Here is an 89,260-nt window from a genome sequence, read left to right on the forward strand (position 1 = left end):
ACACGGTCGAGATCGATCTCGCGTGCGGCACCCGGCGTCAACCTCACGTTCGCGCCCTTTCCTGTTCGATCAGTTCGGCGACCCGGGCCGGCGTCTGGGCCAGGTAGAACCCGCGCACGGACAGGGCGACGCCGTAGTCCTGGGCCACCCGATCGATGATCTTGATCCCGATCAGCGAATTGCCGCCGATCGCGAAGAAGTCGTCGTCCGGCCCGACCTCGCGCCCCGGGAGGAATTCCCCCCACAGCGCCGCAATTTCCGGTACGAGGGCGGTCGGCGCACCCGTCGGCGCCGCCTGCCCCTCCGATGTCTCGTCCTGTTCGCCTCGTTCGTGGATACGCGGCAACGATTCCATGGCCGGCCTCTCCTTCCTTCGCCGAACGGATCGGGAATGCGCCGGCGAACCGGCATGACAACGCCATCCGCAGGCGTTGTGCCCGCTGTTCGATGATTGGTTCGTGCCGGGGGCTCCGGGACCCCGAGGTGAAAGCGACCGCCTGTGCACGCCGACCGAAGAGCGTTACGGTGGGCGGCTGTCGGGGCAAACTCGCGTCGCCAACATAAATCGCCGGGGAAACCCGGTGCAAGGGACGGTGGTCCGCGCACACCGACGGACGCCGATGTCCCGCCGACAGGACAGTAATACGACACCGGCCGGCCAGGGACGCCACGGCCTCGACGAATGCCGTGGATCGCCCGGGCATTGATTCCGGCGCCGTCCGGTTTTTCGGCGGCAGCTGCCCATCGCCTCGAAATCGGTACCGAATTCCCGCGCGGTATCGACACGCGGACGCGCCATATCGCGATCGAGGTCCGTCAAGGTTTCGGGGTCCGGTCGGACGGTCCGAACAACCGTGGCAAAATCGGTGGGTGCAGATCGGGATGCTGGGTCCTTTCGAGGTTCGCACGGACGCCGGCGGTACGGCCGACGTGCCGGGCGCGCGGCTGCGCGCATTGCTGATCGCCCTCGCACTGAGAGCGGGCCACCCGGTTCCCAAGGCCGTGCTCGTGGACTGGATCTGGGGCGAACACCCGCCCGTCGACGCGACGAACGCACTGCAACGCCTGGTGTCCCGGCTGCGCAAGGTGCTGCCCGACGGGGTGATCGAGGGCCGGCCGGACGGTTACCGGCTGATCGTGGAACCCGACGCCGTCGACGCGGTGCGGTTCGAACGCCTCGTGGCCGCGGGCCGCCTGCGCACCGAGGACGCCTCCCGACGGGTGCGCCTGCTGCGCGAAGCCCTCGACCTGTGGCGGGGTGCGGCCATGCAGGACGTCGGTCTGGCGGACAGCGCCGCGTTCGACGCCGCGATCGTGCGCCTGGAAGGCTTACGCCTGACCGCCACCGAGGAGCGGTTCGACGCGGAGGTCACCCTCGGGCGCGGCGCCGAAGTGGTCACGGAGCTGACCGACCTGGTGGCCACACATCCGATGCGGGAACGGTTCGCCACCGCGCTGATGCGCGCCCTGGTCGCGACCGGTCGCGACAGCGACGCGCTGCTGGTGTATCAGCGCACCAGGGAGGCCCTGGCCGACGCGCTGGGCGTGGACCCATCGCCGGAGCTGGCCGCGTTGCATGGCGCGCTGCTGCGGGGCGAGTTGGGCCGACGGGAGGAGAACCGCAGGAGCAACCTGCGCGCCGAGCTGACGACCTTCGTCGGGCGCGACGCCGACACCGCCGCGGTTCGCGAACTCGTCGCCGAGCACCGGCTCACCACGGTGATCGGGCCGGCGGGGGCGGGCAAGACCAGGTTGGCCACGGAGACCGCCCGCACCCTGCTCGACGACCTGCCGGACGGGGCCTGGCTGGTGGAACTGGCCGCCATCGGCACCGACGGCGACGTGGCCCGCGCCACCCTCTCCGGCCTCGGTCTGCGTGACGCGCTGCTCGGCGCGGCGCCGAGCGTGGAGCCGACGGACCGGCTGATCGCCGCGATCCGCGAGCGGGAGGCGCTGCTGATCCTGGACAACTGCGAGCACGTGATCGAGTCCGCGGCGGTGTTCGCCCACCGGGTGCTCGGGGAGTGCCGGCGGCTGCGGATCCTGGCCACGAGCCGGGAGCCGCTCGGCATCACCGGGGAGGCGCTGTGGCTGGTCGAGCCGCTGGCCCTGCCGGACGCGGACGCGAGCCCCGACGAGATCGAGGCCGCGCCCGCCGTCCGGCTGCTGCGCGACCGAGCCGGGGCGGTGCGCCGGGACCTGTGGGTCGAGGCCCCCGCGCCGGAGACGATGGCGCGCGTGTGCCGGGCGTTGGACGGGATGCCGCTGGCGATCGAACTGGCCGCGGCCCGGTTGCGCACCATGTCCATCTATCAGCTCGCCAACCGACTCGACGACCGGTTCCGTCTGCTGACCAGTGGCAGCCGGACCGCACTGCCTCGACACCGGACACTGCGCGCGGCCGTCGACTGGAGCTGGGAACTGCTCACCCACGTCGAGCGAGTGGTCCTGCGTCGGCTCTCGGTGTTCGCCGGTGGGGCAAGCCTGGAGGCGGCCGAACGGGTCTGCGCCGGCGACGCGGTCGAGCCGGAGCAGGTCCTCGAACTGCTCACCGCGCTGACCGAGAAGTCGCTGCTGCTCGCCGAGGGCGACCGCACCCAGCGTTACCGCATGATCGGCACGATCAAGGAGTATTCCCGGCACCGGCTCGCCGAGGCGGGGGAATCGGACCGGGCGCGCCACGCGCACCTGGCCTGGTTCACCGAACTCGCCGAGACCGCGGAGCCGCATCTGCGCCGCGCCGAACAGTTGGAATGGCTCGCCACGCTGGAGACCGAGCACGACAACATCAGCGCGGCGATGCGTGGCGCACTGGCGGCAGGCGAGGCGCAGGCGGCGATGCGGCTGGCCGCGGGCACGGGTTGGTACTGGTGGCTCAGCGGCCACCGGACCGAGGGCATCGAGCTGATCATCGCGGCCACCCGCACGCCGGGCGAGGTGACCGACGAGACCCGGGCCATGGTGTATGCGCTGGTCGTGCTGTTCGTCAGTTCCGGGCGCGGCGACGAGCACCAGGCGGCGGTGTGGATCCGCGAGGCACACCGGTTCAGCCTGCGCAGCCGACGCCGCTACCCGCTGCTCGGACTCGTCGCCGCGCTGGAGCGCCTGTTGCAGGCGCCCGACGCGTTCCTGCCCGCGTTCGAGCCGCTGCTCGACAACGAGGACCCGTGGGTACGCGCGCTTGCCCGGCTGCACCTGGGCAAGATGCGGATCATGCTCGGCCAGGGCGGGCGGGACGCGGACGCGTATCTGGAGATGGCGCTGGCCGAATTCCGGGAGATCGGCGAGCGGTTCGGGATCTCGTTCGCCCTGACGGAGTTGGCGGATCGCATCGCCGTGCGCGGCGAGTTCGCCGGCGCGTGCGAGCACTACGAACAGGCGATCGCGGTGGTCACCGAGGTGGGTGCCCTGGAGGACGTGATCCGGATGCGCTCGCGGCAGGCGCAGTTGTACTGGTTGCTGGGCGACGAGGAGGCCGGCGCGGCCGCCCTGGCCGAGGCGGAGCGGCACGCGAAGCGGGTCACCTGGCCGGACGCGCTGGCCGAGTTGGCCTTCGCGCGTGCGGAACTCGCCCGGTGGAGCGGCGATACCGGGGAAGCGCGTCGGCAACTCGGCGTCGCGACGGCCATGTTGGGCGAGGAGGCGCAGCAGGCGAACGTGCGGGCGGCCACGCACGACCTGCTCGGCTATCTCGCCGAGGACGTGGGCGAGGCGCGGGAGCACCGGGCGGCGGCCTGCCGGGCGGCGACCGAGGCGGGTCACGCGCCGGTGATCGCGCAGGTGCTCGTCGGGGTCGCGGATCTGGCGCTGCGTCGCGACGATCCCGTGCAGGCCGCGCGGTTGCTCGCGGCGAGCGCGGACGTACGCGGGTTGCCGGACCGCTCCCATCCGGACGCGGCGCGGATCGAGCAGAACGCGCGACGCCGCCTCGGCGACGGGGGTTTCGCCGAGGCGGCTCGAGAAGGGACTCAAATGCACTGGTCCCGGCTTGTCGCGGTCACGCTCGCTTCTTGAAGGTGGACACCGCCCACACGTATCCCACGAGAGCGAGCCCGATGCACCAGGCGATGCCCGCGAGCGCGTCGCCGGTCGAGGGGTCGCCCGCCAACAGCCCGCGCAGCGTCTCGATGATCGGGGTGAAGGGCTGGTATTCGGCGAACTGGCGCACTCCGGCGCCCATCGTGTCCGCGGGCACGATGGCGCTGCTCAGGAACGGGAGCATGATCAGCGGCACGGTGGCCAGGCCCGCCGATTCCGCCGACTTCGCGGCCAGCCCCAACGCCACGGTGAGCCAGCTGGCCGCGACGGTGAGCAGGACGACGAAGCCGAGCACGCCGAGCCAGTCGAGGGCGCTCGCGTCCGGGTCGAACCCCATCGCGAAGGCCACCGCGATGATCGCCGTGCAGGCCACCAGACAGCGCACCGTGGTGACGATGACCTGTCCGGTCAGCACGGCGCCGCGGGAGATGTCCATCGCCTTGAAGCGGTTGATGATGCCCTTGGTCATGTCGTCGTTGACGGCCGTCGCGGTGGACCCGAGCCCGTAGCTGACGGCCATCACGAGCATGCCCGGCGTCGCGTAGTCGATGTAGCTCTCGCCGACCTCGAAGGCACCGCCGAGCACCTTGACGAACATCAGCAGCAGCACGATGGGGAACAGGATCGCGTTGAACAGCACGAGGGGGTTGCGCATGGTGTGCTTGAGGTTGCGGCGCAACATGATCGTCGAGTCGGCCCACGCCGTGGCGACATTGCTCACGACGCGACCGCCTCCTCGCTCGGGTGCCCGGTCAGGGCGAGGAAGACGTCGTCGAGGTCCGGGGTGTGCACGGAGAACTCCTGTGCGTTGATCGAGTACTCGTCGAGCCGGTCCAGCAGGGCCCGCAGCGACTTCGACTGGCCGTCGCTGGGCACCCGCAGGAGCAGTTCCTGGTCGTCTCTCGTGCCGCCGCGCAACACGCGTGCCGCCGCGTCGAGTTCGTCGAGGTCGGTGAAGCGGAGCCGGACGTGGGTGCCGGGGACCTGACGCTTGAGTTCGTCGGGGGTGCCCTCGGCGACCAACCTGCCCTGATCCAGGACCACGACCTGATCGGAGAGGTGGTCGGCTTCGTCGAGGTATTGGGTGGTGAGGAAAATGGTGGTGCCGTCGGCCACCAACTCGCGGACGATCCCCCACATCGTGCGCCTGCTCCGCGGGTCCAGGCCCGTCGTCGGCTCGTCCAGGAAGATGATCCGCGGGTCGCCGACCAGTGTCATCGCCAGGTCCAGCTTGCGAGTCATGCCGCCCGAGTAGGTCGAGATGCGCTTGTCGGCCGCCTCGACCAGGTCGAAGCGCTCCAGCAGTCGTTCGACCACCCGTTCCCCGGAGCGCACCCGCTTGAGGTCCGCCATCAGCTGCAGGTTCTCCCGGCCCGACAACAGCTCGTCCACCGCGGCGAACTGGCCGGTGACCCCGATGGCCGCGCGTACCTGCCTGGTCGCGGTCAGCACGTCGTGCCCGGCGACGTGCACCGTTCCGGCATCGGCCGTCAGCAACGTCGCCAGCACGTTCACCGTCGTCGTCTTGCCCGCCCCGTTCGGGCCGAGCATGGAGAACACCGATCCCTCGGCGACCTCGAAGTCGATGCCGTCGAGCACCACCCGGTCGCCATATGCCTTGCGCAGCCCGGAAACTGCGATCGCCGAACTTCTCATGCATCCACCATTTCCACGGTGACTGTCACCCGACTGTCACACCCCTGACACGGCCGCTGCCATGGCATTTCGTCGTATCGCCCCGGGTCGGGACGCCGCCCCCGGGCAGGCGGCGGCTCGTCACCTCGCGGTGTCGCGGGCGGACTGCGCCTCGATCAGATCCAGGATCTCCCGGGCGTGATCGACCAGATACATGTGATCGCCCGGGAACTCGGCGTATTCGAACGTGCTCGTGGTGGCGTCCCGCCACTCCCGGGCCTGGTCCGCGCTGACCAGGCCGTCGGAGCCGCCGCGAATCGAACAAATCGGCACCGACACCGGGTCGTCGGTGCTGGGCAGGTAGTTCTCGTGCATCTCGCAGTCGGCCTGCAACACGGGCAGGATCAGCTCGCGCATCTCCGGATGATCCAGTGCCTCGTGCCGAAACCCGGCGAACTCCTCCACCCGGGCCAGGAACTCCTCGTCCGGAAGGCCCGTCGCCCGCCGCTCGCGCTGGGTCCAGGGACCGGGCGAGCCACTGACGATCAGCCGTTCGACGGGCACGTCGCGCGTACTGAGCAGATGCACCAACTCGTACGCGAGCACCGCGCCCAGGCTGTGCCCGAACAACACGGTCCGCGTCCCGCGGCCGAGGTTCGCGACGATCTCGTCGACCGAGTTCTTGGCCGCCTCGACGACATTGCGATACGGCGTCTCCAGGATCCGCCGCTCCCGGCCGGGCAGTTCGACCGAGAGCAGGCGCCACCGGTCGCCGGCCGGTGCCCGCCACGGGTGGAAGAACGACGGTCCCGCGCCGGCGAACGGCACGCACAGCAGCGCGGTTTGCCCTCGATCCGGCGTGGACATGCCGGGTGTGCTCACCCCGACCAACCCCAATCCTGCGTTCGATGGTTCATGGAAAACCCGCGACCCGGCGACCGGGGACGACCCGGCGACCGGCGGCCCCGCTACGGCCGTTCGATGGCCGATTGTTCCGCGTCCGCGAGTTTGCGGACGATGACCTCCATGACCTCGGCCACGGGTGCGGGCATGTTCATCTCGTGGTGCGTGGCGCGCACGTCGTGCACCTCGATGTCGCCCAGGACCAGCGGTCGCCACATGTGCGCGTACAGATCGTCCTTGAGCGTCGCGCTGAAGAACACCACGTCGCCGCGGTAGACCGGCGATTGGAAGGTCATGATGTGCCGGGTGTTATTGGCCAACACCTTCGACATGGTGTCCAGGAAGTCCTGTTGGTTGTCGGTGCCGATGTACTGGCCGAAGAACTCCTCGAGTTCGTCCCGGTAGTCCTCCAGCGTCTTGCCGGCGTGGATCTCCGAGAACCCTTCGCCGCCCGGCTGGGAGTCGAGGATCGCCACCAGGCCGACCTTGTGCCCACGCCGGTCGAGCCCCTCCGCGACGGCCTGCACGACGGTGCCGCCGTAGGACCAGCCGATCAGGTAGAACGGGCCCTCCGGCTGGATCTTCAACATCTCGGCGATGTAGTCGTCGACCATCTCCTCGACGGAGCCCGCGAGCGCGTCCACGCCGTTGGAGCCGCGCGATTGCAGGGCGTAGGCCGGGCGGTCCGGCACGTGCATGACGAAGCTGAAGTAGGCCCAGCCCAGGCCACCTCCCCCGTGGAAGAACCACAGGGGTTCCTTGCCCGTGCCGGGGTCGTTGTTCAGCGGCAGCACGACCCCGAACGGGTCGACATTGTCGCCCACGGGGATGCCGCCGATGAGCACGAGCGAGGCCAACTCGGCCACCGTCGGGAACTTGATGATCGTCCTGAGGGGCACGTCGACGTGGAACATGGCGCGGATGCGCACGCTGAGCCGGGTGGCCATCAGCGAGTGGCCGCCGAGGGCGAAGAAGTCCTCGTGGATGCCGACGTTCTCCCGGCCTAGCAACTCGCCGAACAGCGCGCACAGCTTCTCTTCGGTGACGTCGCGGGGTCCTTCGCCGACCGCGGCGCTCGTCTGCTCCGCCGGCAGCGCCCGCCGGTCGAGCTTGCCGTTGGGCGTCAGCGGGATCCGCGAGAGCGCGATCACCGAGGCGGGCACCATGTACTCGGGCAGGCGCCCGCGCAGGTACTCGGTCAGTTCGGCGAGCAGCGCGACCGTCGCCTCGTCGTCGTACACGCGCGGCCCCTCGCCCGCCGGGGTACCGGAATCGCCCGGCGCGCCGACGGTGGAGGCGGGCACCACGTAACCCACGATCTGCCGGTCGTCCTCCCGGTCCTCGCGGACCACCACCGCCGCCTGCGCCACCGCGGGGTGCCCGGCCAGCGCGTGCTCGATCTCCCCCAACTCGATCCGGTAGCCCCGGATCTTCACCTGGTGGTCGGTGCGGGCGATGTATTCCAGCAGGCCGTCGCGGTTCCACCGCGCCAGGTCCCCGGTGCGGTACATCCGCGCGCCGGCCGGGCCGAACGGGCAGGGCACGAACCGCTCCGCGGTCAGGTCGGGCCGGCCCTGGTAGCCGCGCGCCATACCGGTGCCGGCGATGTACAACTCGCCCTGCACGCCGCGCGGGACCGGGCGCAGCCGCGCGTCGAGCAGGTACACCTGCGTGTTCCCGACCGGAGTCCCGATCGCGACCCCCGCCCCGGCCTTCACCGGCGCCATGGTCGACCACGTCGTGGTCTCGGTGGGGCCGTACCAGTTGCCCACCTCGACGGCCTGGTCCGCCAGCGTCTCGGCCAGCCGTACCGGCACCGCCTCCGCGCCGGTGATGATCCGCAGGCCCTGCGCGGCGTTCGGCTCGTGGGTCAGCACCATCTGCCAGAAGGCGGGGGTGGCCTGCACCACGGTGACCCCGTGCCGGCGCAGGAACGCCACCATCCTCGACGGTTCGGTGACCGTGTCCCTCGTCGCCATCACCATCGTCGCGCCGCAGACGAATGGAAGGTACAGCTCGGTGTTGGCCATGTCGAACGACACCGTCGTGCTGAACAACATGCGGTCGTCGGGCGACAGCGGGAACCGTCGCCGCGTCGCGGCCACGAAGTTGGCCAGCGCCCCGCGCGAAATCGCCACCCCCTTCGGGGTTCCGGTCGAGCCCGACGTGTAGATCACGTACTGGGTGTTGTCCGGCCGTACGACCACCTCCGGCGCCGAGTCCGGGTATCCGGAACAATCCGCGCCGGCCAAGGTGTCGGCGTCGAGCACCAGGAGCGGATCCGCCTGCCCGAGGACGTGGTCGATCCGCGAGCGCGGGTGGTCCGGGTCGACCGGGACGTAGGCTCCGCCGGCCTTGAGCACCGCGAGGATCGCCACCATCAGGTTCACCGTGCGCGGCAGGCACACCGCGACCAGCGACTCGGCCCGCACGCCGCGCTCGACCAGCCAGTGCGCCAGCCGGTTCGACCGGACGTCCAGTTCCCGATAGGTGAGCGTCTCCTCTTCGCCGATCACGGCGAGGGCCTGCGGCGTGGCCTCCACCTGCCGGTCGATCGCCGCCAACAGGCCCTGTTCCAGGGTCGGTTCGGTGGTGTCGTTGACCTCGACGAGCAGTTGCTCCCGCTCCCCCTCGACCAACACGTCGATGTCCCCGACGCGCACGCCCGGATCGGCCACCACCTGCTCCAGGATCCGGACGAAGCGGGCGGCCATGTCCTCGACCGTGCCCCGGTCGAACAGCTTGCCCGAGTACTGGATGTCGCCGTGCAGCCGACCGGCCTCGTCCATGCCCATGCTGAAGAACAGGTCGACCATCGTCTTCTGGGTGAGCGCCTGCTGGAACTCCACCCTCAGTCCCGGCAGTTCAAAGCTGGGCCGGGCGTAGTTCTGCCAGCCGCACATCACCTGGAACAGCGGCCGGTACTCGGCCGAGCGGTCGGGGTTGAGCGTCTCCACCAGCACGTCGAACGGCACGTCCTGCTGCTCGTAGGCGGACAGCGCCTTGTTCCGCGTCCGGGTGAGCAGGTCGACGAAGGACGGGTCGCCCGAGAGGTCGATCCGCAGCACCAGGTTGTTGACGAAGCAACCGATCAGGTCCGCGAGCGCGTCGTCGGTGCGGCCGGCGATCGGGGTGGCGATCGGTACGTCGTCGCCGGCGCCGAGCCGGCTCAGCAAAACCGCCACCGCGGACTGCACGACCATCGCCATGGTCGTGCCGCGCTCGGCGGCCAGCTTCTCCAGTCCGGCCGACACCTCCCGGGTTGCCGCGAGGGCGACCGCGTTGCCGGCGGTGTCCGTCTCCACCGACCGGGGGCGATCCAGCGGCAGGTTCAACGGCTCCGGTACACCTTCGAGTTCGTCGCGCCAGTACTCGATCTGCGTGGCGACCAGGCTGTCCGGGTCGTCCACGTCGCCGAGGACCTCGCGCTGCCACAGCGTGTAGTCCTTGTACTGCACGGGCAGCGGCTCCCACTCCGGTGCCCGACCGTCGCGGCGCGCGGTGTAGGCCACGCCCAGGTCCCGGGCCAGCGGCGCGCCCGAGCTGCCGTCGGTGGCGATGTGGTGGATCACCACGGCCAGCACGTGGTCCTCGGGCGAGCAGCGGAACAGGCTTGCCCGAAAAGGGATTTCGGTGGCCAGGTCGAACCCGTGCGCGACCGCCTCGTCGACCGCGCCGGCCACGTCCTCGGCCGCGAGCTCGACCACCGGCATCCGCGCCTGCGGAAGTGCCTCCGCCAAGGGCAGGATCCGCTGATGCGGCTCACCGCCCTCGTCGGTCACGTACGTGGTGCGCAGGACCTCGTGCCGCTCGACCACGTCCCGGACCGCCGCGGCGAGGGCGTCCCGGTCCAGCGCTCCGGTCAGTCGGAACGCCGCCGCCATGTTCCAGGTCTCCCCACCCTCCAGCTGGTGCAGGAACCAGTAGCGACGCTGTGCGAATGACAGCGGAATCATTGCCTCACTCCTCTACGGTCATCTTGCGCAAACCGGGGCGGCGGGGAGCCGTCGGTTCCTCCGACCACGGTGCGAGCGCGGCCACTGTCGGCAAGTCGAAGATCTTGCGGATGGGTATCTCGATCCCCAGGTCGGCGCGGGCCCGGCTGATCAGCCGGGTGGCGAGCAGGGAGTGCCCGCCGAGCGCGAAGAAGTTGTCGTCGATACCGACCCGGTCGATGCCGAGCACCTCGGCAAACAGTCGGACCAGGGTCTCCTCGCGGGCATTGCGCGGCGCCCGATAGGCGGCCCCGCCGATCTCCGGCTCGGGCAGCGCGGCCCGGTCCAGCTTGCCGTTTGGCATCAGCGGCAGCCGGTCCAGGAACACCAGTGCCGACGGCACCATGTACTCGGGCAGTCGCTCGGCGAGGAATCCTCGAACGGTGTCGGCGTCGGCCTCGCCCGACGACACCAGGTACGCGACGAGCCGCGTACCGACGCCGGTGCCCCGGGTGAGCACGGCGGCGCGGGCGATGTCGGGGTGCGCGGTGAGCGCGGCCTCGACCTCGGCGGGCTCGATCCGGAAGCCGCGCAGCTTGACCTGCGCGTCCCCCCGCCCCACGTAACGGAGTTCGCCCTCGGCGTTCCAGCGGGCCAGGTCCCCGGTGCGGTACATGCGCGAGCCGGCCGGGCCGAACGGATCGGCGAGGAAGCGCTCCGCGGTCGATCCGGTGTTGCCGTGGTAGCCGCGTCCCACGTTCCCGCCGACGTACAACTCGCCGACCGCGCCCGGCGGCACCGGCGCGAGGTCGGGGCCGAGGAGGTAGGCCCGCATGTTGCCGAGCGGGGTGCCGACGGGCGCGCTGCCCGCCCAGTCCCGGGTGTCGCCGGAGACGGTACTGGTGGTGGCGTAGAACGTCTCGCTCTGCCCGTACGCGTTGACGATCCGAACGCCGGGGAAGGCCTCGCGCGTCTTGTCGACGAGCGACGGCGGCAGGGCCTCGCCGGCGAAGACCACCGTCTCCACCTCGACCCGGTCGCGGACGCGGTCGACGAGTTCGGCGAAGGCCGACGGCACGGTGGACACCACCGCGCCGCTCCAGCTCTTCCCCTCGTCCAGGACCAGGACGTCGCGGACCACGTCGACGACGCCGCCGGCGGCGAGAGTGGTGAAGATCTCGAACGCCGAGACGTCGAAGTTGATCGACGTGCCGGCGAGCATGCGCTTGCCGGACTCCATGCCCACCCGTGAGGCGAGCCGCAGTACGCCGTTGACCACGTTGGAGTGGGTGATCGCGACGCCCTTGGGCTTGCCGGTGGATCCGGAGGTGTACAGCACATACGCCAACTGCTCGGCGTACGGCGGCCGCTCGATGGCGACGCGCGCGGTGGTCGGGTCGAGCGCGTCGAGGAGCACGTCCGGGGCGTCGTGCTCCGGCAGCGCGGCGACAGTCGCGGAGTGGGTCAGCACCAGGTGCGGGCGTGCCTCCTCGAGGATGGCCCGCAGGCGTTGGCTTGGGTACTTGGGGTCGACCGGCAGATACGCGCCGCCGGCCTTCAGGACCGCGAGCAGGGCGACCACCAGGTCGGCCGAGCGCGGCAGCGACACCGCCACGGGCGACTCCGGACGCACCCCGAGTTCGACCAGTTCGCGCGCCAGCCGATCGACCCGGGCGTCCAGCTCGCGATACGTGAGCGATTCGCCCTCGGCAACCACGGCGACCGCGTCCGGGGTGCGCGCCGCCTGGGCCTCGACCAGTTCGGTGATGCTCACGTCCGGGGTCGGCGCGGCCGTGTCGTTGAACGCGACGAGCAGGCGCTCGCGTTCCGCCGGATCCAGCGTCTCGACCCGAGCGACCGTGCGTGCCGGTTCGGCCACGAGTTGCCGCAGGATGCGCAGGAAGCGGGCCGCGATCGCCTCCACGGCGGCCCGGTCGAAGGCGCCCGGCGCGTACTGGAGGATGAACTCCAGGTGCGGGTCGGCGGCCACCATCAGGGCCAGCGGGTAGTGGGTGCCGTTGTTCGGGCGCAGGCCGGTGAAGGTGATCCCGTCCGCGGCGGCGCCGGCGGCGGTCAGGCCCTCGCGGTCGATGGGATACGACTCGAAGACCACCAGGGTGTCGAACAGGGACGGCAGGCCGACGGCCTGTTGGATCTCGGTGAGCCCGTGGTGGTGGTGCTCCATCAGGTCGGCCTGTCGGCTCTGCAACGCGGCCAGGACCTCGGCGAGGGTGTCGCCGGGGGCGTGGCGCACGCGGACGGGGACGGTGTTGATGAACATCCCGACCATCGACTCGACGCCCACCACCGCGGGCGGGCGCCCGGAGACGGTGGCGCCGAAGACCACGTCCCGGCGGTTGGTGAGTCGGCCGAGCAGCAGCGCCCAGGCGCCCTGCACCAGGTTGTTGACGGTGATGCCCATCGCCGCGGCCCGACGGCTCAACGCGCGCGCCTCGTCGACCGGGAGGGCGATCTCCAACTGGTCGAGACCGCCCTCGCCCACGCCGGCGGAGCCGGGCGCGAGCAGGGTCGGCTCCTCGACCCCGTCGAGTTCGGCCGCCCACGCCCGTGCCGTCTCGTCCTCGTCCCGGCGGGCCCGCCAGGCCAGGAACTCGCCGTAGCTGCGGCTCTCGGGCAGGCCGGCGGGATCGCCTCCGGAGGCGTAGAGCAGGAGCAGGTCGCGCATCAACAACGGCATCGACCAGCCGTCGAACAGCACGTGGTGGGCGGTCATCACGAACTCCGCCCGCCCGGCCTCCAGGGTGACCAGGGCCAGTCGCATCAGGGGAGGGGTGCGCACGTCGAAGTGGGCGGCCCGGTCCCGGACGAGGAATCGCTCGAACGTCTCGGTCCGCTCCGCCTCGCCGACCGAGGTCAGGTCGAGGTGTGTCCAGGGCACGGTCACCCCGCGCGCCGGCACCGCCTGTACGAGAGCGCCGTCGGCCCGCTCGACGAACGCCGCGCGCAGGTTGGTGTGCCGCTCCAACAGTGCCTGGCCGGCCCGATGCATGCGTTCCGGGTCGACCTCGCCGGAGAGCTGGAAGACCAGCTGCACGTGGTAGGCGTCGAAGGACGTGCCGGCCAGCATGCTGTGGAACAACATCCCCGATTGCGCGGGGGTGGTCGGCCAGATCTCGGCCAGCCGGCCGAGCCGGGCCTCCCAGCCGTCGATCTCCTCCTGACGCACCTCGACCAGCGGCGCGTCGGTCGGGGTCAACCCGCCCGCGTCGGGGGTCGCGGCGTGCCGGGCCAGCGCGGTCGATGCCTCGACCCACGCCTCGGCCAGCTCGGTCACGTCCTCGCGGGAGAGCACACCGGTGGGGAAGGCGAAGTGGGCGGTCAACTCGTCGCCGGCGGCGGTGGGCGTGGCCACCACGTCGATCTCCAGGGCCGAGAGCACCGGCATGTCCGCGTTTGGTGCGGCGATCAGGTCCGGGTGCGTGGTGTCCGGCGCCCAGCCCAGGCCGCGCAGCTCCGCGGGGATGTCCGTGCCGGAGGCGCGGCCGAGGTAGTTGAACCCGATCTGCGGCTCCCGCTCTGCGGCCAGTGCGCCGGCGGTGTCCTGGTTGAGCCGGCGCAGCAGTCCGTAGCCGATGCCGTTGTCGGGCACCGCGCGCAGCTGCTCCTTGACCGCTTTGATCGCCAGGCCGGCGGCCGGGCCGCCGGCGAACGCGTCCGCCACATCGATCCCGGCCAGGTCGAGCCGTACCGGGAACGAGGAGGTGAACCATCCGATCGTGCCCGACAGGTCGGCGCCGGGGATCACGTGCTCCTCCCGGCCATGCCGCTCCATCCGCACCAGCGCCGAGGACTCGTTCCCGCCTCGGGTACGACGCCGCCGCGTCAGCGCCAGCGCGAGCGCGGCCAACAGCCCGTCTTCGGCCCCGCCACGGAACACCGCCGGGACGGTGGTCAGCAGGGCCTCGGTGACGTCGGCCGGCACCCGGACCCGCACCGTGTCCACGGTGGCCGCGACATCGCGGGTGCGGTCGAGTTCCCGGGCACCGAGCGCGGGCTCGTCGCCGCTCAGGATCCGCTGCCACACGGGCAGTTCCGCCACGCGCGCCGCGTCGGCCGCCTCGTCGGCCAGGGCATGCGTCCACCGGCGCAGCGAGGTTCCCACCGGCGCCGGTTCGGGGGCGCGGCCGGCGTGGATCCGTTGCCACGCGCAGATCAGGTCGGGTACCAGGATCCGCCACGACACCCCGTCGATCACCAGGTGGTGCAGCACGATCAACAACCGGCCCGCGCCCGGGTCGGCGGCGAACCACACGAACTGCGCCACGACACCCGCGTCCGGATCCAACCGTCCCGCAGCCGCGTCTAGTTCGGCGGTGACGTCGGCATCGCCGCTGGGCACCTCCCGCAGCAGCGCGCCGGCGTCCACGCTGCCGGGCGGCTCGATCCACAGACCCGGCCGGAGCCGGTCGAGCCGCGAGCGCAACACGTCGTGCCGGTCCAGCACGGCCTGGAGCGCGCCGAGAAGTTCGGCGCGGTCGATGCGCTCGGGCAGGGTCAGCATCGCCGACATCGAGAACCGCCCGATGCCACCACCGAGTGCGAGAACGTGCGCCGCCATCGGCGTCAGCGGGACCGGGCCGACGCCGCCACCCGGCAACTCGGCCAGGATCGGCTCCTGTTCGGCGTCCCGCCCCGCGACCGACTCGGCGAGCCGGGCGACCGTGCGGTGCTCGAAGATCTCCCGGACGCCGACCGTGATGCCCCGGGCCTTGGCCCGGGCCACCACCTGGACCGAGCGGATACTGTCGCCGCCCAGCGCGAAGTAGTCGTCGCCGATCCCGACGCTCTCCAGACCGAGCACTTCGGCGAACACGGCGCACAGGATCTCCTCGCGCCGATTCCGCGGCGCCCGGCCGGTCGACACCTGTGCGTAGTCCGGCGCCGGCAGCGCCCGCCGGTCGAGTTTTCCGTTCGGCGTCAGCGGGATCGCGGAGAGCGGGACGATGGCGGCGGGCACCATGTAGTCGGGCAGCCTGGCGCGCAGGTGCTCGCGCAGGTCGGCGAGCAGGACAGCGTTCCGGGACGGCGCCGTGGCCTCGGCCTCGGTCGGCGCGAGGCCCGACCCGGAGTCGGGTTCCGAGTCCGGCTCGGGGTTCGGCTCGGGTTCCGGAACCACATAGGCGACCAGCCGCTTGTCGTCCCCGTCCTCGCGCACCACGGCCACCACCTGCGTCACGCCGGGGTGTGCCGCCAATACATGCTCGATCTCGCCGAGTTCGATCCGGAATCCGCGGACCTTGACCTGGAAGTCGGTCCGACCGACGTAGTGCAGCCGTCCCTCCCGGCCCCAGCGCACGAGGTCCCCGGTGCGATACATCCGGGCGCCGGCGGGGCCGAACGGACACGCGACGAATCGTCCGACGGTCAGGTCGGGTCGCCCGTGATATCCGCGGGCCAGGCCGTCGCCGGCGATGTACAACTCGCCGTCGACCCCGCGCGGGACCGGCCGCAGCCGCGAATCCAGCACGTAGACCCGGGTATTGCCGATGGGTGTGCCGATCGCCGGGGCACCGGATCCGGGCGCGACGGTCGCGCTCGTCGACCAGATCGTCGTCTCGGTCGGGCCGTACACGTTGAGCACGTCGACGGCCCGGTCGGCCAACGTCTCGGCCAACCGCTGCGGCAGCGCCTCGCCGCCGACCAGGACCCGCAGGCCCGTCGCGGCGGTCGGCTCGTGGGTCAGCACCATCTGCCAGAACGCGGGCGTCGCCTGTACGACGGTGACCCCGTGCCGGCCGATCGTCGTCACGGCGGCGGCCGGATCGGACACGGTGTCCTTGTTCGCGAGCACCACCGCCGCACCGGAGATCAGCGGCAGATACAGCTCCAGCGCCGCGATGTCGAACGAGATCGTCGTCACCGCCAGCAGGCGATCCGCGGGCGACAGCGGGACCCGCCGACTCATCGTGGCCAGGAAGTTCGTCAGCGCGCCGCGCGGGACCGCCACACCCTTCGGGTTACCGGTCGAGCCGGAGGTGTAGATGACATACACGGTGTTGTCCGGCGACACGCGCACGGTCGGCGCCGAGTCCGGGCCCGTGGACAGATCCATGTCGGCCCATGTCCCGGTATCGAGCACGAGCACCGGGCGGGAGTCCGCCAGGATGTGGTCGATCCGGGAACCCGGGTGCTCCGGGTCGATCGGGATGTAGGCGGCGCCGGCCTTCTGCACCGCGAGCAGTGCGACCACGAGGTCCGCGGAGCGGGGCAGGCGGACGGCGACCGGCGACTCCGGCCGCACCCCGCGCTCGATCAGCCGGTGCGCCAGCCGGTTGGCCCGGGTGTCCAGCTCCCGGTAGGTCAGCGATTGTTCCTCGCCGATGACGGCGAGCGCGTCGGGGGTGTCGCGCGCGTGCCGTGCCACCGTGTCCACGAGGTCGGCGGCGGGGATCGGCTCGACCGTGTCGTTCGCCGTGCGCAGCAGCCACGTCCGCTCGTGCTCACCGAGCACGTCGAGGTCACCGACACCCACGCCCGGATCGGCGACCACCAGTTCCAGGATGCGTACGAACCGCTCGACGATGTCGGCCGCCGTGGCCCGATCGAACAGTTCGGTCGCGTACTCGAGTCGCCCGTGCGCACGTCCGGTGGCGTCCGGGACCACGTTCAGGAACAGATCGACCTTGGCTGTGTCGGTGCCCACCGGCACGGGGGTGACCCGCAGACCCGGTATCTCGATCGGCGGCCACACGAACTGCCAGGCCAGCATCACCTGGAACAGCGGCTGGTACGCGGTGGAGCGCTCCAGGTCGAGCAGTTCCACCAACCGCTCGAACGGCACGTCCTGGTTGTCGTAGGCGGCCAGGGACTTGTCCCGTACCTGTTCGAGCAGTTCGCCGAACGAGGGGTTGCGGGACAGGTCGGCCCGCAACACCCAGGTGTTGACGAAGAACCCGATCAGATCGGCCAGGGCATCGTCGGTACGCCCCTCGATCGGGCTGCCGATCGTCACGTCGTCACCGCCGCCGAGGGTGCGCAGCAGCACCGCCAACGCCGCCTGGGCCACCATCGGCGCCGTGGCGCCGCGGTCCGCGGCCAGTTTCCCGAGCCGGGTGAGCAGCTCGGGTTCCAACTCGAAGGAGACATGACCGCCGTCGTGGCCGGCCACCGTCGGCCGGGGCCGGTCGAGCGGCAGCTGCAACGGCTGCGGCACGTCGACCAATTCACCTCGCCAGTAGTCGAGTTGCGTGGCGGCGAGGCTGTTCGGGTCGGCCTCGTCGCCGAGCAACTGCTGCTGCCACAGCGTGTAGTCCTTGTACTGCACCGGAAGTGGGGTCCACCGCGGCGCGCTCCCCTGCCGCCGGGCCGTGTACGCCGACACCAGATCCCGGAGGAACGGCGCCATCGACGATCCGTCGGCCGCGATGTGGTGGAACACGAACACCAGGATGTGCTCCTGCGGGGCGACCCGCAGGAGGGTCACCCGCAGGGGCAGGTCGGTGTGCAGTTCGAACCCCTCGCAGGCGACCTCCCGCGTCACGGCCTCGACCGCGTCCGCCGCCACGTCGACCACCCGGAATCGCGGAATGGCCTCCTCCGGGACCAGGATCCGCTGCTCCGGCGTCCCGTCGGCGTCCTCCACGATCAGGGTGCGCAGGCTCTCGTGCCGAGTGACGATGTCCGCCACCGCCGCGGCCAGGGCCGCCGTGTCCAGTGGCCCGTCCAGGCGGAGCACGAACGGAATGTTGTAGGTCGCGGACGAGCCTTCCAGACGGTGGAGGAACCACAGCCGACGCTGGGCGAAGGACAACGGGATCATCGACGCTTCTCCTATGTGGTCATCGGGCGCAGCTGCGGGCGGCTGGAGGCGGTCGATGCGCCGAGGCTCTCCGCCAGCTTGGCGACGGTGGGATTGCGGAATACCGTCGTGACTTTCACGTCCACGTCGAGTTCGTTGCGGATGCGACCGGTCAGCCGGGTGGCCAGCAGCGAGTGCCCGCCGTGCTCGAAGAAGTCGACGTCGATGCCGATCTCCTCCACACCGAGCAGTTCGGCGAACAACCGGCAGAGCACTTCCTCCCTCGGGTTGCGCGGCCCGCGTCCGACGGCGACCTCGGTCTGCTCGGGCGCGGGCAGGGCCTTGCGGTCGAGCTTTCCGCTCGCGTTCGTGGGGAACTCGGCGAGTGGGACGATGGCCGAGGGCACCATGTACTCCGGCAGCCGTTCCCGGGCCAGGTCGGTCAGCGCGGCGAGGTCGAGGTCGGCCGCCTGCGCGGTGCCCGGGTCCTTGCCCGGGACGACGTAGGCGACCAGCCGCTGGTCGCCGGCGCGCTCTTCGCGCACCACGACCACCGCGTGGTCGACGTCGGGGTGTGCGGTCAGCGCCGCCTCGATCTCGCCGAGTTCGATCCGGAAGCCGCGGACCTTGACCTGGAAGTCGGTGCGGCCGAGGTATTCGACCTGGCTGTCCTCGTTCCAGCGGACCAGGTCGCCGGTGCGGTACATCCGGCTTCCCGGGGCGCCGTACGGGCAGGCGACGAACCGGTGCGCGGTCAGGTCGGTGCGGCCGAGGTAGCCCCGGGCGAGGCCGGCGCCGGCCAGGTACAGCTCCCCCGCGACGCCGGGCGCGACCGGGCGCAGCGCCGCGTCCAGCACGTACACCTGCGTGTTCCACACCGGCGCGCCGATCGGGACCCGCTCCGCGCCGGGTACGTGTTGCCAGGCGGTGACCTCGACGGCCGCCTCGGTGGGCCCGTAGAGGTTGTGCACCCCGCAGTCGGGCAGCAGGTCGACCGTCTTGTTCGCGAGCGTGGCCGGGAACGCCTCGCCGGCGACCTCGATCCAGCGCAGGCTCGTGCACGCCGCGGCCGAGGGTTCGGCGACGAACGCCTCCAGGAGGGAGGGCACGAAGTCGGCGCCGGTCACCTTCTCGCGCCGGATCAGCTCGGCCAGGTAGGCCGGGTCCCGGCGCCCGTCGGGCCGGGCGATCACCACGGCGGCGCCGACCTGGAGGGGGGCGAACAGTTCGGGTACCGACACGTCGAAGCTCGCCGAGGTACTGAGCAGCACCCGGTCCCGTTCGTCGACGTCGAAGTGCGCCAGGCCCCACTTCAGCCGGTTCATGATCGACCGGTGCGACACCTGTACGCCCTTGGGGCCGCCGGTGGATCCGGAGGTGTAGATGACGTAGGCGGCGTTGTCGGGCGACAGCGTGCGCTCGGGGTCGACCACCGGGTATCCGGAGACGTCCGGGAGCGTCCCGTCGAGCACCAGGAGCGGCTTCGCGCTGTCCAGTACGTGGCGCACCCGGTCCTCGGGCAGGTCGGTGTCCACGGGGAGGTAGGCCGCACCGGCCTTGACCACGGCGTAGATCGCCACCATCAGGTCCACCGACCGGGGGATCCGTACCGCGACGGTGCGCTCGGGGCCCGCGCCCTGGACGATCAGCCAGTGCGCCAGTCGATTGGCGCGCCGGTTGAACTCGCCGTAGGTCAGCGTCTCCCGGTCGCCGATCAGCGCGATCCGGTCGGGCTCCCGCGCCACCTGGGCCTCGAACGCGCCCGGCAGGGTGTCGGGGGCCACCGGGTGCGTCGTGTCGTTGACCCGGCGTACCAGCCGGTCCCGCTCGTCCGCCGCCAGCACGTCGACGGCGCCGATCGGCACGGTCGGGTCGGCCAGCACCTGCTCCAGCACCCGCACGAGCCGGGCGGCGACCTCCTCGGCCGCGGCGCGGTCGTAGAGGTGGTTCTGGTAGTCGAGGGACAGGCGCAGGTAGGGGTCGGAGGCGTTGAGCGTGAGCGGGTAGTGCGAGCCCGCGAACGGCCGGATGGCGTCGATGGAGAAGCCCGCGGAGGTGTTCGCCTCGATCATGCCCTCGCGGTCGATCGGGTAGGACTGGAAGACCACGATGGTGTCGAACAGGGCGGGCAGTCCGACCCCGCGCTGGATGTCGGCCAGCCCGTAGTGGTTGTGGTCGAGCAGCGCGGTCTGCCGCCGCTGCAACTCGGTGACCACGTCGGCGACACGCTGGTCGGGTGGGCACGGGACCCGGATCGGCAGGGTGTTGATGAACAGGCCGACCATCTCGTCGGAGCCGAGCAGGTCCGCCGGGCGACCGTTGACCGCGGCGCCGAAGACCACATCCTGCTGTCCGGTGAGCTTCGCGAGCAGGATCGCCCACGCGGCCTGGAGGAGCGTGTTCAGCGTGACCCCGAGTTCGGCGGCGCGGCGGGCCAGTTCGCGGCCCTTGTCGATCGACAGCGGTACCTCGATCCGGCCCAGGGCCGACGCCGTCTCGCGCAACGCGGTGCTCGGGGCCACCAGGGTCGGCCGGTCGAATCCGGCCAGCTCCGCGGCCCACGCGGCGGCCGACGCCTCGCGGTCCTGCGCCGCCAGCCAGGCCAGGTAATCGCCGTAGCCGCGGACCGGCGTCATCTCGTGGGTGCCGGAGTAGAGCCGGATCAGGTCCGTGATCACCGACGGCGACGACCAGCCGTCGAACAGCGCGTGGTGCGCGGTGATCACCAGCTTGGCCCGCTTCGGCCCGCAGGTGAGCAGGGCCAGGCGCAGCAGCGGCGGCCGGACGGGATCGAGTTGGTCGACCCGGTCCGCGGCGAGGAACCGGTCCAGCTCGGCGTCCTGTTCGACCTCGTCGCGGTCGGTCAGGTCGATGTGCCGCCAGGGGATGTCGACGTGTTCCGGCACGACCTGGATCGGCTCGCCGCCGGCTCCGGTCAGGAACGCGGAGCGCAGGTTCGGGTAGCGGGAGAGCAGTGCCTGCCCGGCCGCCCGGGTGCGCTCCGGGTCCACGTGTCCGGACAGGTGCAGCACGAACTGCATGTGGTAGACGTCGAAGGAGCCGTCGGCGAGCGCCGCCTGGAACAGGATGCCGGACTGCGACGGGGGCATCGGCCACACCTCGGCCAGCCGGCCGTAGCGCTCCTCCCAGGTCTCGATCTCGTCCTGTCCCACCGTGACCAGCGGGTTGTCCGACGGCGTCAGGCCGCCGATCGCCGGCTGCGCGGCGTGTGCGGCCATCCCGCGCAACATCTCCACCCACGACTCGGCCAGTTCGCCGACGCGTTCGCGGGTGAGCAGGCCGGTGGGGAACATGAGGGCGGCCTGCAGTCGGGTGCCGTCGGGAGTGTCGGTGGCGACCGCGCTGACCTCCAGGGCGGACAGCGCGGGCAGGTCCGGGTCGGGTGTCGGGACCAGTTCGGCGGACCAGGACGACGCCGGTCCCCACCCCTGCGAGCGCAGGTGTTCGGGCACGTCGGCGTCGGAGATCCGGCCGAGGTAGTTGAACCCGATCTGCGGCACCGGGAGTTCGGCCAGTTGTTCGGCGGTCTCCGGGTTGAGGTGACGCAGCAGGGCGAATCCCACGCCCTTGTCGGGGATGGCGCGCAGTTGCTCCTTGACCAGCTTGATCGCCCGCGCGACGGCGGGACCGCCGGCCGACACCTCGGCCGGGTCCACGCCCCGCACGTCGACCCGGGCCGGATACATGCTGGTGAACCAGCCGACGGTGCGCGACAGGTCGGCGCCGGGGACGACGTCCTCCTCGCGGCCGTGTCCCTCCAACCGGACCAGGGTGGAGTGCTCCGTGCCCTGCCACCGGTTGACCGCCAGGGCGAGCGCGGCGAGCAGTACATCGGTCCCGGTGCCCTTGAAGGCCGCGGGGAGCGTGGTCAGCACCGCCTCGGTGACGTCGGCGGGCACCTGCACCCGCACGCTGTCGAGCGTGGCCATCACATCCACCGCGGGGTCGAACGCGCGGGTGCCCAGCGGGGGGTTCGGCGCCTCCAACATGTCGCGCCAGAACTCCAGCTCGGCTTCCCGCTTCGGGCTCAGTGCCTCGTCCGCCAGGGCCGACGCCCAGCGGCGGGCCGAGGTGCCGACGGCGGGTAGTTCGGGCGTGCGGCCGGAGCGGACCTGCTGCCACGCCTCGGCGAGGTCGGCCATCAGGATCCGCCAGGACACGCCGTCCACCACGAGGTGGTGCAGCACCACGAGCAGTCGGCCGGCGCCCGACTCGGCGGCGAACCAGACGAAGTCCGCCATGGTCCCGGCTTCCGGGTCCAGGCGTGCGGTCGCCTCGTCCAGTTCCGTCCGCGCCAGGTCGAGCAGCTTCGGCTCGTCCCACCGGCCGTCGCACGGAACCCGGCGGATCAGCTCCGCCGCCCGCACCGCGCCCTGCGGGCGGACCACGAGGGAGGATTCGTCGTGCTCGCGCACCAGTTGCGCGCGCAGCAGGTCGTGCCGGTCGAGTACCGCGTCCAGCGTCGCCGCCAGGCCGCTCTCGTCGATGCCGGCGGGCAGTTCCAGGGCGATCGACATGGCGAACCGGTCGATGCCGCCGCCGTGTTCGAACACCTGCCGGGCCACCGGCTGCAACGGCATCGGGCCGACGCCGCCGCCCTCGTGCTCCGCGAGCGCCGGGATCGTGTCCCGTCGTGCGGTGGCCACCTCGGCGAGTCGGGCCGCCGTACGGCACTCGAAGATCTCCCGCGTGGTCAGCTCCAGGCCCCGGGCCCGGGTCCGGGCCACCACCTGGATCGAGCGCAGGCTGTCCCCGCCGACGGCGAAGAAGTCGTCGTCGACGCCGACCCGCTCCACGCCGAGCACGTCCGCGTATGCCGCGGCGACGATCGCCTCGGCCTCGGTGCGCGGTTCCCGGTAGGTCTCGCCGACGAACTCCGGTTCGGGCAGCGCCGAGCGGTCCAGTTTGCCGGTCGGTCCCAGCGGCATCCGGCCGAGCACCACGAAGGCCGACGGCACCATGTAGTCGGGCAGCCGGGCCGCGACGAACCTGCGCAGCTCGGCGGCCGAGGCACCGGACTGTACGTCCACGTCGCCGATCCCGCCGGCACCGTCGTCACCGACACGTTCGCCTTCGGTGTGCACGACGTAGGCGACCAGTCGCCGGCCGCCGCCGGGCACCTCGCGGGCGACCACCACCGCCTCGCCGATCCCGGGGTGCGCCGCGCAGGCCGCCTCGACCTCGGCGGTCTCGATCCGAAAGCCGCGCACCTTCACCTGGCCGTCGCCGCGCCCCAGGCATTCCAGCTGCCCGCGCGCGTTCCACCGGGCCAGGTCGCCGGTGCGGTACATCCGCTCGCCGGCCGGACCGAACGGGTTGGCCACGAACCGCTCGGCGGTCAGGCCCGGACGGCCGTGGTAACCGCGCCCGAGGCAGGTGCCCACCACGTACAACTCGCCGACCGCGCCCTGTGGCACCGGGGCCAGTCCCGGGCCGAGCACGTAGGCGCGCATGTTGCCCAGCGGGGTGCCGATCGGCGCGACCTCGCCGTCCGTCCACTCCTCGGATCCGTCGAGGGAGAACGTGGTGGCGTAGAAACTCTCGCTCTGCCCATAGGAGTTGACGACCTGCACGCCGGGCAGCGCCTCGCGCACCTGCCGCACCAGTCGGGCCGGGAGGATGTCGCCCGCGAAGACGACCGTGCGCACGTCGGTGGTCTTCTCCAGGTGGCCGACCAATTCGCCGAGCACCGAGGGAACCGCGCTGATCACCTGGCCGGCCCAGCCGGGCCGTTCGGCCAGGGCCAGCGCGTTGGGCACCACCTCGGCCGTGCCGCCGGTGGACAGGGTGGTCAGCAGTTCGAAGACCGAGACGTCGAAATTCACCGAGGTACCGGCCAACATCCGCCATCCGGGCGGCGCGTCCAGCACGCGGACCAGCTCCCGCACGCCGTTGACCACGTTGCGGTGGGTGATCGCGGCGCCCTTGGGCTTGCCGGTGGAGCCGGAGGTGTACATCACGTACGCCAGGTGGTCCGGCGCCAACGGCGAGGTCCGGCGCGCGTCGTCCGGCGCCCCCACGGGCGTGTCCCACTCCGCGCGCCGGTCCAGCTCCACGGCCCGGATGTCGTTGGCCGGCATGTCCGACCACGTCCGCGTGTCGGTGACCGCGAATCGCGGACCGGCCTCGGCGAGCACCGTTTGCGCCCGTCCGCCCAGATACTGCGGATCCATCGGCACGTATCCGGCACCGGACTTGAGGATCCCCAGCAGGCCGACCACCAGGTCCTCGGTGCGCGGCAGGGCCAGCACCACCAGGTCCTCGGGCCCGGCGCCGCGCCGGATCAGCTCCCACGCGACGGCGTTGGCCCGATCTTCCAGTTCGCGATAGGTCAGCGTGCGCTCGTCGCACACGATCGCCGGGGCGTCCGGTGTCGTCGCCACCTGCGTTTCGAACAGCTGCGGGACGGTCAGCTCGGTCGGGGCCGTGGCGGTGTCGTTGAACGTGCCGAGCAGCCGCTCCCGCTCGGCCTCGTCCAGCACGTCGATCCCGCCGATCCGGCGCTCCGCGTCGGCGGCGAGTCGGCCCAGCACGCGCACGAACCGCCCCGCGAGGGTTTCGACCGTGTCCCGGTCGAACAGGTCGGTGCGGTACTCCAGTCGGCACTGCGCCCCGCCCGAGGCGTCGGGGAGCAGGTCGAAGAACAGGTCGAACTTGGCGGTTCGGGTCTCCAGCCGCTCGGCGCGCACCTCCAGGCCGGGAATGGTCAGCGCCGGCACCGGCGGCTGCCAGGAGAGCATCACCTGGAAGAACGGGTTGTAGGCGGTGGACCGGTCCGGGTTGAGCAGTTCCACCAGCCGCTCGAACGGCATGTCCTGGTTGTCGTAGGCGGCCAGCGCCCGATCCCGCACCCGCCCCAGCAGTTCGCCGAAGGTCGGGTTGCCGGAGAGGTCGACGCGCAGCACCCAGGTGTTGACGAAGAAGCCGACCAGGTCCCGCAGTTCCTCGTCGGTGCGGCCCGCGATCGGGGCGCCGATGGGCACGTCGTCGCCGCAGCCGAGGTGGTGCAGCAGCACCGCGAGCGCGGAGTGCATGACCATCGAGACCGTGGTGTCCGCCTGCGCGGCCAGCTTCTCCACGGAGCGGAGCAGGTCGGGGTCGATGGCGAATCCGACCGCGTCGCCGCGGGCGCTCATCATCCTCGGCCGCGGCCGGTCCGTGGGCAGCGCCAGCGGCTGTGCCATGTCGGTCAACCCCTCGCGCCAGTAGGCGAGTTGCCGGGCCGCCAGGCTTTCCGGGTCGGATTCGTCGCCGAGCACGTCGCGCTGCCACAGCGTGTAGTCCGCGTACTGCACCGGCAGCGCCTCCCACACCGGTGCCGCGCCCGCGCGGCGTGCCGCGAAGGCCGTGGTCAGGTCGCGGAACAGCGGCCCGAACGATTCCCCGTCCACGGCGATGTGGTGCGCCACCACCACCAGCGTGTGCTCGCGCGGTCCGCACCGCACCAGCTCGGCCCGGATCGGCACGTCGGCCGCCAGGTCGAAGCACTTCGTGGCCACCGCGTCGACCGCCGCCGCCCGCCCCTCCTCGGCGACCTCGACGACCGGCAGCCGAAACGGCTCGTGGTCGGCGGGCAGCACCACCTGGTGGGGGACCCCGTCGTCGTCCTCGACGATCACCGTGCGCAGGACCTCGTGCCTGTCGACGACATCGCGAAGCGCCGACTCCAGTGCGGCCACGTCCAGTTCACCGGTCAGCCGCAGCGCGAACGCGCCGTTGTAGGTCGGCGAGGGGCCTTCGAAGCGGTCCACGAACCACAGCCGACGCTGCGCGAACGACAACGGAATCATTGTGTCTCCCAATCGGCAGAACTACACAGAGGCAATCCGCCACTCAGTTCTGATCGAGCACCGTCAAGAGGTCGGCGTTGTAGAAGTCGTCGAGGGAGCACGCACCCGAGACCGTGGAGAAGTAGCGGTCGATCAGGTCCTGGTGGCCGACGAGTTTGCGCAACATCTCCGTGCGCCCCTCGGGCTTGAGCTCGGCCACGTTGAGCACGCCCTGGTAGAGGTTGAGGAAGTTGTTGTTCAGGTCGTTCTCGTAACGCCGCAACGCCCGCTTGAGCACGGCGTCGTCGTGCAGGCCGTCACCGATGTGGTCGACGAGCGTCTGGGCCTGGATGAAGGCGTCGGTGATCCCGCGCGCGGTGATCGAATCCTTGTGGTGCACCGCGTCGCCCAGCAGGACCCACCCGGGCCCGTAGGCCTTGCGGAAGTAGTTCTCCTGGTGCCCCGTGCCGTACATCTGCTCCACGCGCTTGCCCGCCGCCATCCGCTCGAACAGCACGGGGTTGGTGGTGCGGACGGCCTCCAGGTAGGCGGGCTCCACCGCGGTGCGGACGGTGGGGAACTCGTCCTGCGGGAAGTAGGTCATGATCAGCGTGAGGTCGTCGTTGGTCGGGATCGCGGCGATCCAGCGCCCCGGCCGCTCGAACAGCTCGAAGCTCGACGGCACGTCGGCCCAGTAGCTGTAGTAGACGCAGGTCGCCCGCGGGTGCTCGACGACGTTTTGCGCGCCGACCTTGCGGGCCACCAGCGAGCGCATGCCGTCCGCGCCGATCACCAGCCGGGCCCGGTCCGTCGCCTCGGTGCCCTCGGGCGTGGTGTACCGCACCCCGACCACCCGATCGTCTTCGAAGATCAGGTCGGTGACCGCGCAGGACTCCCGGAAGTCCACACCCGACGCCACTGCTCCGCGCGCCAGGATCGGGTCGAGCACGAACCGCCTGGGCGCGTAGGTCGTCCGGTATCCGTCGACCGGTAGCGAGAAACCGTCCAGTCGCACCCCGGGCCCGTCGTAGCTCTCGTGGTTGATCGGCGGGCAACCCGCGGCGCGGAGGTCGTCGAGCAGCCCCCAGCGACCGAGCAGCGCCACTCCCGGCTGGTGGATGTAATGCGAGGACAGCGTGTCCAGGGGGAATCGTGCCTTCTCCAGGAGCAGGACTCGATATCCCTGACGCGCGAACAACATGGCCGCTGGCGAACCCGCGCAACGGGCACCGATGACAATGACGTCGTACATGGTGCCTCTCTCACTTGGTGGTTATCTGGATCCCGAAGCGGCCGCAGCCGGAAAGTCGTCGTGGCCGCCGGAACGACCGGTCGACGCTATGAGGTCGTCGCGCCCATGGATTCGATGTACGCGGAAATCGACGACACCGTCGGATTGAGAAACAATTGGTCCATCGGAACCTCGACGTCCAGTTCCTCGATGAACGCACCCTGGATACCGGCCATAATCACGGATTGGCCGCCGAGGGTGAAGAAATTGTCGTCGACGGAAATGTCGTCGCGCCGGAGTTCCCGACGCCAGATGGACAGCACTCTTTCGGCAATCATCACAGGTCCTCTCGGTTGTCATCAAGGTCCGTCGACTATGCCGGGGTGACGCTGTCGGCGAAGTTCCTCCGGAACTCCTCGACCAGCGCCGGGCGATCCACCTTCCCGTGCGGACTCAGGGGAATCCGCGCGGTGTTGACGAACCGGGCCGGAACCATGTTTCGCGGCAACGTCGCCAGAAGACCGGCGCGCACGTCCTCCTCGGCGAGGTCGTCACCGATCGGGACGAGGAACGCGATCAGCTCGACGTCGCCCGAGTCGGTGTGCGCAACCGCCACGGCGGCCTGCCGGACGCCGGGCAACCGGCCGAGCGCACGCTCGATGTCGGTGGGGTCGATGCGCATCCCGCGCACCTTGACCTGCGCGTCCATCCGGCCGGCGATGACCAGATCGCCGTTCGAGTCGACGTGGCCGCGGTCGCCCGTGCGGTACACCCGGCGCGGTTCGCCGTCCACCTCGATCGTGGTGAACCGTTCGGATTCGGGTCCGGTGCCGTTGAGGTAGCCCGCACCGACACTGGTGCCGGCGATCAGGATCTCGCCGTATTCGCCCGCCGCGACGCCCCGCATGTGCTCGTCGACGATGTGCAGGTCGGTGTTGTACGCCGGTCTGCCGACGGGGGCGATGTCGTGTTCACCCGGCCGGTAGTCGGCCAGGTCGTAGGACGAGGCGACGTCGGTGCACTCGGCGACCCCGTACTGGTGCAGGAGGGTGCAGGTATTGCCCTCGCGTCGCATCCAGTGCGCGAGCCGCTCCACGTGCAGCGGCTCGCCGCCGAAGATCACGTAGTCCAGCCGGGTCAGCGCGTCGCCCTTGCGCGCCGTCTCCCAGTCCACCAGCAGATACAGCGTGCTGGAGGCGCAGTGCACGACCCGGATCCCGTGTCGGTTCAGCAGCCGATAGGCCATGGCGGCGTCGAAGTTCCGGCTCGCCAACAGGTGTTGGGTGGCGCCGCAGAACAGCGGCATCATCAGGCTGCGTTGCGACAGGTCGAACCCGAACGCGCTGACCACGAGGTTGTCCGACCCGGAGTTCAGGCCGAATTCGAGCATCAGCCAGTTCAACAGGTTGAACCAGCCCTCGTGCCGCACCGCGGTCAGCTTCGGCGTACCGGTGGACCCGGACGTGAAGACGGCGTAGCACACGTCGTCCCCGGTGACCGCGACGTCGGGGGCGGTACCGGCGAGCCCGGCGAGGTAGTCGGCCAGCTCATCGAAGACGACCACCTCGGCGGGCGCCGACTCGACCTGGGCGAACGTCGCCGGGGAGGCCACGATCATGGCGAGATCGGGGACCTGGCCCAGCAGCAGTCGCAGTCGCGCCTCCGGGTAGGCCGGGTCGAGCGGGACGTAGGCCGCGCCCGCCTTCAGCGTGCCGAGGAGGGCGACGAGCAGGTCGATCGAGTAGTCGAGGCACAGACCGACCTTCGCGCCCCGGCCGTGTCCGCGCGCGAGCAGCAGGCGGGCGAACCGGTTGGCGTGCGCGTCCAGTTCGGCGTACGTCACCTCTCGGTCGGCCCAGCGCACGGCGACGGCGTCGGGGGCGGTTCGCGCGTGCGCCTCGAATTGCCGGTGCACGACGGGATTCGGTGGCAGGGCGACCCGCTTTCCCCGCAGGATCACCGGTCCGCCGCCATGGCCTCCCGCAGGCTCTTCGGGCGCAGGTCGGTCCAGTTCCGCTCGACGTATTCCAGGCATTCGGCCCGGCTCGCCTCGCCGAAGACCACCCGCCAGCCCTCCGGCACGTCGGCGAACACCGGCCACAGGGAGTGCTGTTCCTCGGCGTTGACCAGGACCTGGAAACGGCCGTCCTCGTCGTCGAAGGGGTTCGTGCTCACGGGCACCGTCCTTAATCGTCACGTCACAACTGGGAATCGAAGAATGCCGCGACCGAGTCACCCCAGGCGATCACGGGGCGACACGGTGGGCAATTCGGCCGAGGCGCACACCATTTCACAACCCTCGCCCGTCGCCGGGCGACTCGATATCGCTCGTCGCGGAGCCGGGACATGGGTTCGTCGTTCGGCGACGTCCCGTCGACGGGACACCCGGCATCCACCGGCCGCACCGCGGTTCCGAGGCCACACCGTAGGACCCGACCGCCCACGTCACAATGGCGACGGGGGCGCCGAACATTGGCTGCGGGAGCGCCGACCTCCCGGGCGTGCGTCGGACCTGTACCCCGCCGAGTTCTGTGCCACCATGACCGGGCATCGGCCCGTCGACGGGTCTGCTCGAATTCGGGTTCTGCCAATCTCCTCCCCGGAGGCGATCGAGAGCGCGCAGTCGATTACGGGTCTGCGCGGTCGGCCCGCCGAGGCCCGATCCCCCGGGTGGGGAAGTGCCGGAAAAGCCGCACCCCGACCGCCGACGTACGGTTCGCCGTCACCCGGAGGTCCTCGGGATGTTGCGCGCGATACCGCGATACGACGACAGAAAGCTCATCGACGAACCTACGGCTGGTGATCCATGGTCTTGAAGTCGGAATCCGAGTACGAGTACGCGACCGAATTGCACGACGACACACGGCGGTCGTTGTTGCGCCACATGCTCGTGGCGAGAGGTCTCGACGAGGAGGCGCATCGGCTCCAGAAGCAGGGCGGGCTCATCCTGTGGGCTTCGGGGCAGGGGCACGAGGCCGCGCAGGTGGGCTCCGCGCTCGCCGTGGGCCCGGAGGCGACGGTCTTTCCCACCTACCGCGAGCACGCCATCGCGCTGCTTCGGGGCGTGGCGCCGGACGAGTTGCTGGCGCAGTGGGCCGGCCGCACGTTCTGCGGCTGGGATCCGTATCGGTTGCGGTTCTTCCCCTACACGCTGGTCCTGGCCGCTCAGACCCTGCACGGGGTCGGCTATTCGATCGGGCAACGCCTGCAGGGGCAAGAGGACTTCGTCGTCGTGTACGTGGGCGACGGGGCCACCAGCGAGGGCGACATGTCGGAGGCGCTGAACCTGGCCGCCGTGGAGTCGGCGTCCGTGTTGTTCGTGTGCCAGAACAACGGCTGGGCCATCTCGAAGCCGGCCGAGGAGCAGATGCGCACCTCGGTGGCCGAGCGGGCTCGGGGTTTCGGGATCGAGTCGGTCCGGATCTCGGGTCGGGATCCGGAAACCGTGTTCTCGGCCTGCTCGCGGGCCGCCGCCCACATTCGTGGCGAACGCGCGCCCTATCTGGTCGAGATCCAGGTCGGCCGCATCCGCGGCCACACGACCACCGACTCGCAGGAGGTCTACCGCACCCGCGACGACATCGCGCGCAGCGTGGCCGCGGATCCGGTGACCTCGTACGCGGCCCGGCTGAGCGGCCTGGGCGTGGTGGACGCCGCGTGGCTCGAGGGTGTCGAGACCGAGGTACGGGAGATGCGCGAACGGTTGATGAAGGAGTACGCGTGACGAGCACCGTCGAGACGAGCACCGTGCGGACCCCCACCTTCGCGGAGTCGATCAACGCAACCCTCGCCGACCTGCTCGAACACGAGCCGGGACTGCTGCTTCTCGGTGAGGACATCGGCCGCCTCGGCGGCGTGTTCCGGGTGACCCGGGGTCTGCGCGAGCGCTTCGGCGCGGAGCGGGTACGCGACTCGCTGCTGGCCGAGTCCACCATCGTGGGCCAGGCCGTCGGCATGACGATGAGCGGTCTCGTGCCGATCTGCGAGATCCAGTTCGACGGGTTCACCTATCCCGCGGTCAACCAGCTGGTGACCCAGGCGTCGCGGATCGGCTACCGGTGGAACGGGCAGGTGAGCCCGAGTCTGGTGGTGCGTATCCCGACCGGCGGGGGCTTCCGGGGCGTCGAGCACCACAGCGAGTCGAACGAGGCGCTGTTCGCCCGCTACCCGGGTATCTCGGTGGCGTGCCCGTCCACCGGCGAGGACGCCGACCAGGTGTTGCGCCACGCGGTGACGCTCGGCTCGCCCGTGGTGGTGTACGAGCCGATCCGGCTGTACTGGCGGCGGGACACACCCGTGCGCGACCCCGAGCCGGCGCGGTCGCCGACCGCGGCCCGGATCGTCCGGCGCGGCACGGACCTGACGATCGCCACGTTCGGCGCGATCACCCACGAGGTGCTGGAGGCGGCGCACGACCTCGCCCCCGATGTCGACGTCGAGGTGGTGGACCTGCGCTGGGTCGCCCCGCTCGACATGGACACGGTGCTGGAGTCGGTCACCCGTACCGGCCGGTTGCTGATCGTGCACGAAGGGTCGAAGGACGTCGGCATCGGCGCCGAGATCGCCGCAGAGGTGGCCGAGCGCGGCTTCGACACGCTCCGGGGCCCGATCCGCCGGCTGGCCCCCGAACGCCGCATCTATCCCCCGGCGAACTTCGAGAGCGAATACCTGATCGGTGTGCAGGAGATCAAGGACGAGGTGCTGGTGATGACGAAGTGAGCGACTCCTCCGAGGACATGCCGGTTCCCGGCTTCGGCCACGGTCTCGGCGAGGCCCTGTTGATCGAGTGGGTCGCCGGTGTCGGCGACCGGGTCGAGCGCGGCGACGTGATCGCGGTCGTGGAGACCGACAAGGCCAGTACCGAGATCGAGGCGGAACGCGGCGGACGGATCACTGCCCACGCCGCGACGGTGGGCACGATCCTCAAGTCCGGCGAGGTGCTGTACCGGTTGGCAGCCGAGTAGTTCCCTCCGGGGACGGAGAACGGAGAAGGACATGAGCGACATCGAGAGCCGGATCGCGGACACCATGCTGGCCAAACTGCGCGAGCGCGACCCGGGGTTGGGTCCCGACGACCTCGCCCGGCCGGTCGCCGACCTCGACCTCGACTCCCTCGACCTGGTCGAGCTGCACCAGCAGTTGGAGAGCGAGCTCCAGGTCAAGGGCGATCTGAAGGAGACCGCGGGCTTCGCCTTCCTGGACGATTTCACCACCTATTTCGTGAAGTTGGCGAACCGGGGATGAGCGCGGGCATCGTCGACATCGCCACCGCCAAGCCGGGCCGAACGATCGACAACGACCACTTCACGTCGATCGGCCTCACCGACGAGTGGATCCGGCGCCGCAGCGGCATCGCGTCCCGCTCCTGGCTGCCGGACGAGACCTCGTTGGCGGAGGTGGCGGCGGAGGCCTGCACACCGATCGTGACCGCGATGGCGGACTCCTCCGAGATCGGCGCCCTGATCGTGGTCAGCACCTCGTCGCCGCAGCGCGTGCCCGGGATCGCGCAGAAGGTCGCGCAACTCGTCGGACTGGGGTCCTCGGTACTGACGTTCGACATGAACGCGGCCTGTTGCGGCTTCGTCTACGGTCTGGTCACCGGGCTCTCGTTGTGCGACGCGGGATCGGCGCGGTCGGTCCTGCTGTGCTCGGTGGAGGCCATGTCCCGGATGGTGGACCGGACCGACCGGCAGACGGCGTGCATCTTCGCCGACGGCGCCGCGGCCGTACTGCTCGCGGACCGCCCGGAGTTCGAGGGATTTCGCCAGGTGGCCGGCTGCGACGGCGCCCAGGAGGCGCTGATGCGCGAACTCGACGGCGGCGGCATCCATCTGGACGGGATGCAGGTGTACGACCGCGCCGTGCGCCGGATGACGGAGTCGGCGCAGTACCTGTTCGACCACGGCCCCGCGCCGACCGTCGTGGTCGGCCACCAGGCGAACGGCCGCATCCTGGAGCAGGTCCGCAACTTCACCACCCATCTCGGCGTGCCGTTCGTGAATCGGATCGAGCACTCCGGGAACACGTCGTCCGCGACGATCCCGCTGGCCTTCGCCGAGGAACTGACGGCCGGATCCCTGCCCCCCGCGGGCCGACTCGGAGCGGTGGCCTACGGCGCGGGCGAGGCATGGGGCGGGGTGTCGGTGGCCTACCGGGTGGGCCTCTAAGCGCTTCGGGACTTCGTGAACACAGTCGATCACAGGAGGTTGTCATCTACTCGCCAGATGCCTGGGTCCTGCGCTCCGGTGCGATGACCGGTGCGCACGACGGCAGTCCCGGGAGCGCGTTGCAACGCGATCGGTTCGCCTTCGGCCCGCTGGAGGAGGGTGAGGCGCTGGTGGAGCCGATCCTGTGCTCCTGGGAGGCCAACATGGACCACGCGCTGACCCGTTCACCGATCGACGTGTGCAGCAGTCGTGGCGAGGACGCGGTGGTCCTGGGCAACCTGGGCGTGGTGCGCGTGCTCGACGTGAACGCCGCCGGCCGGGACGTGCGGGTCCGCGAAGGGGACCTGTGCCTGCTCATGCCGTTCGGCAAGCTCGACCGCTTCGGCTACGCCGAACTGGCCTACGCCTACGACTGCCCCCACACCATCGGCCTGCTGGCCAAGCGCACGAAGATGGACGCCCGGCTGCTGCTGCCCATCCCGGACGGCACGGCCTACTCGCTGCCGCAATGGACCACGTACGGGCGGTACTTCACCGCGTGGGACAACTGGCAGAAGGCGTACGGGTGTTGGCGCACCCAGGTGATCGACGACGACCCCGCGAACCATCTGGTCTTCGGCTGGGGCGGCGGCGTGGCATTCGCCGAACTGATGCTGGCCAAGCGGGCCGGATTCCGGGTGGCGATGACGGCGGGCTCGGACGATCGGATCGCCTTCCTGCGCGAGAACGGCATCACCCCGGTGGATCGCCGCCGGTTCCCCGCCCTCTCGCTGCCCACCCGCGCGGAACGCACGGACCGCGAGCGGCATCAGCGACGGCGCACGTCGGTCCGGGAGTTCCTGGAGCTGGTCAACGAACTCAGCGACGGCCACGGGGTCGCGATCTTCGTGGACAACATCGGCGAACCCCTGTACGACATCACCCTGACCGCGCTGGCCCGCGAGGGGGTCGTCACCACGTGCGGCTGGAAGGCGGGGATGCGCCTGTCGCACCTGCGTGGCGCGGAGAGCATCGGCCGGCACCTCCTCATCAACACGCACGTCTGGCGCCTGCCGGACTCGCCGGGCATCCGTGACTTCCAGGAGGCCGAGGGCTGGATCGCGCCGAAGGGGTCCGACGTGATCTACGACTTCGACCGGGTCCCGGAGTTGGCCGACGACTACGCGAACGCCCGGATCGGGTCGTACTTCCCGATGTACCGCGTGAACCCGCTCTGACCGGTTGGAGACGCAGTGATACCAGGGGGAACCGACGTGGCACACACCGGCATGGACGCGGACGTGGTGATCGCGGGCGCCGGGCCGACGGGCTTGATGCTCGCCTGCGAACTGCGGCTGGCGGGCGTCGACGTGGCGGTGGTCGAGCGGCGCGCGGACCGCACGGGCGAGGCGCGCGCCGGCGGGATGCACTCCCGCACCCTGGAGGTGCTGGACCAGCGCGGAGTGCTGGACCGGTTCCTGGCGCTCGGCGAACTCCAGTCGGTGGGCCACTTCTCCGGCATCTGGCTGGACTTCGACGAGTCCGAGTCCCGGCACCCCCTCCCGCTGATGATCACGCAGTCCACCATCGAGCGGCTGCTGGAGGAGTGGGCGGCGGAACTCGGCGTGCGGGTACGGCGATCGGCCGAGGTGACCGGGCTGCGTCAGGACGAGTCCGGGGTGACCGTCGAGCTGGGTGGCGACGAACCGGCAACGCTGCGCGCCCGCTGGCTGGTGGGCTGCGACGGCGGGCGCAGCACGGTGCGCAAGCTGGCCGGCATCGACTTCCCCGGCACGCCGGCCACCATGACCGCGCTGATCGGCGACGTCGAACTCCCCGATCTGGACGAGGAGTACATCTGGGCACGGCGTCGCCCGGACGGCGAGTTCTCGGTGATCGGCTTCGAGCCGGGCTGGTACCGGGTGATCACGTCCGCGTACGACCGGGTCGCGGATCGCGACGAACCGGCGACGTTCGAGCAGCTCCGGGACTCGCTGATCAGGCTCGCGGGCACCGACTACGGCATGCGCAACCCCCGGTGGATCTCCCGGTTCGGCGACGCCGCGCGGCAGGCGGCCCGCTACCGGGTCGGCCGGGTGCTGCTCGCGGGAGACGCAGCGCACATCCACTTCCCCGCCGGTGGGCAGGGACTGAACGTGGGCGTACAGGACGCGGTCAACCTCGGCTGGAAACTCGCCTCGGTGGTGCTCGGCCGGGCGCCGGAGCAGCTGTTGGACACCTACCACGACGAACGCCACCCGGTCGCGGAACGGGTGCTGCACAACACCCGGGCGCAGTCGGCCCTGACCCGCCCGGGGCCGCAAACGGACGCGCTGCGCGACGTGTTCGGGTCGCTCATCGTGTTCGATGACGTCAACCGGCATCTGTGCGCCATGCTCACGGCCCTGGACATCCGGTACCCGATCGACGGGGACCACGCGCTGGTGGGCCGGCGGGTCCCCGACGCCGATCTCAAGACGTCCGAGGGCCTCGGCCGGATCCACGAGTTGTTGCACGCCGCCCGCCCGGTCCTGCTCGATCTGCGGGGCAACGCGGAGTTGGCGGAGATGGTTCGGGACTGGTCGGATCGGGTCGACCTGGTCGAGGCCCGGAGCGGGGACGAGTACTGGCCCGTCCCGCCCGGCAGCGAGGTCGCCGCCCCGGCCGCGCTGCTGATCCGCCCCGACGGCCACGTCGCCTGGGGGGCCGACCAGGACGCCGACCCGGACACCCCGGCCCTGCGCCAGGCCCTCACCACCTGGTTCGGCCCGCCGCGCCAACCCTGACGCCCCACCGCCGAGGACGGGCCCGTGGCAATCGCGCCACGGGCCCGCCTCGGCGTCCGGGATCGGCACCGCCGTACGCGGTCGGTTCGGTCAGCGGCAGGTCCAGACGGTCGGCTCGTCCGCGCCGCCGGGGATCTTCCAGCTCCGACCGGCGATCGTGCCGTCGTCACCGGCGACCGCGAATTCGAGCCCGCGGTCGGGGGCGTAGCTCACCGTGGATTCGAGCGCCGACGACCGCCAGACGCCGAATTCGTGCCAATCGGGATCATCGGTACGACCGACGATCCGCCCGTCGCGGTTGATGCCCGTGACATCCGCGGCCCGCGCCACCGCGCGCGGCACGCCGTCGCGGTCCCACAACACGCTCGGCGCGCCGTTGCCCGAACCATAGGTGACCTGGCCGATGAAGCGGCCGTTGGATATGCCACGAGTGAGCACGTCCACGGCCCCGGCGGGGAGGCGCGCCGCATGTGCTCGACCCGCCTTCCACAGGTAGGGCCTCCGGCTGAAGTCCTTGTCCACATCGATCAGCACGGTGCCGTCCTGATCGATACCGGTCGCGAAACCCTCGCTGTCGGGCAACCCGGTGAGTTTGACCACTGTTCCGGGCTTGTCGGCGGGCCAGATCACCGGCTTCCAATACGACGAGGCTCCGGTCCCGACGTCGGCCGCGCCGACGATGTCCCCGCGGTCGTTGATACCCGTCGCCCGCGAGGCGGACGCACCGGGCACTTCGGGCAGGCGCTCCAGCCCACCGTCGCGCGAGCGGACGGCGCTCGAGAGTCCGCTGTTTCGGAAGGCGCTTCCGACCACCGTCCCGGCCTTGTTGACGCCGAGGACCTCGACCCACTTCTGGTATCCGGGAACGTTCAGGAGTCCGTAGTCGGTTAACTTGCCGTTCTTCCACAACGTCGCCCGGGAGCCCTGTGCGGAATTCGCGCCGTACGAAATCGTGCCCGCGTAGCCACCGCTTCCGTCGGTCGCCCGCACGTCGCCGGCGAGCGCGCCCGCGGGTATCGGCAGGATGGCCGGCGTCCACGCGCAGGCTTTCGTTGCGGAGGTGGCGGCGACGGCGGGTGCCGTCGCGCCGACCGCCGCCACCACCAGCACGCCGGCCAGTACGCCGCGGGTCGAGTTCCTCGCATGTTTCATGATTCTCCTCGGTTCATGGGGTGGGTCCCGAGAGCCCCGGGTCGGATGTCGCATCCGACCCGGGGCTCTCGGGGCATGTTCGGTCGTGCCGTCGATCGTGTTACGGGGTGGCCGGCTTGCCTCGGCCGTACAGCCATGTCGCGAACATGGCGTCCAGGTTCTTGCCGGAGATGTGCTTGCTCAGTGCGATGAACGCGGCCGAGTCGGCGTGGCCGTACCGGTGTTCGCTCGCCCAGGCCCGGAGGATGGTGAAGAAGTCCCGGTCGCCCACGGTCTGGCGCAGCTTCTCCAACACCATCGCACCACGCGCGTAGGGCGGCTTGCCGAAGATGTGCCCGCCGTCGCCCGGGTCGCCGGCCGGGAAGGACCACAGCGCGTCGGTCTCCGGCAGCGCGTAGTCGGTGGCGAACTTCTGCGCCGTGCTCGGGCCGCCGTGCTCGGCGTCCCACAGCCATTCGGCATAGGTGGCGAAACCCTCGTTCAGCCAGATGTCCTGCCACTTCGTCAGCGTCACCGAGTCACCGAACCACTGGTGCGCCGTCTCGTGCACCAGGGTGTCCAGCCGCGGCGCCCGGTCGTAGATCGGCCGGGTCTGGGTCTCCAGGGCGTAGCCGACGTCGGGCGCGTCCTGGACGATCGAGCCCGCGGCGTCGAACGGGTATCGGCCGAAAAGCCTGCTTTCGAACTCGATCACGGCGGGCAGTTGGTCGAGTACCGGCTTGGCCGCCGCGGCCTGGCTCGGGGCGACCGCGTTGTATACGGGCAGCCCGCTCCGGGTGGTGTACTGCTCGGTCTGGAACCGGCCGATGCTCGCCGTCGCCAGGTAGGCGGCCATCGGCTGCGACTCGCGCCACGCGAACGTGGTCTTGCCGTCGCGGCTGCGCCGGTCGCGCAACCGGCCGTTGGACACCGCGGTCCAGCCGTCGGGGACGGTGACCTCCACGTCGTAGGTGGACTTGTCGCTCGGATGGCTGTTGCTGGGGAACCAGGTCATCGCGCCCTGGGGTTCACTGGCCACGAAGACCGAGTCGTCGGGTTGGATGATCCAGCCGTCGGGGGAGCCGTCCGGGTCGTACACATGCGCCGGTACACCCGAGTAGGTGACGACCACGTGGAACCTGCGGCCCTTGTCCAGCGCCCGGGACGGGGTGACCGTGAGTTCGTTGCCCGCGCGGCTGAAGGCGGCCCGTCGGCCGTCGATCCGCACACTGTCCACGGTCAGTCCGGACAGGTCGAGGTTGAACGAACTGAGCTTTTGGGTGGCGGTGACCGTGAGGTCGGCGGTGGCCACGAGGTTTTTGGTGGTGGGTGTGTAGTCCAGGTCGAGGCCGTAGTGGACGACGTGGATTCCACCGTTCCCGGAGTCGGGGAAGTACGGGTCGCCCGCCCCGGGAGCACCGGGCGTGGCAGCGCCCCCCTGCGTTCCGGCACCCACCAGGAGGGCGGCGAGCACGGGAGTCGCGACGAGGGCGAGGAGGGGACGGGCGATCTTCGGTGCCAAGGTGATGGCCTCCTGTGTCGTGGCTGGGTGCCGCCTCGGCTGTACAACACCGCGGCGGCGGGTCCGACATGGCGCACGATCGACTCACCGCGACGCGCGTGGAACGGTATAAACCGCCCGGCGCGCCGCGGCGGCCATCACTCTACGGTCGAACCCCCGGGCGATAAACAGGTTGCGCCTGGTCATCCGGATGACGCAGGGGCATCACCGGGTCGGCGCACCGACCGGGGATCGCCCGAGGTCACCGCAGGCGCACCACCGACCACCCGGCGTGTGCAGCGGTGCACGGACGCAGACACGCAGAGGTACCCATACACCTGGCCACAAGCGGTCTACCACTTCCCGTCGTTGGTCACCAGGACCTGCGCGGCGGTGTGGTTCGCCCGTCGCGACACCTCCGCCGTCGGACACGCGGCCGCCTCCAGCGCGGCGCGGTCGACCTTGCCCTCGGCATCGATCGGGATCCGGTCCAGCGGAACGAGCGTCGGCAGCATGTACTCCGGCAACTCCAGCCGCAGCCGCTCGCCCAGCGCCGCCACGTCCAGCGCCGGCACACCCAGGGCCGCGCCGCCGCTGCCCGCGCCGATCACGGCCGGGACCGGAGCCGGGGTGACACACGCGACGATCTCGGTGCCGTTGTCCGTGGGCCGGCCGAACACCACCGTGTCGGCCACCGTCGGCTGGCGCCGTACCACCGCCTCCACCTCGCCCAGTTCCACCCGCACGCCCTTGGCCTTGACCTGGTGGTCCCGGCGCCCGAGGAACTGGAACGACCCGCAAGGCAGTTGCCGCACCCGGTCGCCGGTGCGGTACAGCCGGCGCCCGCCGCGCGGGTCGAACGGGTCCGGTACGAACGCGGCGGCCGTGGCCGCGGGGGCGTTCAGGTAGCCGTGCGCCAACCCCTCGCCGCCCACGTACAGTTCGCCCTCCTCACCAGCCGCGACCGGGAGCCCGCTCTGGTCGAGCGCGTACGCCGTGCCGTCGCCGAACGGCCTGCCGATGGGCACCACTCCGGCCCGGAGGTTGTCGGGCGTGATGTCGTGGGTGGTGCTGAACGTGGTGTTCTCGGTGGGCCCGTACCCGTTCACCACCCTGGCCGGCGACCGGCCGCCCGCGAACAACTTCTCCAGGCGGCGCGGATCGTGCGGCTCGCCCCCGGCGAGCAACACCCGCAGCCGGCCGAGCGCGTCGGGCGCGACGTCGATCACCTGGTTGAGCAGCGTGGTGGTGAGCCACAACACGGTGATCCGCTGCTCGGCGAGGAAGGCCCGCAGTCGGGTCGGCGAGAGCACCACGTCGGCGTCCTCGATCACCAGCGTGGCGCCGCCGGAAAGCGCGCCCCAGATCTCGAACGTCGACGCGTCGAACGCCGGGTTGCACAGCTGCGCGACCCGGTCCTCGACGCCGATCCGCAGATACTCGGCGTGCGGGACCAGTCGGCTTATCGCCCGGTGCGGCACCATCACCGCCTTGGGCGTACCGGTGGACCCGGACGTGGACATCACGTAGGCGATGTCGTCCCCGTGCACGCGCGGCGGCGGCGCCGAGGGCGCTGTCCGGGCCCCGGATCGGCGCCGCTCGGCGAGCAGTTCCAGGCACAACACCGGTACCAGGTCGACCACGAGCGCCGCGGTGGTCTCGTCGGCGACCAGGGCCGCCTGGGCGGTGGCCCGGACGATGCCGCGGGTGCGGGCGGTCGGCTGCCGTACGTCCACCGGCAGGTAGGCGCATCCCGCGTGCAGCACACCCAGGCACGCGATGACCAGGTCGGCGCCGCGACCGATCGGGACGGCGACGACCGCGCCACGACGCAGCCCGGCGGCCCGCAGTCCGGCGGCCACCTCGGCGGCCTGCTCGTCCAACTCGCGGTAGGTCAGCTCGCGTTCGCGGTGCCGGAGGGCGATCGCGTCCGGGCGTTCCCGCGCGTGTCGGCGCACGAGTTCGTGCACCGGCACATACTCCGCGTCCTCGACGATCGGGCTCGCCATGCGTCGGGCCTCGACGAACCCGGCAACCAGGCCGAAGGTTTCTCCACGCGGGGCCTTGCCGACCTCGACGTCGGGCCCGAGCCCGATCGCGTCCACGGCCCGCGGCGGCACCGCCTCGATTCGGGCGGCCCGCTCCCCCATCGTGCGCCGCCGCGCGGTGCGCCTCGGCAACACCCCGGCCGGTAGCGGCAGTTCCACGTCCGGATCGACGAAGGCCGCCTCGATCGCGGTCATCATCCGGGCATGCAGGTCGGCCGCCGCCTGCTCGCTGAACAGGCCGATCCGGTACTCCAGTTCGGCGATCGTACGGTCGCCCCGCCGGGTCAGCGCCCACAACAGTTCGTACTTCGTGGCGCCGGTCGGCATCGACGTGCGGCCGGCCCACGAGCGGCCCAGTCGCAGTCCCCGCTCCGAGGTGTCGAGGTAGGTGAGCCCGACCTGGGCGAGCGGGGCGCGCGACTGCTCGCCGTGCGCCGGCGGCAGCGCCGCGACGATGCGCCGGAAGGGTACGTGCCGCCGGGCCAGCGCCTCGGTGACCACCCGGCGGACCCGTCGGGCCAGGGCACGGGCGGTCAGACCCGGGGTCAGGGTCAGCCGCAGCGGCAGGGTGTCCACGAACGTGCCGACCTCGTCCCGCTGTTCGGGTCGGCGGGTGGATACCGGTACGGCCACCACGAGGTCGCGCTCGCCGGTCACCGCGGCGAGGCCGACGAGGTAGCCGGCCACCCAGGTCATGAACGGGCTCAGCCGCTCGCCGGCGGCCACCGCGTGCAGCGCGGCGCTCGTCGCGGCCGGGACCACCATGCGGTGCACGCCGCCCGCGACGTCGAGTGTCCCGGGCCGGGGCAGGTCGTGCGGCAGCGCGATGGCGCGCGGGCACCCGGCCAGGGTCGCCCGCCAGGAGGCGAGCGCGGCGGCCGGGTCGGCGACGAGCGGGGCCGGGGGCGGTCCGAGCGGGTTGGGCCGGGCGACCGGGTCCGGCGCTCCCGCGTACCGGCGCTGCAACTCGCCTTCGAGCAGCGCCAGCGAGGCGGTGTCGCAGACGAGGTGGTGTGCGGTGAGCAGGAGTTCGGCGCCGACCTCGCCCCGGTCCACCACCAAGGCGCGCAGCAGGGGTGGGTGGGCGAGGTCGAACGGGGTCCGGATCTCGTCGTCCAGCAGGGTGCGTACCACCGTGTCGGGCACGCCCTGGGCATCCACCCACCGCACCGGCACCGACACCCCGGACACCTCGAAGGCCCGTCCCGGGGCGGCGAATCCGCGCTGCAGCGCGGCATACCGTCCGGCCACCTCGTCCAGCGCGGCGATCAGCCGGGGCACGTTCGGCGAGCGGGCGAACCGGTAGTGGGCGTCGATGTGGTGGACCGGCGTTCCCGGGTGCCGCTGCTCGGCCACCCACAGGTGCTCCTCGGCCGGGGTGAGTTCGCGGAACTCGTCCTGCCCCGGGGCCACATGTCCGTCGCCGAGCGCCGCGAGAAGCCGGCCGAACTCCGGGTGGTCGTAGAGGATGTCGAGCGCCAGGTCCTCTGAGCCGGTCAACTCCCGCAGCGCGATCGCGGTCTCCACGGCCGCAACCGAATCGCCGCCCTCGGCGAAGAAGTCCGCGTCGTCCCGAACCGGAACCCCGGCCTCCGCGCCCGCGTCGGCACCACACCCGAGCCCGTCTCGCCAGACCCCGGCCACCGCCGCCCGCCAACCGGCCGCGACACCACCGTCACGACCGCCGGACCCGCCCGCGGCGGACCCGATCCGCCCGTCGGCCGCACCCGCCCCGTTCATCGTCCACGACCCCTCTCGTTCCCCCGCAACGCCTTCGAAATTTCTCGCCCTTGCCCGGAGTCGCGGTCCATCGTGACGCCCTTCCCATCGGTGCGATACCTCGGCGGAAGCCCCGTGGCGATGTGTTCGTCGGCAAACGTTCGCACCGTAAGGACGCGAATACGAGGGCGTCAAGGATAGGAAACGGAAAATGCACCGATAGGAAAAGGAAAGGCGGCCCGCATATCGTGCGTGTCGAGGGGGGAGCGCCCGCTCGCACCGTGACGCCGATATACGCGCGTGGCAACCGGATCGGCGAGGCGGGTAGGGCGAGCAGCCCGGTCCGGGGAGACGTTCCCGGACGGACCGGGTCCGAGGCGGCGTCCTCGGATCCACGACACGTGCGCAAGTGGGAGCGTGTCCGGGGCCAAAACCGGCTCCGGACCCGAATGCACGTGTCGAACCGGGAGCGTTCCGGGGTCACCGCGCGTCCCGAGGGGAGGGCGGGACGGGGCGAGGGTGGGGGCCGGAAGCGCACCGGCAAGGGTGGACGGCCGGACCCGTGTCGTCGTCCGGACCGGAGTACGGCGGGCTCGGCCAGGGCTCGCGCGTACGACCGGACGACGGCCGGGCCCGGCCGCCCACTCGGACACAAGGCGCGTGCCGAAAACGATCCGCCTGCTCCGTACACGCCGCCCGCTCCGACCGAGCCGCCTACTCCGCACGCACCGTCGCAGCACCGGGACCGCCCGACGGACAACCCTCCGCGCGCAGCGCACGCGCCTGCGGGATCATCGCCCGAACCCACGCGCCGGCATCGCCCACCGGCCCGGTCCCGGACCCGAACGCACCAGAATCCAGGCCCGGTTCGACCAGATCCCCGACCGGCGGCGACGGCACGGACCCGGCCCGCGGCCGCGCCACGTTCGCCGCGAGCGCGCGGGCGGCCACCGCGAGCACGCCCGCCTGCCGCTCCTCGCCGCGCCCGTACCCGGGATCGGCCGGGTCGAGCAACGTGCGGAACTCCCCGGCCCCGGCATCTGCCTCCGCCAGGCGCAGGTGGGCCCGTAGCGCGCGCGTCGACGCGTCGGGCGCCGAGGCGGCCTCGACGAACTCGTCGCCGAACCCCACCACCGCGTGCCCGGCGTCCGGGTGGGTCCGGGTCTCGGACAGGGTGACCGTGCTCATCGCGAGTCCGCGCGCGTGCTCCAGGAACCCGGCGGCGGCGGCCTGTCGGATGGCCGCCAGGATCCACGGGCGCTCCTGCGCGTACCAGGCGAGCGGATCGGCCAGCAGCCGCTCGACCAGTTCGGCGGAGAACACCCGCTGCCGCCCGCCCACGTGCGGCCCGCTCGACGCTGCCCCGCGCTGTCGCCGCCTGGCCTCGCCGAGCAGGAACAGCAGTACGCCCAGGGTACGTTCCAGCGCGGCGCGACGAACGCCGGCCGGTTCGTCGGCGGCCAGCCGCTCCCGGGCGAAGGTGTACACCAGCTCGGGGAAGCGGTAGCGGGCCACGCCGGTACCGGCGTTCACCTCGACGTCGAGGAGGTAGCACTCGGCCAGTTCCTCCAGTGGGTCCTGCGCCCGCAGCGGGTCGGTGCCCAGCAGCGGCGCGCCGACCCACGAGGCGAATCCGGGGGCCTGGAGCAGGGCGAGCAGCCGAAAGAGCCGCCGGGCCTCGGGAGTCAGGCCCTCGTAGGTGGGCGCGATGCTCCCCCGCACGCTCACCTCGCCGTAGCACAGCTCGTCCAGTCGCCGGGAGCCGTTGCCGAGCCGGGCGACCAGGTCCGACACGCTCCAGTGCGGCCGGGCCGCCAGCCGGGTGGCCACGATCCGCAGCGCCAGCGGCAGGTGTTCGCACGCGGCGCACAGCGCGACCGCCGCGGCCGGCTCGGCGGCGATCCGGTGCCGGCCCGCGATCCGGGCGAGCAGTTCGACCGAGCCGTCCGGGTCGAAGGCGGGCACCTCCAGCCGATCGGCGGCGGGCAGGCCGGTGAAGCGGCGCCGGGAGGTGACCAGGACCCGGCACTCCGGGGTGCCGGGCAACAACGGCAGGACCTGGCTCTCCGCGGTCGCGTCGTCCAGGACCACCAGCACCCGGCGGCCGGCGAGCAGGTCGCGATAGGTCTCGGCGCGCTCCTCCAGGCCGTCCGGGATGGCCGATCCGCTCAGGCCCAACGCGCGCAGGAAGCGGCCGAGCACGTCGCGGGGGTCCACCGGGCCGTCCGCCGAGGTCAGGTGCGCGAAGAGTTGGCCGTCGGGGAAGTCCGGGGCCAGCCGGTGTGCGGCGTGCACGGCCAGGGTGGTCTTGCCCACGCCGCAGCGTCCGGTGACCACGGTGATCGGTACCGCCGTGCCGGGCCCTGCGGTGTCGCGCGGCCGGGTCAACTCCCGGGCGAGGTCCACGCGTCCGGTGAAGTCCGCGAAGTCGGCGGGCAGCAGGCGCGGTACCCGGGTCGGCGCGATCACGACCGGTTCGATCATCGCCGGCGCCGTGGGTCGCACCAGATCCGGGTCGCCGCTCAGGATGGCCCGGTGCAGCCGGCGCAGGTCCTCGCCCGGCTCGATGCCCAGTTCCTCGATCAGGATCTCCCGGGCCTTGCGGTATTCCTCCAGCGCCTCGGCCTGCCGGCCGGCCCGGTACAGCGCGGTCATCAGCAGCACCCGCAGCCGCTCGCGCAGCGGATGCGCGGCGACCAGCGCGAGCAGTTCGCCGGCGGGCCCGTGCGGCGCACCGGTGGCCAACTCCAGTTCCAGGCACTCCTCGTGCACCACCAGGCGGCGTTCGTCCAGGTGCGCGACGCCGTGCCGGACCAGTCGGCTGTCGATCCCGGCCAGCGCCGGTCCGTGCCACAGGTCGAGCGCGGCCCGGAACTCGCGGATGGCGCGCTCGGGTTGCCGCTCGGCCGCGGCGCGGCGGCCGGCGGCCACGCCGGACTCGAAGGCGTGCAGGTCGAGTTGGCCGTCGGCGACGCGTAGTCGATAGCCGGGCGATCGGGTGGTGATCAGTCCGGGTAACGCGGCGGCCGGGAGCTGCCGGCGCAGCGAGGAGATGCAGATCTGGATCTGTCCTCGGCTGGTGGTCGGCGGCGCCTTGTCCCAGACGCCGTCCACGAGCCGGTCGGTGGGCACGATGTGGTTGGCCTCCAGGAGGAGCAGGGCCAGCACGGTGCGCTGACGGGTGCCCTTGATGTCCACCGGTGCGCCGCCGTGGACCGATTCGAGCGGGCCGAGAATCCGGAATTCCATGGAACCCTCCAGTCAAGCGCGGTGGTGTCGCGACGGTCTCGGGGTGTCTCGCGGAGAGTCGAGCCGTCGGTCGGACGGATGTGTCTCCACGCGCGTAGCCCCCCGCGCGCGCTCCTCCCGCGGCCGCTCGGGTCGGCCCGGGTGTGACGACCCACCCGCCGGGCGCCCGTGGTGGGCGGACGACGCGACGGGCGGGTCGCGGGTACCTGGTGACGACATTGACACAACGGAAATTCGTCGGTCAATGACTCCGTGGCACGATTCGCTCGCCGTCCGCAATCACGGAACCGCCCATATCGCGCGATAATCGGCACAGTCGGTCGGCCCGTATATCAGCACCGGTAAATCCCGGGCCGGCCGGCGAAGCCTCGGGGCGCCCCGTGCACCCCACCCGGGCCCCACCCTCGACCACCGCGCTCGCCGTGTCCGGAATTGCACGGACCATGTCGTTCCCGACACTGGCTGCGCCCCCGGCGGGCGCAGAGGATGTGTACATGTGCTTCTCCCGACCGGGTGTTCCGGTCGGATCCCGATTCCGGAAAGCGAAATCATGAACGCCATCGCCACGAATACGCCGAACGTCGACGCCGCTCTCCGGGAAAGTTCGGTCGTGGTTTATGGGGCCTATGGACACACCGCGCGTTTCGTGGTCGCCGAATTGCACCGCCGGGGTCGGACGGTGATTTTCTCCGGTCGGAACGAGGAAAAGCTCCGGGAACTCGGCGAGCGCTATCCGGACGCGTCGATCCGGGTCGCCGACGTCGCCGATCCGGCCGCGCTGGACCGGGCGTTCGCCGGCGCCGCCGCCGTGATCAACTGTGCGGGACCGTTCTCAAAGACCACCCTCCCGGTAGCCGACGCGGCGATCCGCGCGGGCGCGCACTATCTCGACGTGGCCGCCGAACAGGCCGCCACGGCCGCGCTGTTCGACACTCGGGGCGAGCAGGCCCGGGCCGCCGGGCTGGTGTTGGCGCCGTCGTTCGCCTTTTACGGCGCGCTGGGCGACCTGTTGGCCACGGTCGCGATGGGCGAGCGGTCGACGGCGGACGAGATCACCATCGCCTTCGGCCTGGACAGCTGGCTGCCCACCGAGGGCAGCCGACTCACCGGCCGAACCAACGCGGGACGGCATCTCGTGTTCACCGGCGGCCGGCTGCAGCCCTTCTCGTACTCGGAGGAGCAGTCCGAGTGGCGCTTCCCCGCGCCGATGGGCGCCCTGGCGGTCATCGAGTTCGCCACCGCCGATCAGGTCACCATCCCCCGTCACCTGCGCACCCCCGAGGTGCGCGCGGTGATGAACCTGGCCCCGCTGCGGGACGTCAACGACGCGAGCACGCCCAACCCCTCCCCGTCCCCCGCCGATGCCCTCGGCCGCTCCGCGCAGACCTTCCTCGTCGAGGTGGTCGTGCGCACCGGCGACCGGGAACACCGCGCGGTGGCCGGCGGCAACGACATCTACGCGGTCACCGCGCCCCTCGTGGTCGAGGCCGCCGAACGGCTCCTGACCGGACGGCACACCACGACCGGCGTCCTGGCCGCGGGCGAGGCCTTCGACGCGGCCGACTTCCTGCGCGCGCTCACCCCGGACCACCTGAGCCGCCTCGAACTCCCGGGCGAGGACGCCGAACAGCACGCCGAGGACGCCGAACGTCCCACCACGATCGCCGCCGCCCGCTGACCCGGGCCCGGCCGGGCCCGGGCACCGTCGCATCGGGCCCGGGCCGCCGGACGTTCTCCGGAGGTTCATCCACGGGCCGGCTTCGTCCTCACCACGCGTCGTCTGTCGGCGATTGACTCGGCGTGTTTGCACGATTCGTGCTCCCGCGCGTGCCCGCGTCGGGACGACAGAGGAGATGGCGTTGCGACGTATCCTTCCCGCGCTCGGTGTGGCCGGCGTGCTGCTCGCGACCGTGATCGCGGTTCCCGCCGCCGCGGCCCAGGACGACACGTCCCGCGATGCGTCGCGGCCGTCGGCCCACCCGATCGTGATCGGGCACCGGGGGGCAAGCGGCTACCGTCCCGAGCACACCCTGGAGAGCTACCGCCTCGCGATCCGGATGGGCGCCGACTACATCGAGCCCGACCTGGTGTCCACCAAGGACGGCGTGCTGGTCGCCCGGCACGAGAACGAGATCTCCGGCACCACCGACGTGGCCGCGCACCCGGAGTTCGCCGCGCGCAAGACCACCAAGACCATCGACGGCACGCCCGTCACCGGGTGGTTCACCGAGGACCTGACGCTGGCCGAGCTCAAGACGCTGCGCGCGAAGGAGCGGCTGCCGCAGGTCCGGCCCACGAACACCACGTTCGACGGGAAGTTCGAGGTGCCGACCTTCCAGGAGGTCCTGGACCTGGCCCGCACCGAGGGCCGCCGGCTCGACCGCACGATCGGCGTGTACCCGGAGACCAAGCACCCGAGCTACTTCCAGTCGATAGGTCTGGCGCTGGAGGAGCCGCTGGTGCGGGTCCTCAAGCAGAACCGGCTCACCGGGCGCAAGGACAAGGTGTTCATCCAGTCCTTCGAGACCGCCAACCTGCGCAAGCTCGACCGGATGACCGACAACAAGCTGATCCAACTGCTGGACGCGAGCGGTCGCCCGTACGACCTGGTGGTGGCGAACGACCCGCGTACGTACCAGGATCTGGCCAAGCCGGAGAACCTGAAGTGGATCCACTCCTACGCCGACGGCATCGGGGTCAACAAGAACCTGATCGTGCCCCGCGACGCGGCGGGCAAGCTGCTCGCGCCGACCTCGGTGATCCGCGACGCGCACCGCAACCAACTGCTCGTGCACGCCTGGACGTTCCGCGCGGAGAACCAGTTCCTGCCGCTGGACTTCCGGCTCGGCGCCGACCCGAACGCACGCGGTGACATCACGTCCGAGTACGAACTCTTCTACGGCCTCGGCCTGGACGGCGTCTTCGCCGACCACCCGGACACGGCCGTCGCGGCCCGCACCGGCCTCGGCCGCTGATCTCGGGCATCCGATCGGCCCCGTACCGCCCGCGTCACGGCGGTACGGGGCCTGCGCCGTGTCCGGCGACCCGTCGGTCCCGCCGGCCCGGGGATCAGCCGAAGACCGTCCCGGAGTTGGCCGTGTTGACGCTGCGCCGGCGGGAGAACGCGCCCAGGTCGATGCGCTTGCCGGTGTGTGGGCCGACGAAGCACACCGGATCCGCGTCGTGGTCCGCCCCGTTGTCCACCGCCTCGATCAGGGCGGCCATCATCCGCCCCACCAGCGGGGCGTTCTTGAACTGGTTTCCGCTGGTGCCCATGGCCACGTAGTAGCCGTCCAGTTCGGTTCGGTCGTAGATCGGCGTCCAGTCGTCGGCGACGTCGTACACCCCGACCACCCCGCGCGCCCGGTTCGGCACGGTCAGCCCGCTCAGCCGCCGGGCCGCCCGGGTCACCTGGGCCTCGAACACGGCCTGCGTCGGGTTGGGGTTCGCCTCGTCCGGGTCGTCCAGCCACTGGAGCGGGTCGCACTCGGGCTCGACCCCGCCGACCAGCATCCCGCCGCCGACCTCGCCGCGCAGATACACGCCCAGGTCCAGGTCGGCCACGGCGACCCCGGCCGCGCCCTGCGGGTTGTAGCCGTCGGGTGCCCGGAGATATTCGACCTCCTGCCGCAGCGGTCGCACCCCAATGGTGAAGTCGGCGCCCACGCCCGCCAGTTCGTTGATCCGCCCGGACCAGGGCCCGGCCGCGTTGACCACCGTCGCACACGCGAGCCGGGACCCGTCGTCGAGCACCACCGTGCGCACCCGACCGGCCGTCGACTCGATCGTGGTCACCGTGCGTCGGAACCGAAACTCGGCGCCGTATCGCTGCGCCGCGGCAGCCAGGTTCTGCGCGGCCAGCTGCGGATCGCTCACGTACCCCGCGTCGGGGGTGAACACCGCCCCGAGCGTGCCGGTCGCCGGCGCCCAGAACGCCTCGTCGTCCAGCCGTCTGGGCGGCCAGTACCGCCCGGCGTCCAGACCCGGGATCCTGGCCGCCAGCGTCTGCGCGTCCCACTCCTCGTACGGCACCCCGACCGCGTCGAACAGTGGCAGGTAGGCCCCGCGCGGCGCGGCATCCGCATCGAGCAGGGCCAGCCCACAACGCTCGAAGCGCACCGGGTCGGCGACCTCGCAGCCCAGGTGCTCGGGCCAGGCCCGCCAGCAGAACAGCGCCTCCCACGACGCGGCCACTCCGGCGTATGTGGGGAAGTTGAACCGCACGATCGCACTGGACGCGCCGGTCGAGCCCAGGCCCACCCCGCCGGCCTTGTCCACCACGGTCACCCGCCGCCCCGCGCGGGCGAGTTCGAGCGCGATCGAGGAACCCATCACCCCCGCGCCGATCACCACGACGTCCGTACTCATCCGGGCTTCCTCCCTGAGATGCGGTGCGACACGTCACAGTCTGACCGGCCGACCGCCTCGATACAGCCGACCGTCGCAATATGTCGCGCCGCACCCACAGTCCGTCCCGGAACCGGCAGGGCCCGCGACGCACCACCACCCGCCGCAAGATATCTTGATGTCGAGCAATGTTGCGGACATGGAGCGGAGCATCCTGTGACTGACCCGACCATCATCTATACGCACACCGACGAGGCCCCGGCGCTGGCGACGTATTCGTTCCTGCCGGTGATCCAGGCGTACGCGGCGACGGCCGGGGTCAAGGTGGAGACTCGTGACATCTCCCTGGCCGGGCGCATCATCGCCCACTTCCCGGAGCGGCTGACCGCCGAGCAGCGCCTCGACGACGCGCTCGCCGAGCTGGGCGACCTGGCCAAGACGCCGGAAGCCAACATCATCAAGCTGCCCAACATCTCCGCCTCGATCCCGCAGCTCAAGGCCGCCATCGCCGAGCTGCGCGAGCAGGGCTTCGCGCTCCCGGACTACCCGGACGACCCGAAGACCGACGAGGACAAGGACGTCCGGGCCCGCTACGGCAAGGTCCTGGGCAGCGCGGTCAACCCGGTCCTGCGCGAGGGCAACTCGGACCGCCGCGCCCCCGCGTCGGTGAAGAGCTACGTGCGGGCGCACCCGCACCGCATGGGCGCCTGGACCGCCGAGTCGAAGACCCACGTCGCCACCATGGACGCCGACGACTTCCGGTCCACCGAGAAGTCGGCCGTGATCGCCGAGCCGGGCACGCTGCGCATCGAGCTGGTGGGCGACAACGGCAGCACCACCGTGCTGCGCGAGTCGGTACCGGTGCTCGCGGGCGAGGTGGTGGACGCGTCGGTGATGCGCGCCGCGCCGCTGCGCGAGTTCCTGGCCGCGCAGGTCGCCAAGGCCAAGGCCGAGGACGTGCTGCTCTCGGTGCACCTGAAGGCCACCATGATGAAGGTCTCCGACCCGATCATCTTCGGCCACGCGGTCCGCGCCTTCTTCCCGCAGACGTTCGCCGAGCACGGCGCGGCGCTCGCGGCGGCCGGCCTGAGCCCGAACGACGGCCTCGGCGCCATCCTCAAGGGCCTGGACGCGCTGCCCGACGGCGCGAAGATCCGCGAGTCCTTCGACGCCGAGCTGGCCGCCGGTCCGGCACTGGCGATGGTCGACTCGGACCGGGGCATCACCAACCTGCACGTGCCCAGCGACGTGATCGTCGACGCCTCGATGCCGGCCATGATCCGCACCTCCGGGCACATGTGGGGCCCGGACGGCAAGGAGGCGGACACCCTCGCGGTGCTGCCGGACAGCAGCTACGCGGGCGTGTACCAGGTCGTCATCGACGACTGCAAGGCCAACGGCGCCTACGACCCGGCCACCATGGGCTCGGTGCCCAACGTCGGTCTGATGGCGCAGAAGGCCGAGGAGTACGGCAGCCACGACAAGACCTTCGAGATCTCCGCCGCCGGCACGGTGCGCGTGGTCGACGGCGCCGGCACCGTGGTGCTGTCCCAGGTCGTGTCCGCGGGCGACATCTTCCGGATGTGCCAGACCAAGGACGCGCCGATCAAGGACTGGGTCAAGCTCGCCGTCTCCCGTGCCCGCGCCACCGGCGCCCCGGCCGTGTTCTGGCTGGACGAGGGCCGCGCGCACGACGCGAACCTGATCGCCAAGGTGAAGCAGTACCTGCCCGAGCACGACACCGAGGGCCTGCGGATCGAGATCCTGTCGCCGGTCGAGGCGACCGCGTTCTCCCTGGAGCGCATCCGTCGGGGCGAGGACACCATCTCGGTCACCGGCAACGTGCTGCGCGACTACCTGACCGACCTGTTCCCGATCCTGGAGCTGGGCACCAGCGCCAAGATGCTCTCGGTGGTCCCGCTGATGGACGGCGGCGGCCTGTTCGAGACCGGCGCGGGCGGCTCCGCGCCCAAGCACGTGCAGCAGCTGGTCAAGGAGAACTACCTGCGCTGGGACAGCCTGGGCGAGTTCCTGGCCCTCGCGGTCAGCTTCGAGCACCTGGCCCAGTCGGTGGGCAACGCCCGCGCCCAGGTGCTTGCGGACACCCTGGACCGGGCCACCGGCACCTTCCTCGACAACGACAAGTCGCCGAGCCGGCGCCTGGGTGGCATCGACAACCGCGGCAGCCACTTCTACCTGGCCCTGTACTGGGCGCAGGAGCTGGCCGCGCAGACCGAGGACGCGGCACTGGCCGAGGCGTTCGCCGGGCTCGCGCACACGCTGCGCGAGCAGGAGCAGACGATCGTCGACGAGCTGATCGCGGTCCAGGGCAAGCCGGCCGACATCGGCGGCTACTACCGCCCCGACCCGGCCAAGGCGTCGGCGGTCATGCGCCCGTCGGCGACCTTCAACAGCGCGCTCGCCACGCTGGCCTGACCCGTTCGCACCCACACCGCCCCGATCGGCCCCGCGCCGGCCGGGGCGGTGTCGGGTCAGCCCACCGTCACCGGGTGGCGAACGACCGCGTCGAAGAGATACCCCTGGGTGTTGAACGTGGCGCGGTCCGGCTGCGTACGCCCGGCCGTGTCGCTCGCCCGGGCGAGCAACAGCGCCGGCCCGGACTCGGCGGGTCGCCAATCCACGCTCCAGCGCACCCACCCGTCCCGCCTCGGCTCGTCCCACAGGTGCGCGTGCCGCCATCGCACACCACCGTCCGTACTGACCTCCACCCGGCATACGCCGCCCGCGCCCGACCAGGACCGGCCGGTGAGCCGGTGTGTGACACCGGCCGCGAGCCGCGCGCCGAAGGGCAGCTCGAACGCGCTCTTGAGGGTCTGTCGGGTCAGCGGTGGCCCACCGCCCTCGGGGAAGGCGGGGCCGAACATCCGGTAGAACTCGGTGTTCCACGGCGAGTACAGCGGCTGCGCGGAGACCTCGATGTCACCGACCCACTTGATCGAGGAGATGCCCACCCACGAGGGCACCACCACCCGCACCGGCGCGCCGTGGTCCGGCGCGAGCGGCGCGCCGTTCATCTCGTACGCCAAAAGCACGTCGTCGAGCGCCTTGGCCAACGGCAGCGGCCGGCGCACCCGGCCGTAGTCGACCCCACCACCGACGTACGGATCGTCCAGTCCGCGCGGCATCACGTCGACCGCGTCGGGGCGCAGTCCGGCCCGGCGCAGCACGTCGGACAGCCGCGCGCCGCGCCACCGGGCCACCCCGATCGCGCCCAGCGTCCAGGGCGTGCCCGGCACGGTCTCGCCCTGCTGGGAGGCGTAGAGGCTGCGGCCGTTGCCCGCGCACTCGATGGCGGCGGTGTGCGTATGGGCGGGCAGTCGGCGCAGCTGGTCCAGGTCGAGGGTGATCGCGTCGTCGTATCCGACGTTTGTGCGCAGTCCGCTCCCCCACAGCCGCAACCGCCAGTCCCGGGCGGCCGATTGCGGAGTCGAGGTGTGGTTGCGCACGAAGAAACGCTCGACCGGTGTGAGGTATCCGGTGTCTGCGAGCGCCGCGAAGTCGGTCTCGGCGTTGGTGCCGCGCACGGTGAACCACTCGGGCGGAAGCGGCTTGACGATGCCCGGCGCGGCCGATCCCGCCGCGAAGGCACCGGTCGTCGGCAACACCGACAGCGCTCCGGCCGCCGCGAGCAGCTTGAGCAGATCGCGCCGGCCCGGCCCGTCGGCCCGCGTGCCGCCGGCGACGAGTTGCCGCAACCGGCGGCGGTCGTAGGCACCTTCGCTGATCGATGTCATCGAAACCTCCACCGAACGGGGCCCGACTTCACCACACCGGGCGACCTCACGATCACACGAAAGCACGTACCCGCGCGCGTACCCCCGGCAATCCCCGTGTTCGGGCCGGGCGGCCGACTCCCGTACGCGTCGGCGCTATCGGGTCGGCAGTGGCCAGGCGTCCACGTCGCGGTAGTGGATCGGTCCGGGTCCGCGGCCCTGGTTGCTCGCCACCAGGTGCAACATGCGGGCGGGCCAGGGCCGTCCGGTGAAGTCGGCGAGTTCGGCAGCGGCGGCCGCGATGCCGTCGAGGTTGTCCCTGCGAGCTCGGGCCAGAGTCAGATGGGCCCGCAACGGCCGGTTTTCCAGCGGGATTCCGCAGTCCGCCACCACACCCCGGACCGCGTCGGCCAGCGTGTGCAGCGCGTCCAGATCGCCGCGTACGTCGCTCCACAACACCCGCTCGTCGAACTGCCCGGCGCCGTGCAGCGCGAGCGTGAGCGGCTCGGCCGCGACGGCCACCTCCGCGAGCGGCGGTCGCAGCGCCTCGACCACGTCGACCGCGACCTCGCCGAGGAAGGCCAGCGTGATGTGCCAGTCCTCGATGCGATTCCAGCGCAGCCGAGGATGCGCGGCATGCACCGGCCGCAGGGCGCGCGCCAGTTCGTCCTTGGCGTCGTCGGGCGGGGCGAGGGCCACGAACAGGCGTACGGTCCGCGGCGCGGTGGGGGCTTCGTCGATCACAGGAGATGTCGTACCGCATCCTGCCGACCCACCGCGCGGCGGCCCACCGATCGCCCCACGATCCACCGCTCCCGCTCGGGGAAATGCACCCCTCCCCGCGCAAGAGACCGCACCCGTCCCGGACATCGAAGCCCGTGTCCCGGCAGGTGGCGCCCTCGTCCCGAACGTGTTCCGGACGGGATCCGGGGCCGGCCGCCCGATCGCGGAGCCCGCGCACACCGTCCGGTATATCGCTTTTCTGGGGCTCGCCGCTCCGTCGAACTGCCGGCACCATGGGTCGCGCATCAGCGACGGTGAGTATGTGCCGACGTAACCGACGGGGGTCTTGTGACAGGGCGTGACGACAGAACTCCGCGGCCGGACACGGCGACCACGGCGGCCGAATACGTGGCCTTGTTGCGTGAGTTACGCGAGTGGTCGGCGTTGACCTATCGGCAGTTGGCGGCCAAGGCCGAAGCGTCCGGCCGGGTTTTGCCGGCCAGTACGGTCGCCGCCGCACTCGGTCGCACCACGCTGCCCCGGGCGGATCTGGTCGAGGCCCTCGTCACTGCCTGCGGCCTCGGCCCGGAGGCCACCGCCCGCTGGCTCAAGGTCCGCGACGACCTGGCGGCCGGCCGCATCGCCGAACGCCCGGACGACGCCGAGCCGCCGGCCCCCGCCGACCCGCCGATCGCCCCGAAGCCCGCCCGACGCCGTTGGCGTCTCTGGGCGATCGCCGCCGTCACGACGGGCGTCGTGACGGCCGGCGCCATAGTGGTCGCGATCCGCGCCGGCGACGACGACCACCACGGTCGTCTGCCCAACGGCCACTACCTGATCAAGCCCGGCCAGATCCGGGACGGCTCGTTGTGCCTGGGCGAGGGCCGCGAACGCAACGGCCGCACGGATCGCCCCATCGCCGCCCAGATGCCGTGCGCGAACCTGGTTCCGGACACCTACCTGACCTCGCTCAACCGGGACGTGTACCAGATCGAATGGCGCCACCCGGTCAAGGGCGTCGGCTGCCTGCGCGTGGACGAGTCCATGCTGACCCCCGGCGCGCTGCTCAGCCCCGGCCCGTGCACCCGCGCCGCCAACGAACGTTTCCTGATCGAGCCCGCCCAGCCCGCCGAGCCCGGCGTCTACCGCATCAGCCCGGTACACAGCGGCCTGTGTGTGGGCATCCTCGGCGGCCCGGCCGAAACCACGGTCAAGGCCGAGGCGGAGCAGGCCGCCTGCTCCGGTGCCGCCGACCAACGTTTCCGCCTGGAACGCGTACGCTGACCTGCCGTCAGCGCGGCGGGTCCGGATGGTCGACGCCCTCGAACACCTCGACCCGCACGATCGGCTCCCGCCCGCCCCGCTGCGGAACGGTCCGCACCACGCCCCAGGGCCGGTCCGGCAGGGTCACCTCGAACGAGTACGTGTTGGCGCAACCGGTGCAGTCGTACCGGTCCTGCCACACCTCCACGTCGACCCGACTGCCGGGCACCCGGGCGGCGTGCCGATAGGTCGCGTGGCAGCGCTCACACCGCTCACCGGGCGCACACGTCCCCCCGCAGGGGCACGGCACATCGAACGATTCGGCCGGCTCCCAGTAGCGGGTGCGCAACGCCGCCGCGGTCCGCGCGTCGGGAGCCTTGGCCCCGCGCGGCACGGCCATCTGCCGCGCCGCCACGACATACGACTCCCCGGAGGCGGCCATCCGCCCCCGAATCACACCTTTACGCACCCGATTGGTGGTCATCCGGTCCTCCGCCACTCACCCACGTCCAAGGCGGCACCCGAACCACCACCCCCCACAATATCCGGCGCCCGACCCTAAGGACGCACCGCGCGGGGCCCGACCACCTCGGCCCCGAGGGCCGATACGCGCGCCCGCAGGCCCCGATCGGCGGTCACCACGAGGCATCGGCGCCCGGGCGCGGCCGCGACGACGTCGACCACCCGATCGTCCCCGCTCCCCTCCGCCCGCACGACCCGCACACCGTCGACCCCGACGACCCCACCGGCCGCCCCCTCGACAACCAACACCACCTCGACCGGCCCCGCACAAGCCCACTCCGGCACGGACACCCCGGCCGGCACCCCCGTCGCAGCCACCTCCGCCAACGCATCGCGCAACCGCTCGGTGGCCCCCACCCGATCCCGCCACCACCCGTCCGGCACGGCCCCCACCACATTCGCCGAATCCACGACCACGAGCGGCACCAGGTTCTCCATCCCCCCATCCTCCCGCCGAACCAACCGCCCAAACCCCGCCCCGGCCCCATGGAACGGCACCCGACCGTCGCATCGACGACGATCGGGTGCCGGTTCTGGGGACGACGCGGCGCCCGGGGGAAGGGAGCCGGGGAGGAGCCCGGTGGGCGCCGCGAGCCGGGGTCAGAACTTCGCGGAATAGGCCGCCAGGCCGTTGCGCCAAAGGGTGTTGACGCGCGAGCGCTCCTGGGCGTTCGGGTTCGGGTTGGTGCAGGACGGGCCGGGGCCGCCACCGGACATCAGTTCGCTGCACGGCCCGGAGTAGTGGTCCGGCAGACCCAACACGTGGCCGGTCTCGTGTGCGGTGACCCGGGTCGAGTCGTACTGCTGGTTCTGCCGGTAGTCGAGGAAGATGTAACCCCGACCGTGGCCGTCGGTGCTCGCGTAGGAACCGCGCGAGTCGTTGCCCTCGTAGTACCGGAAGTCGGGGTTGCTGCCCTCCTGGAGCCGGACGTTGGTGACCGAGCTGTTCCAGATCTGCGCGGAACGCGCTATCTGGGTGCGGAACGTGGGTGCACTGGACGAGCTGTAGGTGACGGTGACCACGGCGGCGCCCGGCGCGGCGGCGCGCTTGGCGGCCACGGACTGCATCACCGCGTCGAGGAACGCCTGGTTCTGCGCCTGATCCTCGTTGCCGGTGTAGTTGGCGGAGTGGCGAAGGGGGGCCGCCACATCGCTGGGGCCGGCCGACGCCGCGGGGGCGGCGATCACTCCGGCCGCGAGGCCGAGGCCGAGGATGGCGGTGATCACGGTCTTACGGGGGGTTCGGGGACGCGCAGGGGACATGGCGGTGCTCCTTGGGTGCCGAAGACCAGTTCGGTGCGGAAACGAGTCTCATGGGCGCCCCGTCCGGCCCGGATGATGACAACCGGCGATAGCACGGTCGTATCACCCGCGGTTCGCGCGCCGTTCCCGCACCGCTCCCGAGGCACCACCCGGCGTTCCCGCACCGTTACCGGCCGTCCACGCATCGTGTTACGGCGGATTCACCGCCCGCGACCGATCTCGCGTGCACACGTGTCTGGTACGACCTCGGTGGAGCGTCCTATCCTCCGCATCATGGAGCTCGAGGTGAGGCACCTCCGCGCACTGTGTGCCATCGGCGACACCGGCAGCCTGCACGCGGCGGCCAGGTTGCTCGGCATGACCCAGCCCTCGTTGACCGCCCAGCTCAGACGCATCGAAAACGCCCTGGGCGCCCCCCTGTTCGTGCGCGACCGGACCGGCAGCCGACCCACCCCCCTCGGCCTCACGATGCTGCACCGGGCCCGACCCATCATGGCCGAGATGAGCGCACTGGTCATCGACACCCAGGCCGAGGCGGTCCGCACCGCCGGGCCGAACCTGCGCATCGGCGGCACCGCGAACCGGGTGATCGCCGACTGGTTGCGCCGACTTCGGCTGCGCCTGCCCACCACCGACACCTATCTCCGGGTGGACGTATCGGCGAGCACACTGCTCGGGATGGTCGCCGCCGGCCAGCTCGACGTGGCGTTCGTGCACGAGGTCGAGGGCTTCCCGCTGCGCGTTCCGGACGGGATGCGCCGCCGCGTACTCGTCGAGCGGGAACCGCAGTTCATCGCCCTGTCGCCGGATCATCCGGCGGTGACCGAACCGGAGGTCAAACTCGCCGACCTGGCCGACGACCAGTGGATGGTCGATCCGAGTGTGGACGGCGAATGGGAGGGCCTGCGCGAGGTGTTGTCCGACGCGGGCATCAACCCCCGGATCCTGCACGGGGATTACCTGACCGCGGCCTCCCTGGTCGCGATCGGCGAGGTGGTCACGCCGTGCCAGCCCACCTCGCGTCCGCGTCCCGACATGGCGGTACGTCCGCTGGCCGGGGATCCGCTCGCGGTACGGCTGTTCCTGGCCTTCCGCACCGAGAACGGCCCCGCGCCGGCGCTGATCGACACGGTGTATCACGAGTTGGAGGCCGCCTACCGCGAGGCCGCCTGGCTGGCCGTCGCCTATCGTCAACGCCTGCTGCGCGAGGACAGCCCGATTCTGCGCTACGACGGCCAGACCCGCGGGCGCACATAGCCGGGCCCCGGAATCGTGTGGGCTGCCGGCAAGTGCGACCCGGCCGCGTTCCGGACTTCGGGATTCGGGTGCCGAAGTCCGGATCGGCCGCGTGCGTCGGGGTTCAGCCCTCGGCGATGCGGTATTCGAGGAGCCACTCGACGATCTCGACGTGGTGGCGGGCCTGGATCGGGGTCTCGCCCCAGACGTACAGCCCGTGCGAGGCGACGACGACCGCGGGCACACCGGGGACCAGGGCGGCTTCCAGGCGGTCGCCGAGTTCGGTCATGTCCTGGCTGTTGGCGATCACCGGGATGGTGACCGTCTCGTCGTGCGCGGAACGGCCGATGCCCTTGAGCATTTCCATGTCACGCAGTTCGATCCCGGCGGGCCAGCGCTTGCCCGCGCGCACCGCGGCCAGGGTGTGTACGTGGAAGACCGCGCCCGCCCCGGTCAGCGCGACCACGCGGGCGTGCAGGCCGGCCTCGGCGGACGGCCGGCGCGGCGGGGTGCTCGCCGCCTCGGGGACCGGGTCGCCGGCGGCGTCCACCACGACCAGGTCGTCCGTCGCCAGTTCGCCCTTGTCCAGGCCGGAGGCGGTGACCGCGAGCCGCAAAGGGTCGCGGGAGAGCACCACGGACAGGTTGCCGGAGGTGCCGCGCATCCAGCCGAGTCCGGCGAAACGCGCGGCCTCCCGGGCGAGGATGGCCCCGGCGGCGTGGACGGGATCCGAGACCGAGGCGGGGATTCCGGCGTCGGGGGTCGTCATGGGAGGTTCCTCACTGTGTCGTTCACGAGGCTGCGATGGGTGGGGATCGGTCCGGACCTCGGACCGGGACCGACGAGCCATCCTCGCACCCGGGGCGGGCCGGCCCCGGATCGGGACGGATGTGGATGGAGCGAGCCGCGCGAAACGGATGGATGCGCCGTCGTCGCCCGGCGCGGCTCGACCGCCGGGGCCGGGCTCAGTACTCCCGCACACCCGTCTCGTTCACGATCACGCTGATCAACCGCGCCGGCGTGACGTCGAACGCCGGGTTGAACGCGCGCGATTCGGCCGGTGCGACCCGCACACCGGCCACCTCCAACACCTCCGACTCGGGGCGCTCCTCGATGGTGATCTCGTCCCCGTGCGCCGTCGCGTCGTCGAAGGTGGTCAGCGGCGCCGCGACCACGAACGGGATCCCCGCGTCGGCGCAGGCCAGTGCCACGCCCACGGACCCGATCTTGTTCGCGGTGTCGCCGTTGGCCGCGATCCGGTCCGCCCCGATCACCGCGACGTCCACCAACCCGCGCAGGATCGTGCTCGCCGCCGCGCCGTCCGGCTGGACCAGATGCGCGATGCCCTCCTGGGCCAACTCCCAGGCGGTCAACCGGGATCCCTGGAGCAGCGGCCGGGTCTCGTCGACGTACACGACCTCCACCGCGCCGCGCGCGTGCAGTTCGCGCACGATGCCCAGCGCGGTCCCCCACCCGGCGGTGGCCAGCGATCCGGTGTTGCAGTGGGTGAGCACCCGCAGCGGACGACGCCCGACCCGGGACAGGATCCAGTCGGCGCCGTGCCGACCGATCGCGTGATTGGCCTCGACGTCCTCCCGGACCACCGCGTCCGCCTCGGCGAGCACCGCGTCCACGCCCTTCGCCGCGAACGGCAACACCCGGTCCACGCCGCCGGCCAGGTTGACCGCGGTCGGCCGGGCGTCCCGGATCCGCCCGATCTCCGCGGCCAGTCGCGCCGCGTCCCAGTCCTGCCGCTCACCCTGCCGCATCGCCACCGCGACGCCGTACGCGCCCGCCGCGCCGAGCGCCGGCGCGCCGCGCACCGCGAGTCGGCGGATCGCGTCGATCAGCGCGTCCACCTCGGTGATGTCGAGGTACACGATCCGCTGCGGCAGCGCGGTCTGGTCGAGCAGCCGCAGGCCGGTGTCGTGCCAGGCGAGCGAGCGTATCTCGGAGGCCATCGGGGGTCCTTTCCGGGCGGGGGAACAAGCGCCGCGCGGGCGGTGCGAACACCGGCCCGAGGGCAGGCCGCGGTGCGGCGGCGGACGCGGCAACCGCACGGTCCGGCACCACGGATGCTACGTCGCCGCCCCGCGCCCGGCGGACCCACACCCGCCATCCGGGACGAACACCCGTACCCCACGCCCACCCATCGGCCACATCATGGACAATCTGTCCACATCCTGAACAAGTGAGTGAAGTGCCTGGTGAGGGTGCTAACCTCCCCCCGAAACCAGTCACATGTGATCATCACATCGACCTTCGAGCGTGTCTGGTTCGATCGGAAAGGAGCCGGCTGTGGCCGAAACGTGGCGTTGCGACAACGTACGCATCGAGTGCCGCGGCCGCTCCATGGCGTGTCACCGTCCGCCCCTTTCGCTCGACGAGCGCGGCGCCCTCGACGCCGACACGCGCCGCACCGACCGCTGTTGTCGGCGCTCGCACTGACCGGTCGTCCCGCACCGGCAAACCCGCACCGATCGCGCCGCACCGGCCGCCGCTCCGACAGCTCCCACAGCTCCGGGATCCCGAGACCCGACTCCGGGATCGCGAGGTTTCCGTCCCCGAACCACCGACGCCACACACCGCACCGCCGGCGTCGACACTCCTCCCAAGGACGCTCATGTACCGCAACACCTTCCGCCACCGCCTCGCCGTGGCCGGTCTCCTCGTCGGCACCGCGCTGGCCGCCACCGCGTGCAACGCCTCCGCCGACAAGGACAAGGGCAACACCCCGGCCGCCGGCGGCACGGGCGGCGGCGCCGGCAAGAACGTGGTGCTGGTCACCCCGGAGCCGATCGGCGTCAACGACTTCCTGAAGCTGGCCGCCACCGGCGCGCAGAACGCGGCCAAGAAGGCCGGCGGCACCGCGACCGTCCTGGAGAGCAAGGACACCAGCGCGATCCAGCAGAACGTGGAGGCCGCGGTCCGGCAAAAGCCCGCCGTGGTGGTGGCGGTCGGCTTCGAGTTCGCCGACGTGCTGGCCCAGCAGGCCGAGGCCAACCCGAAGCAGCAGTTCCTGTTCGTGGACTCGTGCACCACCAAGCCGTACCCGAACATCACCTGCGCCACCTTCCGCGAGCACGAGGGCACCTTCCTCGCCGGCGCCGAGGCGGGCCTGCTGACCAAGAGCGGCAAGGTCGGTGCGGTGGTCGCGCTGGACAGCCCGCAGATCCGCCGCTTCTCCGACCCGTTCGGCGCGGGCGCCAAGCAGACCAACCCGGCAAGCTCCTTCACCCAGCTGTTCGTCGGCGGTCAGAAGCCGTTCAACGACCCGGCCCGCGCCGGCGAGCAGACCGCGTCGCTCAAGGCCAAGGACGTCGACCAGGTGATGGGCGCCGCCTCCGCCGCGGGCAACCTCGGCGTGTTCAACGCGGCCAAGTCGGCCGGCCTCCAGGCGTTCGGCGTGGATGTCAACCAGTGCTCGGCGGCACCCGGCACGGTCGTGGACAACGTGATCAAGCGCACCGACATCGCGGTGGACAAGGGCGTCGAGCAGATCGTCGGCGGCAAGCCCGGCGGCGTCACCTCCTACGGCGTCAAGGAGGGCGGCATCACCCTCACCGGCCTGGAGAGCGGCGTGGAGACCTCGCAGTGCCTGATCGCCCAGCGTCCCGAGGTGATCAAGACCGTCCAGGTTCTGCGCGACCAGATCGTGGCGGGCACGATCACCGTGGCCGACCCCGCCGCGGCCAAGTAGCGAGTTCGCGAGCCGGGGTCGGGGCACGGCACACACCGCGCCCCGACCCCGGCCAACGCTCGTCCCACCGCCCCCTTTTCCACCGGAGACACGCCCGATGAACGATCAGCACGCCGCCGCCCCCGGTGACTTCGCCGAGGTCGAGATGCGCGGCATCGTCCGGCGCTTCCCCGGCGTACTGGCCAACGACCGGGTCGATCTGCGGGTGGAGACCGGCGAGATCCACGCCGTCATGGGCGAAAACGGCGCGGGCAAGTCGACCCTGATGTCGATCCTGTACGGCCTGCAACGCCCGGACGCCGGCCACATCCTGCTGCGCGGCGCCGAGCACTCCTTCGGCTCGCCGGTCCAGGCGATCGCGGCCGGACTGGGCATGGTGCACCAGGGGTTCAAGCTCTTCCCGTCCCTGACCGTCACCGAGAACGTGGTCTACGGCAGCGAGCCGACCCGCCGCGGCCTGGTCGACCGGGCCGCCGCCCGGGCCCGGGTCGCCGAACTGGTCGAGACGCACGGCCTGCGCGTACCGCCCGACGCGCGTGTCGCGGACCTGCCGGTCGGCGTGCAGCAGCGGGTGGAGATCCTCAAGCTGCTCTACCGCGACGCGCGCGTGCTGATCCTGGACGAGCCCACCGCCGTACTCACCCCCGCCGAGGCCGATCGCCTCCTGGAGGTGATCCGCGGCCTGGCCCGCTCCGGACGCACCGTGTTGCTCGTCACCCACAAGCTGGGCGAGGTGATGGCGGTCGCCGACCGGGTCACCGTGCTGCGCGACGGCCGGGTCACCGCCCGACTGGCCACCGCCGAGACCACGCCGGCCGAGATCGCGCTGGCCATGACGGGCCGGCGAATCGACCTGGACCGCACCCACCCGGCCGGCACCCCCGCCGCCGACGTGCTGGACGTGCGCGGGCTCACCGTGTCGGCCGGGCGCGGCGCCAAGCCGCTGGTCGAGGACGTGTCGCTGACCGTACGGGCCGGCGAGATCGTCGGCGTGGCGGGCGTGGCGGGCAACGGGCAGAGCGAACTGGTCGAAGCCCTGGCCGGGTTGCGGCCCGCCGCCGAGGGTCGGGTGCTGGTGGCCGGTTCGGACGTGAGCGGCGCCTCGGTACAGCGGCGACGGGCGGCCGGTCTGGCCTACGTCCCCGAGGACCGGGCCACGGTCGGCGCCGCGCGCGACGCCTCGCTGGCGGACAACCTGGCGATGGGCTTCCACCGCACCGCGCCGCTCGTGGCGCGCGGCGGCTTCCTGCGCCGGGGCGCGATCCGCGAGCACGCGACGCGGGTGATCGAACGTTTCGGGGTCAAGGCCGCCTCCCCCGCGGTGACCATCGGCACGCTGTCCGGCGGCAACCAGCAAAAGGCCATCCTGGGCCGGGAGATCACCCACGACGCGCCGCTGCTCCTGGTCGAACAGCCCACCCGGGGTGTGGACATCGGCTCGATCGAGAACATCCACGCGCGGTTGGTGGAGTATCGCGACGCCGGCCACGGCGTACTGCTCGTCTCCGCCGAGCTGAGCGAGATCCTGGCGCTGGCCGACCGGGTCCTGGTCATGTACGAGGGCCGCGTCGTCGCCGAACTCCCGCGCGCCGAGGCCGATCCGCACCGGATCGGCCTGGCCATGGCGGGCGGCACGATCGAGGCGACCACCGATCCCGACTCGGGCCCCGATCCCGACCCCGCACCGACCACCGCCCACCTGGCCTGACGGGTTATCAGACATGACTGCCATCAAGGCCGGTACGGCCATCGAGCACGCCCCCGGCCCGGCCCGGTACGCCGCCCTGCGCCTGCGCGGCGCGGTACTGTCCCCGGTCACCGCGTCCATCGTGGCCGCGCTGCTGCTCGGCGCGATCATCCTGGCCGGCACCGGCGCCGACCCGGTCACCGCCTATCGCGCGGTATTCACCGGGGCGTTCGGCTCCGAGGGCATCGGCGACACGCTCGGCGAGAGCATCCCGATCGTCGGCCTGGCCCTGGCGCTGGCCATCCCGCTGCGCGCGGGCCTGGTCAACCTCGGCGGCGACGGCCAACTGGTCCTGGGCGGCCTGGCCGCCGTCGCGGTCGGCCTGTACTCCCCCTTCCCCAGCGCGATCACCGTGGTCCTGGCCCTGCTCGCGGGCATGCTCGCGGGCGGCCTGTGGGCCGCGCTGGCCGCCGTCCTGGAGACCCGGTGCGGTGTTCCGCTCCTGGTCAGCAGCCTGCTCCTGAGCTACCCGGCGATGTCGTTCGTGTCCTACATGGTGCGCTTCCCGCTGCTCCAGAAGGGCTCGGGCATCCCGCAGACCGAGCGGCTGCCCGAGGGCGTCAAGCTGCCCGAGTTCGCCGCCGGATCCGGCGCGGGCACCGGGGTCAGCGTGGGCATCGTGCTGATCGGGTTGGCCGCGCTCGTCTACTTCGTGGTCGACCACCGCACCGCGGCCGGCTACGAGGTGCGGATGACCGGCCTGGGTGCGCGCTTCGCCGGCTACGCCGGGGTGGACCGGGCCCGGCTGACCCTGCGGCTGATGTTCGCCTCCGGGTCGCTGGCCGGGCTGGTCGGCGCGATCGCCGTCCTCGGCTTCCCGTACCGGCTGGTCGACGGCTCGCTGACCACGCCCGGCTACACCTGGACCGGGCTGCTCGCCGCGCTGCTGGCCGCCGCGTCCCCGCTGGGCACGGTCGCCGCCGGGTTCTTCTTCAGCGCGCTGACCATCGGCGGCTTCGGCATGGAGCAGGAGACCGCCGTGCCGCAGCAGTTGACCTCGGTGCTCCAGGCCGTGGTGATCATCTTCCTGGCCGTGCGCGGCGGGGTGTTCCGCAAAGGTGGGTGGTTGCGCCGACTCGGGCGAGGGGCCGATCCAGGACCGCTCGCGACGGTATCGCCGCCTGATCCCGACCCGAATGTGCCCGCCCCCGCGCGCGGCGACGGAGGTAAGTGACCATGTCCTTCGACGCCGAACTGATCTTCTCCGCCCTGCGCGCGCTCACCCCGATCCTGTTCGCCGCCCTCGGCGGCGCGCTGTGCGAACGCGCGGGCGTGTTCAACGTGTCCCTCGAAGGCACCATGCTGATCGGCTGCTTCGCCGCCGTCACCGGCAGCTGGTTCGGCGGCAGCGTGTGGATCGGGGTGATCTCCGCGGTCCTGGCCGCGATGGTCTTCTCGCTGCTGCTGGCCATCGGCGCGGTCACCCTCGGCGCCGACGCGGTGGTGTTGTGCATCGCGCTGAACCTGCTCGCGGTCGGTCTGACCGGCTTCCTCCTGCGGACCGTCTTCGGCAAACAGGGCACCTTCGGTGACCCGGACCTCAAGGGTCTGCAACCGGTCGACATCCCCGGCCTGGAGTCGGTGCCCTTCGTCGGTCCGGCACTGTCCGGCCACTCGCCGCTGGTGTACCTGTCCTGGGTCGCGGTCGTGGTGATCGCGGTCCTGCTGTCCCGACACCCGTGGGGTGTACGGCTGCGCGGCGTCGGCGAGGCTCCGGAGGCGGCCCAGTCGCTCGGGGTGAGCGTGGCCCGCTATCGCTACGCCGCGATCCTGACCTCGGGCGCGCTGTGCGGACTCGCGGGCGCGCAGCTCGCGTTGGGCAACGTGACGCTGTTCTCGGAGAACATGACCGCCGGTCGCGGCTGGATCGCCGTGGTCGCGGTGATGCTCGGTCGGGCGCTGCCGGTCGGGGTGTTGCTCGCCGGCATCCTGTTCGGGCTGGTCGAGGCGATCGGCTTCCGGCTCCAGGGCGAGGGCATGCCCCAGCAGGCCGCCGACGCCGCGCCCTACGTGATGACCCTGGTCGCGCTGTTCCTGGCCACCCGTTCGCGCGGCCGACGCGGCGGCGCGCCGCCGGGCCGGCTCACCGGCCGCATCCCCCGTCCACGCCGCATCGCGCGCACCACCACGGAGTCGCCCTCATGACCACCACCACCCGCCCCGCCGTGTTGCCGATCACCCGGATCCCCAGCAGCGGGCTGCCTGCGCACGCACTCGTCGTCGGCGACCCGGCGCGTGCCGGGCTGGTCGCCGAACGCCTCGACGACGCGCGGCACATCGGTGCCAACCGGGAGTACGTCAGCTACGCGGGCACCTGGCACGGGCTGCCCGTGGTGGTGTCCTCGCACGGTGTGGGCGGGCCCGGCGCGGTATGCCTGTTCGGCGAGTTGGCCGAGGCGGGGGTGCGCACCTTCGTCCGGCTCGGCACGGCGGGCGCGATGGCGCGCGGGGTGCACGACGGGGACCTGGTGATAGCCACCGGCGCGGTGCGCGACGACGGGGTCACCCAGCAGTTGGTGCCCGCCGAGTTCCCGGCGTCCGCCACGCCCGAGGTGGTGCTCGCGCTCCAGGGCGCGGCCCGCGCGCACGCCGCGCCGCACCACCGGGGCACGGTGTGGACCCGCGCGGCGTTCATGCCGGGTGTGTTGGAACTGCCGATGAAGCCGTATCAGGCGGCGGGTGTGCTGGCGATCGAGATGGAGCTGTCGGCGCTGTTGGTCTGGGCCGCGTTGGGCGGGCACCGGGCCGGCGGGGTGCTGGTCGTGGACGGCATCGCGGCCGACGACCTGGTCGACGAGTCGGGCGCGTCGACCTACGACCCGCATCGCACGGTGGTGGCCGAGGGCGTCGAGCGGGGCGTGGTGGTGGCGTTGGACGCGCTGTACCGGCTGGCCGAGGACGAGGCGGCGGACGGCGCGTGATCGATCTGCTCGTCACCGGCGGCGCGGTGCTCACCGCCGACGCGGCCGATACGTACGTGCCCGACGGCGCGGTGGCGATCGCCGACCGGCGGATCGTCGCGGTGGGGCCGGCGGCCGAGGTGGGGGCGCGGTTCCCGGGTGCGCCGACCCTGGACGCGCGGGGGTGCCTGGTGTTGCCGGGGCTGGTCAACGCACACTCGCATGCGGCGATGACGCTGTTCCGGGGTACGGCCGACGATGTCGATCTCCAGGTGTTCCTGGACCGGTTGGTCGCCGCGGAGAGCGCGGTGTTGTCCGCCGAGGTGGTGCGCGCCGCGGTGCGGTTGGCGCTGGCCGAGTCGATCCGGGCGGGCGTGACCACGGCGATGGACATGTACTGGTTTCCCGAGGCGGGCCTGGAGGCCGCCGCCGACGCGGGCTTTCGGCTGGTGACGGGGCCGACGTTCATGGATGTGCCGGGGCCGCCCGACGGGCTCGACTTCGCGGCCCGGCTGCGGCTCGCACCGGAGTTGCTGGCCCGGACGGCGATCCGCTGCGTGACGCCGCACAGTACGTACACGCTCGACCCGGACCGGCTCCTCGCGGTGGCCGAACTGGCCCGCGAACACGGCGCGTTGCTGCACATCCATGCGGCGGAGAACGCGGCCGAGGCGGAGACCGTGCGACGGCGGCACGGCCGGCGGCCGGTGGAACTCCTGGACCATCTGGGGCTGCTGGGCCCCGGCACCCTGCTCGCGCACGCGGTGCACCTCACCGACGAGGAGATCGGGTTGATCGCCGACTCCGGCGCGGGTGTCGCGCACTGCCCGGTGTCCAACCTCAAACTGGCCTCCGGGGTGGCCCGACTGCCCGAACTGCTGGCGGCCGGGGTACCGGTGGGGTTGGGTACGGACGGCGCGGTCAGCGCCAACGCGCTCGACCTGTTCGGCCCGATCCGCGCGGCGGCGACGCTGCACCGGGTCGGTTCCGGGGCGCCCGATCCGACCGTGGTCGGCGCGCGCACGGCGGTACGGATGGCCACCGTCGACGGCGCGCGGGCGATCGGGATCGGCGCGTTGACGGGGTCGATCGAGGTGGGCAAGGCGGCCGACCTGGTGGTGCTCGACCTGAACCGACCGCATCTGACGCCCCGGCACGACCCGTGGTCGATGCTCGCCTACGCGGCCGGGCCCGCCGACGTGCGGGACACGGTGATCGACGGCCGGATCGTGCTGCGCGACCGGCGGTTGCTTACGATCGACGAGGGCGCGGCGATCGAGGAGGTCGAGGCGCTCGCGGGGGCGCTGCGAGAGCGGGTCGGCGGCCTCGGGGCTGGTCCTGGTCCTGGTCCTGGTCGAACGACGTGAGGGGAGAAGGCGACATGGGTTCCAGCACGCGCGGCTTCGTCGGCCGGCACACCGCCGCCGAGCGTGATCCGCGGCTGCCGCCGGGGCAGTACGACGCGCGCCACGACTTCCCGGTGCTCTCCGCCGAGGTCACTCCCGAACTGGCTCCGGCCGACTGGTCGTTCCGGATCGACGGGCTGGTCGACCGGCCGCGCTCGTGGAGTTGGGACCAGGCCCGCGCACTGCCCCGGGAGACGTACGACGGCCCGATCCACTGCGTCACGTCCTGGTCGAAGCTGAGCACCGACTTCACCGGCGTGTCGCTGGACGTGTTCCTGGCCGGGGCCGGACCGCGCGCCGGCGCCACCCACGCGGTGGCCTTCTCGCACACCGGCTACACCACCAACCTCGCCCTCGCCGACCTGACCGGCGGCCGGGCCTGGATCGCCTTCGACTTCGAGGGCGAGCCGCTGACCCCGGCACACGGCGGGCCGGCGCGGCTGCTGGTGCCGCACCTGTACTTCTGGAAGAGCGTCAAGTGGATCGCGGGCCTGCGCCTGCTGGACCACGACGAGCCGGGCTTTTGGGAGGTCAACGGCTACCACCATCGCGGCGACCCGTGGGCAGAGGAGCGTTACTCCGGTGACTGAGTCGACCCCGGCGGCCCCGGTGAACCTCCCGCCGATCCCCGCCTTCGCCGCCCCCGGCCGGGCCGCGCCGAGCCTGCGCGGCGCCGTGGACTGGCAGCGCGCGACCGTGGTCGAGATACGGCGCGAGACGCCCAATGCGGTGACCGTGCGCCTGGCGCTGCCGGTGTGGAACGCGCATGTGGCGGGCCAGCACTACATGTTGCGGTTGACCGCAGCCGACGGCTACACCGCGCAGCGGCACTACTCGGTCGCCTCCGCGCCGGACGACGAGGGGCACATCGAGTTCACCGTCGACCGCATGCCGGGCGGCGAGGTGTCCGGCTTCGTGCACGATGTGGCCCGGCCCGGCGACGAGTTGGAAGTACGCGGCCCCCTGGGCGGGTTCTTCGCGTGGCCGGGCGATCGGCCGGTGCTCCTTGTGGCGGGCGGGTCGGGCCTGGTCCCGCTGATGGCGATGGTGCGTCACCGGCGGCGCCGTGCGCTGACCGTGCCGCTGCGCCTGGTCGCGTGCGCCCGCACGCCGCAAGACCTGTTGTACGCGGCGGAGTTGGCCCCGTTGCCGGGCGAGGAGCACACCGTCCTGTACAGCCGCGCGGCGCCGCCCGGGTATCCGCATCCGGTGGGCCGGCTCGCCCCGGACACGCTCGCCCCGCACGCTGCGGCGGCCGTCGCGGACGAGCGCTACGAGGTCTTCGTCTGCGGCTCGACCGGATTCGCCGAACACGCGGGCCGACTGCTCACCGCGGCCGGCGTACCGAGGACCCGGATCCGGGTGGAGCGCTTCGGCTGAGCCCTGTTTTTCGCCGAAGGGCGGCCGGCAGCACGGGAGTTCGCGCCGACGACCGCCCTTCGTTCGTTGTTCAGGGCTCGCGCAGGATCGGCCGATCGCCCGTCAGGTCCAGCCGGGCGAAAGTGGCGGTCTCCGGGTGATCGCCGACGCCCCGGTCGTAGTACGGCTCGTCGGCGTCCGGCCGGCGTACGCCGATGGTCCACCACCCGGCCTCGCGCGCCGCGTCCAACTCCTCGACCACGTCGGACAGGAAGACCAAGCGCTCCGGTTGCTCGCCGATCTGCGCCGCGATCGTGCGGTACGAGTCGGCGACCCGCTTCGGGCCGGCGTTCTCCGTGTCGAAGTGCCCCGAGAACAGCGGCAGCAGCGACCCCTCGGGCGAACTGCCGAACCACGCGCGCTGCGCGGCGACCGAGCCCGAGGAGAAGATGTACAGCCGATGCCCGGCCGCGTGCCACGCGCGCAGCGCCGGGATCGCGTCCGGGTAGAAGTGCGAGGTGAGTTCGCCGGACGCGAAGCCCTCGGCCCAGATCAGGCCCTGGAGCGCCTTGAGCGGCGTGACCTTCTCGTCCCGATCGAGCCAGCCGTTCAACGCCTCGACGATCCGCCGGTTGTCCGCATCCGGTTCGCCGATCAACTCACGCACGGCCTCGGCGGCACGCACCACGTCGGGGTGGTCGCCGTGCTCGTCCAGCCAACGGGCGAAGTGCACGCGGGAGTACGGATACAACTGCTCGGTGATGAAGCCGGTGGCGCTGGTGGTGCCCTCGATGTCGACGACCACCGTCAGCGGCGCGTCGACCGGGTTCGTGCCTGAACTCACGCGGCGTACCCGGCCCAGATCTCGTCGAAGTCCGGGAAGCGCGAGGCGATCGGGTCACCGGTGAAGTCGCCGACCCAGCCGTCCTCGTCGTGGAAGAACCGGATCGCGGCGACCGACGGCTCCACGCCCATGTCGAACCAGTGCGTGATGCCCTTGGGCACCGAGAGCAGATCACCGGCCTCGCACAGCACCGCGTGCACCCGGCCGGCGATGTGGAGGTAGAAGATGCCGGCGCCCTCGACGAAGAAGCGCACCTCGTCATCCTCATGCGTGTGCTCGGTCAAAAACTTCGCCCGCGCCCCGGCGGCCTTGGCCGGCCACTCCGGATCATCCGACGGCTGCAGCCGAATCACGTCCACGAGGATGTACCCCTCGGCCGCGGAAATACGATCCACCTCGGTCTTGTAGGCCGCGATCACCTGATCCTGCGTAGCCCCATCGGGCAACGCCACATCGGCCGTCCACCGCTCGAACCGAACCCCGATCGGCTCCAGCTCCCGAGCGATCTCCTCCGGCTCCGAGGTCCGCACGACCACCTCGGTGGCATCGTCCTCAGGCCACACGGTCAACAAGGACATGGCGTCCCTCCACGAGTACTCGATCGGGGCAATCTCCCCGAGCACCAAATCCGCTACACACCAAACACCAAAGGCCCCCCGGACCATCCCCAAAACTACCGTCTCCCCCGATTCCCCCCAGCCGGGTCCCATACTTCGGAACTTGCCCGCACCGCCGAACCCTGTCTCACGATGTGCTCTCGATGGCACACTGAGAGCAACCGGATAATGGACTTCCGAGGAAGCGCATGAACGACACTCCAGACGAACCGCAGGACCACGACCCGACCGTTCCCGACACCCAAGGCGGAAGGCTGTTCCGTACGGTCGTCGGGGACGAATGGGTAACCATGCCGGCCACCATCGCGGGCATCCGTGCGGCCCTGCCCAAAGAGCAGCGCGCCGAGTTCACGGAGGCGATCGAGAACACTCCCGCGAGGGACATGTTCGCGACGATGGTCCGATGGGCGCGCCCCCCGGAAATGGTCGAAGCAGTGGAGCGCGATCACGACAGAATCCAGCGCCTGGCCGAGGAAGCCGACGCGCGGGTGATCATGGGGGAGGATCCCGATGTCGTACGACGTGCCCTACGATCCCAAATCGCAAAGGGCGCGGGACCAACTCGCCCCTGACCAGCGGCGGGACCTGGACAGCGGCATGCAGCGCATCGCCCAGGACCCCTACGGGTCCGGGTCCAGCCCGACGTACAGCAAGGACCGCCGAGAGGCGACATGCGGAAGCGTGTTCGTCGTCTACCAGATCACCAACAGTCGGCTGTTGATCACGGTGGTCCAGGTCATCGCATAATCCACACGCAGCGAAGCCCCCGGCCCATCCGGCCAACGGGCCGGGAACTTCCCCGCGCCCACATAATGCAAAACGGGCTACAGCAACCTGTCGGGCGCCTGAGGGAACCCAACCGAGCCAACTCACAGCCGCAACCCAGACGCGCGAACCGACCACAGCAGCCCGTCCGGCGCTTGAGGACAAACAAAAGCCAACCCACTCGCGACCGCAAGCCACGCACGGGACCCGACCAAACCAGCCCGTCCGGCGTTTGAGGACGGTCGGGGCGAGAGGCCGGCCTCCGTCGGGTGCGGGCCGACCCGCACCGGCAACCGCCCCCGGCCGCCCCGGCCACGCGCAAGCGCTACGGCAACAGGCCCGTCGCGCGCGCGGCGACGACCGCCTCCACCCGGTTGTGCGCCCCGAGCTTGCGCATCGCGGACCGCAGGTAGCTCTTCACCGTCTCCGCCCCCACCCCCAGCGCCTGCGCCACCTCCGCGTTGGTCCGCCCCACCCCCACCAGGGCCAACACGTCCATCTCCCGCACCGTCAACCGCGGCCCCGCCGCCCGCGCGACACCCCCGCCCACCCCGACGGAGGCAGCGGCAGCCGTCCGCGCCAACCGCCCACACACCGCTCGCAGCCGCTCCCCCAGCACCGGATCGTCGACCGCAGCCGACCCCGCCAGCGCCAGCAGATCCGCATGGGCCAGCCGGATCTCCAACGCCGCCCACCCCGGCAACTCCGCCGCCCGCGCCATCCGTTGCTCGACCTCACGCGCCACGGCGATCTCGTGCCCCGCCTCCCGCGCCGCGTCACAGGCCGTGGTCAAAATCCCGTCCCCGAAGTCCGACGGTCGCCGCAACGCCCCGTACAGCACCGCCGCCACCACCCCCCGCCCACCGCCGGGCCCCGGCACGGGAACGGGCACCGCGAACACCGCCCGCACCCCCTCCGTCGTCACCGCCCGGTCGTACTCGTGGCTGATCGCCGACGCCGCGACGTAGTCCACCACCCGCACCGGCCGCCGCGTCGTGATCGCCTTGCCGCCGACCCCACTCCCGGCGACCACCGTCAACCCGGCCAACACGCGCGTCGAGGTGCCGCTCAGGTACGAGATCACCAACCGGTCCGCCGTACTCGGACACGGCCCGGCGAACGCCACGTCCACCCCGGTCCGCGCCCGAAACCGCTCGACGGCCCGCGCCAACGGATCCTCGACCGCGCCCGCCGGTCCGCCCATGGCCCCTCCCCACACTCCACACTCAGGCTCGCGTCGTACCCATCCAGGGCACACCCACACCGCGCCCGGGCACCGTACTGCCGAGCCCCGCCCGGCATCACCCCCATTCGGGGGTACTCCGCTCGCCGCCCCCGCCCGCCCCCACCTACCGTCGCGACCACACAGACACGCCACACCGAAAACCCGGCCCCGCCACCCACCCCGTCCAGGCAGGTGACCCGCGATGACCACCCCCGTGCCCGCCCCGCCACAGGCCGAATTCCCCCCGTCCTCCCGCCAGGGAGAGCGCACGCCGCCCCTCCCCCACGAGACCATCGGCGCCAACCTGGCCCGGATCGCCGCCGCGTACCCGGACCACGACGCGCTCGTCGAATGCGCGAGCGACCGGCGCTGGACGTACGCGGAGTTCGACACCGCCGTCGACAACCTCGCCCGCGCCCTGATCGGCGTCGGCATCGAGGCGGGCGACCGCGTCGGCATCTGGTCGCCCAACTGCGCCGAATGGACCCTCGTCCAGTACGCCGCCGCCCGCGTCGGCGCGATCCTGGTCAACCTCAACCCGGCGTACCGGGTGCACGAGATCGAATACGCGCTCGCCCAATCCGGCACCAGGCTCCTGATCGCCGCCTCGCGCGTGAAGACCAGCGATTACCCCGCGATGGTCGCCGAGGTCCGCCCGACCTGCCCCGACCTGGAACGTGTCGTGCACATCGACACCCCGGACTGGCCGGCCCTGCTCGCCGAGGGCGCCGACGTCTCGCTCGACCGGTTGCGCGCCCGCGAGGCCACGCTGCGGCCCGAGGATCCGATCAACATCCAGTACACCTCCGGCACCACCGGCTTCCCGAAGGGCGCCACCCTCTCCCACCGCAACATCCTCGGCAACGGCTTCCTGGTCGCCGAGATCCAGGGCTGGACCGCCGCCGACCGGGTGTGCCTGCCGGTGCCCTTCTACCACTGCTTCGGCATGGTGATGGGCAATCTCGGCGCGACCAGCCACGGCGCGTGCATGGTGATCCCGGCCGCGCTGTTCGACCCGGCCGCCACGCTGCGCGCCGTACACGAGGAGCGCTGCACGGTCCTGTACGGCGTGCCGACCATGTTCATCGCCGAACTCGCCCTGCCCGACTTCGAGGCGGGCAAGTACGACCTGTCGTCGCTGCGCACCGGCGTGATGGCCGGTTCGCCGTGTCCGGTGGAGGTGATGAAGCGGGTGATCGACCGGATGGGCATGACCGAGGTGACCATCTGCTACGGGATGACCGAGACCTCGCCGGTGTCCACCCAGACCCGCCGCGACGACTCGCTGGAGCGCCGGGTCGGTACGGTCGGCCGGGTCCACCCGCACCTGGAGATCAAGGTGGTCGACCCGACCACGGGCGCGACCGTCCCCGAGGGCTCCCCCGGCGAATTCTGCACGCGCGGCTACTCGGTGATGCTCGGCTACTGGCGCGACCCCGAGCGCACCGCCGAGGTGATCGACGCCGACGGCTGGATGCACACCGGCGACCTGGCGACGATGGACGCGGACGGCTACGTCTCCATCGTCGGCCGGATCAAGGACATGGTGATCCGTGGCGGCGAAAACGTATACCCGCGCGAGATCGAGGAGTTCCTCTACGCGCACCCGGACATCGAGGACGTCCAGGTCGTCGGCGTCCCGGACGCCCGCTACGGCGAGGAGCTGATGGCCTGGATCAAACTCCGCCCCGGCGCCCCGGAGTTGACCGCCGACGCCCTGCGCGAGTTCTGCACGGGCCGGTTGGCCCACTACAAAATCCCGCGCTACGTCCACCTGGTCGACGCGTTCCCCATGACGGTAACCGGCAAAATCCGCAAAATCGAAATGCGCGAACGCTCCCTCCAACTCCTCACCCAACCCCCACCCCACCCCTAACCCAACCGCTCGAAGGCCTCCGCCGCCGACGGCGACGGGGCCGGCCGGCGGTTGATCGCGAGTTCACCCGGCGAGTCCGGGTGCGGGGCCGGGGCCGGTCGGGGGATCATCGGGGGATGGACACGACAGTGCACCTCGCCCAGCAGGACGAGGCCGACGAGTTGTTGGGACGCAGTGCGTTGGCGGCGCTGACCGGCATGTTGCTGGACCAGCAGATCCCGATGGAGTGGGCCTTCACCGGCCCCTACACGATCACCCGACGCCTGGGCGCCACCGACCTGGACGCGCACGAGATCGCCGCCTACGACCCGGACGCCTTCACCGCGCTCTTCGTCGAGAAGCCCGCCGTACACCGCTATCCCGGCTCGATGGCCCACCGCGTCCAGCAGCTGTGCCGGTATCTGGTCGAGCACTACGACGGCGACGCGAGCGCGGTCTGGGCCGACGCGAAGACCGGCGCCGAACTGCTGAAGCGGCTCCAGGAACTGCCCGGTTTCGGAAAGCAGAAGGCACAGATCTTCCTGGCCCTGCTCGGCAAGCAATACGGCGTAACCCCCAAGGGCTGGCGCGAAGCCGCCGGCGCCTACGGAGAGGTCGGCTCCTACCGCTCGGTGGCCGACATCACCGGCCCCGACTCCCTGGCCAAGGTCCGCGCCCACAAACAGGAAGCCAAACGCGCCGCCAAGGCCGCCAAGGCAACAAAGGAAACCTGACCACAACAGACGAGAACCCAACGCGGACACAGGCCCCACCCCGGGCGGGAGCCCCGATGGGCGGGCGGCGTCCGATCGGACCGGGCCCGCCGGACCCCGGAGCCCCGCCCACCGCGCCCGGCGCCCGCTCCCCGCCCTCCCCGCTCGTCAGGTCACCGTCGTCGAAGCCGCCGAAGCCGCCGCTCCCGAGCCCCGTTCGACCGCCACCCCCGCTGCCGCGCCCGCCCCGCGCCCCGCCCTCGGCAGGAACAGGGCGGCCAGCGCGGTGAGCAGCGTCGCGCCGCCGAGGATGTACCAGGCCCGGTCGTAGCCGTCGAGTGTGGCCTCCGTGCCGACCGCCGCGACGAACACCGCGACCCCGAGCGCCGCACCGACCTGCCGCAGCATCGTGATCACCCCCGAGCCGGTGGCGAAACGATCCGGGGTCAGCGCACCGGTCGCGGTGGCGATCAGGGTCGGCAGGACCAGCCCGACGCCGATGCCGCTCAGGATCGAACCGGGCAGGAAGTCGCTCGCGTAGTGCGCGTGCGGTTCGAGTCGGACAATCCACCAACCCAAACCCGCACTGAACGAGATCCCGCCCAGCACGACCAGCGGCCCCGGTCCGACCCGAGCCGCGTACCGCCCGGCCAAAACCGTCACGAACGGCACGCACAGCGGCCCGGGAACGGTCCCGAGGCCGGTCCGCAGCGCACTCCACCCCCACACGGTCTGCATCCACATCGTGGCGGAGATCAACATCCCGGCGAACGCGACACCGAACAGGACGTTCGCCACCCCCGAGACCGCATAGACCCGATTCCGCACCAGCGCGCCCTCGACCACCGGACGCGGATGCCGCCCGTTGCGCACCAGGAATCCGGCCACCAGCACCAGGGTGGCCACCCACACACCGACTGTACGGCCGGACCACCAACCCCAGTCCGGCGCCCGCACCACACCCAGCGACAACGCGCCGATCGCGGCGGTCAGCAGCACGGCCCCCACCAGGTCCGGCAGCGGTCCACGATCGGTCGGCGCGGGATCGGGCAGTCGGCGCGCGCCGAATACCAGCGTCAGCACGCCGATCGGCAGGTTGACCACGAAGACCCAACGCCAACCGGGTTCGAGCAACAGGCCACCCAGCACCGGGCCCACCGCGGCGGCGATTCCACCGATCGCGGCCCAGGCGCGGATCACCGTACCGCGACGTTCGGGCGGGTATGACGTGAGCAACAACCCCAGCGACGCCGGCATCAACAGCGCGGCGCCGACCGCCTGGCCGAGTCGGGCGATCACCAGGACCGCCAACTCCGGCGCGGCGGCGCACAGCGCGGAGGCCAGGGTGAAGACCGCGACGCCGGCCAGGAACGCACGCCGGTGCCCGATCCGATCGGACAACCGCCCGGCCGGCACGAGGAGGGCGGCGAAGACGACCGTGTAGGCGTTCAGAACCCACGACAGGTCGGCGAGCGAGGAGCCCGACCACGTCTCCGCCAGCGAGGGCATCGCGACGTTGACGATGAACAGGTCCAGGTTGACGAGCACCACGCCCGCACAGACCAACACCGCCGCGAACGCACGCGGCGGTCGATCCGAACCATTACCGGCCATAACGAGAGCCCTCCCGGGTCACCGAGCGAGTAAGTCCTATGAAGCAACTCGGCCAACCTAGAACGAGCGAGTTCTATAAAGCAACTTACTAAGTACAATCATGCAACCCACCCATTACACTGACGCCATGCGCCGCAAGAGCTTCCAGGAGATGCACTGCTCGGTCGCCCAGTTCCTCGAGGTGGGCGGCGAGTGGTGGACGATGCTGATCGTGCGGGACGCCTTCTTCGGCGTGACCCGCTTCGACGACTTCCACGACCGGCTCGGCATCTCGCGCAACGTGCTCACCCAGCGCCTGGAGCACCTGATCGAGCACGGCATCCTCGAACGCGTGGCCTACCAGGACAAGCCGGTCCGCTACGACTACCGCCTGACCGACAAGGGCCGCGCCCTGTGGCCGGTACTCAACGCCATGCGCCAATGGGGCGACCAATGGGCCGCCCCCGACGGCCCCCCGGTGATCGTCACCCACACCCCGTGCGGCCACCCCACAACCGCGGTCCACATCTGCTCCGCCTGCCGGGAACCCCTGACCCCCGAAACCCTGAAGGCAACCCCGGGCCCAGGCGCAAGGGACGGCCTCCTGTCGAACCTCCCCCCGAAAGCCACGCCCACGGCCTGATCACCCCACCAACCACAAGCCCCATTCCGGCCCAACCCACACCCGGCCGAACCAACACCCGAGCCCGAACGGCCCGGCCGGCGCCCAAGGCCGCCCCCGCCAACCCGGGGTGATATGTCACACCGCGTCCCGTGCCACCCACCCCCCTCCCAATCCCACCCCCACCACACGCCAAAAGCGGAATGCCTCGTTCCATCGGAGACAACTCGTACTCCCGTCTGTCACCCTGCTCCGGGCAGTGACCAACCGTCGACCATCCGGAGTTACCTCGGGGAGGACGAACGTGAACAGGCTCCCGAACGCACCCGTCACCACACAGGTCGCGTCCACACCTCTAAAGGTCGCGTCCACACCGTTGTGGGCGGAGTTCGGCCGCACGCTGCGGACCCGGCGCCGCCTCGCCGGAATGACCCAGCAGCAACTCGGGCTGCGCGTCGGCTATCACCACAGCCTGATCAGCAAGCTGGAGGCGGGCCTGCGCGAGCCGCCGGCCGGTCTGCCGCGCCGGCTCGACGACCTCCTCGACACCGGCGGCGACCTGTCCGCCCTCCTGACCAGCCGCGCCATCCCGCCGCCCGTGCTGCACCGCACGCACTTCTCGGTGATACCCGGCGGCGAGGCGCCGGCCGGACTCGCCCCCCTGGCCGACCGGTTCTGGCCCGAGCGGCTGCCCTATCACGGCCTGCCCTGCCCGCTGCACGGCAAGGACGGCTGCCACGAGTGCGAGGTCCCGCCGTACGCCGACGCGCTCACCATCCTCGCCGGCATCGACGGCAACAACCCGACCGGCGTCGACCCCGACGTGGTCCACGTACTCACCGCCCTGCTCGGCGGCTACACCCAGGCCGGCCTGCACGGCGGCACCACCACCGGCCTGGTCGGCTCCGTCGAGTACGTGCTGCGCCGCATCGTCAGCTGGGCCGAATCCCTGAACGCGCAAGGCCGTTCGCCACACGCGCAGCTGCGCCTGGCCGCCGACTACGCCCAACTCGCCGGACGTTTCCGGATGCAGCAGGGCCAGAGCGTGATCGGCATGGCCTGGTACGACCGCGGCCTCAACTGGGCGGACGTCTGCGAGAGTCCGGGCGCCCGCGCCTCGCTGCTCGGCGACGTGTGCTCGCTGGCCCGCCTCGACGGCGACGCGACGGCCGCACTGGCCTACGCCCGCGCACTGGAGGCCGTGGACACCGGCCGGGCCTGGATCACCACGCTCGCCAAGCTCTACCAGGCCCGCGGCCACGCGCTCGGCGGCGACATCGGCGAGTGTCGCCAGGAGATCGCCACCGCGCATCGGCAGATCAACCGGTTCGACGAACGCGACCGTGCCGAGGCGCCGTGGCTGACCGGACTGGCCGGCCGGCTCCGCATGGAGGCCACCGTCGGTGGCGCGCTGCGCGATCTGGCCGCGCGTACCGGCGATCTCGCCTCGGCCCGGTCGGCGGTGCAGTCGGTGGAGGCCGCGTTGGACCTGCTGCCCGTTCCGCTGCGCCCCGCCCGGGTGTTGCTGACCGTACGGCTGGCCGACGCGCTCGCCTGCGCCGGCCGACCCGACGCGGCGGTGACCACCGCGGCTCCGGTCATCCACGAGGCCGCCGGTCTGGGCACCGCGACCACAAATCGGGAACTACTGGGCCTGCGCCGACGTCTGACCCAACATTGGAGCGATCTGCCGGAGGTGCGCGACCTCTTGGAGCAGATGCCGGGTCACTGAACGGTCGTCGGCGCACTCGTCGGGGCATCGCACCGCCGCCCGACCGGGCGACCAGGCACTCCCGCGACTCCCGGGGTCTGCTTGGCGTTTGCCGGAATTTGCCGGCCGTTGCCGATCACTTCACCAAGTCCCCACACCCGTGTGAGTGTTTCGCTCGCTCGGGCACGAACCCGGCCTGCACGGTCGCCCGCGTCGCTCACGAGGCGTACGCGGCGCAAGCCGGCGACGTGGTCGAGGCATGTCCCCTCCCAAGGAGCCTCGATGAATCGCAGAACGACCACGGCCGGGACCGTCCTGGCCATGCTCGCCGGCTTGGCGATCGGCGCGGCCGGAACACCGGCCGTCGCCGACCCGTCCCCTCCCCCCGCAAACCCGCAGGCACTCGCGGTATCCGCCGCCGACCGGGCGGCCGCAAGCGGCCTGGACGCCCTCGCCAAGGGCCCCGACGAGCAGTACGAACGCCAGGTCGTCACGCCGTGGATCAACGACCTGTACTCGGTCGCGTACCAGCGCACCTACCGCGGCCTGCCGGTCGTCGGCGGCGACGCGGTGGTCATGGCCGACGGCAAGGGCCGAGTCCACGCGACCCAGGCATCGACCGACGCGCGCATCTCCGTGACCACCCAACCGACGGTGGCGGCCAGTGCCGCCGAGGCCACGTCCCGGGCCCAACTCCCCGTCGTGGACAAGGTCGAATCGCACCGCCTCGTCGTGCGGGTCAAGGACGACAAGAGCGCGCTGGCCTGGGAAACGGTGGTGGCGGGTCGTACCGCGACCGCGCCCAGCCGGCTGCACGTGTTCGTCGACGCGACCACCGGCGCGGTGCTGGGCACGACCGACGAGGTCAAGGCCGGCAGTGCGAACAGCCAGTGGAACGGCCCGAGTCCGCTGAGCATCGACACCACCAACTCCGGTGGTACCTACTCCCTGCGCGACCCGAACCGCCCCGGTCTGACCTGTTCCGACTACAGTTCCGGCCAGGTCTTCTCGAAGTCCACCGACTCGTGGGGCAACGGCCAGGCGTCGAGCAAGGAAACCGGCTGCGCCGACGTCTTCTGGGCGGCGCAGAAGGAATGGAACATGCTCCGCGACTGGCTCGGTCGCAACGGGCACAACGGCAACGGCGGCAGCTGGCCGGTCAAGGTCGGCCTGAACGACGTCAACGCCTACTGGGACGGCTCCTCCATCTCCATCGGCCACAACCAGAGCAACCAGTGGATCGGCTCGATGGACGTCGTCGGCCACGAATTCGGCCACGGCATAGACCAGTTCACCCCCGGTAGCACCAGCGGTGAAGCCGGACTCGGCGAGGCCACCGGCGACATCATGGGTGCGCTGACCGAGGCTTACGCGAACGAGCCCTCCCCGTACGACGCTCCCGACTACACGGTCGGCGAGAGCGTGAACCTGGTGGGCCAGGGCCCGATCCGCTACATGTACAAGCCGTCCACCAACGGCGACCCCGACTGCTACAGCTCCTCCATTCCCAACACCGAGGAGCACGCGGCGGCCGGACCGCTCAACCACTGGTTCTACCTGCTCGCCGAGGGCACCAACCCGGGCGGCGGCAAGCCGACCAGCCCGACCTGCAACAACACCACCCTCTCGGGCGTGGGCATCCAGAAGGCCGGCAAGGTCTTCTACGGCGGCATGCTGCTCAAGACCAGCGGCATGACCTACAAGCGCTACCGGACCGCGACGCTCACCGCGGCCAAGACCATCGACCCGACGTGTGACCTGTTCAAGAAGACCAAGGCGGCGTGGGACGCGATCAGCGTGCCGGCCCAGACCGGCGACCCGGTCTGCAACGTCGACCCGGGTTCGGACTTCAGCCTCGCGGTCAGCCCGACCAGCGGCAGTGTGACGCCCGGTGGCACCACGACCACCACCGTGACCGCCACGCTGGTCTCGGGTCCGGCGCAGAACGTCACCCTGACCACCGGCCCCCTCCCGGCCGGCGTCACCGCGTCGTTCAACCCGGCGACCATCGGCACGAACCAGTCCTCCGTGCTGACCCTGTCGGCGAGCGCGTCGGCGAGCGCGGGCACCAGCTCGGTCACCATCACGGGCACGGGTTCCACCTCGCACACCGCGCAGTACACGTTGACCGTCGGCAGCGGGCCGGGCAACCCGAGCGACCCGCCGGACATCAACGTCGCGAACGTGCAGTCGCACCTGACGCAGCTCAACCAGATCGCGAACCAGAACGGCGGCAACCGCCGTGCGGGCAGCGCCGGTTACACCGCGTCGGTGGCGTACGTCAAGGGTAAGCTCCAGGCGGCCGGCTACCAGGTCAGCGAGCAGACCTGCACCTCCTGCACCTACCGTTCCAACAACCTGATCGCCGACTGGCCCGGCGGTCCCGCCGACTCGGTCGTCATGTTCGGCGCCCACCTGGACAGCGTCGGTGCCGGTCCCGGCATCAACGACAACGGTTCGGGTTCCGCCACCCTCCTGGAGAACGCGCTCGCGCTCGCCCAGGCCAACCCCAGCCTGACCAAGCACGTGCGGTTCGGCTGGTGGGCCGGCGAGGAACAGGGCCTCCAGGGCTCGCAGTTCTACGTCAGCCAGCTCGGCTCCACGCAGCGCGCGGCGATCAAGGGCTACTACAACTTCGACATGGTTGGCTCGCCCAACGGCGGCTACTTCATCAACAACATCAACTCCGCCACCTCCGCGCCGATGAAGGCGTACTGGGACTCGCTGAACCTGCGCCCGGAGGAGAACGTCGAGGGCCAGGGACGCTCCGACGACTACTCCTTCCAGCAGGCCGGCATCCCGACGTCGGGCTACGCGGCCGGTGCCGACGCGCGCAAGACCTCGGCACAGGCGACGAAGTGGGGCGGGCAGGCCAACCAGTCCTACGACTCCTGCTACCACTCCTCGTGTGACACCTCCTCCAACATCAGCGCCACGGTGCTCAACCGCAGCGCGGACGGTGTCGCGTACACGATCTGGAAGACCGCGGTCGGCGGCACCACGCCCACCAACGACTTCACCATCTCGGCCGTTCCGTCCTCCGGCAACGCGCAGCCCGGTGCCACCGTCTCCACGACGGTGAACACCACCACCTCCAGTGGTACGGCGCAGACGGTGACGCTCGGCTCGAACGCGCCGTCGGGCATCAGCGTGAGCTTCAGCCCGCCGTCGGTCCAGAGCGGCACCTCCTCGACCGCGACGATCACCGTCTCGGCGGGCACCGCGGCCGGCACGTACCCGATCACCATCACGGGCACGGGCTCGGTCGTGCACTCGACCACGTACACGCTGACGGTCGGCGACGGCGGTCCGGGCAACTGCTCCGCGCCCGCATGGGACGCCGGCACCGTCTACGTGGGCGGCAACGTGGTCTCGTACCAGGGGCACACCTACCGCGCCAAGTGGTGGACCCAGGGCGAGACCCCCGGAACCACCGGACAGTGGGGAGTGTGGCTCGACCTCGGACCGTGCTGAGGACGCGCACCGAGGGCAGGTAGCACGTAGCACGTAGCACGTAGCACGTAGGTAGTCCGTACGACCGCTGTCCCGATTGTGATGCCCGGTGGCCCGAGGTTTGGGTCACCGGGCATCACACCGTTCGGGGTCGGTGCCCGGGGTCGGCGCCCGAGATGTCGGTGCGTGCCGGCAGGATGCCCGAATGGTTACGAACCCTGATCTTTCGGCCGGGTCCGATCCGGGGGTCGAGCCCTGGCCGGGTGACGGGTCGTCGTCCCTGCCCGCCGATCTGACGGCTGCCAAGGAGATGGTCTACGACCCGAGCGGGTTCGGGTGCAGCCGCCCGGTCGCCGAGCCGGAGAGCGCCGAATACGGGGCGTACACGCTCACCGTGGCCGGTGTCCGAATCCGCTTTCGGAGCGCGAGGACCACGCCGACCAAGGTCGGCCTGTTCGTCACCCTGTGGCGGCGCTCGGCCGCCGGGCCGATCGAGCCGTCGCCGGTCGAGGACGCGATCGACCTGGTGGTGATCGGTTGCCGGCAGGGCGAACACGTCGGGCAGTTCGTGTTTCCGACGGCGGTGCTGGCGGAGCACGGCATCCTGTCCGTGGGCGGAGTCGGGGGCAAGCGGGGTTTTCGGGTCTACCCGCCCTGGGTGACGCCGACCGTTCGGCAGGCGGAGCGGACGCGCGCGTGGCAGGTCGAGCACTTCCTCACGCTGTCGGGTGAGGCGCCGGCGGACTCGGCGCGGATCCGGCGGTTGTACGGGGCGGGCGGGGCGCGGTAGCCCTCGACGTCAGGGGGCGCCGCCGCACGCGGCCCGGAGACGGAGCAGCGTCGTGCGCATGCCCGCGCGGTTGCGCTCGGCGCGCCGCGCGGCCGGGGTGCCGGTGAAGACCAGTCCGAGTATCTCGGCGATCCGGCGGCGCCATCCGTCGCGGCGGCGGTCGATCCAGTACTCGGTGACCAACGTCGCCGCTCCCTCCTCCGCCGGGGCGAACCGATAGCCCCAGCGGGCGATGGGCAGGCCGAAGGAGGTGACGTCGAACGCGAACTCCCGGCCCGGGTCGGCGGTCATGATCCGACAGACGGTGAACCAGACCCACGGGCCCCGCCGGTTGAAGCCGACGAAGCTGCGCCCGAGGGGCCGAACGGCGAAGACCTCCGGGCTCCAGTCCTTCATCCGCCGGACGTCGGCGACGATCGGGTACACGGCCTCCGGCGCGAGCGGGACGGTCAGCGATTCCTCGATCTCCCAGACGCGCGCGGTCGACGCCGCCGGTTCGGGAGCGGATTCGGGCGTGGGTTCGGGGTGGTGCTTCCCAGGCTTCATGGGCGTCACGCTAGCAGCAAAACGCAACGCAACGTAGCGTTGTATTCGAGCTGTTAGTCTCCCGGCATGAACGACGAACAACACCCGGCGGAACCCACCGACGGCGGCGACAACAGCCGCACCGGCACCGGCGGCATCGCCACGGGCTCCGGCACCGGCGGCCCGCGCAAGGCCCAGGCGATCTTCGACGCCACCCTCGACCTCCTCGCCGACAAGGGCTACGAGGGCCTGACCATCGAGGGGGTCGCCGAGCGGTCCGGGGTGAACAAGACCACGATCTACCGCTGGTGGCCGTCGAAGGGGGCCCTCCTCGGCGCCGCGCTCACCGGTGCCCGGCGCCTGGACTTCCCCATGCCCGACACCGGCAGCCTCCGGGGCGACCTGGAGGCACTGTTGGACGGCATGGTGTCCCTGCTCACCACCCCGCCGACGGCCGACATCGCCGTCGCCGCCCTGGGCGCGGTCACCCACAGCGCCGAACTCGCCGAACACGCCGGCACCTTCTTCGCCGGCCGCCTGGCGCGCGAACGTCCCGTCTTCGAGCGCGCCGTCGCCCGGGGCGAACTCGCCGCCGACGCGGACCCGATGTTGCTGATGGACCTGCTGGCCGGCGCCGCCTGGCTCCGGGTGGTCTTCCGCCAGGTCCCGGTCGAGCCGGATTTCGCCCGGCGTACCGTCGCGGTAATCCTGGACGGAGCCGCCTCGCGCGCCGACGGTTGAGCCCGAGATCGGGCCCGGGCGGGCGGACCGAATTGCCCTTCATGTCCTCCCGGGCGTTCGGCCCCGCGCATGCGATGATCCGACCGTGATGGACGAGAGCGAGTTCTGGGAACTCATTGACGCCACGCGCGAGGCGGCCGAGGGCGACCCCGAGGAGCAGGCCGACCTGCTGGTGGAGCGCCTGACGCAGCTCGATCCCGACTCCGTCTGCGACTTCGCCAAACACTTCGAGGCGCGCTACACCCGCGCGTACCGCTGGGACCTGTGGGGCGCGGCGGCGGTCCTGCTCGAAGGCGCGAGCGACGACGTCTTCGACGCGTTCCGCTGCTGGCTGATCGGCCAGGGCCGGGACGTCTTCGAGGGCGCCCTCCGCGACCCCGACGACCTGGCCGACCTCCTCGACACCTTCGACCCGGACATCGACGGCGACGGCGAGGATCTGGGCTACGCCGCCGACGAGGCGTACGAACAGATGACCGGCGCCCCCATGCCCCCGGTGGGCCTCCCACCCCAACCGGTGGACCCGGTCGGCACGGCGATCAACCTGGAATTCGACGATGCCCTGGCCACCCGCTACCCCAACCTGTGGACCCGCTTCCGCACGTAGGCGGTGACGTGATCGCGACCATCCGGGCCGTGAGGGCGTGGGTGCGTGTGCGGTCCGGGGTGTGATCGTCGCGGAGTTAGCATGCGTCCTATGTCGGACGAAAAGGTGTTCCAGCCGCAGCAGTTCATCGGGCGCACCGATCCCGCCGTGCTCGCCGACCTTCGGGCGCGGTTGCGGGCCACGCGGTGGCCGGATGCGCCGGAGGAGGTCGGGTGGGGGCTCGGGGTCGATCTCGGGTATCTCCGGGAGTTGGTGGGCTATTGGGCGGACGGGTTCGACTGGGATGCGCAGGAGGCCGCGCTCAATCGGCTGCCGCGCTTTCGGGCGACGGTCGGTGGGCTCGGGATCCACTACGTGCATGCCCGGGCCGTCGCGCCGACCGGGCCCGTGTTGCCGTTGGTGCTCGGGCACGGGTGGCCGGATTCGTTCTGGCGCTACACCAAGGTGATTTCGCTGCTCACCGATCCCGGCGCGCACGGCGGTGATCCGGCCGACGCGTTCGACGTCGTCGTACCCGACATGCCGGGCTACGGGTATTCGGATCGCCCGACCGGTCCGCCCCTCGATTCCATCGCCGTCGCCGGTCTGTGGGCCGAGTTGATGGACGGGCTCGGCTACGCCCGATTCGGTGCGGCGGGTGGGGACATCGGCAGCCACGTCAGCCGCTACCTCGCCCTCGACCACCCCGACCGGGTGGTGGCCGTACACCGCACCGACGCCGGTGTACCCGTGGTCTCCGGCGACCTGGCCGAGTTCACGCCCGAGGAACGCGAGTGGTTCCGGGAGGTCGCCGCCTGGGGCGCGACCGAGGGCGGCTACGCCGCGATGCATCGGACGAAGCCGCAGACCGCCGCCGTCGGCCTCACCGACTCGCCGGCCGGCCTCGCCGCCTGGATCGTCGAGAAGCTCCGCGCGTGGAGCGACTGCGCCGGCGACATCGAGCGCAGCTTCACCAAGGACGAGATCCTGACCAACATCACGATCTACTGGCTCACCGAAACGATCGGCTCGTCGATGCGGATGTATCGCGCCAACGGCTCGATCCCGCCCGCACAACTCGCCCGCCGCGTCGAAGTCCCGTCCGGCTTCACGCTGTTCCCCGGCGACCTGATCCGCCCACCGCGCCCCTGGATGGAGCGCACCGCGAACGTCGTGCGCGTGACCGACGCCGAACGCGGCGGCCACTTCGCGGCGTTCGAGGAGCCCGAGCTGTACGCCGAGGAACTGCGCACATTCTTCCGCCCGTTCCGCACGGCGGGCCCGAACCCGAGCTGACGGCCGGCGCCCGGCGACGAACTCTCGGCCCGGCGCTTCGCCCCGACAGCGATTGTACGTCGCAGCCATTCCCGACCTCCGTCGCATCACCCCGACGGAACCCGACACGACTGCTGCCAATTATTGCGGCAAATGCCATGTTTATAAATATCGCCGGGTGGCAACTCAATGTTTGGATATTTCGTCGCTGCCGAGGCAGCCGCTGAAAGGACCGAATGATGAAGTATGTGCCATCCGGGGCTCTCCTCGGCGCGACGCTACTCGTTGTCGTCGCATCATCCGCGCCCGCCGCCGGAGCCGGTATCGAGAACGGTACTTTCCAGATCCCTGGCGTCAATGCCGACAGTTACCGACGCATCGGTCCCGCGGATTCTCTGCAGCCGACACCCTGGAGGGTGACGGACGGGAATGTGGACCTATACGGCACGGAGGCGGCAAACAATCCCCACCAGGCCGTCGATCTCAACGGGGGCCAGCCCGGAGCCATCGCGCAGGTTTTCTCGCCCACGATCGGGAAGAAGGTGACGATCACCTGGAAGGAGGCTCGTAATACCACCAGGTTGTGCGGTACCAACGCCACGGTCGTGCAGAAATACAGCGTAACGGTGCTCGGGAAGACGACGGTGACCTCCGACCCCAGCGGACTGCAACCGGGCGTGTGGAGAACTTCCCCACAGGAACTGACCTTCGTCGCGAGCGACCACCTGCACACACTCACGTTCGTGTCGCAGACCCCGAACGACTGCGGCCCCATGATCACCGACGTCGTGGCCGACGAGGGCTAAGGCTCCCGCCGGAGGTCTCCGACATGACGTACGACATCGAGAACGCGAGTTTCGACGAGCCCGGAATCACGCCCCCGGAAATGATCCGGTCATTCGATCGAGACGACCCCGACGAGCCCGCGGCGATCCCCGGATGGACGATCGAGCAGAACGGCGTCGAACTGCGCGCGTTGCGACCGCAGGAACGGCCGCACGGTTCGAGAGCCACTCAGGCGCTGCGCCTGAAGAATCTCCAAAACGAGTTGGGGATCATCTGCCAGACCGTCGACACGGTTCCCGAACAGCCGGTTCACCTTGCCTGGATGGATTCCCCGGATTTCGCCCCCCACGAGGCGGGATACGGGGATCAACAGCAATACGCCATCACCGTCGAACCGGTTTACGACCCGGACCAGGGGAAGCAGTCGGTCGTGGAGTCCCCGAACTATGGTTCGCCCCAGGGTCCATCGGCCGAGGGGCCGAACTGGACGAAAAAGCGCATCGAGTTCACCCCCACGACATCCCGGACGGAGGTGCGATTCCGGTCCCGGGTGGAGGGGCCTCTCTGTGCGTACATCACCGATATCCGGTTCGAGGCCTCGAGGACACCGGTCCTCACCAGAGTCTATCCTCCGGATGTGGAGAATGGTGGACCGGTTATGTTCGACGGTTCCGATCTCGGCCTGGTTCACTGGGCGATCTTCAGGGACCGCGACGGAAAAAGGGTGGTCGTCGCCGCTCGAGGAGAAAATGAAGGAAGGACGGCGCGGGTCGAACAGCTTCCCGGCGGCCTTGCGAGGGGCCCGGGACACGTTTCCCTGTCTACCGCGAGAAGCAGGGAAGAGATTTCGCCGGAAAACACGAGCAATGAGCTGGACATGGAGTTCGTACTCCCTTGAGGGTCTTCCAAGTCCCGCTCGCCCTGCCTCGGATCCCACATCCGAGGCAGGGCGACTTTTAATCGTCGAGACGTGGCACCGGCGGCTGAGACCGCCCCGGGCCAGTCTGTGTCAGTGAGCCACGAACTTCGCAGAAGCCGAAGAAGAGTTTCTATTTGACGATGTTCGGCGCGGGAGGGGAATCGTGATG

The 89,260-nt window shown here is 71.3% G+C and carries 63 protein-coding genes (1 of these 63 running past the window's edge); 34 read left to right on the plus strand and 29 right to left on the minus strand.

The genetic code is table 11. The features are described 5' to 3' along the window. Together ACFXKZ_RS08235 and ACFXKZ_RS08240 are read right to left on the minus strand one after the other, a co-directional pair. A protein-coding gene (locus ACFXKZ_RS08235; RefSeq protein ID WP_379997756.1) for a cytochrome P450 crosses the window boundary here: on the minus strand, positions 1 to 47 show its start. It extends 1,201 nt beyond the left edge of the window; the window shows 47 of its 1,248 coding nt (coding positions 1-47); it begins with the start codon at positions 45 to 47; its stop codon lies off the left edge, out of view. Then, complete coding sequence (locus tag ACFXKZ_RS08240; protein ID WP_379997758.1) at positions 44 to 355, minus strand: phosphopantetheine-binding protein; 312 nt, start codon at positions 353 to 355, stop codon at positions 44 to 46. The genes ACFXKZ_RS08235 and ACFXKZ_RS08240 overlap by 4 nt, the downstream gene beginning before the upstream one ends. Positions 356 to 870: 515 nt before the next feature. Here ACFXKZ_RS08240 and ACFXKZ_RS08245 point away from each other — a divergent pair. Beyond that, the gene (locus ACFXKZ_RS08245; protein WP_379997760.1) at positions 871 to 4,014 is read left to right on the plus strand and encodes a BTAD domain-containing putative transcriptional regulator; all 3,144 of its coding nucleotides are present in this window, start codon (positions 871 to 873) and stop codon (positions 4,012 to 4,014) included. Here the strand turns inward: ACFXKZ_RS08245 and ACFXKZ_RS08250 are convergent. The 10 genes from ACFXKZ_RS08250 to ACFXKZ_RS08295 all read right to left on the minus strand — a co-directional run bounded on the left by ACFXKZ_RS08250 (position 3,998) and on the right by ACFXKZ_RS08295 (position 29,466). After that, on the minus strand, positions 3,998 to 4,759 hold the full coding sequence (locus tag ACFXKZ_RS08250) for an ABC transporter permease (RefSeq protein ID WP_379997762.1): 762 nt from the start codon (positions 4,757 to 4,759) through the stop codon (positions 3,998 to 4,000). The two genes, ACFXKZ_RS08245 and ACFXKZ_RS08250, sit on opposite strands and share 17 nt — an antisense overlap. Continuing rightward, positions 4,756 to 5,694 carry an ATP-binding cassette domain-containing protein gene (locus tag ACFXKZ_RS08255; RefSeq protein WP_379997764.1) on the minus strand — a complete coding sequence of 313 codons (939 nt, stop codon included), beginning with the start codon at positions 5,692 to 5,694 and terminating at the stop codon, positions 4,756 to 4,758. The genes ACFXKZ_RS08250 and ACFXKZ_RS08255 overlap by 4 nt, the downstream gene beginning before the upstream one ends. A 120-nt stretch (positions 5,695 to 5,814) precedes the next feature. After that, positions 5,815 to 6,540 carry a thioesterase II family protein gene (locus tag ACFXKZ_RS08260; RefSeq protein ID WP_379998669.1) on the minus strand — a complete coding sequence of 242 codons (726 nt, stop codon included), beginning with the start codon at positions 6,538 to 6,540 and terminating at the stop codon, positions 5,815 to 5,817. 101 nt (positions 6,541 to 6,641) lie between these two features. Further along, on the minus strand, positions 6,642 to 10,532 hold the full coding sequence (locus ACFXKZ_RS08265) for an amino acid adenylation domain-containing protein (protein WP_379997766.1): 3,891 nt from the start codon (positions 10,530 to 10,532) through the stop codon (positions 6,642 to 6,644). Between the two features lie 4 nt (positions 10,533 to 10,536). After that, entirely contained in the window at positions 10,537 to 18,291 is a 7,755-nt protein-coding gene (locus tag ACFXKZ_RS08270; RefSeq protein ID WP_379997768.1) for an amino acid adenylation domain-containing protein, read from the minus strand. Positions 18,292 to 18,302: 11 nt separating this feature from the next. Continuing rightward, positions 18,303 to 26,081 (minus strand): amino acid adenylation domain-containing protein, encoded by a 7,779-nt coding sequence (locus ACFXKZ_RS08275; protein WP_379997770.1) that lies wholly within the window; start codon positions 26,079 to 26,081, stop codon positions 18,303 to 18,305. A gap of 43 nt (positions 26,082 to 26,124) precedes the next feature. Beyond that, the gene (locus ACFXKZ_RS08280; protein ID WP_379997772.1) at positions 26,125 to 27,312 is read right to left on the minus strand and encodes an NAD(P)/FAD-dependent oxidoreductase; all 1,188 of its coding nucleotides are present in this window, start codon (positions 27,310 to 27,312) and stop codon (positions 26,125 to 26,127) included. Positions 27,313 to 27,398: 86 nt separating this feature from the next. Then, entirely contained in the window at positions 27,399 to 27,629 is a 231-nt protein-coding gene (locus ACFXKZ_RS08285; protein WP_379997774.1) for an acyl carrier protein, read from the minus strand. Positions 27,630 to 27,664: 35 nt separating this feature from the next. Then, positions 27,665 to 29,206, minus strand: coding sequence for an amino acid adenylation domain-containing protein (locus ACFXKZ_RS08290; RefSeq protein ID WP_379997776.1), 1,542 nt, complete (start codon positions 29,204 to 29,206; stop codon positions 27,665 to 27,667). Between the two features lie 41 nt (positions 29,207 to 29,247). Beyond that, positions 29,248 to 29,466, minus strand: coding sequence for an MbtH family protein (locus tag ACFXKZ_RS08295; protein WP_379997778.1), 219 nt, complete (start codon positions 29,464 to 29,466; stop codon positions 29,248 to 29,250). 637 nt (positions 29,467 to 30,103) lie between these two features. On the opposite strand from ACFXKZ_RS08295, the gene ACFXKZ_RS08300 reads away from it, so the two are divergent. The 7 genes from ACFXKZ_RS08300 (at position 30,104) to ACFXKZ_RS08330 (ending at position 36,223) form a co-directional block, all read left to right on the plus strand. Next, a complete protein-coding gene (locus tag ACFXKZ_RS08300) occupies positions 30,104 to 31,015 on the plus strand; it encodes a thiamine pyrophosphate-dependent dehydrogenase E1 component subunit alpha (RefSeq protein WP_379997780.1) in 912 nt (303 codons plus the stop codon). Next, positions 31,012 to 32,010, plus strand: a complete 999-nt coding sequence (locus tag ACFXKZ_RS08305) for an alpha-ketoacid dehydrogenase subunit beta (RefSeq protein ID WP_379997782.1) — start codon at positions 31,012 to 31,014, stop codon at positions 32,008 to 32,010. Before ACFXKZ_RS08300 ends, ACFXKZ_RS08305 begins: the two co-directional genes overlap by 4 nt. Next, positions 32,007 to 32,255, plus strand: coding sequence for a biotin/lipoyl-containing protein (locus tag ACFXKZ_RS08310; RefSeq protein WP_379997784.1), 249 nt, complete (start codon positions 32,007 to 32,009; stop codon positions 32,253 to 32,255). Before ACFXKZ_RS08305 ends, ACFXKZ_RS08310 begins: the two co-directional genes overlap by 4 nt. Positions 32,256 to 32,286: 31 nt before the next feature. Further along, on the plus strand, positions 32,287 to 32,535 hold the full coding sequence (locus ACFXKZ_RS08315; RefSeq protein ID WP_379997786.1) for a hypothetical protein: 249 nt from the start codon (positions 32,287 to 32,289) through the stop codon (positions 32,533 to 32,535). Continuing rightward, positions 32,532 to 33,458 carry a ketoacyl-ACP synthase III gene (locus ACFXKZ_RS08320; RefSeq protein ID WP_379997788.1) on the plus strand — a complete coding sequence of 309 codons (927 nt, stop codon included), beginning with the start codon at positions 32,532 to 32,534 and terminating at the stop codon, positions 33,456 to 33,458. The genes ACFXKZ_RS08315 and ACFXKZ_RS08320 overlap by 4 nt, the downstream gene beginning before the upstream one ends. Before the next feature lie 83 nt (positions 33,459 to 33,541). Then, on the plus strand, positions 33,542 to 34,675 hold the full coding sequence (locus ACFXKZ_RS08325; RefSeq protein WP_078978313.1) for a zinc-binding dehydrogenase: 1,134 nt from the start codon (positions 33,542 to 33,544) through the stop codon (positions 34,673 to 34,675). Positions 34,676 to 34,711: 36 nt separating this feature from the next. Continuing rightward, on the plus strand, positions 34,712 to 36,223 hold the full coding sequence (locus tag ACFXKZ_RS08330) for an FAD-dependent monooxygenase (protein ID WP_379997790.1): 1,512 nt from the start codon (positions 34,712 to 34,714) through the stop codon (positions 36,221 to 36,223). A gap of 90 nt (positions 36,224 to 36,313) precedes the next feature. On the opposite strand, the gene ACFXKZ_RS08335 is transcribed toward ACFXKZ_RS08330, so the two are convergent. From ACFXKZ_RS08335 to ACFXKZ_RS08350, 4 genes are all read right to left on the minus strand, one after another. After that, on the minus strand, positions 36,314 to 37,375 hold the full coding sequence (locus ACFXKZ_RS08335) for a hypothetical protein (RefSeq protein ID WP_379997792.1): 1,062 nt from the start codon (positions 37,373 to 37,375) through the stop codon (positions 36,314 to 36,316). A 100-nt stretch (positions 37,376 to 37,475) separates the two neighbouring features. After that, positions 37,476 to 38,876: a M1 family metallopeptidase gene (locus tag ACFXKZ_RS08340; protein WP_379997794.1), complete on the minus strand. Its 1,401-nt coding sequence runs from the start codon at positions 38,874 to 38,876 to the stop codon at positions 37,476 to 37,478. A gap of 332 nt (positions 38,877 to 39,208) precedes the next feature. Continuing rightward, positions 39,209 to 42,643: an amino acid adenylation domain-containing protein gene (locus ACFXKZ_RS08345; RefSeq protein WP_379997796.1), complete on the minus strand. Its 3,435-nt coding sequence runs from the start codon at positions 42,641 to 42,643 to the stop codon at positions 39,209 to 39,211. A 693-nt stretch (positions 42,644 to 43,336) separates the two neighbouring features. Further along, positions 43,337 to 45,871 (minus strand): BTAD domain-containing putative transcriptional regulator, encoded by a 2,535-nt coding sequence (locus ACFXKZ_RS08350; RefSeq protein WP_379997798.1) that lies wholly within the window; start codon positions 45,869 to 45,871, stop codon positions 43,337 to 43,339. A gap of 550 nt (positions 45,872 to 46,421) precedes the next feature. On the opposite strand from ACFXKZ_RS08350, the gene ACFXKZ_RS08355 reads away from it, so the two are divergent. After that, positions 46,422 to 47,549 (plus strand): saccharopine dehydrogenase family protein, encoded by a 1,128-nt coding sequence (locus ACFXKZ_RS08355; RefSeq protein WP_379997800.1) that lies wholly within the window; start codon positions 46,422 to 46,424, stop codon positions 47,547 to 47,549. A gap of 175 nt (positions 47,550 to 47,724) precedes the next feature. Next, on the plus strand, positions 47,725 to 48,846 hold the full coding sequence (locus ACFXKZ_RS08360) for a glycerophosphodiester phosphodiesterase (RefSeq protein WP_379997802.1): 1,122 nt from the start codon (positions 47,725 to 47,727) through the stop codon (positions 48,844 to 48,846). Between the two features lie 94 nt (positions 48,847 to 48,940). Here ACFXKZ_RS08360 and ACFXKZ_RS08365 read toward each other — a convergent pair whose 3' ends face one another. Then, on the minus strand, positions 48,941 to 50,239 hold the full coding sequence (locus tag ACFXKZ_RS08365) for an NAD(P)/FAD-dependent oxidoreductase (RefSeq protein WP_379997804.1): 1,299 nt from the start codon (positions 50,237 to 50,239) through the stop codon (positions 48,941 to 48,943). A 195-nt stretch (positions 50,240 to 50,434) separates the two neighbouring features. Between ACFXKZ_RS08365 and ACFXKZ_RS08370 the strand changes: the two genes are divergently transcribed. Next, on the plus strand, positions 50,435 to 52,654 hold the full coding sequence (locus ACFXKZ_RS08370) for an NADP-dependent isocitrate dehydrogenase (protein WP_379997806.1): 2,220 nt from the start codon (positions 50,435 to 50,437) through the stop codon (positions 52,652 to 52,654). 56 nt (positions 52,655 to 52,710) lie between these two features. Here ACFXKZ_RS08370 and ACFXKZ_RS08375 read toward each other — a convergent pair whose 3' ends face one another. Further along, the gene (locus ACFXKZ_RS08375; protein ID WP_379997808.1) at positions 52,711 to 53,973 is read right to left on the minus strand and encodes a sulfite oxidase; all 1,263 of its coding nucleotides are present in this window, start codon (positions 53,971 to 53,973) and stop codon (positions 52,711 to 52,713) included. 135 nt (positions 53,974 to 54,108) lie between these two features. Continuing rightward, positions 54,109 to 54,696: an RNA 2',3'-cyclic phosphodiesterase gene (thpR, locus tag ACFXKZ_RS08380; protein WP_379997810.1), complete on the minus strand. Its 588-nt coding sequence runs from the start codon at positions 54,694 to 54,696 to the stop codon at positions 54,109 to 54,111. A 396-nt stretch (positions 54,697 to 55,092) separates the two neighbouring features. Between thpR and ACFXKZ_RS08385 the strand changes: the two genes are divergently transcribed. Continuing rightward, positions 55,093 to 55,959 carry a hypothetical protein gene (locus tag ACFXKZ_RS08385; protein ID WP_379997812.1) on the plus strand — a complete coding sequence of 289 codons (867 nt, stop codon included), beginning with the start codon at positions 55,093 to 55,095 and terminating at the stop codon, positions 55,957 to 55,959. A gap of 7 nt (positions 55,960 to 55,966) precedes the next feature. Here ACFXKZ_RS08385 and ACFXKZ_RS08390 read toward each other — a convergent pair whose 3' ends face one another. From ACFXKZ_RS08390 to snpA, 3 genes are all read right to left on the minus strand, one after another. Next, on the minus strand, positions 55,967 to 56,422 hold the full coding sequence (locus tag ACFXKZ_RS08390) for a hypothetical protein (RefSeq protein WP_379997814.1): 456 nt from the start codon (positions 56,420 to 56,422) through the stop codon (positions 55,967 to 55,969). Positions 56,423 to 56,496: 74 nt separating this feature from the next. Continuing rightward, the gene (locus tag ACFXKZ_RS08395; RefSeq protein WP_379997816.1) at positions 56,497 to 56,898 is read right to left on the minus strand and encodes an NTP pyrophosphohydrolase; all 402 of its coding nucleotides are present in this window, start codon (positions 56,896 to 56,898) and stop codon (positions 56,497 to 56,499) included. A gap of 162 nt (positions 56,899 to 57,060) precedes the next feature. Next, entirely contained in the window at positions 57,061 to 57,723 is a 663-nt protein-coding gene (snpA, locus tag ACFXKZ_RS08400) for a snapalysin (protein ID WP_379997818.1), read from the minus strand. A gap of 273 nt (positions 57,724 to 57,996) precedes the next feature. On the opposite strand from snpA, the gene ACFXKZ_RS08405 reads away from it, so the two are divergent. Then, on the plus strand, positions 57,997 to 58,980 hold the full coding sequence (locus ACFXKZ_RS08405; protein WP_379997820.1) for a LysR family transcriptional regulator: 984 nt from the start codon (positions 57,997 to 57,999) through the stop codon (positions 58,978 to 58,980). A 103-nt stretch (positions 58,981 to 59,083) separates the two neighbouring features. Here ACFXKZ_RS08405 and mtnB read toward each other — a convergent pair whose 3' ends face one another. Further along, positions 59,084 to 59,728, minus strand: coding sequence for a methylthioribulose 1-phosphate dehydratase (gene mtnB, locus ACFXKZ_RS08410; protein WP_379997822.1), 645 nt, complete (start codon positions 59,726 to 59,728; stop codon positions 59,084 to 59,086). 196 nt (positions 59,729 to 59,924) lie between these two features. Next, a complete protein-coding gene (gene mtnA, locus ACFXKZ_RS08415) occupies positions 59,925 to 60,920 on the minus strand; it encodes an S-methyl-5-thioribose-1-phosphate isomerase (protein ID WP_379997824.1) in 996 nt (331 codons plus the stop codon). 662 nt (positions 60,921 to 61,582) lie between these two features. Here mtnA and ACFXKZ_RS08420 point away from each other — a divergent pair. The 8 genes from ACFXKZ_RS08420 (at position 61,583) to ACFXKZ_RS08455 (ending at position 70,092) form a co-directional block, all read left to right on the plus strand. Continuing rightward, a complete protein-coding gene (locus tag ACFXKZ_RS08420) occupies positions 61,583 to 62,659 on the plus strand; it encodes a BMP family ABC transporter substrate-binding protein (RefSeq protein ID WP_379997826.1) in 1,077 nt (358 codons plus the stop codon). 97 nt (positions 62,660 to 62,756) lie between these two features. Continuing rightward, complete coding sequence (locus ACFXKZ_RS08425; protein ID WP_379997828.1) at positions 62,757 to 64,367, plus strand: ABC transporter ATP-binding protein; 1,611 nt, start codon at positions 62,757 to 62,759, stop codon at positions 64,365 to 64,367. 13 nt (positions 64,368 to 64,380) lie between these two features. Then, on the plus strand, positions 64,381 to 65,580 hold the full coding sequence (locus ACFXKZ_RS08430; RefSeq protein ID WP_379997830.1) for an ABC transporter permease: 1,200 nt from the start codon (positions 64,381 to 64,383) through the stop codon (positions 65,578 to 65,580). A gap of 2 nt (positions 65,581 to 65,582) precedes the next feature. After that, entirely contained in the window at positions 65,583 to 66,551 is a 969-nt protein-coding gene (locus tag ACFXKZ_RS08435) for an ABC transporter permease (RefSeq protein WP_379998671.1), read from the plus strand. Then, the gene (locus tag ACFXKZ_RS08440; protein WP_379997832.1) at positions 66,548 to 67,327 is read left to right on the plus strand and encodes a nucleoside phosphorylase; all 780 of its coding nucleotides are present in this window, start codon (positions 66,548 to 66,550) and stop codon (positions 67,325 to 67,327) included. Before ACFXKZ_RS08435 ends, ACFXKZ_RS08440 begins: the two co-directional genes overlap by 4 nt. Continuing rightward, positions 67,324 to 68,673 (plus strand): amidohydrolase family protein, encoded by a 1,350-nt coding sequence (locus tag ACFXKZ_RS08445; RefSeq protein WP_379997834.1) that lies wholly within the window; start codon positions 67,324 to 67,326, stop codon positions 68,671 to 68,673. Before ACFXKZ_RS08440 ends, ACFXKZ_RS08445 begins: the two co-directional genes overlap by 4 nt. A 14-nt stretch (positions 68,674 to 68,687) precedes the next feature. Next, complete coding sequence (locus ACFXKZ_RS08450; protein ID WP_379997836.1) at positions 68,688 to 69,302, plus strand: sulfite oxidase-like oxidoreductase; 615 nt, start codon at positions 68,688 to 68,690, stop codon at positions 69,300 to 69,302. After that, positions 69,295 to 70,092 (plus strand): ferredoxin reductase, encoded by a 798-nt coding sequence (locus ACFXKZ_RS08455; RefSeq protein WP_379997838.1) that lies wholly within the window; start codon positions 69,295 to 69,297, stop codon positions 70,090 to 70,092. The genes ACFXKZ_RS08450 and ACFXKZ_RS08455 overlap by 8 nt, the downstream gene beginning before the upstream one ends. 70 nt (positions 70,093 to 70,162) lie before the next feature. On the opposite strand, the gene mtnC is transcribed toward ACFXKZ_RS08455, so the two are convergent. Both mtnC and ACFXKZ_RS08465 read right to left on the minus strand, forming a co-directional pair. Then, entirely contained in the window at positions 70,163 to 70,915 is a 753-nt protein-coding gene (gene mtnC, locus ACFXKZ_RS08460) for an acireductone synthase (RefSeq protein ID WP_379997840.1), read from the minus strand. Then, entirely contained in the window at positions 70,912 to 71,493 is a 582-nt protein-coding gene (locus tag ACFXKZ_RS08465; protein WP_379997842.1) for an acireductone dioxygenase, read from the minus strand. Before ACFXKZ_RS08465 ends, mtnC begins: the two co-directional genes overlap by 4 nt. 227 nt (positions 71,494 to 71,720) lie before the next feature. Here ACFXKZ_RS08465 and ACFXKZ_RS08470 point away from each other — a divergent pair, with 227 nt between their 5' ends. Both ACFXKZ_RS08470 and ACFXKZ_RS08475 read left to right on the plus strand, forming a co-directional pair. Next, on the plus strand, positions 71,721 to 72,104 hold the full coding sequence (locus ACFXKZ_RS08470; RefSeq protein ID WP_379997844.1) for a hypothetical protein: 384 nt from the start codon (positions 71,721 to 71,723) through the stop codon (positions 72,102 to 72,104). 25 nt (positions 72,105 to 72,129) lie between these two features. Beyond that, positions 72,130 to 72,279 carry a hypothetical protein gene (locus tag ACFXKZ_RS08475; RefSeq protein ID WP_201261031.1) on the plus strand — a complete coding sequence of 50 codons (150 nt, stop codon included), beginning with the start codon at positions 72,130 to 72,132 and terminating at the stop codon, positions 72,277 to 72,279. 343 nt (positions 72,280 to 72,622) lie between these two features. On the opposite strand, the gene ACFXKZ_RS08480 is transcribed toward ACFXKZ_RS08475, so the two are convergent. Continuing rightward, on the minus strand, positions 72,623 to 73,501 hold the full coding sequence (locus ACFXKZ_RS08480) for a response regulator transcription factor (protein WP_379997846.1): 879 nt from the start codon (positions 73,499 to 73,501) through the stop codon (positions 72,623 to 72,625). Between the two features lie 223 nt (positions 73,502 to 73,724). Between ACFXKZ_RS08480 and ACFXKZ_RS08485 the strand changes: the two genes are divergently transcribed. Both ACFXKZ_RS08485 and ACFXKZ_RS08490 read left to right on the plus strand, forming a co-directional pair. Next, positions 73,725 to 75,398: an AMP-binding protein gene (locus ACFXKZ_RS08485; protein WP_379997848.1), complete on the plus strand. Its 1,674-nt coding sequence runs from the start codon at positions 73,725 to 73,727 to the stop codon at positions 75,396 to 75,398. Positions 75,399 to 75,514: 116 nt separating this feature from the next. Continuing rightward, positions 75,515 to 76,111 (plus strand): HhH-GPD-type base excision DNA repair protein, encoded by a 597-nt coding sequence (locus ACFXKZ_RS08490; RefSeq protein WP_379997850.1) that lies wholly within the window; start codon positions 75,515 to 75,517, stop codon positions 76,109 to 76,111. A 147-nt stretch (positions 76,112 to 76,258) separates the two neighbouring features. Here the strand turns inward: ACFXKZ_RS08490 and ACFXKZ_RS08495 are convergent, their stop codons facing one another. After that, on the minus strand, positions 76,259 to 77,704 hold the full coding sequence (locus ACFXKZ_RS08495; protein WP_379997852.1) for a DHA2 family efflux MFS transporter permease subunit: 1,446 nt from the start codon (positions 77,702 to 77,704) through the stop codon (positions 76,259 to 76,261). A 127-nt stretch (positions 77,705 to 77,831) separates the two neighbouring features. On the opposite strand from ACFXKZ_RS08495, the gene ACFXKZ_RS08500 reads away from it, so the two are divergent. The 4 genes from ACFXKZ_RS08500 to ACFXKZ_RS08515 all read left to right on the plus strand — a co-directional run bounded on the left by ACFXKZ_RS08500 (position 77,832) and on the right by ACFXKZ_RS08515 (position 84,259). Beyond that, positions 77,832 to 78,326 (plus strand): winged helix-turn-helix transcriptional regulator, encoded by a 495-nt coding sequence (locus ACFXKZ_RS08500; RefSeq protein WP_379997854.1) that lies wholly within the window; start codon positions 77,832 to 77,834, stop codon positions 78,324 to 78,326. Between the two features lie 283 nt (positions 78,327 to 78,609). Then, positions 78,610 to 80,037: a helix-turn-helix domain-containing protein gene (locus ACFXKZ_RS08505; RefSeq protein ID WP_379997856.1), complete on the plus strand. Its 1,428-nt coding sequence runs from the start codon at positions 78,610 to 78,612 to the stop codon at positions 80,035 to 80,037. Positions 80,038 to 80,298: 261 nt separating this feature from the next. Continuing rightward, the gene (locus tag ACFXKZ_RS08510; RefSeq protein WP_379997858.1) at positions 80,299 to 83,490 is read left to right on the plus strand and encodes a M28 family peptidase; all 3,192 of its coding nucleotides are present in this window, start codon (positions 80,299 to 80,301) and stop codon (positions 83,488 to 83,490) included. Positions 83,491 to 83,674: 184 nt separating this feature from the next. After that, positions 83,675 to 84,259, plus strand: a complete 585-nt coding sequence (locus ACFXKZ_RS08515; RefSeq protein WP_379997860.1) for a MepB family protein — start codon at positions 83,675 to 83,677, stop codon at positions 84,257 to 84,259. A gap of 9 nt (positions 84,260 to 84,268) precedes the next feature. Here ACFXKZ_RS08515 and ACFXKZ_RS08520 read toward each other — a convergent pair whose 3' ends face one another. Then, entirely contained in the window at positions 84,269 to 84,805 is a 537-nt protein-coding gene (locus tag ACFXKZ_RS08520; RefSeq protein WP_379997862.1) for an SRPBCC family protein, read from the minus strand. A gap of 66 nt (positions 84,806 to 84,871) precedes the next feature. Here ACFXKZ_RS08520 and ACFXKZ_RS08525 point away from each other — a divergent pair, with 66 nt between their 5' ends. The 5 genes from ACFXKZ_RS08525 to ACFXKZ_RS08545 all read left to right on the plus strand — a co-directional run bounded on the left by ACFXKZ_RS08525 (position 84,872) and on the right by ACFXKZ_RS08545 (position 89,070). Continuing rightward, a complete protein-coding gene (locus tag ACFXKZ_RS08525) occupies positions 84,872 to 85,525 on the plus strand; it encodes a TetR/AcrR family transcriptional regulator (protein ID WP_379997864.1) in 654 nt (217 codons plus the stop codon). 88 nt (positions 85,526 to 85,613) lie between these two features. Then, on the plus strand, positions 85,614 to 86,132 hold the full coding sequence (locus ACFXKZ_RS08530) for a DUF4240 domain-containing protein (protein WP_379998672.1): 519 nt from the start codon (positions 85,614 to 85,616) through the stop codon (positions 86,130 to 86,132). Between the two features lie 90 nt (positions 86,133 to 86,222). Beyond that, entirely contained in the window at positions 86,223 to 87,407 is a 1,185-nt protein-coding gene (locus ACFXKZ_RS08535) for an epoxide hydrolase family protein (RefSeq protein ID WP_379997866.1), read from the plus strand. A gap of 215 nt (positions 87,408 to 87,622) precedes the next feature. After that, on the plus strand, positions 87,623 to 88,192 hold the full coding sequence (locus ACFXKZ_RS08540) for a DUF642 domain-containing protein (protein ID WP_379997868.1): 570 nt from the start codon (positions 87,623 to 87,625) through the stop codon (positions 88,190 to 88,192). Positions 88,193 to 88,215: 23 nt separating this feature from the next. Continuing rightward, positions 88,216 to 89,070: a hypothetical protein gene (locus tag ACFXKZ_RS08545; RefSeq protein ID WP_379997870.1), complete on the plus strand. Its 855-nt coding sequence runs from the start codon at positions 88,216 to 88,218 to the stop codon at positions 89,068 to 89,070. Positions 89,071 to 89,260 lie beyond the last annotated feature (190 nt).

The sequence above is a fragment of the Embleya sp. NPDC059237 genome (assembly GCF_042754105.1).
Taxonomy (GTDB): domain Bacteria; phylum Actinomycetota; class Actinomycetes; order Streptomycetales; family Streptomycetaceae; genus Embleya.

Excerpts from the sequence above, each read along its gene's own strand:
- ACFXKZ_RS08490 (WP_379997850.1), top strand. The coding sequence starts at position 75,515 with ATGGACACGACAGTGCACCTCGCCCAGCAGGACGAGGCCGACGAGTTG.
- ACFXKZ_RS08545 (WP_379997870.1), top strand. The coding sequence starts at position 88,216 with ATGACGTACGACATCGAGAACGCGAGTTTCGACGAGCCCGGAATCACG.
- ACFXKZ_RS08315 (WP_379997786.1), top strand. The coding sequence starts at position 32,287 with ATGAGCGACATCGAGAGCCGGATCGCGGACACCATGCTGGCCAAACTG.
- ACFXKZ_RS08425 (WP_379997828.1), top strand. The coding sequence starts at position 62,757 with ATGAACGATCAGCACGCCGCCGCCCCCGGTGACTTCGCCGAGGTCGAG.
- ACFXKZ_RS08405 (WP_379997820.1), top strand. The coding sequence starts at position 57,997 with ATGGAGCTCGAGGTGAGGCACCTCCGCGCACTGTGTGCCATCGGCGAC.
- ACFXKZ_RS08395 (WP_379997816.1), bottom strand. The coding sequence starts at position 56,898 with ATGGAGAACCTGGTGCCGCTCGTGGTCGTGGATTCGGCGAATGTGGTG.
- ACFXKZ_RS08345 (WP_379997796.1), bottom strand. The coding sequence starts at position 42,643 with ATGAACGGGGCGGGTGCGGCCGACGGGCGGATCGGGTCCGCCGCGGGC.
- ACFXKZ_RS08430 (WP_379997830.1), top strand. The coding sequence starts at position 64,381 with ATGACTGCCATCAAGGCCGGTACGGCCATCGAGCACGCCCCCGGCCCG.
- ACFXKZ_RS08500 (WP_379997854.1), top strand. The coding sequence starts at position 77,832 with ATGCGCCGCAAGAGCTTCCAGGAGATGCACTGCTCGGTCGCCCAGTTC.
- ACFXKZ_RS08535 (WP_379997866.1), top strand. The coding sequence starts at position 86,223 with ATGTCGGACGAAAAGGTGTTCCAGCCGCAGCAGTTCATCGGGCGCACC.
- ACFXKZ_RS08450 (WP_379997836.1), top strand. The coding sequence starts at position 68,688 with ATGGGTTCCAGCACGCGCGGCTTCGTCGGCCGGCACACCGCCGCCGAG.
- ACFXKZ_RS08435 (WP_379998671.1), top strand. The coding sequence starts at position 65,583 with ATGTCCTTCGACGCCGAACTGATCTTCTCCGCCCTGCGCGCGCTCACC.
- ACFXKZ_RS08320 (WP_379997788.1), top strand. The coding sequence starts at position 32,532 with ATGAGCGCGGGCATCGTCGACATCGCCACCGCCAAGCCGGGCCGAACG.
- ACFXKZ_RS08510 (WP_379997858.1), top strand. The coding sequence starts at position 80,299 with ATGAATCGCAGAACGACCACGGCCGGGACCGTCCTGGCCATGCTCGCC.
- ACFXKZ_RS08475 (WP_201261031.1), top strand. The coding sequence starts at position 72,130 with ATGCAGCGCATCGCCCAGGACCCCTACGGGTCCGGGTCCAGCCCGACG.
- ACFXKZ_RS08240 (WP_379997758.1), bottom strand. The coding sequence starts at position 355 with ATGGAATCGTTGCCGCGTATCCACGAACGAGGCGAACAGGACGAGACA.
- ACFXKZ_RS08520 (WP_379997862.1), bottom strand. The coding sequence starts at position 84,805 with ATGAAGCCTGGGAAGCACCACCCCGAACCCACGCCCGAATCCGCTCCC.
- ACFXKZ_RS08350 (WP_379997798.1), bottom strand. The coding sequence starts at position 45,871 with ATGGAATTCCGGATTCTCGGCCCGCTCGAATCGGTCCACGGCGGCGCA.
- ACFXKZ_RS08280 (WP_379997772.1), bottom strand. The coding sequence starts at position 27,312 with ATGTACGACGTCATTGTCATCGGTGCCCGTTGCGCGGGTTCGCCAGCG.
- ACFXKZ_RS08480 (WP_379997846.1), bottom strand. The coding sequence starts at position 73,501 with ATGGGCGGACCGGCGGGCGCGGTCGAGGATCCGTTGGCGCGGGCCGTC.
- ACFXKZ_RS08255 (WP_379997764.1), bottom strand. The coding sequence starts at position 5,694 with ATGAGAAGTTCGGCGATCGCAGTTTCCGGGCTGCGCAAGGCATATGGC.
- ACFXKZ_RS08420 (WP_379997826.1), top strand. The coding sequence starts at position 61,583 with ATGTACCGCAACACCTTCCGCCACCGCCTCGCCGTGGCCGGTCTCCTC.
- ACFXKZ_RS08470 (WP_379997844.1), top strand. The coding sequence starts at position 71,721 with ATGAACGACACTCCAGACGAACCGCAGGACCACGACCCGACCGTTCCC.
- ACFXKZ_RS08495 (WP_379997852.1), bottom strand. The coding sequence starts at position 77,704 with ATGGCCGGTAATGGTTCGGATCGACCGCCGCGTGCGTTCGCGGCGGTG.
- ACFXKZ_RS08530 (WP_379998672.1), top strand. The coding sequence starts at position 85,614 with ATGGACGAGAGCGAGTTCTGGGAACTCATTGACGCCACGCGCGAGGCG.
- ACFXKZ_RS08360 (WP_379997802.1), top strand. The coding sequence starts at position 47,725 with ATGGCGTTGCGACGTATCCTTCCCGCGCTCGGTGTGGCCGGCGTGCTG.
- ACFXKZ_RS08485 (WP_379997848.1), top strand. The coding sequence starts at position 73,725 with ATGACCACCCCCGTGCCCGCCCCGCCACAGGCCGAATTCCCCCCGTCC.
- ACFXKZ_RS08365 (WP_379997804.1), bottom strand. The coding sequence starts at position 50,239 with ATGAGTACGGACGTCGTGGTGATCGGCGCGGGGGTGATGGGTTCCTCG.
- ACFXKZ_RS08335 (WP_379997792.1), bottom strand. The coding sequence starts at position 37,375 with ATGAAACATGCGAGGAACTCGACCCGCGGCGTACTGGCCGGCGTGCTG.
- ACFXKZ_RS08275 (WP_379997770.1), bottom strand. The coding sequence starts at position 26,081 with ATGATTCCGTTGTCGTTCGCGCAGCGTCGGCTGTGGTTCGTGGACCGC.
- mtnB (WP_379997822.1), bottom strand. The coding sequence starts at position 59,728 with ATGACGACCCCCGACGCCGGAATCCCCGCCTCGGTCTCGGATCCCGTC.
- ACFXKZ_RS08515 (WP_379997860.1), top strand. The coding sequence starts at position 83,675 with ATGGTTACGAACCCTGATCTTTCGGCCGGGTCCGATCCGGGGGTCGAG.
- ACFXKZ_RS08285 (WP_379997774.1), bottom strand. The coding sequence starts at position 27,629 with ATGATTGCCGAAAGAGTGCTGTCCATCTGGCGTCGGGAACTCCGGCGC.
- ACFXKZ_RS08465 (WP_379997842.1), bottom strand. The coding sequence starts at position 71,493 with ATGTCCTTGTTGACCGTGTGGCCTGAGGACGATGCCACCGAGGTGGTC.
- ACFXKZ_RS08265 (WP_379997766.1), bottom strand. The coding sequence starts at position 10,532 with ATGATTCCGCTGTCATTCGCACAGCGTCGCTACTGGTTCCTGCACCAG.
- ACFXKZ_RS08390 (WP_379997814.1), bottom strand. The coding sequence starts at position 56,422 with ATGACCACCAATCGGGTGCGTAAAGGTGTGATTCGGGGGCGGATGGCC.
- snpA (WP_379997818.1), bottom strand. The coding sequence starts at position 57,723 with ATGTCCCCTGCGCGTCCCCGAACCCCCCGTAAGACCGTGATCACCGCC.
- ACFXKZ_RS08525 (WP_379997864.1), top strand. The coding sequence starts at position 84,872 with ATGAACGACGAACAACACCCGGCGGAACCCACCGACGGCGGCGACAAC.
- ACFXKZ_RS08270 (WP_379997768.1), bottom strand. The coding sequence starts at position 18,291 with ATGATCCCGTTGTCCTTCGCCCAGCGTCGGCTGTGGTTCCTCCACCGT.
- ACFXKZ_RS08355 (WP_379997800.1), top strand. The coding sequence starts at position 46,422 with ATGAACGCCATCGCCACGAATACGCCGAACGTCGACGCCGCTCTCCGG.
- ACFXKZ_RS08440 (WP_379997832.1), top strand. The coding sequence starts at position 66,548 with ATGACCACCACCACCCGCCCCGCCGTGTTGCCGATCACCCGGATCCCC.
- ACFXKZ_RS08325 (WP_078978313.1), top strand. The coding sequence starts at position 33,542 with ATGACCGGTGCGCACGACGGCAGTCCCGGGAGCGCGTTGCAACGCGAT.
- ACFXKZ_RS08540 (WP_379997868.1), top strand. The coding sequence starts at position 87,623 with ATGATGAAGTATGTGCCATCCGGGGCTCTCCTCGGCGCGACGCTACTC.
- mtnA (WP_379997824.1), bottom strand. The coding sequence starts at position 60,920 with ATGGCCTCCGAGATACGCTCGCTCGCCTGGCACGACACCGGCCTGCGG.
- ACFXKZ_RS08260 (WP_379998669.1), bottom strand. The coding sequence starts at position 6,540 with ATGTCCACGCCGGATCGAGGGCAAACCGCGCTGCTGTGCGTGCCGTTC.
- ACFXKZ_RS08375 (WP_379997808.1), bottom strand. The coding sequence starts at position 53,973 with ATGACATCGATCAGCGAAGGTGCCTACGACCGCCGCCGGTTGCGGCAA.